The organism is Bacillus sp. PSXD-155, assembly GCF_049310765.1.
GTDB classification, from domain to species: Bacteria; Bacillota; Bacilli; order Bacillales; family Bacillaceae_G; genus Bacillus_A; species Bacillus_A cereus.
Genome location: NZ_JBMOWC010000011.1, coordinates 57,672 through 153,946, shown reverse-complemented (window position 1 = coordinate 153,946; position 96,275 = coordinate 57,672). Strand labels below are relative to the sequence as shown.

Genomic DNA, 96,275 nt, shown 5'->3' with positions numbered 1-96,275 from the left:
TCGTTATGGTTACCGTCGCATTCGTGATGAATTAACGAATCGTGGCCAGAAAGTGAACCACAAGAAGGTTCAGCGCATTATGAAAGAGCTTGGGTTAAAGTGTGTTGTGCGTATGAAGAAATATAAATCCTATAAAGGAAAAGTCGGTAGAATTGCACCTAATATTTTAGAGCGTAATTTTCATACAGATGCACCGAATCAAAAGTGGGTAACAGACATCACAGAGTTTAAATTGTTTGGAGAAAAACTGTATGTATCACCTGTATTAGATTTGTATAATGGTGAAATTATTACCTATACAATTGGTTCTAGACCGACGTATTCGCTTGTTTCAGGCATGTTAGAGAAAGCATTGGAACGTTTACCTGAAACCCACCAGCTACTGATGCATTCGGATCAAGGATGGCATTATCAAATGAGACAGTACGTCCGGACACTTGAATCAAGAGCTATCGTCCAGAGTATGTCTCGAAAAGGCAACTGTTACGACAACGCAGTAATAGAAAATTTCTTTGGGATTATGAAGTCGGAGTTCCTCTACATAAAAGAATTTGAAAATGTAGAGCACTTTAAAATAGAATTAGAAAAATATATAGATTATTATAATACGAAACGGATTAAGGCAAAATTAAAAATGAGCCCAGTACAATACCGGACTCACTTTTATCAAGCTGCCTAATGAAATAACCGTGTCTAACTTTTAGGGGTCACTTCATCCAATAGCGCTCTTTTATTGCCGAATATATTACTTTTGTGTATAGCCAAGTAACAATGTAAATAAATTAAACTGTAAAGACAATACTACATTTCTTCTTTTACAAAAAAAGTGTATCAATACCAACGATACTTCGACAATTTCCTCGGAAATATTTCCTTTCCCCACATAATTTGATACACTACACATGAATAAACACTTGTATTACATAAACTAAAATAATAACTTACTGTACAAATTAAAAAGCACACTCTTCATATGAAGAATGTGCTTTTATGTTATTAACGTTTAATCCAAACAGCGCCTGCCGATTTATCTTCTGCCTGTCCAACAACTTGGAATTTAAGTCCAAGGTTTGGAACTTTCCTTCCTGCATCTGCAATTTGCTTGTTACTATATACTTTTGAATCATCAAAAGTTGTAACACCTTGTAATCCAGAATAGTTAAACTGACCACGTGTTAATGAATTTACACTCCATGCTGGTGTTTTATCAAATGAAAATGCAGCATCTGCAATTTGCATGCCCGTATTACCGTATGCTGGTTTTCCGTTTAAATTACCAACTAGCGCTTCTGGATGAGAATCTACAACACCAAGGAATCCTTCACCTGGATGCACCCCAACCCAGTTATCTTTGAAACTATCATCTGCATACCAAACGACAAGACCTGTATTATACACTGGACCTTTTCCTGCTTTTAAACCATTATCTGATCCCGCATAGTTTCTCCACTCTAAGTAGTAATAATGAGCTTTCTTCTCTGTCCCATCAGAAACAACAAAACCATTTAAATTCATTTTAGACTGTCCTTCTGCATCATCAGAAAATACAACTTGTCCATCAACAGTTACATTTACATTGTCCATCGCAAAACCTTTATATGTTACAGCCGGATCTGTAATATAGTCTAATTGTAGTTTCACTTTTTTTCCTTTAAATTGACTTAAATCATATGATTTATCAATCCATTTCCCATCTGTTGTATCTTTATCTCCTTGGACTACTTTTTCTCCAAGTCTATCAATTAATGTTTTCGTTCCATCTTCTGTTACTGCATGTACTTCGACGAAATCGCACTCTGCTTCTAACTCATAATTTGCTTTATAATCGAATTTTGCATTTGTTCCTTTTGTTAAATCAAAGAATGGTGTCTCTAACGTTGTATGCATATCATCGCCTCTTGTACTATAATATGCACGCTTTCCAAACTCCGGTTTAATCGTTTCAACACTTTTACCTGGTAAGTTAACACGTACAACGCCTGGACGATTTGATTTCGTAACACTTTGATCAATATAGGTAGGAACTCCCACACCACTCTTAATTTTATCGTAATCTACTTCTAATATTTTTGCCCAGTTGCCACCCATATTCTTTTGTAAGAAGTCTTTATTTTGTGGTGAAAAACTAGTCGGTTCTGTTCCTGCGATTTTCCCTGTCCAACTACCTCCACTCATTAATGACCAAGCTTCGACTGGTGAACCATTTCCAGTATATTTCGTGTCATATTCATCTGGTAATCCAAGATCATGTCCAAATTCATGTGCAAACACACCTACAGCTCCATCTTCTGGTTCAATTGTGTAATCATGTGCTGCTACTTTACCACCAAAGTAACCTACCTTTGATTTTGTACCTTCAATCGCTACTGGATCTACTGCTAATTTTGAACGATGTGACCAGATCGCATCATCACCTAATTTACCACCACCTGCTTCTTGACCAACACCAGCATGGATTACCATTAAATGATCAATTACACCGTCAGGTTCGTTTTGATTCCCATCCCCGTTTGTATCATATCTATCAAACTGATCAAACTGAGATAAATCTAGTCCTTTCTCAGCAGCTGCATGCAAAGCTTCTTTCACTAAATCACGTGCACCTTTCGGACCTTTATTATCGTGACCACTGCTACCATCAGCTCCATAATCAGATGCTTTTCCTGGAACTGTTAGCCACTCCGTTACATATCCGTCTGTCGTATAACTACCACCAGACTGCTCTTCATAGTATTGTTTAAACGTTTTTACTTTTGAACCATCAAATAATGTATACGGCTCCTTACCGAACAACATCTTTTGATAATGTTCTCTACTAAAGTCTTTCGAATACATATAACCTGGTGTTTGATCAATATTATTATGTTTATAATCACTAAATTCAACGAGTAGCACTAATACTTTATCCGATCGAACAGATCCTTTATATGGAGCTTGCTTTGCTTTTGAAGTTGGAACTTGCCCATTTAATTGCTTTTTATTTGGTTCTGGCTTTTGCTCAAGATTAATATTTTTTTCAGTCTTTTTTACATTTTCCTTTTCTTCCATCTTTTTCTCTTTTACTTTTTTTGTGAAATCAGACGTTTCTTGTAAGTGAGCATCTGGAAGAATTTCTTTGTTCGCCTGATCTCCTTGTTTCTTTTCAATATATTGCTCGACAGCCTTTTTCGTCTCTTCTTTAGAAGATGCTGGATTAATTGTTCCTCTTTCTTTCAAAGCTTCCGCTAAACGATCTTCTTGAATTAAATTGTAATCAATTGGCGTTGTAGACACATTCTCTTTCTCTTTTGCTGGCGTTTCTGCATATGCTAACGGCGCACTCATTACAGATGTGCATCCGATAATTGCCGCAATTGCTAATGACGATAACACTTTAAATGGCGCTTTTCTTCTCATTCTATTTCTCTCCTTTTATAAAACTTAAAATTCAGATAAATCGGTGCATTTTTGTCGAAATCTCTGTTTACTACCCTCCCTATATAAAAAGACATAATTCTATAAACATTAAACTTTCTGTTATAGAATCATGCCCTCCAGTTTTCTGGTCAGACCCTCTATCTGTTTATCCCTTGGTTCAACTAATAATCAGTGTGCTGATGAACAAAGCCCCCACTGATTAACGTTTCACTTTATATCGAAATATGAAAAATAAAGAGTTATGTGATATATATTAAATATCTTATATAACAAATTTAAAAGACAATATGCAAAATTGCATGAAAATTCTTTTAAATAAAAAAGAATCCTAGTCAATTAAACTAGGATTCTTGATTTTCTATTATCTCTCTTGTGTTTTTTCCCAATCAGCTAAGAATTTCTCAATTCCTTGATCTGTTAATGGGTGCTTCACTAATGAAGCAATTACGTTTGCTGGGATTGTTGCAATATGTGCACCGTTTAATGCTGCATCAGTTACGTGAACGCTGTGACGTACAGATGCTGCAATGATTTCTGTTTCGATGCCATGAATTGCAAAGATTTCTGCGATTTGACGAATTAAATCCATACCGTTATGACCGATATCATCTAAACGACCTAAGAATGGTGAAACATATGTTGCACCAGCGCGAGCTGCAAGTAATGCTTGAACTGCTGAGAATACTAATGTAACGTTTGTACGAATTCCTAAATCTGAGAATGCTTTTACTGCTTTTAAACCTTCTGTTGTCATTGGAACTTTTACAACAACGTTTGGAGCAATCTTCGCTAATTCTTTTCCTTCTTCAATCATTTTATCAGCTTCTAAGCTAATTACTTCTGCACTTACAGGTCCTTCTATAAAGCTGCAAATTTCACGAATACGCTCATGGAAATCTACGCCTTCTTTTGCTACAAGTGATGGGTTTGTCGTTACTCCAGCTACTACGCCTAATGCATTTGCCTCTTTAATTTCGTTAATGTTTGCTGTATCAATAAAAAATTTCATTTGTTATTCTTCCTTCCTAATTTTCATTTTATATTTATTTATTTTTCTTAATAAGCTCTAATTCAATCGGAATAGATTTGTCCACTTTTTTACCTTGTGTTATCTCTTTTGCTGTTTGCATCGCCTTCTCTCCGATTAATTCCGGTTTTTGAGCGACTGTTGCAGCCATACGCCCATCATTAACCGCTTTCACAGCATCTTCTGTTGCATCAAATCCAACAACTACTACATCTGTTTTTCCAGCAGACTTCAATGCTTCAAGTGCACCTAATGCCATCTCGTCGTTATGCGCAAACACGGCTTTAATATCACCATTTGCTTGCAAAATGTTTTCCATAACAGATAATCCTTTCGCTCTATCAAAATCAGCCGCTTGTTTGGCAACTACTTTTAAAGACTTATCAGCTACGTTATGGAATCCTTTCCCACGTTCACGAGCAGCAGACGATCCAGGGATTCCTTCTAACTCAGCAACGTTTGCTCCTTCGCCGACTAATTCACGAATGTAATCACTAGCCATTTGACCACCTTCGATATTATTAGATGCAATGTGAGAAACAACCTTACCTGAATTCGCAACGCGGTCTACTGTAATAACAGGAACATTTGCTGCATTTGCCGCACTTACCGCTGAAGCAACAGCATCTGAATCGGTCGGATTAATAACAACTACATCGACACCCTTTTGAATTAAATCTTCAACATCGTTCGTTTGCTTCGCTGCATCATTTTGCGCATCAACAGCAATCAATTCGATGCCGCTATCTTTCGCTTTCTTTTCTGCACCCTTTTTCAAAGTTACAAAGAAGGGATTATTTAAAGTTGAAACAGAGAATCCAACTTTAATAGTTTTATTTCGACCTTTATCGCTAGAATCCTTTGCCCATTCTGGTGGTTCCATTGAACAACCAGCAGTAATGACCATAATACATGCAACGAGTATAAGTAACCATTTCTTCATGAACTGTCCCTCCATTAAGCTTCTTTTCGACGATCAATTAATACAGCTAGTAAGATTACAAGTCCTTTTACAACTTGTTGGAAGAAAGAAGATACACCTAATAAATTTAAACCGTTATTTAGTACACCGATAATTAGTACACCGATGAATGTACCAACAATCCATCCTCTTCCCCCAGAAAGACTTGTTCCACCTAATACAACTGCTGCAATTGCATCTAATTCGTAAGAAGTACCTGCAGTCGGCTGTGCAGAATCTAGTCGTGATGTTAAGACAATACCTGCAAGCGCTGCCAAAATTCCGGAAAGACCGTAAATCATTACTTTAATTCTCGTAACATTAATACCTGATAGTGCTGCTGCTTCTTCATTTCCACCAATTGCAAATGTACGACGGCCAAATGTCGTTTTCTTCAAAATGAAGTACAGTACTGCGAAAGCGATCATCATTGTAACAGCTGGTACCGGAATACCAAGAAAATAACCGCGGCCAAACATTTGGAACATTAAATGATCACCAAGACCAGTGATCGGACGTCCGTCCATATAAACAAGCGTCAACCCACGAAAAATAGTCATTGTTGCTAAAGTTGCAATAAATGGAGCTACTTTTCCTTTCGCAATGATGATACCGTTTACAATTCCCATTACAAGACCTGCTAATAGTCCAACTGCCATTGCAAGGAACGGATCCATGCCACTTGCCATCATTCCAGCAACAAGTGCACTTGATAATGCTAAAATAGAACCTACCGATAAGTCAATACCCCCTGTTAAAATTACGAAGGTCATTCCGAATGCAATAAGCGCATTAATCGATACTTGACGCAGTATATTAAATAAATTTGGAATTTCAATGAACGCTGGATTTAAAACTGTAATTACGACGATAATTAATACTAAACCGATTAAAGAACCGAGTTGTTGTAATACATTCCCCTTCTTAGCCATCCTTACTCTCCCCCTGTAGCTAGTGCCATAATAGACTCTTGTGATGCCTCATCTTTCCCTAAAATGCCGCCGACTTTTCCTTCATGAATAACAAGAACTCGATCACTCATCCCTAAAACTTCCGGAAGCTCAGATGATACCATAATAACGGCATCGCCTTGCTCTGTAAGCTTATTCATGATAGAGTAAATTTCTTTTTTCGCTCCAACATCTACACCTCTTGTTGGCTCATCTAAAATGAGTAATTGCGGATGAATGCCTAGCCATTTTGCGATTACAATCTTTTGCTGATTTCCACCAGAAAGAGATTTCACTGCCTGCTCCCCGCTAGATGCTTTCACATTAAGAAGCTTCATCATATCTTCTGTAAACTGCTGTTCTAGCTCGTTGCTTAGAACACTTCCCTTTGAAAGACTTTCTAAATTCGGTAAAGCTAAATTTTCTCGAATTGAAAAATCTAACACTAATCCTTCAGACTTTCTATCTTCTGTAATGAAAGCAATTCTTTGTCTAATTGCATCTATCGGACTATCAATCTTTACTTCTTGTCCATTTATAAAAATTTGTCCAGAATCTAAAGGTTCATAACCAAATATCGCTTTCATAATATCAGTGCGACCAGCCCCCATCAAACCAGCTACACCAAGGATTTCACCTTTCCTCACTTGAAACGAAACATTTTCAAATTTCCCTTTCTTCGTTCCGTTACGCATTTCAAAAATGACATCACCAATTTGACTATTTCGCTCTGGGTAACGTTCACCAATGCTGCGCCCCACCATCATACTCACTACTTCATCAAATGATGTTTCTGGAATTAATCTCTTTCCGACGTATTCTCCATCACGCAAAATCGTAATGGCATCACATATTGAGAAAATCTCTTCCATACGATGCGAAATGTACACGAATGAAACACCTTCTTTACGTAACTTATTGATTACTGTAAAGAGCGTTTCGATTTCACGATCCGTCAGTGCCGCAGTAGGTTCATCCATAATAATAACGCTCGCGTTTGTCATTAACGCTTTCGCAATTTCGATAATTTGCTGTTGTCCAACCGATAGTTCCTCTGCTAACATAGCACCTCTTACATGCAATCCTAGCTCTGCTAGTTGCTGCTGCGCAATCGCGTTCATTTGTCGAGTGCGTAAAATACCTGTTTTCCCATACATTAACTCTTTACCGAGAAACATATTTTCAGCTACTGTTAAATTCGGCAATATGTTTAGTTCTTGATGTATAAATGCGATGCCGTACTCTTCAGCTTCTTTCGCATTTTTAAACGTACGTTCTTGCCCATCAATCGTGATTGTTCCACCATCTCTTTTGTATACACCTGTTAAAATCTTCATGAGCGTTGATTTACCCGCTCCATTTTCCCCCATCAATGCATGGACTTCTCCTGTTTCAATCATAAACTGTGCATTCTTCAAAACAGGATTGCCATTGAACGCTTTTGAAATGTTTTTCATTTCAATATGCATTCTCATCACTTCCCTTTATTAAAAAATCACGCCTGCATGTAAAATTACATTTGCATAAGGCGTAGCCTCGCCTGTACGAATAATTGCCTTTGCTTTCTTTGTATGCTCTTTAAATTGTTCATGAGAAACATACTCAAATGCTGGCTCTATTAATTTCAGCTCAATCTCTTTATTCACTTCCGCATTATTTATAATGACTTCTTCTGCTAACGTCACTTTTTCAATTGCCATATCATCAGCTACAACTTGTAACACCTCTAAAAAACTCGGTTTTCCAATCTCAACAGCTAAATCAATTCGTTTTACCCCGTCAGGAATCGGTAACCCGCAATCAGCAATTACAATTGTATCTGTATGCCCAAGTGAAGCAAGGACTGCCGCAATTTCACTATTTAATACACCATGCTTTTTCATCCAACAATCACCTGCACTTCACGTACTCGATCTCTCGTTGGCATACCGCCCTGTGCTCCAAGTTTCGTCACAGAAAGACCACCGGCAATATTCGCAAAACGAATTGCTTTTTGAAGTGTCTCTCCTTCAGAAAGTGCAACTGCTAACGCACCATTAAATGTATCACCAGCTCCAGTTGTATCCACTACATCAACAGCAATGCTAGGAACATGTACAATCTCCGTGCCATTATGGAAACGAACACCGTTAGAACCTTCTGTCATCAATAATTTATTTGGATACTTCGCCAATAAATCTTCAATTGGTGATGTAAAATCATCTAATACGATGCGGCACTCATGTTCATTTGGCGTAATATAAGTTGCCTTTTCTAAAATATCTTCTGATAACACTTGTGCTGGCGCTGGATTTAACATAACTGGAATATTATGCTCCTCACAAATAGCCAATACATATTTTACTGTTTCAAGTGGAATTTCTAGTTGCAGAACAACCATATCTGCTTTTATAAGAAGGTCTTTTGAGCGATCTACAACTGACTTATTTACAAGAGCATTTGCTCCTTGTACGACAACAATACTGTTATCTTCTTCTGCTAAAACGATATGAGCAATTCCTGTCGTTCCATCTGTAACCGGTACCACATAGTCGATAAAAATACGTTCGTTCTCTAAATTTTTTCTAACTACCGTTCCGTAATCATCATTTCCTACCGCTCCAACCATTGCTACATTTGCTCCTAATCTAGCTGCAGCAACCGCTTGGTTCGCCCCTTTCCCTCCAGGGATTGTATGAAACGCTTCACCAATTACTGTTTCTCCTGCTTTCGGCCGTTTTTTTGAAACAGCCACTAAGTCCATTGAAATGCTACCTACTACTGCAATATTTGGCATCTGTTTCATCTCCTTACTTCGTTGTATTTCGTTCAATAATTTTAATCGGTAGACGATAGTGTTTCTCTTCTAATGCATTTCCTTCCATTTGCTCTAACAACAACTCTGTTGCAATTTTTCCCATCTCATATATCGGTTGTGCAACTGTTGTAATAGATGGATACATCATTTCTGTTAAAGAAATTCCATCAAATCCGATAATTTGTAAATCATCTGGAATGGCAATCCCCTTTTGAAGTGCAGCCTTTACAATACCAATCGCAATTAAATCATTCCCAGCAACAATACCATCAATATGCGGGTATCCTTCTAATAATTCCATCGCTACACGCTCACTATTTGCTGGATCAAACGTACTCTCCGCAATCATATACGAAAGATTATTTTGCGTAATAACGTCTACAAAACCTTCAAAACGTTCATTTGCAGTACTCACATCACGTGGACCGCGAATATGTGCAATATGTTTACATCCTTTATCTAGTAACAACTTTGTCGCAGCCTGACTTCCTGCATAGTTATCTGCATATACAGTAGGAATACGCTCATTAAACATACGGTCAATCGCAACAACCGGAACAGATAAATTCATGTAATTAACACTATTTTGTGGATTCGTTGCTACAATAAATCCATCTACATTATTTTGTCTAAGTACATCAATGTATTGTTTCTCTTTTTCTAAACTTTCATCAGAGTTACAAAGAACAACTGTGTAATCTTGTTTATGTGCTACATCTTCTACGGCACGTGCAACTTCTGGAAAGAACGGATTCACGATATTTGGAACAACTAAGCCAATTAAACGAGACTTTTTATTATACAGTGAACGCGCTACTGTACTAGGCTTATAATCTAACATCTCAATTGCACGCTCTACCTTTTTTAATGTATCTTCGTGAACATATCCATTTTTATTTAGAACTCTGGAAACGGTCGCAACAGATACTCCCGCTAATTTCGCAACGTCTTTAATCGTACTCATTCTCTTTTCTCCTCATTTCATGTAACCGTTTACAGAAAATAATATAACGTATTTCTAAAAATACGTCAATCATTTCTCACTAAAAAGCTTTTAAGGTTATACTCAAAAAAGCACCGCCATAAGGCGATGCTTCTTCATTACGAGTATGATACAGTTTTTTCTTTTTCTTCTACAGCAGGCTCTTCAGCATCTTTTTTACGATCTGATAGTTTAATTTTTTGTAAGAAAATCGTAAAGATGGCACCTACTACGATAAATACTAATCCTGTTAAGAATACAGTATGAAGCGAGTCTACTAAAGAGTTTTTCAAAATAGGTACAATGCTGTTAGCAAACGCTTCTGGCATTTGTTTTAATGCCTCTGGGCTAAATAGCATCGAATATAAACCTTGTGGATCTGTGTGAATCATATCTTTAAATTTCGTTACCATTTGTCCCGCTTCTTTCGGGAATGTATCTAATACAGGTACTAATTTATTTGTTAACGTTGTACCTGAAGTGTTATTCATAATTGATCCTAAAATTGTAATACCAAATGTTCCACCAATTTGACGGAAGAACTGACTTGATGACGTTACGACACCAAGGTCTTTTTTCGGGAAGCTTTCTTGTAACGCTAATGTTAATGTCGGCATTACAAGACCCATTCCTAAACCGATAACCATCATATAAGAAGTAGCTGTAAGCTTCGTTGTGTGCATATCCATCGTTGTTAATAACCAGAAACCACCGGCCATAATAAGCATACCTGCGATAATTTGTGGTTTTACACCAACTTTTAATACAAGTTGCCCACCGATAATACTCATTACAATCATTGTAATCATCATTGGAGTCATAATTGTTCCTGATTCAGCAGCACTTACTCCTACAATACCTTGCATGAAGAATGGTACGAACATAATCGCGCCGAACATTCCAATACTCATAAAGAATCCAATCGCATTCAGTATTGTAAATGTGCGATTTTTAAAGAAATGCATTGGTAAAATCGGCTCTTCAGCTTTCGTTTCAACAATAACAAAGCTAACGATACCAATTACAGCTAGTGCGAATAAACCGATAATTTGCCAAGAATCCCATGCATAATCTTTTCCACCAAACGTTAGCGCAAGCAATAAACTTACAACACCTAGAATCATCGTAAAGATTCCAGCGATATCAATTTTAATTGGTCCTGTTTGTTTATGTGATTTTAATCCCATTGCAATAAAGATTGTTGCTAAAATACCAACCGGTAAGTTAATGTAGAATACCCATCTCCAGTTCACTGCATCTACAATCCAACCACCAACTTGCGGTCCAATTACAGAAGCAAGACCGTATAACGCACCAAAAATACCTTGCCATTTCGCACGTTCTTTTCCCGTGAACATATCTCCAATAATAATCATAGCCATTGGCATCATAATACCGCCACCAAGACCTTGAATACCACGGAAAATAATTAATTCTGTCATACCATTTGCCATACCACATAACGCTGAGCCAATCATGAAAATAACTAGCCCTGTTATATATACGTTACGACGACCAAGTAAATCCGCTAATTTACCTGCAATTGGTACAACTGTCGTTGATGTTAACATATAAGCTGTTGTTAACCATGTCATTAAGCTTAAACCGCCTAGTTCACCGACGATACGCGGCATTGCTGTACCTACAATTGTTCCGTCTAACGCAGCAAATAGCATCGCGATTACTAAACCGATTAACAACAACTTTCTATTTATATTGTCTTGTTGCTCCATGTAATCTCCTCAATTCCTCTTAGTTATTCTCTTTTTTCTCTTGTGTCCCGCAAATAATTGTTTCTAACTTCTCAAAGAGACGTAATAAATCTTCTCTTTCTTGCAACTCTAAATGTGAAAAGTATTTTGCAATATGCTCGTTACGAGCAGTCATTGCCTCTTCTACCCTAGTTTTCCCCTTTTCCGTTAACTCAATGATGACAACACGACGGTCATCTTTGTCGTGATAACGTTCTACAAGTTCTTGATCGATTAGACGATCAATCATCACTGTAATCGCGCTAGGCTTCACATACATCTTTTTTGCTAATGTTGTCGCTCTTGAAGCCCCATAATGATCTAAAATCTTTAAAATATAAAACTGCGGTGGTGTAAGTCCTGTTGCTTGCATTTGTTCTAATAACTCCGTCTGCATTTTCTTTCCAATCGAAAAGGCAAGAGCTTGAATTTTATCGATATGCGTCATATCATTTGGCATGTTATCCACCTCTTATTTAAACAATAAAATATTTAACGTATTTAAATATTAATCCCACGAACAAAATCCGTCAATACCTTTTATCTATAAAAACGTTTACATTTTTGTCACAAAGTTGTATAATTTTCGACGAAGTTAATATTGACAGTCACGGAGAATCGGAGTTCACGGCTATGAATCATAAAAAAGGAAACTTTTTTATATTTCATGGCCTTTTTATATTCTCTGTCTTAAAACGCTTCGAATTAATTAGGGGAGGATTTTCATTTTATGTTTTTTACACAATTATTTAAACCTGCGCCCCACGCGGAACGCTTACCAGCTGATCGCGTTGATAGCGAATACCGTAAATTACGTTTACAAGTATTCTTAGGTATCTTCATCGGTTATGCAGGTTACTACTTTGTTCGAAAAAACTTTTCACTAGCAATGCCATACTTAATCGAACAAGGCTTTAGTAAAGGAGAACTTGGGGTTATCCTTTCAGCAGTATCCATAGCTTACGGATTAAGTAAATTCCTGATGGGGATCGTATCTGACCGTTGTAATCCTCGCTACTTTTTAGCAGCTGGGCTATTTTTATCAGGTATCATTAATATTATTTTCGGTTCATTTTCTTTCATTACAACGAGCATCATACTTATGTTTGTACTTCAGTTTTTAAATGGATGGGTACAAGGTATGGGGTGGCCTCCATGTGGTCGTACGATGGTTCACTGGTTCTCTATTAGTGAACGTGGTACAAAAATGTCTATTTGGAACGTCGCTCATAATGTCGGCGGCGCGCTTATGCCTTCTCTTGTAACATTAGGCTTATACTTCTTCGCAGATGACTGGAAAAGTATTTTTTACTTCCCAGGTATTCTTTCAATTTTAGTTGGTATTTATGTATTAATTACAATGAAAGATACGCCTCAATCTTGTGGACTACCTTCTATTGAAGAGCATACTGGAGAATATCCACCAGATGAGAAAATAAAAGATCGCGAACGCGAACTTTCGGCAAAAGAAATTTTATTTAAATACGTACTAAACAATAAGTTTTTATGGTACATCGCTATTGCGAACGTTTTCGTATATTTCGTACGTTACGGCGTTGTAGACTGGGCTCCTACTTATTTAGTAGAAGAAAAAAGCTTTACTCATAGTAGCTCACGTACTGCTTACGCTCTATATGAATGGGCTGGTATTCCAGGTACACTTCTTTGCGGATGGATGAGTGATAAACTATTTAAAGGACGTCGTGCACCTGCTGGTATTTTATTTATGGTTGGTGTATTTATCGCAGTTCTTGTTTACTGGTTAAACCCTCCTGGTAATCCAATGGTTGATAGTATCGCACTTGTCGCAATTGGATTTTTAATTTACGGACCGGTTATGTTAATTGGTCTACACGCTCTAGACTTAGCACCAAAGAAAGCTGCTGGAACTGCAGCAGGCTTAACTGGATTCTTCGGTTACTTAGGCGGAGCTGCTTTCGCTAGTGCCGCTATGGGCTTTATCGTAGATGCATTCGGATGGGATGGCGGGTTCATCTTATTACTTGCATCTTGCATACTTGCAATGTTCTTCCTTGCCCTTACTTTAAATACAGGGTCAACAAAACAAAAGCAAGCTTAAGTACAAATATTATACTTATCAAAAAAAGAGAGACCATTCTTTCCAGAATGCCTCTCTTTTTTCTACATATAAATCTTTTTTCTTACAAAAGATTTATTTTCCTCTTATATATATGTTAGCGCTTCCAAATTACTTCAACACCTAATACAACTGCATTCCACTTTTATATAAAAAGATTTTTGAATATTTTTTCAACTTATCCTTGTCAAACATTGTCAATTTATATTAAAATAACAACATACAAAATATTTAGTCTTTTCAGAAAAGATGGAGGGATAGCCATGAAGAATTCACTTCTTCGTATTGAAAACTTGCAAACTTCCTTTCGTATACAAGATCAGTATCATGCAGCAGTTGATAATGTATCCTTAACTGTTCATGAAAATGAAATTGTTGCTATCGTTGGTGAGTCAGGATGCGGAAAAAGTGCACTTGCCCTTTCCATTATGCGACTGCATAATGAAGCAAATACAAAATTACAAGGGCAGCTTTACTATAGAGATAAGGACTTACTAAGCATGTCAACCGCCGAAATAAATAAAGTACGCGGTTCAAATATCGGAATGATTTTCCAAGAACCTCTTACAGCACTCGATCCTCTTATGACAGTTGGAAAACAAATCGAAGAAAACTTAGACTACCACACAAGCCTTTCAAAAGTTGAAAAGAAAGAACGCACCTTAGAACTACTTCATCAAGTTGGTATTCCAAAACCAGAACTTACATATAAACAATACCCACACGAATTATCTGGCGGAATGAGACAAAGAATTGTTATCGCAATTGCAATTGCTTGTAAGCCAGGGCTCATTATTGCAGATGAGCCAACAACTGCACTTGACGTAACCATTCAAGCGCAAATTTTAGATTTATTACGTTCCATTCAAGAACAAACGAAAATGGGCATCATCTTAATTACACACGATTTAAGCGTCGTGGCCGAAACCGCTGATCGTATCGTCGTTATGTATGCAGGACAAGTTGTAGAAACAGGAACAGTCGAAGAGATTTTTAATAACCCTCTTCATCCATATACTCGTTCCTTATTAAATTCAATCCCGTCTGCATCTGCTGAAAAAGAAAAATTACATGTTATTCAAGGCGTTGTACCGACATTAGCTAAGTTACCTCGCACAGGTTGTCGATTCCAAGCACGGATTCCATGGATTAGACCTGATCAACATGAAGAAAATCCCGTTTTACATGAAGTAAAACAAGACCATTGGGTACGTTGCACTTGCTACAAACATTTCAATTTCCAACATAAGAAAGGAGATGACGTAACTCATGGCACTGCTTAAAGTAGAAGATTTAAAAGTACACTTTCCAATTAAAGGTGGTGTTTTCGGCCGTACATTAGATTACGTTCGTGCTGTTGATGGCGTAAGCTTCGAACTACAACCTGGCGAAACATACGGAATCGTTGGGGAATCTGGGAGCGGCAAATCAACAACTGGAAAAGCAATTATGCACTTAACAAAAGCGACAGGCGGTAGCATTCATTTTAATAATAGAGATTTAACAAAATTAAGTCGCTCAGAACTAAGAGAACAACGAAAAGATATTCAGATGATTTTTCAAGATCCTTATTCATCCTTAAACCCGAAGAAACGTGTTATGGATATTATCGCTGAACCACTTCGAAATTTTGAGAAACTCTCACCTGATGAAGAGCGTAGAGCTGTTCAAGATTATCTTGATAAAGTTGGATTAAATCCTGAGTCTATGTATAAATACCCACATGAATTTTCCGGTGGACAAAGACAGCGGATTGGTATTGCACGCGCACTTACACTAAAACCGAAGCTTATTATCGCAGATGAACCTGTATCCGCGCTTGACGTGTCGGTACAAGCTCAAGTTTTAAACTTCTTGCAAGATTTACAATCTGAACTCGGACTAACATACCTATTTATTAGTCATGATTTAGGTGTAGTTCGCCATATGTGTGACCGTATCGGGGTTATGTATCGCGGACGCATTGTGGAAGAAGCAACTAGTGCTGAAATTTATAATAATCCACAGCACATCTATACGAAGCGCCTAATATCAGCTATTCCTGATATTCGTCCAGAAAACCGCGAGCAACAACGTAAATTGCGTCGTGAGGTAAGCGTTGAGTATGAGAAATCATACGAAAGTTATTTCAATAAAAATGGTCGTGCTTACGATTTAAAACCAATCTCGCCAACACACCGGGTGGCATTACCTTAAGGGAGTGATAAAATATGTGGAAATTTATATTACGCCGGGTTTTAGTTATGGTACCGCAATTATTCATATTAAGCGTACTCGTCTTTACACTGGCTAAGGCAATGCCAGGTGATGCATTAAGTGGCGCTGAACTAGCAAACCCAAAAGCCGATCCAAAAGTGCTCGAAGAACAACGTGAAAAACTAGGTTTAAACGATCCTATTCCCACTCAATATGTAAGGTGGATTTCAAATGCTGTACAAGGGGATTTCGGTATTTCTTACGCACATAAAATAAAAGTAACAGATATTATCGGGGAACGTCTTGGCAATACCATACTGTTAGCTCTTCTTATTCTTATTCTTACTTACTTAATTGCTATTCCACTTGGAGTTATAAGTGGACGTTGGAATGATACGTGGGCTGATCGACTCATTACGCTCTATAACTTTTTAGGATTCGGTACACCACTATTTATTTTCGGGTTAGTAATGTTATTCTTATTCGGCTTTTTATATCCAATTTTCCCTACGAGTGGTAGCGTTGATCCACAAGTTGCAACAGGATCATTTGATTACTATTTAAGTAAATTCAATCATATGATTTTACCAGCTTTATCTGGGGCATTAATTGGGACTGTAGGAACTGTACAATATTTACGAAGTGAAATTATCGATACGAAACATAAAGATTTTGTACGCACAGTAAAAGCAAAAGGTGTACCAGAATCTAAAGTATATTCCAGACATATTTTAAGAAATTCATTTTTACCAATTGCAGCATTTTTAGGATATGAAATTACAGGTTTAGTTGGAGGCTCTATTATTCTAGAAAATATTTTCGGCTATCCAGGAATTGGACAACTATTTTTCCAATCTATCACTCAACGTGATTTCAGTGTCGTAACTGCTCTTGTATTATTTACTGGATTCGCAACGCTACTCGGGACTCTTCTTTCCGATATTATTCTAAGCATCGTTGATCCACGTATTCGTATTGATTAATGGAGGTGAAGAAACGTTATGTTAGCAAATCCTGAAAAACAAACTGAAGTCATTCATTACGAAAAGAGCCCCTCTGGTTTCTCCATTATGTGGCGAGAATTTCGTAAAGATAAACTAGCAATGTTTTCTCTATTCTTTTTAGCTTTAATATTAATAGCCGTTTACGCAACTTCATTTATTATGAAGCAAGAAGATATCGTCCGAGTCGATTTGTTCGCTATTTATGACCCTCCTTCTGCTGAACATTGGTTAGGAACTGATTATGGAGGCCGTGATATTTTCGGACAATTAATTATTGGTACACGTAACTCCTTTACAGTTGGTTTAGCCATCACTCTTTTAGCAACCCTTATCGGTCTTACGACGGGACTAATTGCTGGCTATTTTGGAGGAGTTGTCGATAACATCATTATGCGTTTTATCGACTTTATGATGATTTTACCATTCTTAATGATTGTTATCGTGTTTATCTCACTCGTTCCAACTTTCAATATTACGACATTTATTCTCATAATGACCGCTTTCTTATGGGTCGGAAAAGCAAGGCTTATACGCTCTAAAGTATTGACTGAGAAAGAACTTGATTACGTATCTGCATCAAAAACATTAGGAACACCAAATTGGAAAATAATCTTCCAGCAAATATTACCTAATTTAAGTTCTATTATTATCGTAAATATCACATTAAATCTTGCTGGTAACATCGGAATTGAATCTAGTTTAACTTACTTAGGCTTCGGTCTACCAGAGAGCACACCAAGTCTTGGTACACTTGTAAGTTACGCAACTAACCCAGATGTATTACAAGAAAAGTGGTGGATTTGGTTACCCGCATCAATCATGATTTTAGTGTTGATGCTGTGTATAAATTTTATTGGTCAAGCGTTAAAGCGTGCGGCTGATGCGAGACAAAGAAAAGGATAAGGGGTGGAGAAGTTATGAACAAACCAAAACTGTACAAAGTATTAAGTACACTTGCTGCTTCAACATTATTACTATCTGCATGTGGGGGTGCTGATAGCGGTAGTAAAAAGGCAAACACAAAAAAAGTAGAAACAAATAAATTTAGTGCTGCTGTAAAAAATGACGGTAAAGAAATTAAAGACGGATCATTAACTTATGGACTCGTTTCAAATTCACCTTTCGCTGGTGTTTTAAGTAGGGTATTGTATGAAGTTGCTCCAGATTCAGAGATTATGGATTTCTTTGATGAACAATTATTAGCTACAGATAAAAACTGGGAAATTACAAATGACGGTGCTGCAACTTATACAATTTCTGAAGATAAAAAAACAATTACAATTAAAATTAAAGATAATGTAAAATGGCACGATGGTAATCCTGTAACAGCTGATGATTTAGAATATTCTTACTTAATAATCGGTAATAGCAAATATACAGGTATCCGTTACGATACACAAATGCAAATGATTGAAGGTATGGAAGAATATCACACTGGAAAAGCTGACAAAATTTCTGGTATTAAAGTAGTCGATCCAAAAACAATTTCCATTACTTATAAAGAAGTAAACCCTTCACTAAAAACTGGTGTTTGGACATATCCTACACCTAAAAAATATTTAGGTGATGTACCAATTGAAAAACTAGCTGAATCAGATAAAATCCGTCAAAATCCAATTGGATTCGGTCCATTTAAAGTGAAGAAAATCGTTCCTGGTGAATCAGTTGAGTATGAGCGTTTTGATGATTACTGGGGCGGCAAACCTAAGCTAAAAAATGTAACATTAAAAGTTGTAAATCCATCTATTGTTAGTGCATCTCTGAAAAAAGGTGATATTGATATTGCAGCAATTACTGCTGATCAATATCCGAACGTAAGTAAATTAAAAAACACACAACTAATTGGTAAAACTGACCTTGCTTACACTTATATCGGATTTAAGTTCGGACATATGGACAAAGCAAAGAATGAAGCTGTAATGGATAACGATAAGTTCAAAGACGTTCGTTTACGTCAAGCGATGGCACATGCAATTGATAGAGAAAAATTAGGAGAGAAAGTATATCACGGACTTCGCGTTCCAGCTAACTCTCCAATTCCACCATCTATGCCAAAGTACCATAATAATGATGTTGGTGCGTATAATTTCGATGTAAATAAAGCGAAAAAACTATTAGATGAAGCTGGGTATAAAGATAAAAATGGTGATGGATTCCGTGAAGATCCAAAAGGTAATGAATTGAAGATTAACTTCTTAACTAGTAGTGGTAGTGAAACAAGTGAACCGCTGGCTAAATTCTACATTCAATCTTGGAAAGATATCGGCTTAAAAGTAGAACTTGTTGATGGACGCTTACACGAATTTAATGCTATGCGTGACATGATTAAAAAAGATGATCCGAAGGTTGATATTTTTGCCGGTGCTTGGAACACTGGCTCTGACCCTGACCTTTCTGGCCTATGGGGCAAAAATGCCGGATTCAACTATCAACGCTGGGTAAATGATGAAAATACGAAGTTATTAGAAGCAGGATTATCAGAAAAAGCTACTGATGAAAAATATCGTAAAGAAGTATACGATAAATGGCAAAAATTAATTCATGACGAAGCACCGATGATTCCAATTCATTACACATTTGATTTAACAGGTGTTAATAAGCGCGTAAAAAATTATGATGTCAACACTGAAGTGAATCAAATAACTTCACATTGGAAAGACGTTACTGTAACAAGTGAGAAGCCAGAAGTAGAAAAATAAACATAAAAATAGCTCTTAGCATTTACATACATGCTAAGAGCTATTTTTTATTTTCATTGCTTTTCCTACTAATGATAACAACCAATTCCTTCCCTACTCTAATATTAAAAGATTTGATGAAATACCTTTATTAAAACAGCTAACGTAACAGATCCAGCAAATCCTCCTAGACAAATTAAGCTTACCCCTTGACTATATGACAAATTTTGAAATGATTTCATTGCTTCCATCCTCCCTCTCTCCCCTTTGATACTTTTATTTTACCAATGAGAAAAATTTCATAACATCGATTTCTCTAACAACTAACTTACAAATTTGTAAGTTAACATCTTTTCAACTTATATATCTAGTATTTCCACAAATGAGAGTTATTTATACATAAAAAAGACCTCAGTTATACTAAGGTCTTCAGTACATTCTATTTCATTTTATAATCATCACCGGACATTTCACTCGTTTTGCTATTTTATGACTGACACTACCAAGCACCATTTCTTGCAGTGTATTTAGCCCTCTGCTTCCAGCGATAACAAGATCTATATCTCCTGTATTTACATATTGAACAATTGTATCTCCAGGATCACCATGTAATATCGTAATTGTATAAGATATGTTCTCTTTCTTTAATAAAACTTCAATCTCTTTTAATTTATCTTTTCGACTAGCCGATATTGTTTCTAAATCTGTTTGACCTTGTATAATATCTGATTTTGCCGTTCTATTATCTACTACGTACACAACTTCAACATTTGTTTCTGCGCTACATTTCGCAATATATGTTGCATGTTCCGCTGCTCGAAGTGCATGTTCAGAACCGTCACATGCTAATATAATTTGTTTGTACATATGCTGAATCCCCTTTTCGTTATCCTACTCGTATTATATAATAAAGCCTCCTAAAAAGGAGGCTTTTAACTAGCAATTCTTTTATTATAATTAGCTAAATTTGCAACAAGTTTTGAGCTACGTTCATTTAATCCTGTTATACTTACTTTCACACCACTTTGCTCATACTTCATGATAACTTTATCAATTGATGCCACTGCTGAATCATCCCATACGTGCGCATGAGTAAAATTCATTTCAATTTCTTTTACATCTTCATTAAATGAAAAATTATTTATGAAATCGGCTGTAGATGCAAAGAAAAGTTGACCGTGAATTTCGTATATTTTCTTATTTTCAATATATAAATGTTTCACGTGAATCTTTGCCATATTGAATGCAAATAACACCGCACTAATTACTGTTCCGATAATTACACCTAATGCTAAATTATGTGTAATTAAGACAATCACAACTGTTACGATCATAACAAATGCGTTTCCTTTTGGTACTTTATGAATCGTTGTTACAGAGTTCCAATCAAACGTTCCGATTGAAACCATAATCATAACCGCAACTAAAGCTGCCATCGGAATATGAACGACATAATCTCCTAAAACGAATAGTAATACGATTAAAAATCCGCCCGCTACAAATGTTGATAGGCGACCTCGTCCACCTGATTTAATATTAATAACAGATTGGCCGATCATTGCACATCCTGCCATTCCTCCGAAAAATCCAGCAACGATGTTTGCGATCCCTTGTCCGCGTGCCTCTTTATGCTTATTACTTTCTGTATGCGTCATATCATCTAAAACTGAAGCTGTTAATAAAGACTCTAGTAAACCAATGATTGCAAGCATAACTGCATAAGGTAAAATAATCCCTAATGTTTCTAATGTAAATGGCACATCAGGAATACTAAAGAACGGTAATTCTTTTGGCAAGCTTCCCATATCCCCTACTGTTTTCAACTGTAATCCGCTCATAAGTGCAATACTCGTCACAATAATAATTGAAATAAGCGTAGAAGGTACAACCGTTGTAATACGTGGAAATAAATATATAATTGCAAGTCCTAATACAACGAGTGCATACATTTGCCAAGTTGCATTTTTAAAATGCGGTAATTGCGCTGTAAAAACTAAAATTCCAAGTGAATTTAAAAAACCACTCATAACAGATTTCGGAACAAACTTCATAAATGAGCTCAGTTTGAACACGCCAAAAATAATTTGGACGATACCTGTTAATATTGTTGTAGCAAATAAATATTGCAAACCATGATCTTTAACGAGCGTTACCATTAATAATGCCATTGCACCTGTTGCAGCTGAAATCATTCCAGTTCTTCCGCCAACAAATGAAATGGTAACCGCAATACAAAAGGCTGCGTATAGTCCAACTGTCGGATCTACGCCTGCAATAACAGAGAAGGCTATCGCTTCAGGGATTAATGCTAAAGCAACGACAATTCCTGATAACACGTCCCCTCTCACATTAGAAAACCAGTCATTTTTTATCGTTTGAAACAAAATACCACTCCTCTACTCCTTTATAATTTGATTTTCTCCATAAGAAAATCTAGCCGACTGCACGAAGGATATTATATAACGAGTAGAAGATTTTTTGCTATGTAAAAGTTTCCTAAAGAAAAAGACGCTACCTTAGTAGCGTCTTTTCTCATTTCATTAATGTCCACCGTGTCCTTGACCACTTTCCTGAACAATTTCTAACCTCTCATCTAGTATTCCTTGTGTTTCAAATGAAATATCACTCGTACTTCCTAATAAGAAGCCATGATTATATGGTCCAAGTGTTGGATCATCTTTAAACTTCGGCTGAATAGTAGCAAGGAAGTCATACACTGGTTGTGAAGCTTTCCCTTCTTCTAACAAGACAACAGGTGCGTGTTTACCCATATGTGAAAAAGGTGCCCCAGCAACTGCTAAATCTGGTGTTTTGCTTGAAACAAATGATAAACCGTGACCAGGTTTTGTGAATCCCCAGCCAAATTTTGTTTTTTCATCTTTAAATTTAGCGAACGCAATCGAGTTTTCTGTAGGGGTCTCTCCACTAATACGCGTTACTTTCCCGTATTTGCTTAACTCTTTTTCTACTTCTTTTGAAACGATTTTTTCTGGTCCTAGTACATATATATTTGCTTTATCTTTTCTCATCTTTAATGCCTCTATTGTCGCTTCTGGCACTTTATTCTTTTCTGTATAGAGTAGTGGTTCCGGCATATGAGAAATCCAGTTTACAGCGGGGGTTGTATATAAACGTCCTTCTTCTGCAGACGAACCGATAATAACACTATTTGGGTAGCTTCCTGTTATATCGGCATACTCCTTATCAACATCTTTCGCAAATATAGCTGGGTTCGTTTCTTTTATTTGTTTTATTTTATAACCTTTTAATTGTTCAAGCGCGCTAGTACCTACATCCCCCATCACCATAATTTGTGTTCCATCTTTCGTTCCGATTGGATTTAATCGTTTTATTTCTTTTAACGTCATTTCTGGTATTTTTTCTTTTTCTATAAATAAAATCGGTCCGTTATTCGGATGATGAATAAGGTCTGCACTCGCAATACCTAATTGCCACTCGCTCACTGGTACTAAAATAACAGCACCTGGCTGGTTCTCTTTATGGGTTGCTGGCCATATCGTTTGCGAAGTTAACACTGCCATTTGCAGGGGATCATTTGTATTTAACCTCGTCACATTTTTTAAACTTGTCGTTAATAAATCATTCGATGCCCCTTGGTTCATTTCTTTTGGCGCCGTTACCTCCTGATTCACTTTCATTTCCTTTTGCTCTGTTTTTTTCTCTTTTGTAGATTCATGGTTTTTATGGTCTGTATTCGTTTGTCCGCATGCAGCAAGACCAACTGCTGTAATTATTGTTATCCCAAAAATCCGGGTCATTTTTTTCACTATACCGCCTCCGTATTAATCATTTTTGAGCCAATATGATTACCTAAAATGTAATTTCAACTCCACAATAACAAGCAATTCTGAAGAAATTATGCAGACACATCATAATCTGCACCATTTCTTCATGATTTTGCATTACACTTTAAGTAACGATTATAAATATGGAGGGCTCTCTATGATTGATATACTGCTCGTAGACGATGAACCGAGAATGCTTGAATTATTAACTCTTTATCTTACTCCAATTGGATATAACTGCGTATGTGCGAATTCAGGAGAAGAAGCTATTTTACATATAGAAAATCAAAACTTTAAATTTGTTTTACTCGATATTATGATGCCAAAGATGGACGGATGGGAAACGTGCAAAAAAATCCGATCTTTTAGTAACATTCCTATCATTATGGTTACAGCTCGTGATCAAACAGTAGATGTCGTTCAAGGATTAAAACTCGGAGCCGATGATTACGTAACGAAACCTTTCCATGAAGAAGAACTTTTCGCAAGAATTGAAGCCGTTTTAAGACGTACAAATGAACATAAACAAATCCAATATCACGGTATTGTATGGGATGAAACAAAACACTTCGTTTCTGTCCATAATGAAGAGCTCCTTCTCACACCAATTGAATTTTCTTTACTCGGATTATTTTTACGCCATGTGAACTACGTATTAAACCGTGATCAGCTCATCGAACGAATTTGGGGGTTAAACACAAATACAGAAGATCGTACAGTCGATTCACATATTCGCAATTTACGTGATAAATTGCGAAAAGCACATTTCCCTATTGATCATCATTTAAAAACTGTTTACGGAGTCGGATATCGATGGGTTGATACTCTAGATTAAGGAGCAAAGCAATGAAGCGAATTTCTATTCAGCTCGGATTTTATTTTTTGATTGTTACACTTTTAATCGAAAGTGTTCTATTTGTCTCGCTTTATTATAGCCTTGTCAACAATAGAGTAAATGAAGAAATGACAGCTTTATTAAAGCGCGGAAATAGTCACAGAGATGTCCTTGAAAAGTATTTTGATAAGCAAACAATCTCCCATGTTGCACTAATGGAATCCGAAGCCGAAACTACTGTTGTTATTACAAATGCAAATAAGGAGGTACTAGCTAAATCCAATGAAATAAATACTACTATAAAGAAGCATATTGAAAAGATGCAAACACGGACAGATCATGACGGAGCAATTATAGAGAATCATTGGAAAACATCTAATTATATATGTACAGTTAGCCCCATTGTAGTGGCTGGAAAAACGGAAGGCTACGTATATATGTTTCTCGGGACGGAATCAATCGAGGAAATGGTTAACGGGCTAACAAGACAATTCATTATTGCCGGAGTCATTACGTTTCTACTAACAGCCATCACCATCTTTCTATTATCACGTTTGTTAACAAAACCATTGTTACACATGAAACATGCAACTGAAAAAATGAGTAAAGGCGATTTGTCCGTTTCGTTAACAACTACTCGAAATGATGAAATTGGTGAACTAGCATCATCTATTCAAACGCTCGCAAATGATTTACATTATATGAAAACAGAGCGAAGTGAATTTCTAGCAAGTGTTGCTCATGAATTACGAACACCGTTAACATACGTAAGAGGTTATGCTGACATTGCTTTAAAAGAAAGCACCCCTCCTGAGCAACGTTTGCGATATTTATCGATTATAAAAGATGAGTCTGATTACATTACAAACTTAGTTCAAGATTTATTTTCACTTGCACAAATGGAACAACATAACTTTTCTATTCAAGTAAAGGAAGTGCATTTACACACCTTCCTTACTCGCATAGCTGAAAAAGTAAACGCCATGTATAAAGAAAGATACATTAAAGTTTCTTTCTCTTGTTCTCCTACATTGCTAGTAAACTTAGATGAACAGCGATTTGAACAAGTTATAGTAAACATTTTAAATAACGCTTATAGACATTCAAAAGAACATTCTCATATAAACATTTCTATTACAGAAGAACATAAACGTATCTCCATTACAATTGAAGATGAAGGCGAAGGTATTCCTCCTGAAGACCTCCCTCACATTTTCGACCGCTTTTATCGTGTTGATAAAGCTAGATCACGAGCTACAGGTGGAACTGGTTTAGGACTATCTATCGTGAAGGAAATTGTAGAGCTACACGGCGGGAATATTACAGTAACGAGTGAAGTCAATCACGGGTCTTGCTTTATAATTTCATTACCATCTATAAAGAAACACGACTATCATCAGTAGTCGTGTTTCTTTATCATCTTACTTTATAATATAAATTTACAAATTGCCCAAAACGTTTCGTATCCGTTAAAGTTAAATTAATTTCTGGATTCTTTTCTTTAAATAATGGAACACCCGAGCCTAATATATGCGGTGTAATCGTAACAATATATTCATCAATTAGATTATTTTTAAAGAATTCTCTCAGTAGCTCTCCTCCACCAACCATCCATATTTTAGATCCTTCTTGTGCTTTTAACCTTTTTGTAAACTCCACTACATCTTCATTTACAAATTCCACGTTTCCGTCTGAACCTTTTTCTGAACGAGAAAAAACATAACATGCTTTATCTAAGTACGGGAATGTTTCCGTATGCTCTACTACATAATCGTACGTTTTCTTTCCCATAATTATTGTATCAATCGTTTCGTACATTTCTGTATAACCGTTATCTCCCTCTCCTTCCGTTTCCATTAACCACTCTAAATCATCATTTTCTTTCGCAATATATCCATCTAAGCTCGCCGCTATAAATAAAACTATTTCACGTGACATATCTTTTCCTCCTTGCATCTCATCTTGATAACATATGATGTAAACAATATACTAACAATAAAACATGACAATTTATGTCATGTTAAAAAGAAAAGGTGATACATTTGTCAAAAGCTAAACGCTTATTAGATATTCTTATATTTGCTTCTGCGAAAAAAACATTTACAGCTCAAGAAATAGCTGATGAATTTAACATTTCCGTTCGTACGGTTCATAGATACATTTTAGATTTAAGTGATATGGGATTACCCATTTATGCTGAACAAGGTCGTAATGGAGGATATAAAGTATTAACAACTAGGGTCATTCCACCTATCTTATTTACGGAAGAAGAAGCGGTCTCCATCTTTTTTGCCTTTCAATCTTTAAGCTACTACAGAGACTTGCCTTTTAATACAGAAATCAATTCTGTCACTCATAAACTATATAGCTCTCTACAACATGAGGCGAAAGCGAAAGTTGATAAAATACGTTCTTATATCTCCTTTTGGAATCCGAAGAGAACAATTGAGACCCCACTTTTAAACAAAGTGTTAACAGCGGCTATTGAAAATAAAAATTTACACTTTCAATACGAATCTAAATCAGGGATAAAAACAAAACATGTTCATCCGATTGGTGTATATGCTCACGACGGGTTATGGTACTTACCGTCCTATGACTTCGGTAGAAAAAAAGTATTACTGTATCGCGTTGATCGTATTCTCTCAATATTATCGATGGAAGAAAATACAGATACATTCATGAATTTAGAAGAGTGGTTTGCCTCTAACTCTAACGTAGTACACAATCCTACTCAGTTACATGTTTTACTGACAACAGAAGGCGTACGCCAATGTAAAAGCGTTCCTTATCTTGAGGAATTCGTTATAGTAAACGAGGATGGGACAGGATATATAAATTCAACAATTGATAAAGGTGAGATTAACTTTATTACTCCTTTATTTTATAGACTTGGAAAAGATGCAAAAGTTTTAGAACCGAAAGAATTGATAGATGGTTTACGTATACGTGCGAAAGAAGTTTTAAGTATGTATGAAGATTAAAAAGGCGTAAGAAAAATTCTTTTACACCTTTTCAATATGCAGTATTTGCTCTATCGCTTCTTTTAACAAATTCTTTGTCTCTTCAAAGTTATGATTCTTCTTTTCCTCCGGTTGCACCGTATAAAACTCAGCAAACGAACGCTCTTTATATCTTGGTACGACATGCATATGGTAATGTGTTAACTCGTTAAATACTCCACCATTTTGACAAACTGTAATTCCATCTGGTTTATATAATGCCTTAATCGCTTTTGCAATCAGCTTAGAAGCATCCATAATTGATCTTGCTACAACGTCATCTAATTCGTCTACTTCTACAACATGCTGCTTTGGCACAATTAAAGTATGTCCTGGGTAGAAAGGCGCATGATCTAAAAAGCAAGTTACATAATCATCTTCATATACTTTATATATTTTTTCCTCTTCGTTTGCTAATTTACAACCTAAACATTTCATAATACTTCCTCCTCTGTTAAAAACATAAAAACGTGAGAGCTATACTCTCACGCTTTTATGTTTCACTTTATTAGTTCAATTGTTTCCGTAACTTTTATACTACCTTTTACAGATTGAACAATCGTGCAATTTTTCACTGCAAGCTGCAATGCTTTGTCCAACTGCTCTTCTGTAATGTTTTCCGCTTTAATTTTATAGTGCAAATGAACACTTTCAACTGGTTTTGATAAAGCTTCACTTCTACCAATTTCAGTTTCAATTGTAAACGTATCGTATGTAATACGTTTCTTTTCTAAAATTGTTCGAAAGACAATTGCACTACATCCTGCGATAGAAGAAACGAGTAATTGTAACGGTGAATACCCGTTTTCTTTTCCAATCGCTAATTGAGCGTACGATAAATCTGCCTTTATATCATCGTGTTTGATTGTTAGTTTCATTTGTTTTGTCCATCTCCACTTTCATCGGTTTCTGCTGTTTCTTACTCATATAATAATAATATATATAGCAGAAAATGATAAATGGAATACCGCAGTATAACGCCATTCTTTGTTCAGGAATAAACGCTAAACTAATAACAACGATGCTATTTGTAATTAAAGCTAAAATTGGAACAATCGGATATAGTGGTGTTCTATACTTTAAGTCCTCTAACTTTCCTCCGCCTTTTATATACTGACTTCTAAAGCGAAGTTGCGATAGAGCAATAATGATCCAACTTGAAACAGCCGATAAACCAGCTATCGATAATAAGTACATGTATACTGTATCTTCTGCAAGGAAACTTGTGAATAGGGATAATCCAGCTACCGCAATCGTTACGACTAGCGCTGTAATTGGAATACCACGTTTATTTACTTTCTTGAAAGAAGTTGGTGCCATTCCTTCATTTGCAAGTGACCATAGTATACGTGTCGCTGCATATAATCCAGAGTTCGCTACAGATAATAACGCAGTAATAATAACGAAGTTCATAATATCAGCTGCATATGGAATACCGATTTTATCAAATACAACTACGAATGGACTTTCAATTACGCCTGCTTCCTTCCAAGAAATTAATCCTACTAAAATTGTCATTGTTAAAATGAAGAATAACATAATACGCCATACTGTATTACGGATCGCACGTGGAATTGTTTTTTCTGGATTTTCACTTTCTCCCGCTGCAATTCCGATTAACTCTGTTCCTTGGAACGAGAAGTTAACTGTAATCATTGTAAGTAATACGGCAGCTAGTCCATTTGGGAAAAGTCCACCATCGCTTACAAAGTTAGAGAAAAGAGGTGCTGCTTCTTTTCCGTCATATGATATAAATCCTAATAATGCACTACCACCAAGAACAACAAATGCAAGGATTGTAATTACTTTAATACTAGAAAACCAAAATTCTAATTCAGCATAACTTTTTGCCGAAATTGCGTTTGAAGCGTATAAAATAACACCGAATACAAGGCACCATACCCAAACATCAACATTTGGAAACCATCTTTTCATCATTAAACCTATTGACGTTAATTCTAGACCCACTGTTACTGCCCAGCCGAGCCAGTATAACCAGCCAATCATAAAGCCCGTTCCTGGTCCAATAAACTTCGTTGCATACTTTTGAAAAGATCCTGAAACCGGCATCGCTACCGTTAACTCTCCAAGACAAAGCATTGTTAAATACATAATAAATCCGCCTACTAAATATGAAAGGATGGCTCCCCCTGGTCCAGCCTGATTAATAGTGTAACCTGAACCTAAGAAAAAGCCAGTTCCGATTACACCACCAAGTGCGATCATAAATAAATGTCTACTCTTCATCGTGCGATGTAATTTCTCATTCGTTGGTTGCTGCATCTAAATCCTCCCCCTACCATACCCCTATATCTTGTTAAAATTTTCTGATAATAAAAATATACACGAAAGCGATTACAATTTCTATATAAAATTAAAACTTTTCTGATAAAATAATGTAAAAAATCTAATTATCGCAAGACTTAGATTCTATTTAGAGGAAAATAAGGATAATCAAGGAAAAACCCTCACATATATTGTAAGGGTTAACTGAGTTCTAATCTTCTGGATAAAATTGATAAACTATAATTTACTATAAAGTACATACAAGCCACTAATATAAACGTCGGGATCATGTAATTCACATTTTGTCCGCTAATAATTTGAGCATTATGCATAAGCTCTGGGAGTGATATAACAACCGCTAGCGACGTATCCTTCAGCAATGAAATAAATTGACTAACAAGCGGCGGAACCATTCTCCTTAATGCTTGTGGCAAAATAATATGCCAAAGCGCTTGAACATACGTTAATCCCGAAGATCTTGCGGCTTCAATCTGCCCTTTTTCAATAGACAATAGACCACTTCTAACAATTTCAGATATCATTGCTGCCTCAAATATTGTTAAAGCAACAATTGCAGCTGTTATAATTTCTAATTTCAAGCCTGCTTCTGGCAGTGCAAAATACGTGAAAAATATAATTAAAAGTAGTGGTAAATTTCGAATCACTTCAACGATAATTCCTAATACTTGTGAGACGACAGGTATTTTCATGTAGCGCAATATCCCTATTACACTACCAATAATAAAGCTAAGTACAATCGCTACGAGTGCTACCTCTAGTGTTATGAGTAATCCTTTTAATAAAAATAGAATATGATCTCCTGTAATTGCTCCCTTAAAATCCATTTACACCGCCTCCTTTGCCAAGCGTTTTTCTAAATAACGCACTAGCATACTGAGCGGAATTGTTAATATTAAATAAAACATCCCGACAAATATATAGACATCGAACGTAACAAACGTCTTCGTTGAAATTAAGTCTCCTTGATACATTAAATCAGTACCAGCGATAATTCCGAGTATAGAAGAGTTTTTTACTAAATTGAGAAATTGATTTCCTAGAGGAGGAATTACGATTTTCATCGCTTGAGGTAAGACAACATAATACATCGCCTGTACATACGTTAACCCTGAAGACCGTGCTGCTTCCATTTGTCCTTTTGTAACTGATAAAATACCAGCGCGAATGACTTCCGCAATAAAAGCTGCCGTATATACCGTAAGCGTAACTGTTCCTGCTACAAAACCATTTAAAGTAATTCCTATTACAGGTAAAGCAAAATAGAATATAAATGCAATTAATACGAGTGGAATATTTCTTACAAACTCTACAAAAGCTGATCCTATCCAATTTAAAATACGAATCGGTGCAATACGCATTACTGCCAAAATTACTCCTAAAATAAAGCTTCCTATTAATGCAATTACACTAGACATAACTGTATATTTAAATCCTTCTAAATACATATCAATGTTATTCGTTAATATAGAAAAATCAGGCACATATTCTCCCCTCTTTCTTTACAAGAAGAGGATGAGTACTCTCATCCTCTCACTTTTACTATCTATTTTTCTGGTTTTTGTCCAATCCATTTCTCATATAATTTGTCATACTCCCCGCTTGCTTTCATGTCTTTAATTAAAGTATTAATCTCTTTCGTTAAATCATCTGCCCCTTTTTGCACTGCAATTCCGTATGGTTCATCCGTGAAAATTTTCCCTACAACTTCATAATTTGAATCTTGTTTTGCCATTCCGTAAAGGATCGCATTATCTGTCGTTAAAACATCACCTTTCCCTGCTTTTAACGCCGTAAATGCCTCACTGTAATTTTCAAATTCTAATACCGTCGCTTCCGGTGATTTTTGGCGAATATTATTTGTAGATGTTGAACCTTTTACAGCTAATACTTTAACGCCTTGTTTTATATCATCGATGCTCTTAATATTGCTTCCTTTTTTCACAAGTAACGATTGTCCTGCTTTAAAATATACATCTGAAAAATCCACTTCTTTTTTGCGTTCTTCCGTAATTGTCATTGTCGCAATAATTGCATCAATATCACCATTTTTCAGCATTGGAATACGTGTTTTAGACGTTACTTCTTTCAGCTCTAGCTTCTTTTCATCTCCAAGGATTTTTTTCGCAAGTGCCTTCGCGACATCAACATCGAATCCTTCTACTTGCCCTGTTGAAGGATTTTTTAATCCAAATAAATTCGTATCATTCTTCACCCCAACTACTAATTTCCCTCGTTTCTTAATTTGCTCAACAGCCCCGCCTTGCTTCGTATTTGTTTCCTTTGCCTCATCTTTCTTGCTTCCGCACCCCGCAACAACAAGCACGAATAAACATGAAAATACGATTAAAGTAAATAACTTTTTCATTTTAAGCATGAAATTCCTCCTCTAATGATTTAGCACCCGACTTAAAAATAAACGAGCTCTTTCTTGTTCAGGGTTTGCAAAAAATTGTGCCGGTGTCGTATCTTCGATAATTTGGCCATCATCCATAAATAAAATCCGATCTGCTACTTCTCGCGCAAATCCCATTTCATGCGTGACAACGACCATTGTCATCCCTTCTTTAGCCAGTGCTTTCATAACATCAAGTACCTCTCCAATCATCTCTGGATCAAGAGCAGACGTAGGCTCATCGAACAGCATAATTTCCGGCTGCATCGCAAGTCCTCTAGCAATTGCTACCCTTTGCTGTTGTCCTCCGGATAATTGATGCGGATATACACTAGCCTTCTCTGGGATTCCTACTTTCTCTAAATAAAACATTGCTGTTTTCTCTGCTTCTTCTTTGGAAACTTTATTTACTTTAATCGGTGCTAGTGTAATATTTTGCAGAACTGTTTTATGTGGGTATAAATAAAAATGTTGAAAGACCATCCCAATATTGCGGCGTAATTTATTCATATCTGTTTTGACATTGTGTACCTCCGTATTTTGTACAATTAACTCTCCATCTGTAATTGTCTCTAATTGATTTATACACCGAAGCAACGTGCTTTTTCCTGATCCTGAAGGCCCAACAACTACCACCACTTCACCTTTTTTCACTTGCACATTAATATCTTTTAAAACTTGAAAATTGCCATAATATTTATTTACATTACGAAACTCTATCAACATACTCCCCCCTTCCACTAACAAAGCATGTACATTCTTTTTATATTCAAAAATAGGCAAAAAAATAACTTCCAGCTTCATTTTGTCCATAAAAAAAGCAAAGGGTTTCCCCTTTGCTTCTTCATTTCTATTCTATTAAGATACTTCTTCTTTCTTATCTTTCCCGTATTCATGCTCCCAAAAATCAGCATTTTTAATTCCTAATGGCCCTGGATCGAATACTGGATCTTTTCCTTCTTTTTTCTGTTTTTCATAATCCTTTAATGCGACTAATGCAGGTTTTTGTAATAGTAAAATCGCAATGATATTTACCCATGCCATAATTCCTACCCCAATGTCACCTAAAGCCCAAGCCGTTGCTGCTGTTTTTATACAGCCGTAGAATACAGCTCCTAAGAATACAAATTTTAATACAAGAGACAACCAAGGACGATCTTTATCACGATTTAAGTACGCTATATTCGTTTCTGCAATGTAGTAATACGCCATAATTGTTGTAAACGCGAAGAATAATAACGAGATTGCAACGAAATCGTTTCCAAATCCAGGGAAAACAGATTCTACCGCCGCCTGTGTATATCCTGGTCCTGGCTGAGCACCATTTAATTTATTAACGATAAAGTTTTTTCCGCTTGCATCAAATACGTTATACATGCCTGTAATAATCATCATAAATGCTGTTGCTGAACAAACAAATAATGTATCAATGTAAACGGAAAATGCTTGCACTAAACCTTGCTTAGCTGGATGTGATACTTCAGCAGCAGCTGCTGCGTGTGGTCCAGTTCCTTGCCCTGCTTCATTGGAATAAATACCACGTTTTACTCCCCAAGAAATTGCTAAACCGATAATACCACCGAAAGCAGCTTCTAATGCAAATGCACTTCTTATAATTAACATAAATGCTTCTGGCAACTTTTCAATATTCATAGCAACAATGACGCAAGCTACTAAAATATAGCCTATTGCCATAAACGGTACGACAACTTGCGCTACGTTAACAATCCGCTTTACTCCACCGAAAATGATAAGAGCTAATACGACAACTAATATAGCCCCTGATACGGTAGTATTAATACCAAAAGCTGTTTCTAAACTTACAGCAATACTATTTGCTTGTACACCTGGTAATAAAAGTCCTGTTGCAAGAATTGTCGCTGCAACGAATACTAAAGCATACCATTTAACTCCTAGACCTTTTTCGATGTAATAAGCAGGCCCACCACGAAACTGCCCTTGATGTTTCGTCTTATATATTTGCGCGAGTGTTGATTCTACATAAGCTGATCCTGCCCCTAAAAAGGCTACTGCCCACATCCAAAATACAGCTCCTGGTCCACCGAATGCAACCGCTGTTGCTACTCCAGCAATATTTCCTGTTCCAACGCGTCCTGATAATGAAAGTGCTAACGCTTGGAATGAAGAAACACCAGCTTCTGATTTTTCTCCTTGAAATGTCAGCTTCACCATTTCTCCTACGTGCCTTACTTGTAAAAACTTCGTTCGAATGGAAAAATATAAACCTACTCCTAAACATAAATAAACAAGTGCTGGACTCCAAACAATATTATTTAACCAATTTACGAAAGCTTCCAACATTCCCCCTCCTTCTTTATAAAGAATATTCAGAATATATATAAAATTATAAGTGTATACCGAATCTAGGACAATATTATTTTAATAAAGTAAACATATTTTTGTATAAAAAAACAAAGTATATATTTGTTTTATATACTTTGTTTTGAACTAAATGTATTATATATTCACAATTGCTTCTCTTTTAATAATTCTTTCGTATAGCTCTTCTGATAATTTCAAGAAGTTATCAGGCATATCTTTCCCTTTAAACTTCTTTTGAAGCGTTCCATATAAACCTATATCACGTAAACGTAAAAATAGTGGTAACGATTCATACCAACTATCCTCCAAACTATGCTCATATTCGTATCCTTTTCTTAACACTTGTAACTGTTTACGAGCGAACACCGTCTTCTCCTCCACTGTCCACGGTGTAAAAAGGACCGAGTAATAAAGAACCATTGCCAAATCATGAATGAAGTAATTATAGGCCGCATCATCAAAATCAAAGATTGTAAGCTCTTTTCCATCATAATGGAAATTACCTTGATGGATATCACCGTGCATAAGACCGAACGTTTCTCTTTCAACTGGAAGAGCCTTAATTTCATCCATTAATACCGCTGCAATCTCTTTCACTTGACCATCTTCTAATTCATTAACAATTCCACTTTCGTCTTCTTCCCACGTTTCACGGTAGTCTGTTTTAGGATAATCCATTGTAAGGCGATGCAGTTGTCCAATCGCTTTTCCCCACGCTTCAAAATAAGCATTTCCCCAATAAGGCGATTCTTCTCCTTTTACTTGCTCACCTTTTGCATATGTAAATAAGGAAGCGAAAAAGAAAGTCCCATCCTCTGCTGCGATTTCTTCTACAAGATTTTGAGACGTTGAATAAAGAGGTCCTGCTACCTTTGCCCCATTCTCCGCAACATATCGTAAAAAATCTAGTTCAGCCTCTACCTCTTGTTTAGAGCGATGAGAAGAATGTGTTAAACGTAATACGTAATCTTCATCATTATCACCCTTCGCCTTAAAAATATAATTCTCAAAATCTCCAAGTGGCTTTTCTTCCACTGTTACATGAAATTCCCTTGCCGCTCTTGCTAAAATTTCCTTTGTAAAAACACGTTCTACAGCTATTTCCATATGTATCCCTCCTATATATCTTCTTAATTCGACACAAATGTGAGAAGTACTGCTATGAAATTGAATAATGCACAAAAGACAATGTAACGTAACTTTCAATCCTCTTTTTTTTAAAATAATTCAAGCATAAATTTCTCACAAACGACAAAAATTAACAGAAACAATTGCACTTTAAAAGAGGTGGAAATTATGACAGAGCAAAAAGAACAACAAGAGAGTAAAAAACAAAAGCATATGTTTCCATCACTTCCGGAGAACATTAATTACATTGAAAATAAATTATCTCATTCTGATGATATAAAAAAATTAGATCTCCCTTTTCAAAACGGAAAAGGAACAATCTTATATATCGAATCTTTAGCAGATCCAAATCTAATTCATCAGTTAGCCCTTGAGCCTTTATTGACACGGTCAGACCTAGCTTTAGATAAAGCTTTTTCTACATTAAATATGAAAAAAGAAACGAATTTAAATTATGGTGTGCAGCTTTTATTACAAGGTAAAACTTTATATTTTCATGAACATGTCGAAAGCTTTTGCATTTTTGAAACGGCTCTATCTTTAAAAAGAGATATAACAGAGCCTGATAATGAAGGCATTGTACGTGGACCACATACTGGTTTTGTAGAAGATTTAGCAACCAATTTAGCTTCCATTCGTAAACTCATAAAAAGTCCAAATATCGTCGTTAAATATTTCACACTTGGTGAAGAAATGCATACGAAAGTGGCAATTGCTTATATGCAAAACATAGCGAATGACGATTTAGTTACAGAAGTAAAAAGAAGGTTAGAAACGATTAAGACAGATGCACTTATGCCTCCAGGATATATACAAGAATTTATAGAGGATACGTCTTTCTCACCATTTCCGCAGCAATTAAATACAGAGCGTCCAGATAGGACCGCTGCAAATTTAATGGAAGGACGAGTTGCTATTTTATCTGATGGAGATCCCACAGCGCTTATCGTTCCTGTTACGTTATTTGCTTTCTATCAATCACCAGACGATTATAATAACCGCTGGATTGTTGGTTCTTTCGTCCGAATGATTCGCTTAGTGAGTTTCTTGATTGCTTTTCTCTTACCAGCTATATATATCGCAACCGTAGCCTTTCATCCTGATGTATTGCCGCTCGAACTTGTGTATACAATTAAAGCTTCATTAGAGAAAGTACCACTTCCTCCTATTTTTGAAGCTCTCTTAATGGAATTGATTTTCGAATTATTACGGGAAGCTGGCATTCGCTTGCCAAGCCGAGTTGGACAAACAATCGGTATTGTAGGTGGTTTAGTAATTGGTGATGCAATTGTAAAAGCTGGACTCGTTTCTTACACAATGATTATCGTTGTAGCTTTAACTGCCATCTCATCTTTTCTCGTTCCATCAAACGATATGAGTTCAGCAGTTCGAATTCTTCGTTTTCCATTAATGATTCTTGCTGCTATATTCGGATACGTCGGAATATCATTCGGTCTAATTATAACTTTCGTTCATTTATGTCAATTACATTCATTTCATACGCCATATCTTTCTCCTGTTGCCCCGATGCGGATAAAAGATATGAAAGATTCTTTCATAAGACTTCCAATTTGGTCGTTTTGGGAACGACCACATGATCCAAAACCGAAAAAAATGCAACGACAACATGTAACGAGAGAGGATGAGGACGGTGACAAACACGCAAAGTAAAATTTCGCTCGTTCAATTTACCTTTTTCGTTATTCAATGCCAAATCGGAGTTGGTATCCTTTCTCTACCTAACCGTCTTCACCCAATAGCAAAAGGAGGTGGATGGATTTCCGCTCTCGTCGCTGGGCTTGCAATTCAACTTATTATTTTACTTATGTGGCTTTTCTTAAAGCGATTTCCTGATGCAGATATGTATGAAAGCGTTTGTATGCTATTTGGTAATAAGTTTGGAAAACTATTAGGTTTTGCTTATGTTTTTTATTTTACGCTTATTGGTATGACGGTTATGTTGAATGCTTGTAATGTCATTAAAGTATGGATATTACAAGCTACTCCTTGGTCTGCCATTCTCATGCTATTTACAATAGCTTGCTGCTATGTAGCCTATAATACATTTAAAGTAATTGTAAGATTTTATGTCATGGCTTCTATTCTCATTTTGCCCATGGCTCTTTTAATTGCACTAGGGTTTTCACGAGCTGATTTTTCTTATATTTTTCCAATTACAGAAGCCGGATGGTGGAATATTATTCAAGCATCTAGGGAAACCATTACAGCTATGTATGGTTTTGAAATTATTCTTATCGCTTTCCCAAAAGTAAACGGGAGTTCTGTGGCAAAACTAAAGGCAATTTCTATCGCTAATGGATTTGTAACCCTTTTTTATACTTTCACTGTTTGGATTTGCTTTATCGTATTTAGTCCAAAACAAATTGAACTTATTCCAGAACCAGTTGCTTACTTATTACGCTCCTTGCATATCGGGATTATAGACCGTACTGATTTACTATTCATACCAATATGGATGATAACAGTTGTGGCTTCTATTGCTAGTTATTATTGTGCTGCTTCAATCGGAATTGGACATATATTCAATCTTGCTAATCATAAAAAAGCTGTTCCAATCGTTGGTATTATTGCCTTTAGTGTAGCCTTATTTATCGATACACCGGAAGAATTAAAAGTAATTGCAACTTTCACTGATAAGTTCACGTATATTTTTATTGTTGTCCTCCCTCTTTTATTTCTACTTTATTCTGTGATACGAAATAAGAAAGGAGAGCAGTATGTTCACAAGAAAAGTTAAATTACTTTCTATATTATGTGCTAGTTCCCTCCTTTCTGGCTGTTGGGATCAAGAACCATTAAGGGAAGCAAGGTTAGCTTATAGTATTGGATCTGATATTACGAAAGAGAATAAACTCCAGCAAACAATCGAGCTCGTAAAAAGTTCAAGCGGAGAGCAATCTTCATTCGAAAATGAAATACATTCAGCAACGGGGCATAACATAAGGGATACAAGCGATGCCCTAAAAAAAAATGTTACTGGGAATATTCGCTATTTTAAATATGGTGTTCAATTACTAGGAACCAAAATTCTAAAAAAAGGGATACTACCCTATTTAGATGTCAGCTTTCGGGACCCAACAAATCCAACTGCTTTAGTAAAACTTATTGCAGTAGATGGTGAAACATCCGAGATACTAGAAAAAAAGAAAGTAGGAAATTTACTAATTGGAGATTTTCTAAAGAAAAAAGTGAAAAGCTTAGAAGATATGAGTGTATTTCCAAAAGAAACTTTAGAAACAGCTGCTACAAAAATGTTAGATCCCGGTAAAGACTTTACCCTCCCTTCTATAAAAGTAAAAGGAAAAGAAGTAATTACAAACGGTCTAGCTTTATTTAACAATGATAAATTAACTGGGCATTTACCTTTGAAACAATCTGTTTTATTCGTATTATTAACCGGAAAAATGGGAACAAGTGCCCGTATAACCCAAAAGCTTACTAGCGGTGAATCAGAGAAAACATCTGATTATTTAACAATGGAAATTAGCAATCGAAAGTTAAAACGAGACTTAAAAATAACAACAGATAAAAAAGGAAATGTTTATGCTCACATTAAGCTCCAACTAAAAGTTATAGCGCTTGAAGCTCCGAGAGATAATCTTTACAAAATGGATGAAAGAAAAAAACTAAATAAAGAATTGTCTAAACAACTTACGAAAGAAGCTAAAAAGATAACGAAAAAGTTACAAAAAGCAAACTGTGATGCTTTCGGTATCGGCAGACACCTTATCGCCTATCACCCTGACTTATGGAAGAAGAAAAATTGGAATAAAGATTATGCAAAAGTAAAATTCAAACCTGAGGTAGAGGTAAACATTTTGTACAGTGGTGTCCTAAAATAAAAGGTTGTATGCCCATGCGGCATACAACCTTTTATTTCGTATATCGATACACAATTGATTCATATGGTCTTAAGTTAAGTTTTGCAATATCCTTGCTGACATCTTTATAATTCGACAGTAGTACTTCTTGTTTCATTCCTTCTAATTGAACGTGCGCTGGTACAGAGTACGTTATTTCTTCTCCATAGAAGTTATTTATAACAAGTAGTACTTCACTTTCTGTAGTACGAGTATATGCCCAAATTTTAGGATCATTTTTATCCAAAATAGCATATTCTCCTTCTGTAATTACATCATATGTTTTTCTAAGTTCTATTAACTTTTTATAATGATAAAATACGGACTCTTTATCTTCTAATGCCTTCTCTACGTTTATTTCTTTAAAGTTTTCAGCCGCTGAAATCCAAGGTGTACTTGTTGTAAAGCCACTGTTCACCTCTTCATTCCAGTGCATTGGAGTACGGGAGTTGTCACGAGATTTTTGCTTTAAAATCCCTATAATCTCTTCTTTTGATAGCCCTTCTTTTAGCTTTATATCGTATATATTTAACGATTCCACATCACGATATTGCTCGATGGACTCAAATTTAGGATTCGTCATACCGATTTCTTCCCCTTGATAAATGTAAGGTGTTCCTTGCAACATATGCATAACTGTCGCTAACATTTTAGCAGATTCGTTTCGGTACTTCCCGTCATCACCAAATCGTGAGACGATACGGGGCTGATCATGATTACACCAAAATAATGCATTCCATCCTCCGCCCTTTTGCATTTCAATTTGCCAGTTAGACATAATTTCTTTTAATTTAATGAAATCAAAATCTGCTTTCGTCCACTTATCACCATTCGGATAATCTACTTTTAAATGATGGAAACTAAACGTCATGCTTAATTCATTGCGCTCAGGATTAGAATATTTAATACAATTATCAATTGTCGTAGATGACATTTCTCCAACTGTAATTACATCTTTTCCTGCAAAAACATTTCGGTTCATCTCTTGTAAATATTCATGAACACGCGGACCATCTGTATAATACTTGCGTCCATCACTTGTCGCAGTACTACCTTCATCGTTTAAGAAGCATTGGTCTTTTGAAATTAAGTTAATGACATCTAATCGGAATCCTGTTACTCCTTTATCCAGCCAAAAACGCATCATATCATATACTTCTTCACGAAGTTTTTCATTTTCCCAATTTAAATCAGCTTGTGTTTCATCAAATAAATGTAAATAATATTGCTTCGTCTTCTCATCATATTTCCAAGCAGATCCACCAAACTTAGACTGCCAATTATTTTTTTCATCACGCCAAATATAGTAATTACGATATGGACTATTTTTATCTTCCTTCGCTTCTTTAAACCACTTATGTTCAGTCGAACTATGATTTACAACAATATCAAGCATAATCTCAATGTTACGTACTTTCGCTTCTGCTAAAAGTTCTTCAAACTCTTCCATCGTTCCGTAAGATGGATCAATGCTGTAGTAATCACTTACATCATATCCATTATCATTTTGTGGTGATTGGTATATCGGTGTTAACCATATATAATCCACTCCGAGTTCTTTTAAATAATCTAGTTTCTCTGTAACACCTTTTATATCCCCGGTTTCTCTATTGTAATAACTATTAAAGCTCTTCGGATAAATTTGATAGACTACACTTTTATGCCAATCCTTCATGTTTAACTTCCTCCTACTTCTGTTTGACTCTTTTTGCAAATAACCATGTTAAAGTAAATGGGATTACAACTGCAATAATCATTCCTACAATAAACATTGGAATCGATTTCGGAATGATAGAAATAAATGCTGGCAATCCGCCAATTCCGATAGCAGGTGCTAATACACCATTTAATGTAATGAATATCGCTGCCACAGCAGACCCTATAATCGCTGCATAGAACGGGAATTTATTTCGTAAATTCACACCAAACATCGCTGGTTCTGTAATACCGAAGTATGCTGAAATGGCTGATGTTGATGCCATACTTTTATCATTTTGATTTTTAGAAATCCAGAACATCGCAAGTGCCGCACTACCTTGCGCAATGTTAGAAAGAGCGATCATCGGCCAAATAAATGTCCCGCCATGTTGTGCAATCAATTGTAAATCAATTGCAATAAACATATGATGCATACCTGTAATTACGAGCGGTGCATATAACGCTCCAAATAATACTGCTCCAACTACTGGTACTGTTTCATATACACCTACTAATCCTACTGTTAATAAATCTCCAATATGACGTGTAACCGGACCGATAATTCCTAGTGCTAACACACCTGTCACAACGATTGTTGTAATTGGTACAACTAATAATTGAATTGCATTTGGTACATGTTTCTTTAAGAAAATTTCCACTTTACTTAATACAAATGCTGCTACTAAAACAGGTAAAATTTGTCCTTGATATCCTACCTTCTCAATTTGGAATAGTCCTAAAATATTGAAGTACTCAATCTTTTGACCCTCTAAACCAGTCGCTGCTTTTCCATAGTCCCAAGCGTTTAATAAGGCCGGGTGCACAAGCATTAATCCCATAACAATCCCTAGTATTGGACTACCACCAAAACGCTTCGTTGCTGACCAACCGACAAGTGCTGGTAAGAATACGAATGCTGTATTGGCCATCATATTAATTAAATCCCAAAGCCCGCCTAAGTTCGGATAAACATCTAATAAATTTTTCCCATCAAAAAATAAGTCCTTTGCGCCTAATAGATTGTTAATACCCATTAGTAAACCAGCTGTTACGATCGCTGGTAATATCGGCATAAATACATCCGAAAATATTTTTACAAACTTTTGAGCTGGATTTAACTTCTGATTTCCAGAGTCTTTTACGTCAGCTACAGTTGATTCTTTCATACCTGCAAGCGTTATCAATTCAGCGTAAACACGATCTACATCCCCTGGACCAATTACAACTTGAAATATACCAGCGTTATGAAACGCTCCTTTCACTAATGAAACAGACTGTAATTTATCATTATCTATTTTACTTTCATCTTTTAAAGCGATACGGAGCCTCGTCACACAATGTGCAGCTTGTTCAATATTGTCTTTCCCACCAATATACTGCAACACTTCCTCTGCTGTTTTACGATAGTCTTTCCCCATATTCCCGTCCCTCTTTTCTTTTTTTGATACCGTTTACAATTACATATTAACTCGTATATATAAGTTAGTCAACACTCGTATATACGAGTTTGTGTTTTTTTATAAAAAAAAAGAGATGAAACAATATGTTGTTCCACCTCTTTACTTCCTGCGTGCCACATCCGAAAAGTGAAAAATATCTAAACGGTGGCGTGATTCTGTATATTCAAACTGACTTCCATCATACAAATGTGTAAAGTTTTTCACAACGACAACATAGTCTGTTCCATTTAAATCTAAATACTTTCTGTCATCCTCTGTACATGGCTGTACTTCTATTACCCTCTGCGAATAACTAATATGTAGCCCAAGCTCTTTCTCGATGTATTTATAAATCGATGCAGTTGCAATTTCTTTCGTTAATCCTGGAATAAACTCAGATACAAAATGATTTATATCTAAAATTACTTTTTCTCCATCAATATTTCGTACACGTTTAATATGGTCAATCTCTGTTTTTTCTTTTACATTTAATAATTTCGCAATTTCTTTTGTGGCTTTTTCTTTGTCCATTTCCACAACTTCCGTAATACAATGACGCCCTAAACGTTCATTTTCTTCTTGGAAACTTACAATACCACCAAAATTAAATTCAATATTTTTTCGCTTTAAAACAAAAACCCCTTTTCCATGAATTTTTTGCACATATCCACGCTCTTGCAGTAAATCTACAGCTTTTCTTACCGTGCCTCGGCTTGCCTCATACTGCTTCATTAATTCTGTTTCTGATGGGATTTTGCATCCCTCTTTTAATTGTTTATTATCAATAGATTTACTGATTTCTGTATAAATTTGTTCATACTTACTCATCATCTACAATAGCCCCTTGTCACCTTCTAATTCTATATGTATTATAACATGCTTCACTCTTCTGCCAATCTCTCACTTATTTTCCAATACAAGAAAAATATAGGTAAATATTTAATCTTTAAAACGTATTTTTATAAAAATTTTTATATTTTTCTTTTCATTCAAAAAAACATGTAGTATACTAACTTCAAAATCAGAGGAGAAAGGGAGCAAAGAACTATGCTTACTTATACAACAACTGTAGTTACATTTGCACAAAAACATCATCATCATACGTAACCCTTGAAACCTAGCGGAAAAATTACGCGTAGGTACAAGGGTTATTCCCGTTGTACCTACGCTTTGGCGAAAGAGCCATGTAGGTATTTTTTTATCTACATGGCTCTTTTTTTATTGTCAAAAAGCTAGTAAAAAATGATGTTTAAGCAAAACTTACTACAAAGGAGTTAACAAAAATGGAAACGAAAAAATGGGGATTATGGGTTTTAACAGCATTTGTTATCGGGAATATGGTTGGCGGTGGCGTATTTATGCTTCCAGCAAATTTAGCACAAGTATCAGGTCCGATGGGTTCTACACTCGCATGGAGTATTACAGGACTTGGCGTATTTATGATTGCACTTGTATTTGGAAATTTAGCGATTCGGAAACCAGAATTAAAAGCTGGACCACAAAGCTATGCTCAAGCTATGTTTCCTTCAAAAAAAGCTGGTAAAGTTGCAGGATATAGTATGGCATGGGGATATTGGGCTGCTAACTGGGCTGCAACAGCATCTGTAATTATTTCCTTTGCTGGATATTTATCAACATTCTTTCCAGTTTTACAAAGTAAGCAAATTCTTTTTTCAATAAATGGATTTTCACTGGAACTCGGAAAAGGATTAACTTTCCTCGTATGTAGCCTTATGCTGTGGGGAATTCAATATATTCTTTCTCAAAATATTGATCGAGCTGGAAACATGAATCTACTTGCTACCATTGCAAAAATTATCGGATTTACAATGTTTATCGTAATTACATTATTCATTTTCAATGCCTCTAATTTCGGAGACGGTCAAACCTTTATGAATGAAGCAGGACAATCCATCTCGTTAGGTGGACAAATCAATTCAGCTGCTATTGCAACACTCTGGGCATTTATCGGTATTGAATCAGCAGTTATGCTTTCTAATCGTGCAAAATCACAGCGCGATGTAAAAAAAGCTACGATTTTCGGATTAATTATCGCTCTTCTTATTTACATGTCAATTACTTTACTTACAATGGGAGCTCTTCCGCAAGATGCTTTAAAAGAGTCTCAAAAACCTTTAGTAGACGCATTAAATTTAGCAATTGGAAATAAAGGTGCATATATAATGGCTTTACTCGCTCTTATATCTTTATTTGGATCTACAGTTGGCTGGATTGTTGTTAGTTCAGAAGTACCTTACCAGGCAGCAAAGAATGGACTTTTCCCTAAGTTTTTCGGGAAAACAAATAAAAAAGGTAGTCCTTCAAAATCATTATTGATTACAAATGTAATGACGCAAATCTTCTTATTTTCAACGATTTCTGGTACTGTTTCAGAAGCGTATAGTTTCGCTATCGTCGTAGCAACATTAGCCTATTTAATTCCATACCTTGTTTCTACTCTGTACCAATTCAAACTGGTTATTACAGGAGAAACGTATGATATAATGCCTGGTTCTCGAATAAAGGACGGAATCATCACTACATTAGCATTTGTATACTCAATTTGGGTTATCAAAACAGGCACTGCTGACTTAAAAACGTTCTTCTTAGGAATTGGATTGTTCGTATTAGGTCTTATTCTTTATCCTGTACTAATGAAAGACTCACAAAAAACGGATTAAATAAAGAGAAGCTACTGGCTTCTCTTTTTTATTAGAAATCTGTAATTAACTTTTCTTTTAGCTCTCCTACAGATAAAGGTTTCGCATAATAAAATCCCTGTACATAATCACAGCTCATTGATTGTAATAAACTCTCTTGTTCTACTGTTTCTACCCCTTCAGCAACTACTGCTAAATTTAAACTATGAGCAATTTCAATAACGGATTTTACAATCGTTCGTTCTGGTTGTGCGTGATCATAATGAAATTCACGAATAAAATTACGATCAATTTTTACAATATCCAGTGGTAGTTGTTTTAAATAATATAAGGAAGAATAGCCAGTTCCGAAATCATCCAAAGCAATTAAAACACCCATATTTCTTAATTCTTGTAATGTAGCAATAATATAATCAAAATGGCGGACTGCAATGCTTTCTGTTATTTCTAATATTAAACGGTTCGGAGGAAAGCCAGTTCTCTTTAAAATGCTACGTACTGACAAAATAAAACGTTTCTGCATTAATTGTTGTATAGATAAATTCACAGATAACTTTAGTCCTTCTTGATAATTTGGCAATGTTTTAAACAAGCGACATGATTTTTCTAATACCCAGTCTCCTAGTTTTATAATAAGTCCAGACTCTTCAGCTACAGGGATAAATTCGCTTGGTGAAATAGGTCCGTCTTCTGTCATACAACGTACTAGAGCTTCTATACCAGAATATCTCTTCGTTTTCAAATCAATAATAGGCTGCAATGCTACATCTAACTCTTCATCACGAATTGCCTTTTGCAAAGCAAACTCAACTTTCATTCTACGATTTATTTTCGCGCGTAGCTCATCTGTAAAGAAACATGCAGCGTTTCTCCCCTGTTCTTTTGCACTATACATAGCTAAGTCAGAGTTTTTCAATAACGTTTCCACATCTTGTCCGTCTTGTGGATAAGAACAAAGTCCTAGACTAGCTGAAATGTATACTTCATGGCCTTCCAGTATAAATGGTGCCTGAAAACATGACAACACAGATGTCGCTAACTGACTCATATCATCTTGTCTATGATTTTTTGTTAACAGCACAAATTCGTCGCCACCTAGCCTAGCCAGAACATCTTTCTCTCCTAGTACATAATGCAACCTTGAAGCAACTTCGCTTAAAAGTAAATCCCCTATCATATGACCTAATGTATCATTTACTAATTTAAAACGGTCCAAATCAAAGTAAATCATACCAAATTCTTTTTTATCTGCAATCAATTTATTAACGGTCGTTATTAATTGTAAACGGTTAGGCAAACTCGTTAAAGCATCATGATAGGCAAGCTCCCTATAACGACTTTCACTTAGCAGCAATCTATGTTCCGCTTCTTTTCTACTACTAATATCATTTCGAATTGCGATAAACTGGTATGGCTCTCCTTTTTCATTTAAAAATGGAACAATTGTTGTTTTGACCCAATAATATGTACCATCTTTTGCTCGATTCCGAATCTCACCTGTCCATACTTTCCCATTCAAAATACGTTTCCATAAGTCTTGAAAAAAGGTTTTTGGATGATGTCCTGAATTTAAAATACGGTGATCTTTTCCAATTAATTCTTCTCTTTTGTATTTAGAGATTTCACAAAATTTATCATTTACATATGTAATAAGACCTTTTCGATCTGTAATTGCAACAATTGAAGACTCATCTAATGCTAACTTTAAATCTCGCAATGAAGAGTCATATAATGCATGACCTCTCTGTTCTAGCATGCGCATCTCTCCTTGCTTCTATCTGACTAAAACACAACCTGTTTCTCTTCATAGAAATAGAGATATTTCATTTTCTAATACTAGCCCATTACATAAATTATCTTTTTAAATAGACCGATTAAAATAACATAATATTATTTGTAATAAAAAGCAATATTATACCGTTCCAATTATAACTAGTAGCTTCTCATCTCCCTAATTATTTCGCGCCTTATTATACTGCAATCCCTTTAAGTGGCTCTATGCAAGCCTTGTTTCCAACTAATACCACTCACATCTGATCTCTTTGTTTTTAATAACGAAATAGAAATTAGAACATACTACATAACTATTCACGAATAATAATATAAAACTCTACATCAATGTATATGTTTCTGAATTACAATAACAAAATATTAACATATTTTCACCTTAATTTTGGAAGTATTTTATAAATAAATACCGTATTAAACTAAAAAAGAGGGTAGCCTCTTTTTTAGTTTAATACGAATATGGTATTTGCTGATAACCTGGGTATGGCATTGGATACGTTACAGGGTATGGTGATGGATAAGCTACTGGATATGGAGCCGGATAATATCCTCCACTTGTTGCACCTGTTAATGCACCCGCTGTCAGTCCGCCTAACACTCCTCCTGCAAAGCTTCCAGGGAAAAATCCGCCTCCCCATGAACTACCACCACCCCAGCCCCATCCGCCTCCGTGATGATGATGGTGATCATAGTGATTGTGTCCTCCATGGTGATGATGTCCGCCGTTATGATTGTGTCCTCCATGATGATTCCGATAGTACAATCCATTATTTTCTATATAATTCATGTTTCTCCGCTCCTTTTCGATTTTTTCATTTTCATATGCGTTAAGAGTGAGATAAAAAATGGGATAGTACACTGTATGTAGGACAAATGCGGAAAGTATAGGTGAAATGTCTATATTTTGTAAAAAAAGCAAAACACCTTATAATAAAGATGTCATATTACATCTTCTATTTAAGAAGTCTATATTGAAAAAAGATTAGGGGAATTATATAGAAATGAAGAAGCCTATCGTTCAATTACTATTAATATTTACAATTGTATCTATCGTTCTGTTCCTATTAAATACATCGTATATCTCGTTATATACATTTGTCGGTGCTCTATGGTCCATCACAATCGTAGGAATTTCATTCGTTATTTTTATAGAAAATAGATCTCCACAAAGTACATTAGCATGGTTTTTAGTATTAGCACTTCTTCCTATTATAGGTGTGCTTTTATACGCTATTTTCGGACGCAGCCGCTGGAGAAGAAAAAAACATCTCCATCGTTCAGAAGAACAAAGAAAATTATTCCGTGAAATATTAGAAGGAAGAAGACTAGAGTTATTACTCACAGTCCCACTAAATGAACGTTCCTTACATTTAACAGAAGTCATACAAAAATTTGGAGGCGGTCCTGCCGCAGATAAAACAACTACAAAACTTTTAACAAACGGAGATCAAACATTTTCAGAAATTTTGCGAGCTATAGAGCAGGCAAAACATCATATACATATTCAATACTACATTTATAAATCTGATGAAATTGGTACAAAAGTTCGAGATGCTTTAATACAAAAAGCAAAAGATGGTGTTATTGTACGCTTCCTTTATGATGGCCTTGGAAGTAACACGCTAAGAAGACGATTTTTACAACCTATGAAAGAAGCTGGGATTGAAATTGTAGAATTTGACCCTATTTTTTCAGCTTGGTTACTTGAAACTGTCAATTATCGTAACCATCGAAAAATTGTTATTGTAGATGGAGAAATTGGTTTTACCGGAGGACTCAATGTCGGTGATGAATATCTTGGCCGTTCAAAGAAATTTCCTGTTTGGCGTGATAGTCATTTAAAAATAGAAGGAAAAGCATTATATAAATTACAAGCAATCTTTCTAGAAGACTGGCTCTATGCCTCTAGTGGTTTAAATACTTATTCCTGGGATCAATTCATGAATAGACAATACTTCCCAGGTAAAGAGATTTCAAATGCAGAAGGCGCTGTTCAAATCGTAGCCAGCGGACCAAGCTCCGATGATAAAAGTATTCGTAATACATTATTAGCTGTTATGGGCTCTGCAAAAAAATCCATTTGGATTGCTACACCCTACTTTATTCCAGATCAAGAAACTTTAACATTATTACGCTTAAGTGCAATTGCCGGAATAGATGTACGGATTTTATATCCAGGTAAAAGTGATAGCATCATTAGTGATCAAGCATCTCAATCCTATTTCACTCCGCTTTTAAAAGCTGGTGCTTCTATTTACAGTTATAAAGATGGTTTTATGCATGCAAAAATTGTACTCGTTGATGATACAATTGCAACTATTGGAACAGCAAACATGGATGTACGTAGCTTTGAATTGAATTACGAAATTATTAGCGTACTTTATGAATCAAAAACAGTTCACGATATTAAACGTGATTTTGAAGAAGACTTTAAACATTCAACTGAAATTAAATGGAACTCTTTCCAAAAAAGAAGTATAAAAAAACGCATATTGGAGTCTTTCATGAGGCTCATTTCTCCTTTACTGTAAGCAATCAACTTCATCTTGATTGCTTTTTCTTTTCCCTTTATCCTCCTTCCTTTTCTTTGCATACCATATTAAAACAAGTTATCATAAGATGTATTACTTTATGAAAATAATGTTAGGTGGGAAATACATGTTAGAACAATTTCATATACATTCTGATTTAAAACAACAGCTTTCTACGATTCATGAAAAGAATAAACAAGAAGCTGGTGAAAATGCACATTTAATCGGAACGAAAATATATAAAGCGTCTGATAATAGCATTATTGAAGATGCGATTACAGCACTTCTTCTTGGCAAGAACATTCTATTAAAAGGACCGACTGGTAGTGGTAAAACAGTACTAGCGGAAACTCTTTCTTCTTTATTCCAAAAACCAATGCATAGCATTAACTGCTCTGTCGACTTAGATGTAGAAGGTATTTTAGGATACAACACACTACAAACGAAAGATGGTGCATCTGAAGTTTCATTCGTTAACGGTCCTCTTATGAAAGCAATGAAGAACGGTCACTTCCTATATATTGACGAAATCAATATGGCAAAACCTGAAACTTTACCGCTACTTCACGGCGCATTAGATTACCGTAAAATGATCACAAACCCATTTACACAAGAGGTTGTATACGGTGATGACGAATACCGTGTAATTGCTGCGATTAACGAAGGTTACGTTGGAACAAGTGAACTAAATGAAGCATTAAAAAACCGTTTCGTTATTATTGAAGTTCCTTACATTCAAGGTGACACATTAAAAGAACTATTATTAGCAGAATCAAAATTAAATGATGTTGCAACAATTGAAAAGTTTGTTGCATTTGCAAGCGACCTTATGCCTTTAGCTCGCGATGGACGTGTAAGTGAAGAAGCAGCAAGTATTCGTGGTATTATCGACGCATGTGATTTAGGTGTATATATTCCTGTTACGCGAGCGATTGAACGAAGCATAATTGCAAAACTTAATGATGAAACAGAACAAATGACTGTCCGTGAATTAGCAGAAAGTTATTTCTTTGAGGGATAATTTATGAGACAAATTTTTAGTGACAAAAAAATTGATGCGTCGCTGTTTCTACAAATGGAAAATTTAATGTATGCCCTTCTAAAAGAAGACGATGCCTATCTTGAATATGGCTATAAAGCATACTACGACGAAATTGAAAAGAAAGTTGTCATTAGTCACTTTTGGGATGATCGAAAAGAAGAAGATACAGTAATCGGATTAAAAAGCGAAGTGTTCTTAAAAGCACTTGGTAATAAACATTACTCGGACATGACTTTAATTCGTTCGTATGCGATTGAATTGCAAGAATCGCCCCTAAAAAAGTTTTTAACACAATTATTTGTTCTATTAGAAGATTTACGCGTTGAGGAAATCGTAAAGAACTTACGTCCTGGCACGAAACATATTTTTAAACGCCGAAAAGAAATGTACCGCAATTATTTCGGCTCTCAAAATGAAATAAACCGCGTTCGTAATTATCACGGTGATCGTCTATTTTGCCTATGCTATCTTTCATTAACGAGCGATAAATATGAAATGTTTAATAATGAATATTTTGAGCAAATTGAAGCGATTTTACATGAAACATTCCAAGCACGTAATACAGAAGATATTATGTATATCGTTGAGAAAATTCGCTATCGCTTAGAGGCGCTTCTTGAAAGTGATATGCTTAACAACTATTTCGGACATGCTCCACTTTACTTATCTGTCCTTGCAGACGAAAAGAACTGTCGCGTCGAAGATTTAGCAAATGATGATACGCAGCTTATAGACGACGATGAAAATAAAAACAAAATGGATGAAAGTTTCTCCACATGGCATCGTGAAAATAAAAATAACGAAAACGAGAACTTTTTACGCTTTGAATTAGAAAGCGGAACAAAAACAAACATGATGGGCGATACTGCTCGTGAATCAGAAGATGGCGACCAAGCACTTGGTTCTGTACAAGGTACTTCTCAAAAAAGTACACAATCCAACTTTGATGGCGCTGATACAGAAGAAGCAAGGGCTTCACACGCTTCTAGCCATCACGACGGTGCATACGGTAAGTATAATGTAGGTGCTTCTCATACATTTAAAGAAGCTCGCAAAGCAAATATCGATGAGAAAAAAGATTACCAAGCTATCAAATCAGTCGTCAATAAAGATGTAAAAGAATTAAAGAAAATTATCGAAAAAACGATTGAAAATAAAACGAATGCGAATAGTGATAAATATTACGGAAGACTTCGTAAGAAATTCCTTCGTATTTATACCGAAAAACAACCGCGTATGTTTTATAAAAAAGGACAAGAGTCACAAGAACTCGATGTTGCATTCCAACTGTTAGTTGACTGTTCTGGTTCTATGTATAATAAAATGGAAGAAACGAAGAAGAGTGTTGTACTATTCCATGAAGCTTTAAAGTCTTTAAAAATCCCGCACGCTATTAGCGGATTTTGGGAAGATGCCTCTAGCGCTAAACCTGAAGATAAGCCGAACGTTATCCATGAAGTTGTAAATTATAAAAACTCAACGTTACCAAACGTTGGTCCAGAAATTATGCAACTTCGTGAAGAAGAAGATAACCGCGACGGATATATTATTCGTATCGTTTCTGAAAAGCTTGCCAAAAGACCTGAGAAACATAAATTCTTACTAGTCTTCACAGACGGTGAGCCTTCTGCGTTAGACTATCAACAAGACGGAATTTTAGATACGCATGAAGCTGTTAAACTCGCGCGTAAAAGTGGTATGGAAGTAATCGGTATCTTCATCGAAGAAGGCGAAGCGAAAGAAGCAACTTATCAATTGATGAAAAACATTTATAACCATCACTTCTTAGTTGCAAATCACGCTGAAGATTTACGATTGAAGATTAAACCATTACTGAAAAAATTATTACTGAAGACGATTGAATAGAAAATAGGAGCCTTGTGGCTCCTGTTTTTTCGTTCAATTACTTTGTTTCTGGTTGAAACTTGTATGGAATGGCTACTTCTAACAAAGATTCAAATCCTCCGTCATAGTATGGGAAGCGCTCATTCGCAATTGTTCGATCCACCCACTCTATTGCAGAAATTTCACCTTCATCTTCCGCAATAAGTTCACCTTTTACTACATTCGCTCGGAATGTAAAAAATAGTGCATGATTCCCTGATTCTTCAAAGAATTTTTCATTAATCGCAACAAGTCCACCTAACGCAGCAGTTAAACCTGTCTCTTCTTTCACTTCTCTTATTAGTGCTTCCTCTAATATTTCACCTTTTTCCACAGCCCCGCCTGGCAATGACCAAACGTTTTGTTCTGCATTATGTACCATTAATATTTTATCTGTTTCTTCGTCATGTATTAGTGCATATACGACATCAACTCTTTGCATGTTGCATTTCCCCTTCAATTAACTCATCCATTATAAATAAGGAGTGCAACTGCAATCCATCTTCTAATAAGTTATCTCTTCCTTCTTTTGTTCGTTCAATCACACCTAGAACATGATTAACTTTCGCACCTAGTTCTCTTAAATCTTTCGTGCTTAATAATATTTGACCGCCTGTCGTAATGACATCTTCAACAACACAAACATTTTTCCCAGCAATATCAACACCCTCTGCCAACTTACATGTGCCGTACTTCTTCGCTTCTTTTCTTACAAATACGACTGGTATACCTGTTTGTAAAGATAATGCCGTTGCTACTGGAATTCCTCCCATCTCTAAACCAGCGAGTGCTTCTGTATCAGGAGGAATGAGCTCTTTCAACTGTTTAGTAATTTCTAATAACAGTACTGGATTAGATTCAAATAAGTACTTATCAAAGTATTGATTTGATACTTGTCCTGATCGAAGTTTAAATGTTCCCGTTAAACGTGACGTATTGTAAATTTCCTTTGCTAACTCCCATTTCTCCATTCCTTGTCTCCCCTTTACACACAAATTAACTCATTCTATCACATTTATAATTATTTGCATATTCCCAAAATACAAATAAAAAGAGTCGATTCCTAAGAATCGACCCTTCCTATTAATTCATCACTAACTCAGCTGCAAGCTTTTTTTTTAACTTAGCCAGCATGTCAGTTGTCATTTTGTCTAAATCGTATTCTGCTTTGAAGCCCCACTCTTTCATTGCTGCTGTTGCATCAATAGAGTTTGGCCAGCTATCAGCGATTGTTTGACGAGCTGGATCTACTGCATAATCCATTGTAAACGTCGGAATGTGTTTACGAATTGACGCTGCAATTTGCTCTGGCTCGAAGCTCATTGCTGTAATGTTAAATGCATTTCTATGCACTAGCTTACTTGGATCAGCTTCCATTAATGAAATGATCGCTTGTAAAGCATCAGGCATATACATCATGTCCATGTACGTTCCTTCAGCAATGTATGAGGTGTATGCACCTTTTTTAATCGCCTCATAATAAATTTCAACTGCATAATCAGTTGTTCCGCCTCCTGGAGGAGCTAGGTAAGAAATTAAACCTGGGAAACGGACACCGCGCGTATCTACACCAAACTTTTGATAATAATAATCACATAGTAATTCTCCTGCTACTTTGTTTACCCCATACATCGTAGTAGGACGCTGAATTGTATCTTGCGGTGTATTATCTTTTGGCGTCGATGGACCGAATGCACCGATAGAACTTGGCGTGAAGAACTTACAGTTTAATTCACGAGCTGCTTCTAGAGCATTTACAAGTCCACCCATATTTAGGTTCCATGCAAATAACGGATTTTTTTCTGCTGTTGCTGAAAGTAAAGCTGCTAAATGAATAATTGTATCTACTTCATTACGCTTTGCGATATCATGTAGTTTTTGTCCATCTGTTACATCTAACGTTTCAAATGGACCAGACGTTACTACTTCACTACCTGTTTCACGAATATCTGTTGCAATAACATTTGATGCGCCGTATACATCACGAAGTTTCATTACTAGTTCAGAACCAATTTGCCCTAAAGAACCGGTTACTAGAATTTTTTTCATTTTCCCCACTCCTCATTTGCAAGCTATTCAAAAGATGTCGTTACTTAAATGATGCCCATTTCTTTCCCTACTTTTTCATACTTACGAATTGCTTCATCTAACATTTCTTTCGTATGAGCTGCTGTAGGCATATTACGAACACGACCTGTTCCTTTTGCTACAGTTGGGAACACGATAGATTTTGCGTATACGCCTTCTTCATTTAGACGTTTACTAAATTCTTGTGTTAATACTTCGTCCCCAATAATACAAGGTGTAATTGGCGTTTCACTTTCCCCAATGTTAAAGCCAAGTTCTTTTAACCCTTGTTTTAAATAGCGACCATTTTCCCATAGACGATCATGTAACTCTGTGCTTTCCATTAAGATTTCAATTGATCTCATGCAAGCTGCCGCATCAGCTGGTGTTAATGCTGTAGAGAATAAGAATGGACGTGAACGAACTTTTAACCAGTCAATTAAGTTTTGCTTCCCTGCTACATATCCACCAATTACCCCAATTGCTTTTGATAATGTACCAATTTGGAAATCAACTTTATCAGAAAGACCGAAGTGCTTTACAGTTCCTGCACCTTTTCCAAGTACACCTGAACCGTGTGCATCATCTACGTATGTCATTAAATCTAACTCTTCTGCAATCTCAACAATTTCTGGTAGTTTTGCAACATCTCCATCCATTGAGAAAACACCGTCTGTAATTACCATTAATTTATTATAAAGACCTGATTCTTTCGCCGCGATTGCTTTTTGGCGTAAATCTTCCATATCAGAATGTTTATAAACAATAATTTTTGCTTTTGATAGACGACTACCGTCAATAATAGATGCATGATTTAATTCGTCTGAAAGAATCGCATCATTTTTATCCATAACAGCTGAAATCGCTGCCATATTACAGTTAAATCCTGATTGATAAGCAATTGCTGCTTCTGTATGTTTAAACTTTGCAATTGTTTCTTCTAACTTAATATGCAAATCTAAAGTACCGTTAATTGTACGAACAGCCCCTGCTCCAACACCGTACTTATGAATAGCACCAATTGCTGCTTCTTGCAAACGGCTATCTGTTGCTAATCCAAGATAGTTGTTTGAAGATAAGTTAATATATTCTTTTCCGCCAATTGTAATGATTGGTCCATTTGAACTCTCAAGCGGATCAATTACGTTATAAAGCCCCTTTGATTTTAAATCCTCTAAATTTTCTTCTAAAAATTTCGCAAGTGTTTTACTAGACATCGTGAAGCCTCCCATCGTTCATGTAAGCGGATTATTGTCTTAATAGTTCTAATAATCCCTCTACTAGCTTAACACGTTTTCAGAATTTATTATAGAAAAATAGTTTAAAGTAACCGCTTACATTTTTAGATTATATATGATTCATTACAATAAATCTATCATTTACTTTTCATATTTGATAGAATTAAAAAAATATTTTGGGAGGTTTCAAACATGGCATTTACAGAATCTGATGTATACAATAACACAGCATTTTTCGAACAATATATGAAACGAAGATACCGAGAAAATAGCCCAAATGAATCCATTGAAAAACCAGTATTCTTTCAGCTCATTGGTCATGTGCAAGGAAAACAAATTCTCGATTTAGGCTGTGGTGATGCTAAGTTTGGTGCGGAATTATTAGAAAAGGGATGCTACTCTTACACCGGCATTGAAGGCTCCGAGCTTATGTATGGAAAAGCTAAAAAACAACTAGAAAATAAAAATGGATCTGTTCATTTTTTAAACCTCAAAGATTATACCTATCCCTCTTCCACTTTTGATTTAGTAACCTCTAGACTCGCCTTACATTATATTGAACATCTTGATATCATTTTTCAAAATGTGTTTCAAACTTTAAAAACAAATGGCACCTTTACCTTTAGCGTTCAACATCCCGTTATTACTTCTTCATTTGAAAGCTTACAAACAAGTGGTAAAAGAACGAGTTGGCTCGTCGATGATTATTTTAAACTAGGCAAACGGGTTGAACCATGGATTGACCAAGAAGTTATTAAATATCATCGTACAACGGAAGAGTATTTCACATTATTACAGCAAGCTGGATTTACCATTACATCATTAAAAGAAGCTACACCAAATCCAACCTATTTTCAAGATGAAGAAGAGTATAAACGTCGCTTACGTATTCCTCTCTTCCTCTTATTTTCTTGTACCAAATAAAAAAACGATGACTCACTCATCGTTTTTTTATCTCATTGCCTGAGCAACTTCTTTAACTACACGTCTTCCTCTTCCGTGAGGGATACAAAGCGGTGTTCCAAACAACGGATCCGTACTAATTTGACACTCCATTCGGAATACATCACGTACTAGTTTCTCATCTACCACTTCTTCAGGTTTACCTTGTGCATATATTTGTTTATCTTGAATTGCTACAATGTTATCTGCATAGCGGCATGCTAAATTCAGATCATGTAATACCATAACAATTGTTCTTTGTTCTGTTTCATTTAATTCGAATAATAAATCTAGCACTTCAATTTGGTGAGTCATATCTAAGTATGTAGTTGGCTCATCCAGTAAAATGATATCTGTATCTTGTGCAAGTGTCATTGCGATCCAAGCACGTTGACGCTGCCCACCTGAAAGAGCATGCACATCACGCTCAGCAAATTCTGTCATACCTGTTGCTGCAAGTGCCTTCTGTACCATTTCCTCGTCTTTTTCTGACCATTGCTTCAGCCATGTTTGATATGGATAGCGTCCTTGCTTTACAAGTTGTAATACTGTAAGTCCTTCTGGTGCTTGTGGTCCTTGCGGTAAAATCGCCATTTGACGAGCAATTTGCTTCGTTTGCATACTTTGAATTGCTTGATTATCTAACAAAATATCACCATTTGTTGGCTTTAATAATCTGGCTAGTGAACGTAATAAAGTTGATTTCCCGCAACCGTTAGAACCGATAAAAATTGTAATTTCTCCTTTTGGAATTTCTAAGTTCAGCTCATCAATAATAATTGTTTCACCATAAGACAACGTCAAGCGTTTCGTCTCCAATGCTTTTTGCATATTCATCTCCCTTTATGAATTCCGACTTTTATAAAGTAAATAAATGAAATAAGGTGCACCAATTGCTGATGTAAATACCCCTGCTGGAATTTCAAGTGGTGTGAAAATTGTACGCCCTATTAAATCTGCAGCAAGTACTAGAATTGCACCGACAATAGCTGCAACTGGGAGTAATGCACCGTATAAAGAACCAACTAATCTTCGTGAAATATGAGGTGCCATTAAACCGACAAATCCAATCCCTCCGGCAAAAGCTACCGCACCACCAATTAAAGCTGTACTAAGTAATAACATAAATACACGCGACTTCGTTAAAGGAACCCCAAGTCCTACCGCTATATCATCCCCTAGCTCTTGTGCATTTAAATGCCTAGCTGCGATAAATGATATTACTGTTAAAATGAGAACCCAAGGCGCAAGTACCATAACATTTTGCCAAGAAGAGCCGTAAACGGTACCCGTAATCCATACATTCGCTTGGCTCGCTTGATAAATTGGTGCTAGCAACATAAATAATGTTGTCGCCGCCTTCGTTAATGCCCAAAATCCAACACCAATTAAAACGAGACTAATTGGTGATAATCCATCATTTTGCCATGCAAATAAGTATACAAAAACCGCTACAATCGTTGCTCCTGCAAAAGCTGCGAGCGGCATATAATGAATACTTACCGTTAGTGCATTATTTTTATCACTAAATAACGCTAAAAATAATACAACTGCGACACTTGCCCCGCCCGTAATCCCGATGATATCAGGAGAAGCAAGCGGATTTCGAACGAGCCCTTGTAAAATACAGCCCGCTACCGCAAGCGCAATTCCTACGAGGATAGCAATTAAAATACGTGGCATACGAAACTTATTTACAACCATATTTGACATTGCATCGCCATTTCCGGTAATTGCTTGCCATACGTCATAAGGAGCAATTTTCATGTCTCCCATACCTGCGCTCGCAAAGAATAATCCTATTAAAACAACTAGTAAACTTAACAAGACGAGACAAGCTCGTTTATACATTAAAAACGAGAGCTCGCCTTTTCCTATACGAAACGGAATATATTTCTTCATTTGCTAAGCCCTCTCTTACGTGCAATATAAATAAAGAACGGTGCTCCAATAAATGCTGTCATAACTCCTACTGGTACTTCTTGTGGCATAATGACATATCTTGCTGCTATATCAGCCAATATTAGTAGTATTGCACCTAACAATCCGCTATAAGGCACTCTCCATCTGTGGTCAACTCCAACAAGAAATCTAGCAAAATGCGGAGTAATAATTCCAATAAATCCAATTGGGCCAGCAACCGCAACTGAACCACCAGACAATAGTACAATAATAAGTAACACGAATGATTTCATTAAAATTGTTCGTTGTCCAAGTCCTTTCGCGACGTCTTCTCCCATCATCAATGTATTTACTTTCCCTGCCATCATAAGAGATGCAATCCATCCTATTAATAAATATGGGAATACAGATTGTAAAATTTCTAACTTTCTCCCTTGCACAGATCCAGCAAGCCAAAATAATACCTCTTCAAGTGCTTTTTCATTTAACACAAGTAATCCTTGTGTTAATGATGAAAATAACGCACTAATTGCGACCCCTGCTAACGTTAACTTAAGAGGAGTAGTCCCTTCTTTTCCTAAAGAACTAGAAGCAAATACAAGTACAGCTGCAACCGCAGCTCCTAAAAAGGCAATCCATGTGAAAGCTGATAATGATGTTACTGAAAAGATTACAATTGCTACAACTATGAAGAACGCAGCACCTGAATTTAATCCAATAAAATCTGGAGAAGCAAGTGGATTCTTAGTTAAAGTTTGCATAAGACAACCCGCGATGGCTAAACTAGCACCAACACTTGCTGCTATAAGTGCCCTTGGAAGGCGCACATTTTGAATAATAATATGTTCATTAGAACCATTAAAATGGAAAAAAGCATCTAGCGCTAATTTCCAGCTCGTATTTGTATATCCGAAAATAATACTTCCCCAAATACAAATAACGACTGCAATGATTCCAACAAATAATCCAATCCATTTTGCTTGATTTGTTTTTAATAACATGCAGCGTTTCCCCTTCAATGTATAATGATACGTTGTAAGTGTATTTCAACTTAATTCTTATTGTCAACGGAAATGAGAATTATTTTCAACCATATGTATTGACAATCAAAAGATAAAGGCTTAATATCATGCTTGCTATTGAAAAATATTCTCAACATGTAGGGGGTACATAATGAATTTCATGCGAAAAAAATCGTTTACAGTATTTGTATTTTTACTAGCATTTTCAATGCTTTTAAGCGCTTGTGGAAAATCAAATAACAAAGAAGAATCTACAAAAGAAGATAATAAAAAAGAAGTGGTTACTGTAGAACATGCAATGGGTAAAACAGAAGTTCCTGCTAATCCAAAACGTGTAGTTATCTTAACAAATGAAGGAACTGAAGCTTTACTTGAATTAGGTGTGAAACCAGTTGGTGCTGTAAAGTCTTGGACGGGTGACCCATGGTATCCACATATTAAGGATAAAATGAAAGATGTAAAAGTTGTTGGTGATGAAGGACAAGTTAACGTTGAAACAATTGCTTCTTTAAAACCAGACTTAATTATCGGTAACAAAATGCGTCACGAAAAAGTGTACGAACAACTAAAAGCAATTGCACCTACTGTGTTCTCAGAAACATTACGTGGGGAATGGAAAGATAACTTCAAATTTTATGCAAAAGCATTAAATAAAGAAAAAGAAGGTCAAAAAGTTGTAGCTGATTACGAATCACGTATGAAAGATTTAAAAGGCAAACTTGGCGATAAAGTAAATCAAGAAATCTCTATGGTTCGTTTCATGCCTGGTGATGTTCGTATTTATCATGGCGATACATTCTCTGGTGTTATTTTAAAAGAACTTGGATTTAAACGTCCTGGAGATCAAAACAAAGATGATTTTGCAGAGCGTAACGTATCTAAAGAGCGTATTTCTGCTATGGATGGTGACGTATTATTCTACTTCACATTCGATAAAGGAAATGAGAAAAAAGGATCTGAACTAGAAAAAGAATATATAAACGATCCTCTATTTAAAAATTTAAATGCCGTAAAAAATGGTAAAGCATACAAAGTCGACGATGTTATTTGGAATACAGCTGGCGGTGTAATGGCTGCTAACCTACTATTAGATGATATCGAAAAACGCTTTGTTAAATAATTTTATTCTAACCAGCTCTCTCTTTGATGGAGCTGGTTTTTTCATTTCACTGAAGTGTCACATTATTTCATTTTGTATTTTTATTCCCAATATGTTATATTATAAAAGTAAATAGAATATATTTTCTTTATATCAGAATAGATTTTTTAATCTAAATTTTCTGATTAATCACTATTTTATTTTCTTTTAGAATTCAATTATTACATTTGAAAACGCTTATCATCTCGTTTTCAGGGCAAAATACAGTAACGGTTGAAGAAAAATAGAACTTTTTTAGAAATTTTCTTTCTATTTCCATATAATTCTATTGACTTCTAAATATTTTGTAAATTAAAATGATTACATAAATATCCGTTATACAGGATTAGGGGGAAACAAAAATGGATGCAGCTTTAAAATTAGACAAAGCTGGAGAGCAACAATCACCAAAAAAACATCCACCAGGGTTATACTTGTTGTTCTTTACAGAGGCATGGGAAAGATTTAGTTATTACGGAATGCGTAGCTTATTAGTTCTTTATTTAACAACGAGCTTAGTAAGTGGCGGTTTAGGATTTGATAAAGCAGTTGCAGTTCAAATTTACGGTATTTTCACAATGCTTGTATATTTCACACCTATCATTGGTGGTTGGTTAACTGACCATTTCATTACGAAACGACACGCCATTACTATTGGCGGTATCATCATGGCAATTGGTAACTTTGTACTATTTTCAATGAATACGAAAACTGGACTATTTTTAGGATTAGGATTATTAGTTATCGGTAACGGATTCTTCAAACCAAATATTTCGACTTTACTAGGTCAATTATATAGCGACAACGATTCTCGTCGTGATAGTGCTTTCACTATCTTCTACATGGGAATTAACTTAGGAGCTCTTATCGCTCCATTCATTTGCGGTTACTTCACAGATTACAAATATGGATTCTTAACAGCTTGTATCGGTATGATCATTGGACAGGTTGCTTTTAATTTCTTAGCACCTCGTTACTTAGGAACAATTGGTACAACTGTTGTAGGTAAGAAGTCTAAAGAAAAAACTGCAAAAGTAATTGAGAAAAAACCTTTAACAACACAAGAGAAAAAACGTACAGCTGCAATTTTAATTTTAACTTGTTTCGTTGTATTCTTCTGGGCAGGCTTTGAACAAGCTGGTAGTTCTTTAACACTTTACACAGATAAGTTCGTAGATCGTACAATTGGTGGATTTACAATTCCAACACCTTGGTTCCAATCTGTAAACCCACTATTCATTATCTTACTAGCATTACCTGTTTCAGCTTTATGGATTAAACTTTCAAAAACAAAAAATGGTGATTTAAAAATCCCAACAAAAATGGCCCTAGGTATGATTTTACTAGGGATTGGATATTTAGTTCTAACTTTAGCTGTTTTAAAAACTGGTAGTGATGAAGGTAACATTACAATGAAGGCAAACTTACTATTCATTGTATTCACTTACATGTTCCACACAATCGGTGAATTATTCTTATCACCAATCGGATTATCTATGGTTAGTGCAATCGCTCCTGTTAAATTAGCTTCTTTATTAATGGGTGTATGGTTAGCTGGTACTGGATGTGCAAACTTCTTAGCAGGACAATTAGCTGCTTTCACTCAATCTTTAGGATATTTAGAAGTATTCGCGAGCATCGGTGTTATCGTAATCGTACTAGGATTAGTACTTCTTATGTTCTCTAAGAAAATTGCACATATGATGGAATAACAAAAAGACGCTTCTAAAATTAGAAGCGTCTTTTTTATTATTTCTCCTCTAAAGCTGTCACGTCCACATGAACGCTCTCACCAGGATTAGATACATCATACACTTGAGCACTCCCCTTCTGCTCATCACAGCTCTCAATCCATACTGGTACGCCCTCATATGTAACGTCAATTCTACTTGAAGAAGATAAGATTTGTTTCACACGTTTCACATCCATACTAATATCCCTCCTTTTGCTTACTACACTCCTTTCTATTTTTTCTTTTCCTTTTAGAATATATTCCGTAAAGCAGCATGTTGATTGATAGTCATTTCTTCCTCACATGCTAATATTTACTCTCTCGCTACCTTTCTGACAAATAAAAAAAGACGTATATTCCACACGTCTTTTTCCATAATATTCAAATTTTAAGAAAATAATGTTTTTACTACCGCACTTACTTTATCATTATGGATTTGGTAATACACTTCTAATCCTCGTCTTTCAAAGCGCACTACTTTATTTTGCTTTAACTTCGTTAAATGTTGTGAAACCGTTGATTGCGGAATTTCTAATACTTCCTGTAGTTGTGTTACATTACATGTTCCTCTTTGCATAAGTTCCATTACTAGACGTAGACGAAGTGGGTGAGCTAACGCTCTTAACATTTGTACATCTTCTTCTGAAATACGACATTCGAATTGATTTTGGCTCATAAAGTTCCCCTCATTTTCGTTTTTATTTGCGTTTTTATGTTCTTTTTATTTATTTATATATCTGTTCTTATATTTCCTGTTACGACATAACTTTATCAACCTATAAAGCCGAAAAATTTTTCCATTTTCATCAACAAAAATTCAGGAAAAAATCCTTGTTGATTTTGAATATTATACTATATGATATAACGAAAAAGCAAAATAATGGCCTACGAATACTTTGCTTGCAAACGTTGTTTTATCAGGCTTTTTGTTATATTTTCACCTCATTGAAATGCACAGTAACGGTATTGTAAAATACCGTCTATAATTGATAACCTATCGTAATGTAGTTGAACTATAATTAACCTCTTTGTTACGCTAAAAGGAATTTTCAGTAAAAAGAGATGATGTGATATTAAAAATTTGTTTCTTATTTTTTATTCGTATTGCAAGCGGTTGGACTGTTGTGCAAAACTTCCTATTAAATCCACTCACCATTCCTCCCTCACTAGATCAAACAGGACAGATCAGTTCATATATCAAACTTTATACTCGATATAAAAGATGGCATCTAATATACGCCTATAAGGAACATGCCATCTAAATAAGCAAAATAATATGCAAATAACTTATACAGCACACTTAAATTCATTTGAGTGTGTTTTTTGTCTACTTTATGAACAAAGCTTTTCTTTTAACACTATTATGGAATAATTATACTTTTTTACGTTGACAATAGTGTTGAAGGAGAATATACTAAGCATGTAAGTTGATTGTGAATAGTTTCACAAATAATGTGAATTTCTTCACATATAATAGATAGGAGTTGTCATTATTATGAGTACTTGGACACAAATTTATGACCCATTAAACAATATTTGGTTATCTGCACTAATCGCAGCACTTCCAATCTTTTGTTTCATCATTTGTTTAATGGGATTCAAAATGAAAAGTTACATGGCTGGTCTTTATAGTGTGATTGTCGCTATTATCCTTGCAATATTTGTTTATAAAATGCCAGCAACAGTAGCTGTAGCATCTGCTGGATTCGGTGTTTTATCTGGATTTTATCCAATTTGTACTATCGTTATCGCCGCAATTTTCCTTTACAAATTAACTGTTAAAACAGAGCAATTCAATATTATTCGCGATAGTATTTCAAGCATTACAAATGATCAACGTTTACAAGTATTATTAATCGCTTATTCTTTCGGTGCTTTCTTAGAAGGCGCAGCTGGTCTAGGGGTTCCAGTTGCTATTACAGCTGCACTACTTGTAGGTATGGGATTTAACCCATTAAAAGCAGCAGGTATTTGTTTAGTAGCTAATATCGCTGGTGGTGCTATGGGTGCTATGGGTATTCCAGTTACAGTACCAGCACAATTAACTCAACTTGACGCATTAACTATTGGTCGTCAAACTGTTCTTATTTTACCTTTCATTAGTGTTATCTTACCTTTCTTACTTGTTTCAATGGTCGATGGAATTAAAGGTATTAAAGAAACTTGGCAAGGTATTCTTGTAAGTGGTGTTTCTTTCGCAATTACTCAATTCGCTGTAACTTACTTCTTAGGTGCAGAACTTACTAATATTTTCGCAGCCGTTGTAAGTATGATTGCTCTTGCATTATTCTTACGTGTTTGGCAACCAAAATCTTCTACTAAAGAAGAAAAACAAGAAACTAAAGTATCACATACATTCAATCAAATTTTATATGCTTGGTCTCCATTCGTATTCTTAACTGCATTTGTAACAATCTTTAACTTAAAACCGATTAAAGCTTTATTTGCTCCAGATGGTGCGTTAGCAAACTTAGTATTTAACATTCAGTTCCCTGGTCTTCATAATGCTGTTATGAAAACTACACCAATTACAAAAGCTGATACACCTTTCGCAGCTGTTTTCAAATTCGATGTATTCTCTTCTACAACTACAGCGATTGTACTAGCAATTATCGTTTCACTTATCGTTTACCGCGTAAAAGGTAAAATGGTTAAAGAATTAATGATTGAAACAATGAAAGAATTAAAAGCTCCAGTATATACAATTTGTAGCGTTATCGCTTTAGCTTACGTAGAGAACTACTCTGGTATGTCGTCTACACTTGGACTTGCATTCTCTTCTACTGGTAATGCATTCCCAGTTCTTTCTCCAATCTTAGGATGGATTGGCGTATTCATTACAGGTTCAGTAGTTTCAAGTGGTTCTTTATTCGCACCACTTCAAGCAGTAACAGCAGACCAGTTAAACATCGTTCCTTCTACACTCGTTGCCTTAAACGTAGTAGGTGGTACAATGGCAAAAATGGTTTCACCACAATCTGTAGCAGTTGCTTGTGCCGCAGTTGGACTAGTTGGGAAAGAATCTGCTCTATTTAAAACAGCAATGAAATACAGTTTAATCTTCTTAGCTGTTATTAGCTTACTTCAATTAAACGCTGTATTTAATATCTTTTAAAAATAAAACACCGATCCAAATGGATCGGTGTTTTTCACATTACATTTTTTTATTTTTTAATAAAGAAGCTCCAGCAATTTCAGGGTGAGTCATTTCGAATGGATCTAAAATAATATCCAATTCCTCTTCTGTCAGTACACCATGTTCTAAACATAACTCCCTAACAGATTTTCCTGTTTCAATTGCTTCACGTGCAATACGAGATGCTGCTTCATAACCAATATGAGGATTAACTGCTGTAATAATTCCAACACTTTTCTCAACATATTGCTTCAGCAATTCTTCATTTGCTGTAATTCCTTCAATACAATATTCACGGAATACACGGAATCCATTATTCATAATACTTATAGATTGAATTAAATTAAATACAAGCACAGGCTCCATTACGTTTAACTCTAATTGTCCTGCTTCTGATGCTAAGCAAATTGTATGATCGTTTCCGATTACTTGGAATGCGACTTGGTTAATTACTTCTGCCATAACTGGATTTACTTTACCTGGCATAATCGATGAACCCGGCTGACGTGCTGGCAATTGAATTTCAGCTAACCCAACACGTGGCCCAGACGCCATAATACGAAGATCGTTTGCAATTTTAGACATGTTCATCATACATACTTTAAGTGCTGCAGATACTTCTGTGTATGCATCTGTATTTTGCGTTGCATCAACTAAATGCTCTGCACCAACAAGTGGGAATCCACTAAACGTTCTTAAATGTTTTACTACTTGTTCAATATACGTAGGATTTGCATTTAATCCTGTGCCAACAGCTGTCGCCCCCATATTCACTTCATATAAATGTTGACGAGACTGTTTAATTCTTTTTATATCACGCGCAAGCACTCGGCTATATGCTTCAAATTCTTGCCCAAGGCGAATTGGAACTGCATCTTGTAAATGTGTGCGTCCCATTTTAATAACGTGATCAAACTCTTTTGCTTTTTTACGAAAAGCAGAATGAAGTTCTTCCATTGTAATAAGAAGCTTTTCTAACATCATAAGAGTTGCAATATGAATCCCTGTTGGAAACGCATCGTTCGTTGATTGGGCCATGTTCACATGAGTGTTTGGGCTAATTTTCGCATACGCCCCTTTTTCATATCCCATACGTTCTAACGCTCTATTCGCAATTACTTCATTTGTATTCATATTAATAGAAGTTCCGGCTCCGCCTTGAATAGGATCCACGATAAATTGATCATGAAACTTTCCATCAACAATTTCTTGCGCTGCTTCTGCAATTTCATGTCCAATGTCTTTAGCTAAGTAACCAGTATCTATATTCGCAAGTGCCGCCGCTTTTTTCACAATTGCCATTGCTGTAATGAGTGATGGATGAATGCGGTATCCTGTAATTGGGAAGTTTTCTACGGCACGTAATGTTTGTACACCATAATAAGCTGCACTTGGTACTTCTTTTTCACCTAAAAAATCTTTTTCTATACGTATATCCTTCGTTGCTATCATTTTTATCACCTATACTTTTTCATTCTAAATCCTTATCCAAAAAATCCGCCCTCTAAAAACACGAGTATCATTCAGAAGAATTTTTCAGTATCCACCTTCACTATATAGCACCTTTTTTGAAAGCGCAAACATTTATTTTTCTGTATATCCTTTTTATTAAAGTTTACAGAAAATCATTCTTCTACTTTCCTTATTTCCACTCGTTTAATTTGATGCATATCCTTTTCAAGGACTTTAAAATAAAAACCATGTTTCTCAATAACATCTCCTTCAGCAACGATTTGTTTTTGTACCATAATCCAGCCACCAATTGTATCTACATCATCAGCAATTAAATGTATGCCAAGCAAATCATTTACTTCACTAATAAGCACTTTTCCCTCTACGATTTTATAACCTTCACTTACATGCTCTATAGGTGGATTCTCATCTTCATCGTATTCATCTCGAATTTCTCCAACAATTTCTTCTAAAATATCTTCTAGTGTAACAATCCCTGCTGTACCACCATATTCATCATACAATACAGCTAATGGAATGTGTTTTCTTTGCATTTGTAATAGTAAATCATGAATTGGAATATTTTCTAGCACTTCAATAACTGGCCTTGTATATGGCATAATCGAGCACTCCTCGTCCCGATTCCCATCCATATAACGAATAAATAAATCTTTTACATTAACCATCCCAATAATTTCATCTTTATCTTCACCAAATACAGGATATCTCGTGTACTTTTCTTGTGCGATTACTTTAATATGTGTTTCAAATGGTTCGTCCTCATATAAGCCTACAACTTCCGTACGAGGTACCATAATTTCTTTTGCTACTCTATTATCAAATTCAAAAATATTATTTACATATTTAAATTCCCTTTGGTTAATCTCTCCGCTCTCATAGCTCTCAGATAAGATTAACCTTAATTCTTCTTCTGAATGAGCTACTTCATGTTCAGAAGCTGGATGTAATCCGAATAAACCAGTTACAACCCTCGCTGAACCATTCAAAGCCCAAATAAACGGATACATAACTCGGTAAAAATAAATAAGTGGTTTCGATAACAATAAGCTAACTTGTTCTGCTTTTTGTATAGCAAATGTCTTTGGAGCAAGTTCCCCAATGACAACATGTAAAAATGTAATTACTGCAAAGGCAATAATAAATGAAACTGTACTGGAAATTGCAGGTGAGAATTTTAATTTTAAAAACAACGGCTCGAGTAAATGTTTAATAGTTGGTTCCCCTAGCCACCCGAGCCCTAAAGCAGTAATTGTAATACCTAGCTGACAGGCCGATAAATATTCATCTAAATTTGAAGTTACCTTTTTAGCTGCCAGTGCACCTCGTCTTTTTTCGCTAACGAGTTGATCAATACGACTGCTACGTACCTTAATAATTGCAAATTCAACAGCCACAAAAAATGCTGTTAATCCAATAAGAATGACTACCATCAATAATTTTAAAATATCCACATATGTCCTTTAGCTTTCTTAGCTAAAGTTACACCTCCTTTTAAAAAGAAGTTTCACTTTAGTTTCTTCAATTATTGGAAAGCAACTCTATATAAAATCCACCAATTTTCAAACCTCATACAATTCTAAAGGTAAACCATCGGGATCTTGGAAAAAGACGAATTTCTTCTCCGTTATTTCATCAATACGGATCGATTCGGTCTCAACACCACATTGATTTAAATGCTTCACAGCTTCTTCTATATTTGTAACAGCAAATGCTAAATGTCTAAGACCTGCTGCTTCTGGAAAACTTTTGCGCTCAGGCGGATTTGGAAATGAAAATAATTCGATTTGATACTCTTCTCCTACACATAAATCTAATTTATAAGAATCTCGTTCCTTTCTATATACTTCATTCAGTTCTTTAAATCCTAATATTCTAGTATAAAAATCCTTTGACGTCTCATAATTCGAACAAATAATTGCAACGTGATGCACTCTACATATATTCATACTCTCTCTATTCCTTTCTTTACCAAAGATGCATATTCTCTCTTGAAATGAAAAACATATATAGCAGAATATCTCTTTTAGGGGGCTTATCATGAAATTCATTACTTTTTTCGTCGGACTAATTGTTGTTTTCTTGCTCGCTTATATTGCTAGCAATAATAAGAAGCATATTAAATTTAAACCAATTTTTATCATGCTTATTATACAGTTAATTTTAACCTATTTACTACTAAATACAGAAGTCGGCCTCATACTAATTAGAATCATTTCCAGTTTGTTTACCAAGCTACTCGAGTATGCTGCTGATGGAATAAATTTCGTATTTGGTGGCCTTGCAAATAAAGGTGAAATGCCATTTTTCCTTAATGTATTATTACCAATCGTCTTTATTTCTGTTTTAATTGGTATATTACAACATTTCAAAATACTACCATTTTTTATTCATTGGATCGGGTACTTTCTTAGTAAAATAAATGGTCTTGGGAAATTAGAATCTTACAACGCTATCGCCTCTGCCATTGTCGGCCAATCAGAAGTTTTTATTACAGTGAAAAAGCAATTAGCTCAAATTCCAAAACACCGTCTTTATACACTTTGTGCCTCTGCTATGTCAACCGTATCTATGTCTATCGTAGGTGCCTATATGACAATGATTGAACCTAAATATGTAGTAACTGCACTCGTTCTCAATTTATTTAGCGGTTTTATTATCGTACTCATCATTAACCCTTACGACGTTAAAGATGACGAAGATATTTTAGAAATCAAAGGTGAAAAACAAAGCTTTTTTGAAATGCTTGGAGAATACATTCTTGATGGTTTTCGTGTAGCCATTGTTGTCGGCGCTATGCTCATCGGATTCGTCGCATTAATTAGTTGTATTAATGACCTGTTCCTCATTATATTCGGTATTACGTTCCAACAATTAATCGGCTATGTATTTGCACCTATCGCATTCCTTATCGGTGTACCAAGTTCTGAAATTGTCGCGGCTGGCAGCATTATGGCAACGAAGCTTGTAACGAATGAATTTGTTGCAATGATGGACCTCAGTAAAATTTCTAATAGCCTTTCTCCCCGTACAGTTGGTATTATTTCTGTTTTCCTTGTATCTTTTGCCAATTTTTCTTCCATTGGTATTATTTCAGGTGCGGTAAAAGGACTAAACGAAGAACAAGGAAACGTTGTTGCGAGGTTTGGCCTTAAATTACTATATGGAGCTACTCTCGTTAGTATTTTATCTGCAATTATCGTAAGCATTATGTTGTAATTAGGTAAAATTTTATCATTTTCTTATCCCTATCTTTTGTATACAATAACGAATAGGTGTCTTATAAATAATCAAGACATCTATTTTTTATACATGTACAATCGCTTTTATTTAGCGTAAAATATTTTTTATGTGTTTGAATACACTTCTAAATGTATACACTTTGATAGTTTTAAAGGAGAAAAAATGATGAAATCCGACACGAACAACAATACGCGAGCCAAAAAAGGACGCTCAAAGAAAAAACGCCTACTTTGGTTCCTTCTTATTCCATTACTAATTGTAGCACTTGGAGCAGGAGGCTACTCATTCCATATATACAGTAAAGCAAAGTCCGTCTTAAATAATGCTTATGCTGAACTAGGTCGAGGAGATAAGTCCAGTAAACGTGAAAAAGCTGTTAAACCTATGACCGACAACATTTCCGTACTTATTATGGGTGTTGATGAAAGTGAAATTAGGGAAAAAGGTTATGGAAAAGCAACTCGAACAGATGCGTTATTACTTGCAACAATTAATAAAAACGATAAATCCGTTAAACTTGTAAGCATTCCACGTGACTCACGCGTCTACATTAAATCACGTGATAAATACGATAAAATTACACATGCTCACGTATTCGGTGGTGTAGACAGCACAATTGATACGGTAGAGAACTTTTTAGATGTTCCAGTTGATTATTATGTAAAATTCAACTTTAAATCCTTTATCAGAATTGTTGATTCTCTTGGTGGTATTACTGTGGACGTTCCAGTTGAGTTCACAGAGCAAAATAGTAAAGATGAAGCAGATGCAATTCATCTAAAAAAAGGACGTCAACATTTAAATGGAGAAGAGGCACTGGCACTAGCTAGAACTCGTCATATCGATAGTGATTATATGCGTGGCCAACGACAACAGCTTGTATTAGAGGCCATTGCTGAAAAGGCACTATCTCTTAATTCTATTAATAAAATCGGTGGCCTACTAGACGCTGTCGATAAGGATTTAAAAACCAATTTAACGTTTGATGATATGATGACAATTACAAAAAATTCAATGGATTCAAATTTAAAAATGGAAAAAATGCAAGTAGAAGGTACAGATAAATATATAGGCGGTATTTATTATTACGTTCCAAATGAAAAAAGCGTCGATACTATTTCAACTACCCTTCAAAAACATCTCGGTGTTACGAATAAAAATGAACATAAAAAATTATAATAAAAAGGCTGCTAGATCTTTCTAGACAGCCTTTTTATTATATTTTTCAACATATTTTTCATACACATTGTGACAAGAAGTGACAATTATTACAGCGATGTAACATTTTTTATGAAAACATTACACACACAGTGAAAATAATAGTATACTAGTACGTACATAATGTTATTTTCATCATTTTTATACAAAAAATGTAATACATATATTTATACATAAATTTCTGGGGGGAAATACATGAAGCTAAGTAAAATACTGATTGGTTCTGCAATTGCTGGGGGCATATTACTTTGTGTAGGCGGTGTTGGGGGATATCAATATGTATCCAAATTAAATAATCAATTAGATACTACTGCATTACCAAATACTACATTTGAAGGTATTTCTCTCGAAGGAAAAAATAAGAAAGATATTCAAGCAATTATTAATAAAAAGGTAAATGAGTTAGATCAAAAATCCCTTACCTACATATTCCAAAACGATAAACAAACTTACACATGGAAAGATTTAGGGATAAATTATAAAGAGAAAGATATTATTGACAAAATCTTCAAAGAACAAGAAGGAAACGTAATGAATCGTTACAAAATGCGTAAGCAAGCTGAAAACGGTGAATTAAAACGTGACTATAAATTAACACCACAATTAAATGCAACAGCTTATGAAACCTTTATAAAAGATAAATATAATGAAACATTAAAAAATCCTGTTAATGCAGAATTGAGTATTGAAGGCTCAACAGTAAATGTTAGTCAAAGCCAAAACGGAGAAAAAATTGATAAAGGGAAACTAAACGGTTTAACAAACGAAGCTATTACTACTGGTAAATCAGATGTTACATTGCCAGTTACATTTATAAAACCAGAACGTTCTACAGAAGACATACAGAAAATGGGTATTAAAGAAGTCATCGCTGAATATTCTACTCCAATGGCCGGGCGTAACGGAAATCAATCATTTAACGTAAATAAGTCAGCCAATACTTTAAGTGGGGTTATTGTCGCACCTGATGAAACGTTTAGTTTTAACGGCCGCGTTGGCGTAACTGATGCTGCACATGGTTACAAATCTGCAGCAGTATATTCACAAGGTAAAGTAATACAAAGTGCAGGCGGAGGAGTTTGCCAAGTCAGTAGTACATTATACAGCGCAGCTTTAAGGGCAGATTTAGGCATTGTTTCTCGAAGCAATCATTCTATGCCGGTAAATTATTTACCACTTGGGCAAGATGCAGCAGTAGCAGATTATGGTCCAGATTTAAAATTTAAAAATAATACGGGCAATCATATTTATATTCAAGCATTTTCAAATGGAGGTAGTATTACTACACGCATTTTCGGTACAAATACTGGTAAAAATGTTGAAGTTTCTTCTCAAGTAATTAGTAGGACTAGTGATAAAATCACAGCGGTTACGTATAAAAAAGTAACACAAAACGGGGAAGTAATATCAAATGGACAAATTTCAAAAAGCGTATATAAAAGCGCTCCAAAAGAATAGATAATATCCACCGAATAGCATAAAGAAAAAGGCGTGATTATATCACGCCTTTTTCTTTTGCAGTAATAGTAAAAAAGTTTCAAGATGGTCTTTCGTTTCTTCTAAAGACCACATACGATTGCCTTGCTTCGCAGCTAATACACACGCCTCTTCCCACGCGTTCTTTTTCTTCATATTTATTAATTCATCACGTAATTTCAAAACAATTTCTTCGTCTTCTTGTTCAATAAACTCTTCCATCACGCTTACTATTTCATCCTCATGAACACTTAACGTACAGTACGATTTAAGAAAGTATTGTAATGTCGTATACATAATGTACTCCCCCTTCTTATTTATCAGATGGATAAGAAGTAATAATCTTAAACCCTAATTCTCCTGACTTATCTCTTGCTAAAACAGTAACAGTTTTTACCAACTTGTCTTTTACACTCATATTTTTCTTTATTACCGTTTTTCCAACCGGGAATGAATGTGTTGTATTTAGTACGAGACGAGCCTCTTTAGAATTTTTTAACCAGTCTTGAATTTCCTTATCATGCTGCTTCAAACTATCTTTTACAGCTTTCGTTGCTGTTTCCTTGTCATAGTATGTACTTGCTGCTGATACTTTATCTGTCTTCAAGCGATTCTTCAAATCTTCTTCTGATTTGCCTACATGTCTTTCAATCGTATGACCATTTTTAGGTGGCCCTTCCATTTCATCTAAAATATTATCACTAATTTTTTCTACTGATGTCGATTGATTCCCTGTTTGTTTCTCTGTTTTTTGTTCTTTTCCTGCACATCCACTTAAGATCAGCATTAGTGCCAATAAACCACTCAAGAAAAGACTACTTATTCGTTTCATCATATCACCTCTTTCATGATTATTATCGCAACTTCACTAAAAGTCAATTTCACAACGAAAAAATCTATCAGTTTTCATTTTTTCCATCTATTTTTCCATATTTACCCGCGCAATTTCATCAACCCTCTATTTTTCTACTTTTATAATATATACCCCCTATATTTTATGATTATTTCCCAGATGAAAACACTGATAATATAACTATATAACTCTTTTATATAAAGGTTTTTATAGTGTTTTTCAAAATAATTTAAAATACCCCTGTTTTTATATACCCAATACCTATATAAGGTATAAAGACCCCTTCTTATCAACGTTTTTCTACATTATGTAAATTTACCCTTGCCTATACAAACGAAATATGGTGTAATGCAAAAAAAGATAAAGGATTTTAAACAATGGCTGAAACGATTCAAAATTTCTTAACAGAATACTATTCAATCGCAATTCCACTTAGTATCTTAATTAACATCATCATTAGTCTTTTAGGTTTTATCCCTAGTATTTTTTTAACCGCCATTAATATACAGCTCTTCGGTGTAACAAATGGCACAATCATTTCGATCGCAGGTGAGGCCTTAGGGGCTATTATCTCGTTTTATATTTACCGCATGGGCCTTCAAAAGTTCACTCACGATAAAGTAAATAAGTACCCAAAGGTAGAGCGTCTTCTTTATGTACAAGGTAGAGAGGCCTTTCTACTCGTTCTATCGTTTCGATTGATACCTTTCATCCCATCAAGTATCGTGACTTTATTTGCAGCTCTAGGGAAAATGTCATTACTCTCCTTCAGTATTGCCAGTACAATAGGTAAAATACCGGCATTATTGATTGAAGTATATTCGGCATATCATGTTATGAACGGAACAAATGAAGCGAAGTGGATTGTAACAATCGCAGGTTGCATTGGATTGTTCTATTTGTGGAAAAAATGGAGAAAAAAATAAAGAAGGAGCCTATGCTCCTTCTTTATTTTTGAAGTATTTTATTAATAGCTGTCCCTTAAATCCTTAATTTACACCAACAGCACTAAATGATTGCTTCACTGCATTTACTTCTGCAGAGCTAGCACCATATAAATCCGCTGCAGCTTGTACTGCACCAGCACGAGCTTGGCTAAATGTAGTAGATTGCGTGAAATATTGTGTATTTGCACGGTAATAAATTGCACCTAACTTATCTTTACCAATGCCCGTTACAGTTACACCCGAATGCGTACCACCATTTGCTAATAAATAAGCTTGTTTGTTAATGATACCACTGTTTGTATGAACCCCACCGTTATCACTAGTACCAGTGTAACGCTTAGAATAATGGTCTGGGTCACCATATTTCGCTGGATCACTCATAGAGCGAAGCGCATCTCCTGCTTTACCAGGCGTGTAAATATCTTCACCAATCTCCCAATCTGGGTTACGGTTATCATAGAATTCTACTAAAGTACCAAAGATATCAGAAATCGCTTCATTTAACGCTCCTGATTCATTTTGATAAATTAAGTCCGAGCTATTTTCCGTAACAGCATGCGTTAATTCGTGACCAATTACGTCAATTCCACCAGATAATGAAGTGAATGTTACACCATCTCCATCTCCGTATACCATTTGTGAGCCGTTCCAGAATGCATTATTATACTTACTTCCGTAATGAACTGTTGATTTTAACGGTGCCCCTGCATCATTAATAGAGTTTCTATTAAATGTAGCTTTATAATAATCATATGTTTTACCTGCATAGTAATGAGCATCTACTGCCGCTGCATCATACGCTGCATTGAAAACATTATCTGCATCTAACCATAAAGTTCCTGGCAATGTAGTACGATTTTTCGCATCATATGTGAAAATCGTTGCTCCGCGCGTATTATCTTGTAAGTAGTAAGATGAGCCAGATAATGTTGTATTGAGTGATTTCGTATCTCCTAATACACCTTTACCAGTTCCTACTTTATTTGTTCCTGTTACAGGTTTTACTACTGCTTTCGCATCCTGTTTAGGAGCCTCTTGCTTAATTGGTGATTTATCTTCATTTGCTACATGATCCAATTTATTATATTTATTTAATACTTTACCGCTGTCTGCTTCAATGAAATAGTAGTAGTTTCCTGGACTTGGATCTAAGAAATTTAGATTTACAACATATGCATATGTTGTTTCTTCACCATTTTGATATACATATAAGTCCGCTTTTGGTTCTACCTCATATTTCGGTGTTACCCCTAAATCTTGCTGCGCGATTTCAATTGCTTTTGCGCCTTCAATCTTATTTTTATTTTTTAACTTTTCCTTTTTGTCTAAATCAGGTGCAACTGTTCCAGACAATACTTTTAAAGAACCATCTTTACTTACGTGAGCTACTTGAGTAGAACCCCATACAGGTACTCCTTCGTAAACTTGTTGCATACGTACTACTGTTGAATCAGTTACAGCATCTTTCTTCACTTGTTTCACTTTGAAAGAATCTTGCGCACTCTTTTCCCCTAGCTTGTAATCACCTTTTGCTGCGTTTAAGTAATCAAACACAACAGATTCTGCTTTCTTACCAGTCGCTCCAGTTAAATCACCAGAAATAAACTCAGGTGACTGTACTGTCTCATTGTACTTCTTCGTAGAGAGTACATTTTTAGAATCCGCAAATGCAGAGCCTGTCCCTCCAAACGTTGTAACTGCCATTCCTGTCGCTAACACTAACGCTAAACTTTTCTTTTTCATGAACCTTCCCCCTAATAAAAATTTTTTTGAAAAAGAGTAGTTTCATATTAGCATTATGTTTCCACTATTAATATACTAAAAATTCAATTAATTTATTTCTCAAGTTTTGTAGAATTTTGAGGAACAAATATTGAAAAACCCCTTTCCGGTTGGAAAGGGGTTTCTTCATTATGAATTAATTTGTTCAACGGTTTTAGCTTCTTGACCAAGGACATCTGGTTTCCAAGCATACTGAATATCTAATACTATCGCCGCAATTGACATAATTACAAATGTTCCTACAATAAACTTTTTCATAATCTCACTCCTTTTTATTCTTCTAATAATTTTATTGCTAATTTATAATAATAATTACTTTCTTTAAAATCTGCGCATTCTTCTAAGTACTCCGCCAACTCTAAATATATAGTTTTCAAATCTTTTATATTGTTTTCAGCTTTAAAAAAAGGAACTACCTCTGTTTCCAAAAACCTTTTATAAGTATCTCTTTTTTCAAAATACTTATATTGTAAACTTAATAGTAAATATAACATTCCTTTGTATCTTTCAGCTTTCTTTGCAGCAAAAATACCTTTTTCAATCCATTTCTTCGCGTCTTCAAATTCTCCCAATTGAATACATTGTAAGGATAGTTCATACATGGCATCAATATAATTCATATCCTCTTCTTTTTTATACTTTAAACATTCTATATAGTACTCTTTTGCCTTCACATAATTCTTTTGACGGTAATACAAATAACCAATATTATTTAAAGCGATTGACATAATATTATCTTTATCCGCAAAAGAATTTGCTTCTCTTAGAATATGATTATAGATTTCCATCGCTTCATTATATTGTTTTTTTCGAGTATAACTAAATGCAATTAGAAATTTACAATTAATTATATTTCTAAACTTATACTCACTCTTAAAGCCTTCTAACGCAACATTGGCAAAGTATAAAGTCATGTGGTCTATTTCCATCTGACTATATGTGAGCGCTAAATTATAATATATCCCCGTTTCATAATAGCCCAGTGCCTTCGCCATGGTTTCCGTTTGCAGTAAGTACTCCAAAGCCTGTGTATATTTATACTGTAAAGAATATAATAACGCCCTACTATACGTATAAAGCATTTTTTGAAATGGTGAATATTTTTTATACACCTTTTTCAACTTATCCAATTCTTCTTCAAGAGCTACTAAGTCCCTTTTCATAATTAAATATCGCGTATACAGCAGTTTATAATAATTTATAATTTCAAAATCCAACACATGCTTCATTTCACCTTGCAACTCTTCATATATACGTTCTACTTGTTGCTTGTCTAAATGAACTAGTGCATTTAACCATTCATCTAGCTTCCCCTTCACATCTTCTTCTACATCTCTCAAATCCGTCACGGCAATTTCTAGTCTTGTGCAGAGCAATTGTAGAATTTCTTCTGATGCTTCGATCTTTCCATTTTCAATCTTACTTAAGTATGAGACAGAACAAATGCCCTGACATAATTCTTCTTGTGTCATTTTTTGCTGAAGCCGTTTGTAAAAGACTTGTTTGCCTATTTTTTCTAATGTTTGTTGCATTGTCCTCCTCCATTCTCATTACCCCATTACTCTAATAATACATAAAATCTGGAGAAATATAAATTGATAAATATAAATTTTCTAAAAAATATGCATAATTTCATTTTTTTCTCTCTTGACTTCACTTCAATATCTCTTCTTTGCTACGAATGGTGAAAAATTGGTATACTATAACCAAATTATGGAGGTGTTCTCGCGATGACTCATTATAAAGACGATAGTTATGCCTTACATACAGACCTATATCAAATCAACATGGCTTATACATATTGGAAAGATGGTATTCATAATCGCCGTTCTGTTTTTGATTTATATTTTCGAAAGCTTCCATTTGAGAACGGCTACGCTGTTTTTGCTGGCCTTGAGAAAATTGTAGAGTACATAGAAAATTTCAGCTTTACTGAAAGCGATATCGCTTATTTAGCAGAATTACAATTTGAAGAAGAATTCCTTCATTATTTACAAAATATGAAATTCACTGGGACGATTCGTAGTATGCAAGAAGGTGAAGTTGTATTTAATAACGAGCCTTTATTACGCGTTGATGCACCACTCGGTGAAGCACAAATTATTGAAACCGCTCTCTTAAATATTGTGAATTACCAAACATTAATTGCAACAAAAGCTGCTCGTATGAAACATGCTGCAAATAATGATGAGCTTTTAGAGTTCGGCACAAGACGTGCCCACGAGTTCGACGCTGCCCTTTGGGGGACGCGTGCTGCCTTTATTGGTGGTTTCTCCTCTACAAGCAATGTTCGTGCTGGGAAACGCTTTGGGATCCCTGTAGCTGGCACACATGCGCACTCGTTCGTTCAAGCATATCGCGATGAATACGTCGCATTTAAGAAATACGCTGAAACTCATAAAAAGTGCGTCTTTCTCGTTGATACATATGACACATTGAAATCTGGTGTTCCAAATGCAATTCGTGTTGCAAAAGAATTTGGGGATCGTATTGATTTCTATGGTATACGTCTTGATAGTGGTGATATGGCTTATTTATCGAAAAAGGCACGAAAACTACTAGATGAATCAGGGTTTACAAATACAAAAATTATCGCTTCTAGCGATTTAGATGAATACACAATTATGCACCTTAAATCTCAAGGAGCAAAAATTGACGTATGGGGCGTTGGGACGAAATTAATTACGTCCTTTGAGCAACCTGCATTAGGGGCTGTTTACAAACTTGTTGCGATTGAAGATACTGACGGAAAATTAAATGATACGATTAAAATTTCATCTAATCCTGAAAAAATTACCACTCCAGGACTGAAACGAATTTATCGTATTATCAATCGGGTTAACGATCATGCAGAAGGCGATTATATTGCGTTAGATTCTGAAGAACCTGAAAAAGAAGAGCGCTTAAAAATGTTCCATCCAGTTCACACATATATAAGTAAATTCGTAACAAACTTTGAAGCCCGTGAACTCCATAAAGACATTTTCGTTAACGGTGAAAGAACATATGAACTACCAAGTATATTAGATATTCAACAATATAATGAACAGAGTCTCGCTCTATTTTGGGAAGAATACATGCGAACTTTAAATCCCGAAGAGTATCCTGTCGATTTAAGCCAAGAATGTTGGGATCATAAAATGAATTACATTCAAACAGTTCGAGAACAAGTTGAAAAAAACATACAAAAGTAAACAGAGAAGTTTCTCCTTCTCTGTTTTTTTCAATACTATATGGATATTTGTAAAAAATATATTAAAATAATAAGACGAATGTTTTTTATTTGTAAATTTTAATATTATACTATTTAAAAGTAAAATAATATTTGATATTATTTTATTGAATCAATTTCAACAAAATCACTAATAAAAAAGAGGACGCAGGTTGCGTCCTCTTTTTTATAAATCTTTCACTCGTAATACACGCATTGCATTTAACACTGCAAGTAGTGTCACACCAACATCTGAGAAAACAGCTTCCCACATTGTTGCAATACCAAAGGCACCAAGTAATAGAACGATCCCTTTTACACCTAAAGCAAAGATGATATTTTGCCACACTATACTTCTTGTGCGTTTTGCAATTTTTACAGCTGTCGCAATTTTTGAAGGCTCATCAGTCATAATAACGATGTCTGCCGCTTCAATTGCTGCATCTGATCCTAAACCACCCATCGCAATACCAACGTCTGCACGGGCTAATACTGGTGTATCGTTAATACCGTCACCAACGAAGGCAATTTTTTCTTTTCCATGCTTCGCTGCATCAATTTTTTCAATCTCTTCTACTTTTTGTTGCGGTAGTAATTCCGCATGAACTTCATCTAAGCCTAATTCTTTACCGACAGCTTCACCAACTGTTTTTGCATCACCAGTTAACATTACTGTCTTTTTAATACCTAGTTCTTTTAACTTTTGAATCGCTTGTTTCGAATCCTCTTTCACCTCATCAGAAATAACAATATAACCTGCATATTTTCCATCTACAGCAACGTGAACTAATGTACCTACTGTTTCTGGTTGTTTAAATTCAATATTTTCTTTTCTCATTAATTTTGCATTACCTGCAAAAATTTCTTTTCCTTGTACTTTTACGACTGTACCGTGACCAGAAATTTCGTTATAATCATCGATTATTTTTTCATCAATTGATTTTCCATATGCCTTTCGAATAGATTGGGCAATTGGATGGTTAGAATACACTTCAGCAAATGCCGCATACTCTAATAACTCTTCGCTTGTAGTACCTTCGCTCGGTTCCATTTTTGTAACTTTGAAAACACCTTTTGTTAATGTTCCTGTTTTGTCAAAAACAATATATTTTACATCATTTAAAGCTTCTAAATAGTTACTACCTTTTACTAACACACCACTTTTAGATGCACCACCGATACCTCCAAAGAATCCAAGAGGAATGGATACAACTAACGCACATGGACAAGAGATTACTAAGAACACTAAAGCTCTATAAATCCACTCAGAGAATGTAGCTCCTTCTAAAATAAGCGGTGGAATAAACGCCATGATCGCCGCTGTAATAACTACAACTGGAGTGTAGTAACGCGCAAACTTCGTAATAAAGTTTTCTGTTGGTGCTTTTTTACTGCTTGCATTTTGAACTAAATCTAAAATTTTCGATACAGTTGATTCACCAAACTCTTTTGTAACTTCAATTGTTAATACACCGTTTTGGTTCACAAAGCCACTTAATACATCATTTCCAACTTCAACTTCACGTGGTACAGATTCACCAGTTAATGCTGAAGTATCTACCATTGATGTTCCTTCAATTACTTTTCCGTCTAATGGTACTTTCTCACCTGGCTTAACGATAATATAATCGCCAATTTGTACATCTTCTGGTGATACTTGTTTCGTTTCATTCCCAATCTTTACATTCGCATAATCAGGACGAATATCCATTAATGAAGTAATTGATTTTCGAGAGCGGTTTACCGCAATGCTTTGGAATAGTTCTCCTACTTGATAAAATAGCATTACTGCTACGGCTTCTGAATATTGCTGAATTGCAAAGGCTCCTACAGTTGCAATTGCCATTAAGAAGTTTTCATCAAATACTTGGCCGCGAGTTATGTTTCTTACCGCTCTCCAAACGATATCTCCACCTATTAATAAATAAGCAAGGACGAATAACGGAATTGTTACCATTTGTGGTAAGCTCGCTAATGCAGCAATTGCTGTCAAAATTCCGCCGACCACTAATCTCCCTACCATCTTTTTCACGTTTGCTTCACCATGATCGTGACTATGTCCGTGGTCATGACCGTTCTTCTCTTCACGAACAACTTTCACATCTGGCTCTAACTTTTGAACGACATTTGTTATATTTGCTACAGTTGCTTCTAGTTCTCTTTTATTCGCAACTTCTACTCGTAGTTTCTTCGATACGAAATCAACAGTTGCTTCTGAGACAGCTGGCATTTCCTTCACTTTATTTTCAATTTTCATTGCACAGTTCGCGCAATCTAAACCTTCTAATATAAATACTTCTTTAGCAATTTTATTTTTTTGCTCTTCTTGCACTTTAATATGCGGTTCTAATTTTGTAACGAGTTGTTTTGCTTCCGTAACAACTTCGTTTTCTTTATTTTGTGCTGTTTCTAAGATCATTGTCTTTGTTGCGAAGTTTACAGAGCAAGAATTTACTCCTTCTATATTCCCAACACCTTTTTCAATTTTCATTGCACAATTCGCACAATCTAAACCTTCTAACATCAGTTTCTTTTTCACTAACGCTTCAGCCATCGTTCTCCCTCCTCGCGTTCTTTTTATTCTTCTTCGTTTACGTGTTCAAACGCTTGCTCGAAGATATGAATTACGTGCTGGTCAGCTAACGAATAATAAACAACCTTTCCTTCTTTACGATTCTTCACAAGTTTCGCTTGCTTTAACACACGAAGCTGATGCGAAATAGATGATTGTGTCATTCCTAATAAATAAGCTAAATCACAAACGCACATTTCAGCTTCAAATAGCGCATGTAATATTCTCGTACGTGTACGGTCACCTAATACTTTAAATAGTTCTGCTACTTTACTTAAACTTTCATCAGTTGGAATTGTTTGTTTTACTTGCTCAACAACTTCTTCATGAATTATCGTTTGAGAACATGTCTCTTGTGGTGTTTCTACTTTATTTCCAGCCATTATAGCTCACCTCTTTAATTGAACATATGAACAATCATTCATATATCTTATACTCTTATTATATGAGCGCCTACTCATATGTGTCAATGAAATCTGAATTTTTTTTATGAACATTTCGTTCACATTTTAGTAAGGCATATACATATTTTCCGCATCCTCTATATTCTCATACAAAAAAGGATGTACAATTCGCACACCCTTTTTTCATATTCCGACATAAAAATTCAACAAAGTAATATATGTTCCCTTTATTTCAACAAAAGAAAAAGCCTTGCGCGCTCCCTAGACGCACAAGGCTTACTGTGTTTATATCCCTTTAATTAGCTTGTTCTAAATTATCCTGCGAACTTCCATCGTCTTTTAAATGACTATGTTTTTTCGAATAAACAAAGTATACAACTACTCCAATCGCTAACCAAATACCAAAGTATATCCATGTTGTTAACGGTAAATTTACCATTAAGAATAGACAACATGCAATTGAAATAATCGGTAAGATCGGTACAAGTGGTACCATAAATCCACGTTGTAATTTCGGATGCGTTTTACGAAGAATGATAACAGTTACACCAACCATGGCGAATGTTAATAACGCTCCAATATTCGCTAAATTCGACAATTCTTTTAAATCGATAAATCCAGCAATTAAAGCAATACCAATTCCTGTTAACCAAACTGAAAATGTTGGCGCTTCAGTCTTCTTGTTAATTTTCGCAAAAGATTTTGGTAATAAACCGTCACGACTCATTGCGAAGAATACACGTGTTGTCGCATAAATGTAAGCGAAAATTACAGCCATAATACCGATTACAGCCCCAATAGCAATTACACCAGCCACTTTATCTTGTCCTACAACTTCTAACACATATGCCATAGCTTCAGGTACATCTAATTCCTTATAAGAAACCATGCCTGTCATAACAAGACAAACTACAACATAAATGATTGTACAAATGACTAACGAAGCAATAATACCAATTGGTAGATCGCGTTGCGGATTTTTTACTTCTTCAGCAGAAGTTGCTAATGCATCAAATCCTAAGAAAGCAAAGAATACTGCTGCTCCCCCTGCGAACACTCCACTTAAACCGTAAGGTGCAAATGGTATCCAGTTTTCTGGTTTCACGTAGAATACACCAACTGCAATGAATAAAACAACAATACCAATTTTAATTAATACCATTATGTTATTCACACGCTTACTTTCTTTCGTACCTCGTGATAATAACCAAGTTATCACTAACGTAACGATAACTGCTGGTAAGTTTACCATACCACCTTGCGCTGGAATTGTTAGCAACGCTTTCGGAATTTCAAGTCCCAGTCCACTCACTAAATTATTGAAATAACCCGTCCATCCGCCAGCTACTGCGGCAGTCGTTACGACATATACGGATAACAATGTCCATCCCATTAAATGAGCAACAAACTCACCAATTGTTGCATACGAATATGTGTACACACTACCTGAAACAGGAAGTGTAGATGCAACTTCTGCATAACATAATGCTGCAAATCCACAAACAATTGCTGCAATCATAAATGAAAAAATAACTGCTGGACCAGCATCTCTTGCTGCTACTAATCCAGTTAATACTAGAACTCCTGTACCAATTATCGCACCAATCCCTAGCATTGTTAGGTCAAATGCCCCTAGCGTTTTCGTCAAAGTTTTACTTTTACTTTCCCCTAACAATTGCGTAACGGATTTCTTTTTAAATAGGTTGGCCACGATGTATGCCCCCTTTTACTAAGAAGAGCTAAGAGGTATTATCTCTTAGCTCTTATCATGTTGTATTATATATTGTTCGATTTTGTTTTGTATAATGCTTCTATTAGCAAGATACTGTTTCTGCTTCTAATAATTCTTTAGCACCTTTGTACTCTACACCGTGAGCTTCTGCAACTGCTTCAAATGTTACATAGCCATCTAATGTGTTAATACCTTTTAGTAATGCAGAGTTGCCTAGGCAAGCTTCTTTGTAGCCTTTGTTAGCAATTTGTACTGCATATGGTACTGTTACGTTTGTTAATGCAAGAGTTGATGTACGTGGAACCGCACCTGGCATGTTTGCAACTGCATAATGAACAACGCCGTGTTTTTCGTAAGTTGGGTTATCATGAGTTGTAATACGGTCAGTTGTTTCGAAAATACCACCTTGGTCAATCGCGATATCTACAACAACAGAACCTGGTTCCATTGATTTAATCATTTCTTCTGTTACAAGTTTTGGAGCTTTTGCACCTGGGATTAATACTGCACCGATTACAAGATCAGACTCTTTTACAGCTTCTGCAATATTGTAAGGATTAGACATTAAAGTTTTTACTTGGTTTCCGAAAATGTCATCTAATTGACGAAGACGTTCTGCGCTTAAGTCGATGATTGTTACATCCGCACCTAGTCCAACTGCAATTTTAGCAGCATTTGTACCAGCTTGTCCACCACCGATGATTGTTACTTTACCACGTTTAACTCCTGGAACACCTGCAAGTAAGATACCTTTACCGCCTTTGTTTTTCTCAAGGAATTGCGCACCAATTTGTGCAGCCATACGACCAGCTACTTCACTCATAGGTGCAAGTAATGGTAGAGAACGGTTTTCTAATTGTACTGTTTCATATGCAATCGCAACAACTTTCTTCTCAATTAACGCTTTTGTTAATTCTGGCTCTGGAGCTAAGTGTAAGTATGTGAATAAGATTAAGCCTTCACTGAAGTGTTTGTATTCGCTTTCAATTGGTTCTTTAACTTTCATAACCATTTCCATGTTCCAAGCTTCTTCAGCTGTATCAACAATTTTTGCTCCCGCTTCAACATATTGAGCGTCTGTGAAACCAGATCCTAAACCTGCACCCTTTTGAATGAATACTTCGTGATTGTTACGAATTAAATGTACAACACCTGCTGGTGTCATTGCCACACGGTTTTCGTTGTTTTTAATTTCTGCTGGTACCCCAATACGCATAATGAAATGCCCCCTTATAATTAACAGAAAAAAGAGATTCTTTTTTCTTTTTGTAATAATTAATAACTTATGTCCTTATTCTAGCATAACTTAAAAGTTATGAAAACGCTAACATATCATTTTTCTAAAGTTTATATATTTAGAATAGTGTAAATATATAAAACATTGATTCTATTAGGGGTTTCGTGACATTCCATTATCTTTCACTCAATTTTTATTATACTTCTTCAAAATAAACAGTAATCATTTATTATTTGACAATAATGTAACAATGTAAAAAACTAAGCGATAACGTATACATATACAGTTATTAATTTACTTAATACTTTAGAGATATATTCTTTTCACAAAAAAACAGCTGCTAGCATTTAGCTAGCAGCTGGGTAACTTATAAATAATTTTAAAAACAAATCATCTGTCGTTTCAGTAATTTTATCAAACAGATCACTTTCTTCCGCTTCTTGCTCTTTTAACATCTTAATTGTTTCACGTGCATCTTCAGGGTAATCAGTTATGATACCATCTACGTTTAACTTATAATATGCCTTTAAATTTTCCATATCATTTACTGTCCATACGTAAATTGGTTTGTTTAACTTCCTTGCTTCTTTTACTAATTTCTTATTTAACATATATTCTTCTGCTACGTAAAAGTCAGCCTTCACATTCTTTAAGTTAGCTCTACTTGCATACAATATATACCCTACTTTTATATCTGGATTTGCACGCTTAAACTCTTTAATAAGCGGATAGTGTAACGTTTGAATTACACATTGCTTCTCAAATTCATTATCTTTAATCGTTTTTAAGACTTTGTTTACAAAGTCTTTTTCGCCCCCATGAAGCTTCACTTCTATATTAAGTTTGATTTTGCCATTTGCTAGCTTAATGATTTCATCAAGTGTACTTATTTGTCCTGAAAGTCCATCTTGACTAAGGGTAAGCTGCCTTAACTCAGCCATCGTTAAATCTGACACATGCACATTTGCATTTGCGAGACGTTTCAGCTTCAAATCATGTATAACCGCTAGTTCACCGTCTTTCGTTTGTAATACATCTATTTCAGCGTAGTCTGCTTTTGCATCAATAGCACCTTGCACAGCTTCTTTCGTATTTTCTACGCCTTTTGATATATACCCGCGGTGCGCCATAATAATCGGTTCTTTATACGAATTTGAAATAAACGTTACAATGAAGGCAACGACCATTCCCGCAGTAATAATCCCTACAATGTATACGCCAATGAATTTCCAACGATGTTTTTGGAAGAAACATTTATCTGCTTTCGTTTTCGAATAATCTAATCCTTCTTCTAATAAAACATCTTCAACCGGTACCTTTTGTAAGTATAATCGCGTAATCGCCATAATATAAAATGGCGTCACGATAAAGCTGAATAAATACAATGTGCTCGTTAAAAATACAGAAATCGTTGATTCAGCTAATAATGCAAATGTTCCTTTCGGGTTTGTAAATTCATAAACACCCCATAGGCACAATAAATATATTCCCAAAAATACGACATATACAATTCCAATTGAAATAAAAAATCCTACTAAAAAGAGTAGTACTTTAAAAAAGCTTTCCTTTACTAAATTTGCACTTTTACGTGCTGCCACGCGAAATGATTTTTGCTCTAAAACAACAATAGGTAGAACGAAAATCCATCGAAGATTCAAATACGCGACTACAGCAAAGAACGTGTAATAACCAACTTGCCCCATCGTTGTCTTAAACAGTTCTCCTGTAATAAAGTTAGGAATTTGAATTTGCGGGATTAATGCCGTTTCATATCCCATATTTAAAAGAGGCAACAATACGACAGCATATAAAATAAATCCCGGTAAGCAATATGTGAAAAGAGTAGGTAAATACGTTACCGTTTTATATAAAATCGGACGTAATTTCACCTTCTGTCTTTTATGAGCGAAATACGAAATAATAATAAGCACCGCAAATTCCGTAAAGATAAGAAACAGTGCTAACAATGATAAAATTACGATTGCTAAGATGCCATAAGGCGTCTTTAAAAACGCTAATAATTCATCATTTGTCGCATTTGCATAACCACCAAAATACAATAACTTATTAAAAATAATTCCAAATAGCGGAACAAACACAATCGCTGCTAATAATTTATAAGCAAGTTGAAAAGTTAATACATTCCAAAAAGCAAATTTAACTGTTTGAAAGGAATGTCTCATTACTCCTGGTATAGATAGTTTTTTACGGTGTTGCATATATTCCTCCAAATTCTAAAACGGTATTTGAGATGGATTCCATATTTCCAGTTCTAATCCATCTTTTTAATAATAATATATTCCGCTTAACATGAACACTCTTATACATATAATGAAAAAAGTGATGGCTACTTCCCATCACTTTTTCATTTATTCTATTTTTTCTCTAGCCCTTGTCCAAATGCTTTCAAGAAGCTAAAACCGAATGTAATAGCTCTATTGATATCTGGATCTTTTAATACTTTAAAGAAATCCATCACTTTTGTTTTTTTGCCACTATTTAATTCATCTGTTGCAAATTGCAATCCTGTAACTAAACTTGACGTAATTTGCTTCGTTATTTCTGGGTCAACTGAAGATAACGCTTCTCCTGCCCCCATCATATTATTTAACGCATTTTTAACGGGTTCACGATTTAATTGCTCCACAGCGATTTTTGAAACATCTTCCTTCGCAGCAAGTAAACTAATTGCCGCATCTAATATACCAGCCTTCTGCAACTGTGCTAAAAGCTGCATCGTTTCTTCTACTGCTTCACGATTATTAGATAGCTCATTTAGAAGTTCATCTGCTACTTGCTGTTTCTGTTCTTCCTCTGTTACAACTTTCTTTTTAATTACAGTAATTTCTTTCGCCACTCTCTCCGCCCCCTAGTCCACAAGTGATACGTATTGTTTTCTTTGCCATTTTTGCTGGATTTCAACACCGTTTTGCGGATTACGCTTTTTATCTCTCGGGTTTGAAGATGGTAACGGACGATTCCCTTTTTCACGTAGTACACGCATCTTTACCATCGTTTGTTTGTACGCTGGTGTACACGTATAAAGATCTGTCGCCGTTCCAGTTAAAATATTGATTGCCTCTTCATTTACCGTTGCATGCATCGGTAAATATAGCTCTTTCCCCGTTACACGATCTGTAACAAGTGCCTGTACTTTAATTTTCCCAAATGGTGATGCTAATTCTACAAGACCACCATCTTTCACATTGCGCTCTAGGGCAAGTTCAGGCGAGATTTCAACGAACACTTCAGATACTTTAGATAAAATACCAGCCGATTTATTCGTCATATTCCCTTCATGGAAATGTTCTAACATACGACCATTATTTAAAAGTAAATCATACTCATCTGGCGCTACAACTGGTGGTACCCATTCATCTAATGATAGACGAGCTAGTTTATCTGGGAAGTTAAATCCGTCCACATATAATAGTGGTGTATCGCTGCCATCATGGCTACCCCAACATAAACTATTCCATCCTTCTAAACGATCGTATGTTGCCTGAGAATATAAAGGTGCAAGCGATGCAATTTCATCCATGATTTCACTTGGATTTTCATAATTCCAGTCCCCGCCAAGTGCACGAGCTACTTTTTGTAAAATCCACCAGTCTGGCTTTGAATCACCAAGCGGCTTCAATACTTCATATAATCTTTGAATACGGCGCTCTGTATTCGTAAATGTTCCCTCTTTTTCTAAGCTTGGTGCTGCCGGTAAAATAACATCAGCAAAACGAGCTGTTTTCGATAAGAACATATCTTGAACAACAAGGAAATCTAAATTCGCTAAAATATGTTGTACATGGTTGGCATTCGAATCTACTAAAGCCATTTCTTCACCCATAACATACATACCACGCAGTTTTCCTTCATCTGCCGCAAGTAACATTGCAATATTATTTAAGCCTGGTGCTTTCGGAATTGTAGTACCGTATGCTTTTTCAAATTTCGCACGGAGCGCATCATCTGAAACTGCTTGGTAACCTGGAAGCCAGTTTGGTAATGTTGCCATATCACAAGCGCCTTGTACGTTATTATGTCCGCGTAATGGATATGCTCCTGCACCAGGACGACGATAATTACCCGTAACAAGCAATAGATTTGAAATTGCTGCTGAAGTTGTACTTCCTCCAGTATTTTGAGTTACACCCATTCCCCAAAGTACACAAGTACCATCTGCTTCATATACCATACGAGCCATTTCTTTCAGATTTTCTTTCGAAATCCCCGTAATTTCTTCTGTATAATCAAGCGTATACTTTTCTACCATTTTGCTATATTCATCAAAATTCTTCACATTTTCAGCTATGAACTTTTTATCGTGCCAATCTTGATCAATAATATATTTCGTAATACCAGCGAGCCATACATAATCAGTTCCTTGGCGCGGATGAATGAATAAATCCGCACGCTCTGCCATTTCATGTTTACGAAGGTCCGCCACAATTAATTTTTGGTCATGTAATTTATGAGCACGTTTTACACGCGTTGCAAGTACAGGATGTCCTTCTGTTGGATTTGCTCCAACGATAATGACAAGGCCTGCTTCCGCAATATCCTTCACTGTTCCAGCGTCCCCTCCCATACCGACAGTTTTAAATAAACCATCTGTTGCTGGAGATTGACAATAACGGGAACAGTTGTCTACATTATTCGTTCCATATATTTGACGGGCTAGTTTTTGCATAAGATAATTTTCTTCATTCGTTACTTTCGAAGAAGAAATAAATCCAAATGCATCACTTCCATATTCTGATTTAATATGCTGCATATTGGATGCAACAACTTCAAGAGCCTCTTCCCATGAAGCTTCAACAAACATATCTCCTTGGCGAATTAATGGCTTTGTAATACGATCTTCACTGTTTACAAAATCCCATCCAAATTTTCCTTTTACACATGTGGAAATACCGTTAACCGGCGCATCTGAAACAGGCTGTACTTTCAAAATGTGGCGGTCTTTCGTCCATACTTCAAATGAACAACCTACACCACAAAATGTACAAACTGTTTTTGTTTTATTCACTTTCGTCTTACGCATCGCAGCCTCTACTTCTGAAACTGCTAAAATACTACTATATCCAGGCTCTATATCCTTTACAAAATCAATCATCGGATCTAACACATCTGGTTTCAATCCAGTCATGAATCCGGCTTCACCCAGCATTGTTTTTTCCATTAACGCATTACATGGACATACTGTTACACACTGTCCACAACTTACACAAGATGAGTCATTTATACTTACACCATTGTCCCATATAACACGTGGACGGTCTAAGCTCCAATCAATCGATATAGTTTCATTCACTTGTAAGTTTTGACATACTTCTACACACTGCCCACAAGCAATACATTGATTTGGATCATATCGATAAAATGGATGTGACATATCCACTTCACACGCACTTACTTTTGGCTCATACGGATATTTCTGTTCCTCAATTCCCATCATATGTACTGTATTATGGACTTTACAGTTACCATTATTGTTATCACAAACGGTACAATACAGTAGATGATTCTCTAATATTCGATCCATTGCCTCAGTCTGTGCCTCTTTTGCACGCTGGGACTGCCTTTCGATATGCATACCGTTCTCTAATTTCGTTGAACAAGCACGCAATAACTTTCCATTTACTTCTACAATACACGTATCACAAGTTTGAATTGGATCTACTTCTGGTACATGACAAATTTGAGGATGTTCCAAATTACTCTCGTTAAATAATTGTAGTATCGTCTTTTCACCTGATGCAGAAAATTCTTTACCATCGACGGTTACACGGACTGTCTGTTCTGCCATAGTTTCCCCTCTCCTTACAACCAACTGTACAACACAATTATGAATCCGTTTTCAAAACCGCATTACTGTACATATTTTTGAAACGCTCTACCCAAATACTTTCTTATGAAGTCGATTCTAGATGTTATAAGGTATAACTACGAAAGCTTGAAAATATCACTATTCTACAGTTCTATTATATCGTACATATACAATAATAACCAAAATAATCTGTGATCTTCTTGTTAATAGGTGTTTTTATTTTTCCCATTGTTTTATGATAAATGTGGGAGAGAAATACATATAAAAGGGGAATTAAATATGGGGCCTACGCAAGAGACTTATACAATTGTACGTTATCAATCTGGTACATTTTCAAAACAACTTGACGAGATTGTTACAGAATCTCCTATTACTATTAAATTGAATGGTGAAGAATATGTAACAGTCGTATGCACACCAAATTATATTGAAGATATGGTAATTGGTTTTTTAATTTCTGAGGGGATTATTTCTTCCTATAACGATGTTGAAGAACTATGGGTTCAAAAAGATAACGGAATTGTCCATGTAAAATCATCAAAAGTGAATCCGCTCTATCAAACTTTATATAATAAACGATACATCACTTCTTGCTGCGGAAAAGGTAGACAAGGTTTTATTTTCGTAAACGACGCAGCAAAAGCAAAAGACTTACATGATATACATGTAAAAATTACTCCTGAAGAATGCTTTCACTTAATGAATACCTTGCAACAATCTTCTACTACATTTCGCCAAACTGGCGGTGTTCACAATACCGCGCTATGTGATCGAAACAATATCCTCCTATCAAGAATGGATATTGGAAGACATAATGCATTAGATAAAATATATGGTCATTGTTTGCGTAACGATATATCCATTAAAGGAAAAATCATCGCATTTAGCGGACGTATTTCATCCGAAATTTTACTCAAAGTTTCAAAAATCGGATGTGAAATTGTTCTATCCAAATCCGCTCCAACAAAACTGGCATTGCAACTTGCCCATGATTTAGGCATTACAGTCGTAGGATTTATTAGAAATGAATCTTGTAATATTTACACACATCCAAAACGAATTGATGGCTATCAATCCAATGTTTAAAAAATAACTCCTCAATCGAGGAGTTATTTTAGTTATAAAAATGTAACATATTAAACACTTGAATAGTTAATAAAGTTAATATATAATTTCATTACATAATTAAAACAAAACATTGTAGCATATATCTTTTCATTCTTTTACAAATTAAAAGAGAATACTAACAAAACATATACTCAATCTTATGAAAGTAATGGATTTATTTGAAATCCACCAGGGAGGTTACAACTATGGAAATTCGCTTATTAACGACAGAGGACGCAGAAATATATTTAAAAGTTTGTATGGAAGGTTTAACGAAGAACCCGGAAGCTTTTAGCTCTTCTTATGAAGATGTTTTGAAACATGATGATCCTGTAGCTGCTATGGCAAAACGATTAAGCAATCCGGATAAGTATACTCTAGGGGTCTTCAAAGATAACGATTTAATCGGCATTGCTACTTTAGAAACAAAGCCATTTATTAAACAAGAACATAAAGCAAAAATCGGTTCCGTTTTTGTTTCACCAAAAGCGCGTGGCCTTGGAGCAGGACGAGCTCTTATTAAAGCAATTATTGAAAATGCCGATAAATTACATGTAGAACAACTTATGCTCGATGTTGTAGTTGGTAACGATGCAGCAAAAAAATTATATGAGTCATTAGGTTTCCAAACTTACGGCGTACAAGAGCGTTCATTAAAACATAACGGTCAATATTGGGACGAGGAACATATGGTTCTGTTCTTAAATGATTAATACTTCAATATAAAGTGGAACTTTACTCAGTGAGGGAGTTTTCCAAAAGCATCTTTCTTAATAAGAAAGATGCTTTTTTCATTACAACAATGTAATCTTCATGTCACCTTTATCGATCGTACCAATCCTTACCATTCATTATACTAAAAATATAAAGTGACACTTTACTCAGTGGGGAACTACATCCCACGCTGATCGCATGTACTTGATATGTAGAGGAGAATGTGACATGAAACAAAACAAACGAGCTATGCTTTTAATATTTACTACAGCAATTGTAACTTCTGGATTAGCAATTTTACCTTGGTTTATTATATGAACACTCCCCCTAACAATGAAAAAAGCTGATTGCTTCTTAAGAAGCAATCAGCTTTTTTTATATTATAAAATCCCCAAAATTTTATTTACGCAACTTATAATAATAACCATAGATACGGCAACGCACATGACAACCGTATTACGATCTTGCTTTTCTTTTTTTGAAATTTCTTCTTTTGAATTCATGTGTATGATCTCCTTTTAAAAAAAGTGTGAGATAGGAAATTTTTCTTATCCGATGCGAGGTGAATACGAAAACCCTCTCTATCTCACATACACAATAGAATGGAATTGTCATTTTATAAATAAAATGACATGACGTTATGTCGCAACATAGGGTATTTTGTGTCGCTACGTTTTCTATTATAAAAAATAGTTGTGCAAAACTAGTGCATTTTTTATGTCAATTACTCTGAGCGAAAAAATCAGCCCTCCATTCAATCACATAAAAAGAGTTTTTTATTATTTTCATGTAAACTATACAAGTAGAATGAACAGTTTGGGGTGCACAAGATTATGGTAAAAATTTTATTAGTAGACGATGAAGAACGTATGTTGCGATTATTAGATCTGTTCTTAAGCCCTCGCGGCTATTTTTGTATGAAAGCTACCTCTGGCCTTGAAGCACTAAAATTAATCGAACAAAAAGAATTCGATATTATTTTATTAGATGTTATGATGCCAAATATGGATGGATGGGATACTTGCTATCAAATTCGTCAAATTTCCAACGTTCCTATCATTATGTTAACAGCTCGCAACCAAAACTACGATATGGTGAAAGGCCTCACGATGGGCGCAGATGATTATATTACAAAACCGTTTGATGAGCATGTATTAGTCGCACGAATCGAGGCTATATTACGCCGTACAAAAAAAGATGGCTTTGTTAGTTTCAATGGTATTGAGTGGGATAAAACGAAACATACTGTCACAGTGTACGATGAAAAAATCTCGCTAACTCCTATCGAATTTTCGTTACTCGGACTATTTTTGCAAAATACAAACCGTGCTTATAGCCGAGATGATTTAATCGAAAAAATTTGGGGCTATGAAACAGATATCGAATATAGAACAATTGACTCACACATTCGTAATATCCGTGATAAACTACGCAAAAAAGGATTTCCGATTGAAGATTACCTAGAAACGGTCTATAAAGTCGGATATAAATGGAAAAGTGAATAATTACTTCGGTCAGTGGGAAATCGTATACCACTGACTCTTTATTATGAATAAGGTATGGTGAAAAAATGAGTAAACTTTCCCTTAAAATTGGGACATACTTTTTAATATTAGCTTTATGTATTGAAACAATTGCTTTCGTATCTTTTTATAAAAGCCTTTCAAAAATGCGTATTGTAGAGGAAACAGATGCTCTTTTAGAGAAAGGTAATCGCTATAGTAAAAAAATTAAAAGCCGCGAGAGACGGGATGAATATTATAAAGAAATGAAACACGCTGAACATAATAAAAATCCTAAACGTCCTGTGTACCCTGAGTTCGATATTACGAATGAGGCTGCACACTTAGTTGAATCGGAATCAATTTCTAACTCCGATATAGCTATCATTATTACTGACCATAACGGCAAAATTATTTCCACCTCAGAACCCGTAACAAAAGATATGCAAAAACAACTTACTTGTAAAACAGAAACTGTCCCAGACGGCGGGTTGGTCGTTGAAAGGAACTGGAAAAAATCAAAGTTCATCACAACAGTAAGTCCACTTAACACAACAAAGTTTCAAGGAAAGCTATATATGTTATTAAAAACATCTTTCCTAGAAAATATGTTACTTAAACTCATGAACCAATTTCTTATCATTAGCGTTTTAACAATTATTTTAACAACAATTTCTGTCTTTGTTTTTTCACGCGTTATTACAGAACCACTTGTAAAAATGAAGAGAGCGACAGAAAAAATGTCAAAATTAAACAAGCCAATTCAATTAGGTATTAAACGAAATGATGAACTCGGAAGTTTAGCAAAAACAATTGAAGATTTATCGAGTGAACTTACGTATATGAAAAAAGAGCGCAATGAATTTCTCGCTAGTGTCGCTCATGAACTATTAACTCCATTGACCTATATGAAAGGTTATGCGAAGGTAGCAAAGAGAGACTCTTTAACAAAAGAGGAGCGAGAAGAATACTTACAAATCATTGAGGATGAAACGGATAGTGTAACCAATCTCGTCCAAGATTTATTTATGCTTGTACAATTAGAACAACACCAATTTGTTATAAAAAAACAAAAAGTGCTTCTTCAGCCATTTTTAGAACGAATGGTAGAAAAAACAAAAACAACATTAACAAATAAGCAAATGCAGCTTCATGTATATTGCAAAGATGATTTAGAAGTTTGTATAGACGAAAGACGTATGGAAC

General features: G+C 35.4%; 84 protein-coding genes (1 of these 84 only partly in view). 30 read left to right on the top strand and 54 right to left on the bottom strand.

What is annotated here, in order from left to right:
- A partial coding sequence (locus tag ACO6VI_RS15105; protein ID WP_422423579.1) for an IS3 family transposase occupies positions 1-679 on the top strand: 679 nt, incomplete at its 5' end.
- A 317-nt stretch (positions 680-996) separates the two neighbouring features.
- Here ACO6VI_RS15105 and inhA2 read toward each other — a convergent pair.
- The 10 genes from inhA2 to ACO6VI_RS15055 all read right to left on the bottom strand — a co-directional run bounded on the left by inhA2 (position 997) and on the right by ACO6VI_RS15055 (position 12,345).
- Complete coding sequence (gene inhA2 / locus ACO6VI_RS15100) at positions 997-3,396, bottom strand: M6 family metalloprotease immune inhibitor InhA2 (protein ID WP_098818408.1); 2,400 nt, start codon at positions 3,394-3,396, stop codon at positions 997-999.
- A gap of 382 nt (positions 3,397-3,778) precedes the next feature.
- Positions 3,779-4,426: a fructose-6-phosphate aldolase gene (fsa, locus tag ACO6VI_RS15095; protein ID WP_098033694.1), complete on the bottom strand. Its 648-nt coding sequence runs from the start codon at positions 4,424-4,426 to the stop codon at positions 3,779-3,781.
- Positions 4,427-4,460: 34 nt separating this feature from the next.
- Entirely contained in the window at positions 4,461-5,387 is a 927-nt protein-coding gene (rbsB, locus tag ACO6VI_RS15090) for a ribose ABC transporter substrate-binding protein RbsB (RefSeq protein WP_000758975.1), read from the bottom strand.
- Positions 5,388-5,401: 14 nt separating this feature from the next.
- Complete coding sequence (locus ACO6VI_RS15085) at positions 5,402-6,337, bottom strand: ABC transporter permease subunit (RefSeq protein WP_001074649.1); 936 nt, start codon at positions 6,335-6,337, stop codon at positions 5,402-5,404.
- Positions 6,338-6,339: 2 nt separating this feature from the next.
- On the bottom strand, positions 6,340-7,824 hold the full coding sequence (gene rbsA, locus ACO6VI_RS15080; RefSeq protein WP_097961739.1) for a ribose ABC transporter ATP-binding protein RbsA: 1,485 nt from the start codon (positions 7,822-7,824) through the stop codon (positions 6,340-6,342).
- A gap of 18 nt (positions 7,825-7,842) precedes the next feature.
- Positions 7,843-8,238 (bottom strand): D-ribose pyranase, encoded by a 396-nt coding sequence (rbsD, locus tag ACO6VI_RS15075; protein ID WP_078994581.1) that lies wholly within the window; start codon positions 8,236-8,238, stop codon positions 7,843-7,845.
- Entirely contained in the window at positions 8,235-9,131 is an 897-nt protein-coding gene (gene rbsK, locus ACO6VI_RS15070; protein WP_065482196.1) for a ribokinase, read from the bottom strand. Before rbsK ends, rbsD begins: the two co-directional genes overlap by 4 nt.
- A gap of 13 nt (positions 9,132-9,144) precedes the next feature.
- Positions 9,145-10,116, bottom strand: a complete 972-nt coding sequence (gene rbsR, locus ACO6VI_RS15065) for a ribose operon transcriptional repressor RbsR (protein WP_161520041.1) — start codon at positions 10,114-10,116, stop codon at positions 9,145-9,147.
- Between the two features lie 137 nt (positions 10,117-10,253).
- Positions 10,254-11,867 (bottom strand): MDR family MFS transporter, encoded by a 1,614-nt coding sequence (locus tag ACO6VI_RS15060; RefSeq protein ID WP_078994582.1) that lies wholly within the window; start codon positions 11,865-11,867, stop codon positions 10,254-10,256.
- A gap of 19 nt (positions 11,868-11,886) precedes the next feature.
- Positions 11,887-12,345 (bottom strand): MarR family winged helix-turn-helix transcriptional regulator, encoded by a 459-nt coding sequence (locus tag ACO6VI_RS15055; protein WP_078994583.1) that lies wholly within the window; start codon positions 12,343-12,345, stop codon positions 11,887-11,889.
- Between the two features lie 270 nt (positions 12,346-12,615).
- Here ACO6VI_RS15055 and glpT point away from each other — a divergent pair, with 270 nt between their 5' ends.
- From glpT to opp4A, 6 genes are all read left to right on the top strand, one after another.
- Complete coding sequence (gene glpT, locus ACO6VI_RS15050; RefSeq protein ID WP_000466382.1) at positions 12,616-13,965, top strand: glycerol-3-phosphate transporter; 1,350 nt, start codon at positions 12,616-12,618, stop codon at positions 13,963-13,965.
- Positions 13,966-14,246: 281 nt separating this feature from the next.
- Positions 14,247-15,266: an ABC transporter ATP-binding protein gene (locus ACO6VI_RS15045; RefSeq protein WP_000798236.1), complete on the top strand. Its 1,020-nt coding sequence runs from the start codon at positions 14,247-14,249 to the stop codon at positions 15,264-15,266.
- Complete coding sequence (locus ACO6VI_RS15040; RefSeq protein ID WP_161520040.1) at positions 15,253-16,179, top strand: ABC transporter ATP-binding protein; 927 nt, start codon at positions 15,253-15,255, stop codon at positions 16,177-16,179. The genes ACO6VI_RS15045 and ACO6VI_RS15040 overlap by 14 nt, the downstream gene beginning before the upstream one ends.
- A 14-nt stretch (positions 16,180-16,193) precedes the next feature.
- The gene (gene opp4B / locus ACO6VI_RS15035) at positions 16,194-17,162 is read left to right on the top strand and encodes an oligopeptide ABC transporter permease (protein WP_161520039.1); all 969 of its coding nucleotides are present in this window, start codon (positions 16,194-16,196) and stop codon (positions 17,160-17,162) included.
- Positions 17,163-17,180: 18 nt separating this feature from the next.
- Positions 17,181-18,086, top strand: coding sequence for an ABC transporter permease (locus tag ACO6VI_RS15030; protein WP_000880730.1), 906 nt, complete (start codon positions 17,181-17,183; stop codon positions 18,084-18,086).
- Between the two features lie 14 nt (positions 18,087-18,100).
- On the top strand, positions 18,101-19,882 hold the full coding sequence (gene opp4A / locus ACO6VI_RS15025; RefSeq protein WP_161520038.1) for an oligopeptide ABC transporter substrate-binding protein: 1,782 nt from the start codon (positions 18,101-18,103) through the stop codon (positions 19,880-19,882).
- Positions 19,883-19,986: 104 nt separating this feature from the next.
- Here the strand turns inward: opp4A and ACO6VI_RS15020 are convergent, their stop codons facing one another.
- The 4 genes from ACO6VI_RS15020 to ACO6VI_RS15005 all read right to left on the bottom strand — a co-directional run bounded on the left by ACO6VI_RS15020 (position 19,987) and on the right by ACO6VI_RS15005 (position 23,649).
- The gene (locus tag ACO6VI_RS15020) at positions 19,987-20,103 is read right to left on the bottom strand and encodes a DUF4027 family protein (RefSeq protein WP_002094283.1); all 117 of its coding nucleotides are present in this window, start codon (positions 20,101-20,103) and stop codon (positions 19,987-19,989) included.
- 202 nt (positions 20,104-20,305) lie between these two features.
- Positions 20,306-20,728: a universal stress protein gene (locus ACO6VI_RS15015; RefSeq protein WP_000277991.1), complete on the bottom strand. Its 423-nt coding sequence runs from the start codon at positions 20,726-20,728 to the stop codon at positions 20,306-20,308.
- Between the two features lie 65 nt (positions 20,729-20,793).
- Positions 20,794-22,245: a SulP family inorganic anion transporter gene (locus tag ACO6VI_RS15010; RefSeq protein WP_161520037.1), complete on the bottom strand. Its 1,452-nt coding sequence runs from the start codon at positions 22,243-22,245 to the stop codon at positions 20,794-20,796.
- A gap of 156 nt (positions 22,246-22,401) precedes the next feature.
- Positions 22,402-23,649, bottom strand: a complete 1,248-nt coding sequence (locus tag ACO6VI_RS15005; RefSeq protein WP_161520036.1) for a cell wall-binding repeat-containing protein — start codon at positions 23,647-23,649, stop codon at positions 22,402-22,404.
- A 175-nt stretch (positions 23,650-23,824) separates the two neighbouring features.
- On the opposite strand from ACO6VI_RS15005, the gene ACO6VI_RS15000 reads away from it, so the two are divergent.
- A complete protein-coding gene (locus ACO6VI_RS15000) occupies positions 23,825-24,502 on the top strand; it encodes a response regulator transcription factor (RefSeq protein ID WP_000565468.1) in 678 nt (225 codons plus the stop codon).
- A gap of 11 nt (positions 24,503-24,513) precedes the next feature.
- The gene (locus ACO6VI_RS14995; RefSeq protein WP_422423574.1) at positions 24,514-25,905 is read left to right on the top strand and encodes an ATP-binding protein; all 1,392 of its coding nucleotides are present in this window, start codon (positions 24,514-24,516) and stop codon (positions 25,903-25,905) included.
- Between the two features lie 13 nt (positions 25,906-25,918).
- Here ACO6VI_RS14995 and ACO6VI_RS14990 read toward each other — a convergent pair whose 3' ends face one another.
- Positions 25,919-26,440, bottom strand: coding sequence for a dihydrofolate reductase family protein (locus ACO6VI_RS14990; RefSeq protein ID WP_071732223.1), 522 nt, complete (start codon positions 26,438-26,440; stop codon positions 25,919-25,921).
- Positions 26,441-26,544: 104 nt separating this feature from the next.
- Here ACO6VI_RS14990 and ACO6VI_RS14985 point away from each other — a divergent pair, with 104 nt between their 5' ends.
- Positions 26,545-27,486, top strand: a complete 942-nt coding sequence (locus ACO6VI_RS14985; RefSeq protein WP_422423572.1) for a helix-turn-helix transcriptional regulator — start codon at positions 26,545-26,547, stop codon at positions 27,484-27,486.
- A 21-nt stretch (positions 27,487-27,507) separates the two neighbouring features.
- On the opposite strand, the gene ACO6VI_RS14980 is transcribed toward ACO6VI_RS14985, so the two are convergent.
- The 9 genes from ACO6VI_RS14980 to ACO6VI_RS14940 all read right to left on the bottom strand — a co-directional run bounded on the left by ACO6VI_RS14980 (position 27,508) and on the right by ACO6VI_RS14940 (position 35,653).
- A complete protein-coding gene (locus tag ACO6VI_RS14980) occupies positions 27,508-27,942 on the bottom strand; it encodes an HIT family protein (RefSeq protein WP_023521048.1) in 435 nt (144 codons plus the stop codon).
- Positions 27,943-28,004: 62 nt separating this feature from the next.
- A complete protein-coding gene (locus ACO6VI_RS14975; protein WP_161520033.1) occupies positions 28,005-28,382 on the bottom strand; it encodes an OsmC family protein in 378 nt (125 codons plus the stop codon).
- Positions 28,357-29,787 (bottom strand): amino acid permease, encoded by a 1,431-nt coding sequence (locus tag ACO6VI_RS14970; RefSeq protein ID WP_001187093.1) that lies wholly within the window; start codon positions 29,785-29,787, stop codon positions 28,357-28,359. The genes ACO6VI_RS14975 and ACO6VI_RS14970 overlap by 26 nt, the downstream gene beginning before the upstream one ends.
- A 203-nt stretch (positions 29,788-29,990) precedes the next feature.
- Positions 29,991-30,635, bottom strand: coding sequence for an amino acid ABC transporter permease (locus ACO6VI_RS14965; RefSeq protein ID WP_161520032.1), 645 nt, complete (start codon positions 30,633-30,635; stop codon positions 29,991-29,993).
- Positions 30,636-31,292, bottom strand: a complete 657-nt coding sequence (locus ACO6VI_RS14960; RefSeq protein WP_161520031.1) for an amino acid ABC transporter permease — start codon at positions 31,290-31,292, stop codon at positions 30,636-30,638.
- Positions 31,293-31,354: 62 nt separating this feature from the next.
- Positions 31,355-32,185, bottom strand: coding sequence for a glutamine ABC transporter substrate-binding protein GlnH (gene glnH, locus ACO6VI_RS14955; RefSeq protein ID WP_161520030.1), 831 nt, complete (start codon positions 32,183-32,185; stop codon positions 31,355-31,357).
- Positions 32,186-32,197: 12 nt separating this feature from the next.
- A complete protein-coding gene (locus ACO6VI_RS14950) occupies positions 32,198-33,016 on the bottom strand; it encodes an amino acid ABC transporter ATP-binding protein (RefSeq protein ID WP_161520029.1) in 819 nt (272 codons plus the stop codon).
- Positions 33,017-33,061: 45 nt separating this feature from the next.
- Positions 33,062-34,522 (bottom strand): alanine/glycine:cation symporter family protein, encoded by a 1,461-nt coding sequence (locus ACO6VI_RS14945; RefSeq protein ID WP_422423568.1) that lies wholly within the window; start codon positions 34,520-34,522, stop codon positions 33,062-33,064.
- Between the two features lie 159 nt (positions 34,523-34,681).
- Positions 34,682-35,653, bottom strand: a complete 972-nt coding sequence (locus tag ACO6VI_RS14940) for a phosphotransferase enzyme family protein (protein ID WP_161520027.1) — start codon at positions 35,651-35,653, stop codon at positions 34,682-34,684.
- Between the two features lie 189 nt (positions 35,654-35,842).
- Between ACO6VI_RS14940 and gerKA the strand changes: the two genes are divergently transcribed.
- The 3 genes from gerKA to gerKC are packed head-to-tail and all read left to right on the top strand — an operon-like array spanning position 35,843 to position 39,537.
- Positions 35,843-37,345 carry a spore germination protein GerKA gene (gene gerKA, locus ACO6VI_RS14935; RefSeq protein ID WP_161520026.1) on the top strand — a complete coding sequence of 501 codons (1,503 nt, stop codon included), beginning with the start codon at positions 35,843-35,845 and terminating at the stop codon, positions 37,343-37,345.
- Positions 37,326-38,432 (top strand): GerAB/ArcD/ProY family transporter, encoded by a 1,107-nt coding sequence (locus ACO6VI_RS14930; RefSeq protein WP_161520025.1) that lies wholly within the window; start codon positions 37,326-37,328, stop codon positions 38,430-38,432. Before gerKA ends, ACO6VI_RS14930 begins: the two co-directional genes overlap by 20 nt.
- Entirely contained in the window at positions 38,413-39,537 is a 1,125-nt protein-coding gene (gene gerKC, locus ACO6VI_RS14925; RefSeq protein ID WP_161520024.1) for a spore germination protein GerKC, read from the top strand. Before ACO6VI_RS14930 ends, gerKC begins: the two co-directional genes overlap by 20 nt.
- A 31-nt stretch (positions 39,538-39,568) precedes the next feature.
- Here gerKC and treC read toward each other — a convergent pair whose 3' ends face one another.
- The 3 genes from treC to treR all read right to left on the bottom strand — a co-directional run bounded on the left by treC (position 39,569) and on the right by treR (position 43,523).
- Positions 39,569-41,230, bottom strand: a complete 1,662-nt coding sequence (gene treC, locus ACO6VI_RS14920) for an alpha,alpha-phosphotrehalase (RefSeq protein WP_161520023.1) — start codon at positions 41,228-41,230, stop codon at positions 39,569-39,571.
- Between the two features lie 13 nt (positions 41,231-41,243).
- Positions 41,244-42,671, bottom strand: coding sequence for a PTS system trehalose-specific EIIBC component (gene treP, locus ACO6VI_RS14915; RefSeq protein WP_000513942.1), 1,428 nt, complete (start codon positions 42,669-42,671; stop codon positions 41,244-41,246).
- A gap of 141 nt (positions 42,672-42,812) precedes the next feature.
- Complete coding sequence (gene treR, locus ACO6VI_RS14910; protein WP_000987242.1) at positions 42,813-43,523, bottom strand: trehalose operon repressor; 711 nt, start codon at positions 43,521-43,523, stop codon at positions 42,813-42,815.
- A 452-nt stretch (positions 43,524-43,975) separates the two neighbouring features.
- Here treR and ACO6VI_RS14905 point away from each other — a divergent pair, with 452 nt between their 5' ends.
- On the top strand, positions 43,976-45,373 hold the full coding sequence (locus ACO6VI_RS14905; protein WP_000448446.1) for an amino acid permease: 1,398 nt from the start codon (positions 43,976-43,978) through the stop codon (positions 45,371-45,373).
- Positions 45,374-45,404: 31 nt separating this feature from the next.
- On the opposite strand, the gene ACO6VI_RS14900 is transcribed toward ACO6VI_RS14905, so the two are convergent.
- Together ACO6VI_RS14900 and ACO6VI_RS14895 are read right to left on the bottom strand one after the other, a co-directional pair.
- Entirely contained in the window at positions 45,405-47,108 is a 1,704-nt protein-coding gene (locus ACO6VI_RS14900) for a putative bifunctional diguanylate cyclase/phosphodiesterase (protein ID WP_161520022.1), read from the bottom strand.
- Between the two features lie 480 nt (positions 47,109-47,588).
- The gene (locus ACO6VI_RS14895; protein WP_001106382.1) at positions 47,589-47,927 is read right to left on the bottom strand and encodes a hypothetical protein; all 339 of its coding nucleotides are present in this window, start codon (positions 47,925-47,927) and stop codon (positions 47,589-47,591) included.
- A 214-nt stretch (positions 47,928-48,141) separates the two neighbouring features.
- Between ACO6VI_RS14895 and ACO6VI_RS14890 the strand changes: the two genes are divergently transcribed.
- The 3 genes from ACO6VI_RS14890 to ACO6VI_RS14880 all read left to right on the top strand — a co-directional run bounded on the left by ACO6VI_RS14890 (position 48,142) and on the right by ACO6VI_RS14880 (position 52,579).
- Positions 48,142-49,671, top strand: a complete 1,530-nt coding sequence (locus ACO6VI_RS14890; RefSeq protein ID WP_023521037.1) for a cardiolipin synthase — start codon at positions 48,142-48,144, stop codon at positions 49,669-49,671.
- Positions 49,672-49,798: 127 nt separating this feature from the next.
- Complete coding sequence (locus tag ACO6VI_RS14885) at positions 49,799-50,692, top strand: ATP-binding protein (RefSeq protein ID WP_161520021.1); 894 nt, start codon at positions 49,799-49,801, stop codon at positions 50,690-50,692.
- Positions 50,693-50,695: 3 nt separating this feature from the next.
- The gene (locus tag ACO6VI_RS14880) at positions 50,696-52,579 is read left to right on the top strand and encodes a vWA domain-containing protein (protein ID WP_161520020.1); all 1,884 of its coding nucleotides are present in this window, start codon (positions 50,696-50,698) and stop codon (positions 52,577-52,579) included.
- Between the two features lie 37 nt (positions 52,580-52,616).
- Here ACO6VI_RS14880 and ACO6VI_RS14875 read toward each other — a convergent pair whose 3' ends face one another.
- From ACO6VI_RS14875 to ACO6VI_RS14860, 4 genes are all read right to left on the bottom strand, one after another.
- Positions 52,617-53,039 (bottom strand): NUDIX hydrolase, encoded by a 423-nt coding sequence (locus tag ACO6VI_RS14875; protein WP_089170404.1) that lies wholly within the window; start codon positions 53,037-53,039, stop codon positions 52,617-52,619.
- On the bottom strand, positions 53,026-53,568 hold the full coding sequence (gene pyrE / locus ACO6VI_RS14870) for an orotate phosphoribosyltransferase (RefSeq protein ID WP_120460265.1): 543 nt from the start codon (positions 53,566-53,568) through the stop codon (positions 53,026-53,028). The genes ACO6VI_RS14875 and pyrE overlap by 14 nt, the downstream gene beginning before the upstream one ends.
- Positions 53,569-53,680: 112 nt before the next feature.
- Positions 53,681-54,646: an L-threonine 3-dehydrogenase gene (locus tag ACO6VI_RS14865; protein ID WP_422423563.1), complete on the bottom strand. Its 966-nt coding sequence runs from the start codon at positions 54,644-54,646 to the stop codon at positions 53,681-53,683.
- A gap of 44 nt (positions 54,647-54,690) precedes the next feature.
- A complete protein-coding gene (locus ACO6VI_RS14860; protein ID WP_000095906.1) occupies positions 54,691-55,881 on the bottom strand; it encodes a glycine C-acetyltransferase in 1,191 nt (396 codons plus the stop codon).
- 213 nt (positions 55,882-56,094) lie between these two features.
- On the opposite strand from ACO6VI_RS14860, the gene ACO6VI_RS14855 reads away from it, so the two are divergent.
- Positions 56,095-56,826, top strand: coding sequence for a class I SAM-dependent DNA methyltransferase (locus ACO6VI_RS14855; protein ID WP_000885974.1), 732 nt, complete (start codon positions 56,095-56,097; stop codon positions 56,824-56,826).
- 27 nt (positions 56,827-56,853) lie between these two features.
- On the opposite strand, the gene ACO6VI_RS14850 is transcribed toward ACO6VI_RS14855, so the two are convergent.
- The 3 genes from ACO6VI_RS14850 to ACO6VI_RS14840 are packed head-to-tail and all read right to left on the bottom strand — an operon-like array spanning position 56,854 to position 59,747.
- Positions 56,854-57,675, bottom strand: coding sequence for an ABC transporter ATP-binding protein (locus ACO6VI_RS14850; protein WP_001167953.1), 822 nt, complete (start codon positions 57,673-57,675; stop codon positions 56,854-56,856).
- Positions 57,676-57,687: 12 nt separating this feature from the next.
- The gene (locus ACO6VI_RS14845; RefSeq protein ID WP_000760059.1) at positions 57,688-58,746 is read right to left on the bottom strand and encodes a FecCD family ABC transporter permease; all 1,059 of its coding nucleotides are present in this window, start codon (positions 58,744-58,746) and stop codon (positions 57,688-57,690) included.
- Positions 58,743-59,747, bottom strand: a complete 1,005-nt coding sequence (locus tag ACO6VI_RS14840; protein ID WP_000925211.1) for a FecCD family ABC transporter permease — start codon at positions 59,745-59,747, stop codon at positions 58,743-58,745. Before ACO6VI_RS14840 ends, ACO6VI_RS14845 begins: the two co-directional genes overlap by 4 nt.
- Positions 59,748-59,919: 172 nt before the next feature.
- On the opposite strand from ACO6VI_RS14840, the gene ACO6VI_RS14835 reads away from it, so the two are divergent.
- Both ACO6VI_RS14835 and ACO6VI_RS14830 read left to right on the top strand, forming a co-directional pair.
- Positions 59,920-60,888: an ABC transporter substrate-binding protein gene (locus ACO6VI_RS14835; protein ID WP_001010277.1), complete on the top strand. Its 969-nt coding sequence runs from the start codon at positions 59,920-59,922 to the stop codon at positions 60,886-60,888.
- A gap of 380 nt (positions 60,889-61,268) precedes the next feature.
- Complete coding sequence (locus ACO6VI_RS14830; protein ID WP_422423559.1) at positions 61,269-62,618, top strand: peptide MFS transporter; 1,350 nt, start codon at positions 61,269-61,271, stop codon at positions 62,616-62,618.
- A gap of 37 nt (positions 62,619-62,655) precedes the next feature.
- Here the strand turns inward: ACO6VI_RS14830 and ACO6VI_RS14825 are convergent, their stop codons facing one another.
- Positions 62,656-62,835 carry an acid-soluble spore protein H gene (locus tag ACO6VI_RS14825; RefSeq protein WP_000382679.1) on the bottom strand — a complete coding sequence of 60 codons (180 nt, stop codon included), beginning with the start codon at positions 62,833-62,835 and terminating at the stop codon, positions 62,656-62,658.
- A gap of 191 nt (positions 62,836-63,026) precedes the next feature.
- Entirely contained in the window at positions 63,027-63,314 is a 288-nt protein-coding gene (locus ACO6VI_RS14820; RefSeq protein ID WP_000081428.1) for an ArsR/SmtB family transcription factor, read from the bottom strand.
- 819 nt (positions 63,315-64,133) lie between these two features.
- Between ACO6VI_RS14820 and ACO6VI_RS14815 the strand changes: the two genes are divergently transcribed.
- Positions 64,134-65,753: an L-lactate permease gene (locus ACO6VI_RS14815; RefSeq protein ID WP_000109101.1), complete on the top strand. Its 1,620-nt coding sequence runs from the start codon at positions 64,134-64,136 to the stop codon at positions 65,751-65,753.
- A 39-nt stretch (positions 65,754-65,792) separates the two neighbouring features.
- On the opposite strand, the gene aspA is transcribed toward ACO6VI_RS14815, so the two are convergent.
- The 3 genes from aspA to ACO6VI_RS14800 form a co-directional block, all read right to left on the bottom strand.
- Positions 65,793-67,226, bottom strand: coding sequence for an aspartate ammonia-lyase (aspA, locus tag ACO6VI_RS14810; protein ID WP_000562130.1), 1,434 nt, complete (start codon positions 67,224-67,226; stop codon positions 65,793-65,795).
- 173 nt (positions 67,227-67,399) lie between these two features.
- The gene (locus ACO6VI_RS14805; RefSeq protein WP_000353315.1) at positions 67,400-68,698 is read right to left on the bottom strand and encodes a hemolysin family protein; all 1,299 of its coding nucleotides are present in this window, start codon (positions 68,696-68,698) and stop codon (positions 67,400-67,402) included.
- A gap of 108 nt (positions 68,699-68,806) precedes the next feature.
- On the bottom strand, positions 68,807-69,193 hold the full coding sequence (locus tag ACO6VI_RS14800; protein WP_001017676.1) for a VOC family protein: 387 nt from the start codon (positions 69,191-69,193) through the stop codon (positions 68,807-68,809).
- A 91-nt stretch (positions 69,194-69,284) separates the two neighbouring features.
- Between ACO6VI_RS14800 and ACO6VI_RS14795 the strand changes: the two genes are divergently transcribed.
- The 3 genes from ACO6VI_RS14795 (at position 69,285) to ACO6VI_RS14785 (ending at position 73,163) form a co-directional block, all read left to right on the top strand.
- Positions 69,285-70,463 carry a NupC/NupG family nucleoside CNT transporter gene (locus ACO6VI_RS14795; RefSeq protein ID WP_000668875.1) on the top strand — a complete coding sequence of 393 codons (1,179 nt, stop codon included), beginning with the start codon at positions 69,285-69,287 and terminating at the stop codon, positions 70,461-70,463.
- Between the two features lie 186 nt (positions 70,464-70,649).
- Positions 70,650-71,666, top strand: a complete 1,017-nt coding sequence (locus tag ACO6VI_RS14790; RefSeq protein WP_140157136.1) for an LCP family protein — start codon at positions 70,650-70,652, stop codon at positions 71,664-71,666.
- Between the two features lie 234 nt (positions 71,667-71,900).
- Positions 71,901-73,163, top strand: coding sequence for a VanW family protein (locus ACO6VI_RS14785; protein WP_023521033.1), 1,263 nt, complete (start codon positions 71,901-71,903; stop codon positions 73,161-73,163).
- Positions 73,164-73,205: 42 nt separating this feature from the next.
- On the opposite strand, the gene ACO6VI_RS14780 is transcribed toward ACO6VI_RS14785, so the two are convergent.
- The gene (locus tag ACO6VI_RS14780) at positions 73,206-73,478 is read right to left on the bottom strand and encodes a hypothetical protein (RefSeq protein ID WP_023521032.1); all 273 of its coding nucleotides are present in this window, start codon (positions 73,476-73,478) and stop codon (positions 73,206-73,208) included.
- Between the two features lie 16 nt (positions 73,479-73,494).
- On the bottom strand, positions 73,495-74,013 hold the full coding sequence (locus ACO6VI_RS14775; protein ID WP_000822706.1) for an RNase A-like domain-containing lipoprotein: 519 nt from the start codon (positions 74,011-74,013) through the stop codon (positions 73,495-73,497).
- Positions 74,014-74,411: 398 nt separating this feature from the next.
- Here ACO6VI_RS14775 and ACO6VI_RS14770 point away from each other — a divergent pair, with 398 nt between their 5' ends.
- Positions 74,412-74,960 (top strand): TVP38/TMEM64 family protein, encoded by a 549-nt coding sequence (locus ACO6VI_RS14770; RefSeq protein ID WP_000852216.1) that lies wholly within the window; start codon positions 74,412-74,414, stop codon positions 74,958-74,960.
- A 63-nt stretch (positions 74,961-75,023) separates the two neighbouring features.
- On the opposite strand, the gene ACO6VI_RS14765 is transcribed toward ACO6VI_RS14770, so the two are convergent.
- From ACO6VI_RS14765 to ACO6VI_RS14755, 3 genes are all read right to left on the bottom strand, one after another.
- Positions 75,024-76,724, bottom strand: coding sequence for a M4 family metallopeptidase (locus ACO6VI_RS14765; protein ID WP_000730375.1), 1,701 nt, complete (start codon positions 76,722-76,724; stop codon positions 75,024-75,026).
- A gap of 168 nt (positions 76,725-76,892) precedes the next feature.
- Complete coding sequence (locus ACO6VI_RS14760; RefSeq protein ID WP_000713580.1) at positions 76,893-77,021, bottom strand: NprX family peptide pheromone; 129 nt, start codon at positions 77,019-77,021, stop codon at positions 76,893-76,895.
- 14 nt (positions 77,022-77,035) lie between these two features.
- A complete protein-coding gene (locus ACO6VI_RS14755; protein WP_061661011.1) occupies positions 77,036-78,295 on the bottom strand; it encodes a tetratricopeptide repeat protein in 1,260 nt (419 codons plus the stop codon).
- Positions 78,296-78,493: 198 nt separating this feature from the next.
- Here ACO6VI_RS14755 and ACO6VI_RS14750 point away from each other — a divergent pair, with 198 nt between their 5' ends.
- A complete protein-coding gene (locus ACO6VI_RS14750; RefSeq protein ID WP_000150179.1) occupies positions 78,494-79,957 on the top strand; it encodes a nicotinate phosphoribosyltransferase in 1,464 nt (487 codons plus the stop codon).
- Positions 79,958-80,161: 204 nt separating this feature from the next.
- Here ACO6VI_RS14750 and ACO6VI_RS14745 read toward each other — a convergent pair whose 3' ends face one another.
- From ACO6VI_RS14745 to fdhF, 7 genes are all read right to left on the bottom strand, one after another.
- Positions 80,162-82,528, bottom strand: coding sequence for a heavy metal translocating P-type ATPase (locus ACO6VI_RS14745; RefSeq protein ID WP_000796571.1), 2,367 nt, complete (start codon positions 82,526-82,528; stop codon positions 80,162-80,164).
- A gap of 23 nt (positions 82,529-82,551) precedes the next feature.
- Positions 82,552-82,929: an ArsR/SmtB family transcription factor gene (locus ACO6VI_RS14740; RefSeq protein ID WP_000918378.1), complete on the bottom strand. Its 378-nt coding sequence runs from the start codon at positions 82,927-82,929 to the stop codon at positions 82,552-82,554.
- Between the two features lie 316 nt (positions 82,930-83,245).
- Positions 83,246-84,661, bottom strand: coding sequence for an amino acid permease (locus ACO6VI_RS14735; RefSeq protein ID WP_422423550.1), 1,416 nt, complete (start codon positions 84,659-84,661; stop codon positions 83,246-83,248).
- Positions 84,662-84,764: 103 nt separating this feature from the next.
- The gene (gene ald / locus ACO6VI_RS14730; RefSeq protein WP_001219741.1) at positions 84,765-85,898 is read right to left on the bottom strand and encodes an alanine dehydrogenase; all 1,134 of its coding nucleotides are present in this window, start codon (positions 85,896-85,898) and stop codon (positions 84,765-84,767) included.
- A 368-nt stretch (positions 85,899-86,266) separates the two neighbouring features.
- Complete coding sequence (locus tag ACO6VI_RS14725) at positions 86,267-88,138, bottom strand: glycerophosphodiester phosphodiesterase (RefSeq protein WP_001164720.1); 1,872 nt, start codon at positions 88,136-88,138, stop codon at positions 86,267-86,269.
- A gap of 155 nt (positions 88,139-88,293) precedes the next feature.
- Positions 88,294-88,776, bottom strand: coding sequence for a DUF1641 domain-containing protein (locus ACO6VI_RS14720; protein ID WP_001040540.1), 483 nt, complete (start codon positions 88,774-88,776; stop codon positions 88,294-88,296).
- A gap of 12 nt (positions 88,777-88,788) precedes the next feature.
- Positions 88,789-91,725 (bottom strand): formate dehydrogenase subunit alpha, encoded by a 2,937-nt coding sequence (fdhF, locus tag ACO6VI_RS14715; RefSeq protein ID WP_161520018.1) that lies wholly within the window; start codon positions 91,723-91,725, stop codon positions 88,789-88,791.
- 300 nt (positions 91,726-92,025) lie between these two features.
- On the opposite strand from fdhF, the gene fdhD reads away from it, so the two are divergent.
- Together fdhD and ACO6VI_RS14705 are read left to right on the top strand one after the other, a co-directional pair.
- Positions 92,026-92,832, top strand: a complete 807-nt coding sequence (fdhD, locus tag ACO6VI_RS14710; RefSeq protein WP_000529237.1) for a formate dehydrogenase accessory sulfurtransferase FdhD — start codon at positions 92,026-92,028, stop codon at positions 92,830-92,832.
- A 227-nt stretch (positions 92,833-93,059) separates the two neighbouring features.
- A complete protein-coding gene (locus tag ACO6VI_RS14705) occupies positions 93,060-93,566 on the top strand; it encodes a GNAT family N-acetyltransferase (RefSeq protein WP_000405867.1) in 507 nt (168 codons plus the stop codon).
- A 381-nt stretch (positions 93,567-93,947) separates the two neighbouring features.
- Here the strand turns inward: ACO6VI_RS14705 and ACO6VI_RS14700 are convergent, their stop codons facing one another.
- Positions 93,948-94,070, bottom strand: coding sequence for a hypothetical protein (locus ACO6VI_RS14700; RefSeq protein ID WP_001085006.1), 123 nt, complete (start codon positions 94,068-94,070; stop codon positions 93,948-93,950).
- Positions 94,071-94,400: 330 nt separating this feature from the next.
- Here ACO6VI_RS14700 and ACO6VI_RS14695 point away from each other — a divergent pair, with 330 nt between their 5' ends.
- Both ACO6VI_RS14695 and ACO6VI_RS14690 read left to right on the top strand, forming a co-directional pair.
- Positions 94,401-95,072 (top strand): response regulator transcription factor, encoded by a 672-nt coding sequence (locus ACO6VI_RS14695; RefSeq protein WP_000238956.1) that lies wholly within the window; start codon positions 94,401-94,403, stop codon positions 95,070-95,072.
- Positions 95,073-95,137: 65 nt separating this feature from the next.
- Positions 95,138-96,275, top strand: the 5' portion of a protein-coding gene (locus ACO6VI_RS14690) for a HAMP domain-containing sensor histidine kinase (protein ID WP_161520017.1). The gene runs 317 nt beyond the window's last position; only the first 1,138 of its 1,455 coding nucleotides appear in the window; the start codon lies at positions 95,138-95,140; its stop codon lies off the right edge, out of view.

Excerpts from the sequence above, each read along its gene's own strand:
- treC (WP_161520023.1), bottom strand. The coding sequence starts at position 41,230 with ATGAAGGATTGGCATAAAAGTGTAGTCTATCAAATTTATCCGAAGAGC.
- ACO6VI_RS14900 (WP_161520022.1), bottom strand. The coding sequence starts at position 47,108 with ATGCTAGAACAGAGAGGTCATGCATTATATGACTCTTCATTGCGAGAT.
- ACO6VI_RS14830 (WP_422423559.1), top strand. The coding sequence starts at position 61,269 with ATGGATGCAGCTTTAAAATTAGACAAAGCTGGAGAGCAACAATCACCA.
- rbsK (WP_065482196.1), bottom strand. The coding sequence starts at position 9,131 with ATGCCAAATATTGCAGTAGTAGGTAGCATTTCAATGGACTTAGTGGCT.
- gerKC (WP_161520024.1), top strand. The coding sequence starts at position 38,413 with ATGTTCACAAGAAAAGTTAAATTACTTTCTATATTATGTGCTAGTTCC.
- treR (WP_000987242.1), bottom strand. The coding sequence starts at position 43,523 with ATGATGAGTAAGTATGAACAAATTTATACAGAAATCAGTAAATCTATT.
- ACO6VI_RS14770 (WP_000852216.1), top strand. The coding sequence starts at position 74,412 with ATGGCTGAAACGATTCAAAATTTCTTAACAGAATACTATTCAATCGCA.
- ACO6VI_RS14745 (WP_000796571.1), bottom strand. The coding sequence starts at position 82,528 with ATGGCTGAAGCGTTAGTGAAAAAGAAACTGATGTTAGAAGGTTTAGAT.
- glpT (WP_000466382.1), top strand. The coding sequence starts at position 12,616 with ATGTTTTTTACACAATTATTTAAACCTGCGCCCCACGCGGAACGCTTA.
- ACO6VI_RS14995 (WP_422423574.1), top strand. The coding sequence starts at position 24,514 with ATGAAGCGAATTTCTATTCAGCTCGGATTTTATTTTTTGATTGTTACA.
- ACO6VI_RS15040 (WP_161520040.1), top strand. The coding sequence starts at position 15,253 with ATGGCACTGCTTAAAGTAGAAGATTTAAAAGTACACTTTCCAATTAAA.
- rbsB (WP_000758975.1), bottom strand. The coding sequence starts at position 5,387 with ATGAAGAAATGGTTACTTATACTCGTTGCATGTATTATGGTCATTACT.
- pyrE (WP_120460265.1), bottom strand. The coding sequence starts at position 53,568 with ATGGAGAAATGGGAGTTAGCAAAGGAAATTTACAATACGTCACGTTTA.
- ACO6VI_RS14800 (WP_001017676.1), bottom strand. The coding sequence starts at position 69,193 with ATGAATATATGTAGAGTGCATCACGTTGCAATTATTTGTTCGAATTAT.
- ACO6VI_RS14780 (WP_023521032.1), bottom strand. The coding sequence starts at position 73,478 with ATGTATACGACATTACAATACTTTCTTAAATCGTACTGTACGTTAAGT.
- ACO6VI_RS15045 (WP_000798236.1), top strand. The coding sequence starts at position 14,247 with ATGAAGAATTCACTTCTTCGTATTGAAAACTTGCAAACTTCCTTTCGT.
- ACO6VI_RS14875 (WP_089170404.1), bottom strand. The coding sequence starts at position 53,039 with ATGCAAAGAGTTGATGTCGTATATGCACTAATACATGACGAAGAAACA.
- ACO6VI_RS14795 (WP_000668875.1), top strand. The coding sequence starts at position 69,285 with ATGAAATTCATTACTTTTTTCGTCGGACTAATTGTTGTTTTCTTGCTC.
- ACO6VI_RS14700 (WP_001085006.1), bottom strand. The coding sequence starts at position 94,070 with ATGAATTCAAAAGAAGAAATTTCAAAAAAAGAAAAGCAAGATCGTAAT.
- ACO6VI_RS14840 (WP_000925211.1), bottom strand. The coding sequence starts at position 59,747 with ATGTTATTAAAAACAAATCAAGCAAAATGGATTGGATTATTTGTTGGA.
- ACO6VI_RS14695 (WP_000238956.1), top strand. The coding sequence starts at position 94,401 with ATGGTAAAAATTTTATTAGTAGACGATGAAGAACGTATGTTGCGATTA.
- fsa (WP_098033694.1), bottom strand. The coding sequence starts at position 4,426 with ATGAAATTTTTTATTGATACAGCAAACATTAACGAAATTAAAGAGGCA.
- fdhF (WP_161520018.1), bottom strand. The coding sequence starts at position 91,725 with ATGGCAGAACAGACAGTCCGTGTAACCGTCGATGGTAAAGAATTTTCT.
- ACO6VI_RS14980 (WP_023521048.1), bottom strand. The coding sequence starts at position 27,942 with ATGAAATGTTTAGGTTGTAAATTAGCAAACGAAGAGGAAAAAATATAT.
- fdhD (WP_000529237.1), top strand. The coding sequence starts at position 92,026 with ATGGGGCCTACGCAAGAGACTTATACAATTGTACGTTATCAATCTGGT.
- ACO6VI_RS14825 (WP_000382679.1), bottom strand. The coding sequence starts at position 62,835 with ATGGATGTGAAACGTGTGAAACAAATCTTATCTTCTTCAAGTAGAATT.
- ACO6VI_RS14880 (WP_161520020.1), top strand. The coding sequence starts at position 50,696 with ATGAGACAAATTTTTAGTGACAAAAAAATTGATGCGTCGCTGTTTCTA.
- glnH (WP_161520030.1), bottom strand. The coding sequence starts at position 32,185 with ATGCTTAAAATGAAAAAGTTATTTACTTTAATCGTATTTTCATGTTTA.
- ACO6VI_RS14845 (WP_000760059.1), bottom strand. The coding sequence starts at position 58,746 with ATGAAGAAATATATTCCGTTTCGTATAGGAAAAGGCGAGCTCTCGTTT.
- ACO6VI_RS14750 (WP_000150179.1), top strand. The coding sequence starts at position 78,494 with ATGACTCATTATAAAGACGATAGTTATGCCTTACATACAGACCTATAT.
- ACO6VI_RS14990 (WP_071732223.1), bottom strand. The coding sequence starts at position 26,440 with ATGTCACGTGAAATAGTTTTATTTATAGCGGCGAGCTTAGATGGATAT.
- ACO6VI_RS14950 (WP_161520029.1), bottom strand. The coding sequence starts at position 33,016 with ATGGACAAAATGAAGCTGGAAGTTATTTTTTTGCCTATTTTTGAATAT.
- ACO6VI_RS14740 (WP_000918378.1), bottom strand. The coding sequence starts at position 82,929 with ATGGCTGGAAATAAAGTAGAAACACCACAAGAGACATGTTCTCAAACG.
- ACO6VI_RS15020 (WP_002094283.1), bottom strand. The coding sequence starts at position 20,103 with ATGAAATCATTTCAAAATTTGTCATATAGTCAAGGGGTAAGCTTAATT.
- ACO6VI_RS14775 (WP_000822706.1), bottom strand. The coding sequence starts at position 74,013 with ATGAAACGAATAAGTAGTCTTTTCTTGAGTGGTTTATTGGCACTAATG.
- ACO6VI_RS14970 (WP_001187093.1), bottom strand. The coding sequence starts at position 29,787 with ATGCAGCAACCAACGAATGAGAAATTACATCGCACGATGAAGAGTAGA.
- ACO6VI_RS15015 (WP_000277991.1), bottom strand. The coding sequence starts at position 20,728 with ATGTACAAACAAATTATATTAGCATGTGACGGTTCTGAACATGCACTT.
- ACO6VI_RS14725 (WP_001164720.1), bottom strand. The coding sequence starts at position 88,138 with ATGCAACACCGTAAAAAACTATCTATACCAGGAGTAATGAGACATTCC.
- ACO6VI_RS14860 (WP_000095906.1), bottom strand. The coding sequence starts at position 55,881 with ATGTCTAGTAAAACACTTGCGAAATTTTTAGAAGAAAATTTAGAGGAT.
- aspA (WP_000562130.1), bottom strand. The coding sequence starts at position 67,226 with ATGATAGCAACGAAGGATATACGTATAGAAAAAGATTTTTTAGGTGAA.
- gerKA (WP_161520026.1), top strand. The coding sequence starts at position 35,843 with ATGACAGAGCAAAAAGAACAACAAGAGAGTAAAAAACAAAAGCATATG.
- rbsD (WP_078994581.1), bottom strand. The coding sequence starts at position 8,238 with ATGAAAAAGCATGGTGTATTAAATAGTGAAATTGCGGCAGTCCTTGCT.
- ACO6VI_RS14885 (WP_161520021.1), top strand. The coding sequence starts at position 49,799 with ATGTTAGAACAATTTCATATACATTCTGATTTAAAACAACAGCTTTCT.
- ACO6VI_RS15000 (WP_000565468.1), top strand. The coding sequence starts at position 23,825 with ATGATTGATATACTGCTCGTAGACGATGAACCGAGAATGCTTGAATTA.
- ACO6VI_RS14865 (WP_422423563.1), bottom strand. The coding sequence starts at position 54,646 with ATGAAAAAAATTCTAGTAACCGGTTCTTTAGGGCAAATTGGTTCTGAA.
- ACO6VI_RS14850 (WP_001167953.1), bottom strand. The coding sequence starts at position 57,675 with ATGCAAAAAGCATTGGAGACGAAACGCTTGACGTTGTCTTATGGTGAA.
- inhA2 (WP_098818408.1), bottom strand. The coding sequence starts at position 3,396 with ATGAGAAGAAAAGCGCCATTTAAAGTGTTATCGTCATTAGCAATTGCG.
- ACO6VI_RS14790 (WP_140157136.1), top strand. The coding sequence starts at position 70,650 with ATGATGAAATCCGACACGAACAACAATACGCGAGCCAAAAAAGGACGC.
- ACO6VI_RS14820 (WP_000081428.1), bottom strand. The coding sequence starts at position 63,314 with ATGAGCCAAAATCAATTCGAATGTCGTATTTCAGAAGAAGATGTACAA.
- ACO6VI_RS14835 (WP_001010277.1), top strand. The coding sequence starts at position 59,920 with ATGAATTTCATGCGAAAAAAATCGTTTACAGTATTTGTATTTTTACTA.
- ACO6VI_RS15030 (WP_000880730.1), top strand. The coding sequence starts at position 17,181 with ATGTTAGCAAATCCTGAAAAACAAACTGAAGTCATTCATTACGAAAAG.
- ACO6VI_RS14705 (WP_000405867.1), top strand. The coding sequence starts at position 93,060 with ATGGAAATTCGCTTATTAACGACAGAGGACGCAGAAATATATTTAAAA.
- ald (WP_001219741.1), bottom strand. The coding sequence starts at position 85,898 with ATGCGTATTGGGGTACCAGCAGAAATTAAAAACAACGAAAACCGTGTG.
- rbsR (WP_161520041.1), bottom strand. The coding sequence starts at position 10,116 with ATGAGTACGATTAAAGACGTTGCGAAATTAGCGGGAGTATCTGTTGCG.
- ACO6VI_RS14940 (WP_161520027.1), bottom strand. The coding sequence starts at position 35,653 with ATGGAAATAGCTGTAGAACGTGTTTTTACAAAGGAAATTTTAGCAAGA.
- opp4B (WP_161520039.1), top strand. The coding sequence starts at position 16,194 with ATGTGGAAATTTATATTACGCCGGGTTTTAGTTATGGTACCGCAATTA.
- ACO6VI_RS15060 (WP_078994582.1), bottom strand. The coding sequence starts at position 11,867 with ATGGAGCAACAAGACAATATAAATAGAAAGTTGTTGTTAATCGGTTTA.
- ACO6VI_RS14965 (WP_161520032.1), bottom strand. The coding sequence starts at position 30,635 with ATGGATTTTAAGGGAGCAATTACAGGAGATCATATTCTATTTTTATTA.
- ACO6VI_RS14755 (WP_061661011.1), bottom strand. The coding sequence starts at position 78,295 with ATGCAACAAACATTAGAAAAAATAGGCAAACAAGTCTTTTACAAACGG.
- ACO6VI_RS14765 (WP_000730375.1), bottom strand. The coding sequence starts at position 76,724 with ATGAAAAAGAAAAGTTTAGCGTTAGTGTTAGCGACAGGAATGGCAGTT.
- opp4A (WP_161520038.1), top strand. The coding sequence starts at position 18,101 with ATGAACAAACCAAAACTGTACAAAGTATTAAGTACACTTGCTGCTTCA.
- ACO6VI_RS14855 (WP_000885974.1), top strand. The coding sequence starts at position 56,095 with ATGGCATTTACAGAATCTGATGTATACAATAACACAGCATTTTTCGAA.
- ACO6VI_RS15055 (WP_078994583.1), bottom strand. The coding sequence starts at position 12,345 with ATGCCAAATGATATGACGCATATCGATAAAATTCAAGCTCTTGCCTTT.
- ACO6VI_RS14895 (WP_001106382.1), bottom strand. The coding sequence starts at position 47,927 with ATGAATTATATAGAAAATAATGGATTGTACTATCGGAATCATCATGGA.
- ACO6VI_RS14785 (WP_023521033.1), top strand. The coding sequence starts at position 71,901 with ATGAAGCTAAGTAAAATACTGATTGGTTCTGCAATTGCTGGGGGCATA.
- ACO6VI_RS14760 (WP_000713580.1), bottom strand. The coding sequence starts at position 77,021 with ATGAAAAAGTTTATTGTAGGAACATTTGTAATTATGTCAATTGCGGCG.
- treP (WP_000513942.1), bottom strand. The coding sequence starts at position 42,671 with ATGGGGAAAGACTATCGTAAAACAGCAGAGGAAGTGTTGCAGTATATT.
- rbsA (WP_097961739.1), bottom strand. The coding sequence starts at position 7,824 with ATGCATATTGAAATGAAAAACATTTCAAAAGCGTTCAATGGCAATCCT.
- ACO6VI_RS15085 (WP_001074649.1), bottom strand. The coding sequence starts at position 6,337 with ATGGCTAAGAAGGGGAATGTATTACAACAACTCGGTTCTTTAATCGGT.
- ACO6VI_RS14975 (WP_161520033.1), bottom strand. The coding sequence starts at position 28,382 with ATGAAACTAACAATCAAACACGATGATATAAAGGCAGATTTATCGTAC.
- ACO6VI_RS14815 (WP_000109101.1), top strand. The coding sequence starts at position 64,134 with ATGAGTACTTGGACACAAATTTATGACCCATTAAACAATATTTGGTTA.
- ACO6VI_RS14890 (WP_023521037.1), top strand. The coding sequence starts at position 48,142 with ATGAAGAAGCCTATCGTTCAATTACTATTAATATTTACAATTGTATCT.
- ACO6VI_RS14905 (WP_000448446.1), top strand. The coding sequence starts at position 43,976 with ATGGAAACGAAAAAATGGGGATTATGGGTTTTAACAGCATTTGTTATC.